Source organism: Sphingorhabdus sp. EL138 (genome assembly GCF_945882965.1).
GTDB lineage: Bacteria > Pseudomonadota > Alphaproteobacteria > Sphingomonadales > Sphingomonadaceae > Sphingorhabdus_B.
Window position 1 is genome coordinate 1 of sequence record NZ_CAMCWY010000010.1, and the last position, 87,965, is coordinate 87,965.

Consider the following 87,965-nt stretch of genomic DNA (forward strand, 5'->3'; position numbering starts at 1 on the left):
TAATGGCTCCCCGGGAGGGATTCGAACCCCCGACCAATTGATTAACAGTCAACTGCTCTACCACTGAGCTACCAGGGAACAGCCCGATATGTTCAGGCAGAGGCGCGCGTATAGCAGCGCTTTTTTGCTTTTGGCAAGCGCCCATTGCCCGTTCAGACAATAAATTGTTCCATTGATATGCGGTCATCCAAGGCATGTTCCGGATCAAACAACAAAGTGAGCGCGCGGTTGCGGTCCAAGGCGACTTCGACTTGCGCAATATCCCGAATCTCGCGTTGATCTGCGACGGCGCTGACTGGCCTTTTACTGGCTTCCAATATTTTGATCCGGATGACATAGCGGTCGGGCAATATTGCGCCTTTCCAACGTCGCGGGCGAAAAGGGCTGATAGGCGTCAAGGCGAGCAACGACGAGTCCAGAGGCAAAATGGGGCCATTGGCGGATAAATTATAGGCGGTGGACCCAGCAGGCGTGGAGACCAATATGCCGTCGCAAATGAGTTCGGGGATGACTGCTCTGCCGTTGACAGAAATCTCCAGCTTCGCCGCCTGACGCGTTTCGCGCAGCAGGGAGACTTCGTTAATGGCGGGCAATATAAATTTTTGGCCGCTGATGGTGGTTATCTCCGTCGTCAACGGACGGACAGAAAAGGACTTGGCGCGTTGCAAGCGGCGGGGAAGGTCATGCCCGTCCCAGCTATTCATCAAAAAGCCAATGGTACCGCGGTTCATGCCATAAGCGGGAATGTCACGGCGGCTTTCCAATAATTGGTGCAAAACCTGAAGCATGTGTCCGTCGCCCCCAAGCACAATGACCGCATCGGCGCTGTCGAGCGGCACAAATTCATGCACTTCGCGCAAAAGTGCCTCGGCTTCACGGGCTTGCGGGGTTGCCGATGAGATGATCGCAAGTTGCATATTCGGGTTCATCCACCTGTTGCGTTCATATGTCGCGCGAGCCGTAAATCGGCCTGCGCAAGCTGTGTTGCGAATTCATGGCGTTGGGGTTTAAGCCGCAAAGCCTTTTGAAGCAAATGATCGACATCTGATAACGTGTCCGCACGCAGCGCCTTGCGCAAATCGACATGCAGTTCCGAGCCAAGGCACATGTAAATCTTGCCGTCGGTGGTCAGGCGAATGCGGTTACATTGGTCGCAGAAATTATGGCTCATGGGCGTTATAAGGCCAAGGCGAAGGCCCAAGGGCGCAACGCGCCAATAGCGGGCAGGGCCAGCGCTCTTATGGGTTAAGGGTTGCAGATCATAAAGTGCGCGAAGCGGCGCTGTGAAATCATCGAGCGCGATGTAGCTTTCTTCGCGTTCCGAAACACCAGCGCCCAAGGGCATGGTTTCTATCAAGGTGAGATCAAGCCCATGTTCGGCGCAGAAATGCGCCATGGGCAAAAGCGCGTCTTCGTTCTGCTGCTTCAGCGCGACCATGTTGATTTTGACATCCATGCCGTGCGCGCGCGCCGCGTGGATCCCGGCCAACACCGTATCGAGGTCGCCACCCCGGCTGATCCGGCGACAGGCCTCGGCATCCAACGTGTCGAGGCTAACATTTATCCGCTTCATGCCCGCCGACGCGAGCAACGGCGCAAAATGCTCCAATCGGCTGCCATTGGTTGTCATGGTCAATTCTTCGAGGGCGCCGTTGTGCACGTGCTGACCAAGCGCCGCAATCAAGACATGGATGTCGCGCCGCACAAGGGGTTCGCCGCCGGTAAGGCGGATTTTGCGGATGCCATGCGCGATGAACCGTTCCACCAAAACTAGGATTTCGTCGTAGGTCAGCAGGTCGCGATGCGGCAAAAAGCTTTGCTGTTCGGGCATGCAATAGGTGCACCGAAAATTGCAACGGTCGGTCACCGATATCCGTAAATAGTCTATATTGCGTCCGAAACCGTCGATCATTTTTGCGATGTAAGCGCAAAACCGTGCAGACAAAAGCTTAATCCAACAGCGGCAATAATCAGGGCAGGATTATTCCGCGCGCGTCGCCGCTTATACCCAACCGCTGCGAGGCTTTGATTCGAAGCTCGCTTCAACCCGATTTGCGCGCCAGATTGGCAAGGCCACGTGACAGTTGCAAACATCCGTTTAATCGCGCCGTAGGGTCGCCCCAGACGCGGTTGATCACCAACTTGCTATCGGGGCGTAGCTTCGCCGTTTGGCCAAGCTTGTCGACATAAGCGAGCAGCCCAGCAATATTGGGCGGCGTGTCCTGATGGAAGCTAACCAATGTCCCGCGGGCCCCGACTTCGATCTTAGCGACTTGCGCGATAAGCGCGTTTTGCTTGATCTGGATAAGCTTGAGCAGATTCTGCGTGGGTTCGGGGATCGGACCAAAACGATCCGTCATTTCCGCAGCGAAGCCTTCGACATCTTGGCCTTCTTCGAGATCGTTCAGGCGGCGATACAGCGCCATGCGGACCGACAGGTCGGGGACATAGTCGTCTGGAATGAGAATGGGCGCGTCGATGGTGATTTGTGGTGAGAAGCTGCCACATGGTTTGGCTAGCCCCTGCGCGCCCGCCCGTGCTTCCAAAATCGCCTCTTCAAGCATTGATTGATATAATTCAAAGCCAACCTCTTTGATGTGGCCGGATTGCTCGTCACCCACCAGATTGCCTGCGCCACGAATGTCGAGGTCATGGCTTGCAAGCTGGAAACCTGCGCCCAGGCTATCAAGGTCGCCAAGTACCTTTAACCGTTTCTCCGCTGTCTCTGTCAGCACACGGTTAGGTTCGTGCGTGAGATAGGCATAAGCGCGCGTTTTGGATCGTCCTACGCGTCCACGAAGCTGATATAATTGTGCAAGGCCGAAACGGTCGGCGCGCAGGATGATAAGGGTGTTTGCGCTTGGAATGTCGAGGCCGCTTTCGACGATGGTCGTTGAAAGCAGCACGTCATATCGCTTTTCATAAAAAGCGCTCATGCGCTCCTCAACTTGTGTGGGTGACATTTGGCCATGCGCGATCACATATTTCACTTCGGGTATTTCGGTGCGCAGAAACTCCTCAACCTCGGTCAAATCGGTAATGCGCGGCACAACGAAGAAGCTTTGCCCGCCCCGATAATGCTCGCGCAGCAAAGCCTCTCGCAGCACGACTGGATCCCACGGCATGACATAAGTGCGCACGGCCAGACGGTCGACCGGTGGGGTTTGAATGACCGACAGCTCGCGCAGGCCCGACATCGCCATCTGCAACGTGCGTGGTATGGGCGTTGCGGTGAGCGTGAGCATATGCACGTCTGTCTTGAGCGCCTTCAATTGCTCCTTGTGATTAACGCCGAAGCGTTGTTCTTCATCCACAATGACAAGCCCAAGGCGTTTGAACTGCAGCGACTTTGCCAGCACGGCATGCGTCCCGATCACAATGTCCACGGTCCCATCGGCAAGGCCTTCGCGCGTTTGCGTGGCTTCTGCGGCGGGCACAAGCCGCGATAGCCGACCCAGTTTCAAAGGCAAATCACGAAAACGTTCGGCAAAGTTCGCATAATGCTGCCGCGCCAATAGGGTCGTTGGCGCAATGACAGCGACCTGAAACCCTGCCATTGCCACGGCAAAAGCGGCACGCATCGCAACCTCGGTTTTCCCAAAGCCAACATCTCCGCACACCAGACGGTCCATAGGCTTGCCAGCTGACAGATCCTGAAGCACTTCTTCAATCACGCGGAGCTGATCTTCGGTTTCCTCATAAGGAAAGCGGTCAACGAAGCTTGCATAAGCAGGGCCATCAACTTCAATAACCGCACCCGCCCGCAATGCGCGTTCGGCGGCAGTCTTCAGCAATTCACCGGCTATGGCGCGGATGCGTTCTTTCAGCTTTGACTTACGCCGCTGCCACGCTTCGCCGCCCAATTTGTCGAGCGACACATGCTCGCTGTCCGAACCATAACGCGACAGCACGTCGATGTTTTCAACCGGAACGTATAACTTGTCGCTACCTGCATAGGTAAGGGCAACACAGTCGTGCGGGCTGTTGCCGACGAGGATGGAAATCAGGCCATCATATCGTCCGATCCCATGGTCCTGATGGACAACGAGGTCACCCGGCGTCAGCGCGGCCAGCTCGGCCAAGAAAGCGTCCGCCGACTTGCGCCGTTTCTGGCGACGCACAAGACGGTCGCCAAGCATGTCCTGTTCGCTCAGCACCACAAGGTCGGGCGTGGTATAGCCATGGTCCAGTGGCAGAACGACAATGGCGGTTTGGCCAGCCGCTACGCCCAATGCTTGCTGCCAACTGTCGACCGCGACAATCGTCGGTGCCTTATGCTCCGCCAGCAACCCTTTCAGCCGTTCGAGCGCGCCACCGGAATAGCTGGCAATGACTGTCTTGGTTTTGGCGGCGTGTAACGATTTAAGATGCGCGGCAACTGCCTCATACACATTTGCCTTTTGCGCCCGTTCCGGGGCGAAATCGCGCGCAGCACCAATGTCGAAATCGATGATGTTTGCTGAGTCCGGCTGCGAAAAGGGCGTGACGAGATGCGCGGCATTATCCGCAAATAACTGGTCGAGCTCATCACCGCTTAGGTATAACATTTCGGGCGGGAGCGGACGGTAGCTTCCGGGCTCCGCCGCCTGTGCTTTTACGCGGTTTTCGTGATAATCGACGATCGAGTCGAGCCTTGACTGGCCAGCCGCAGTCGCGCCGCTGTCGCGTATTACCAACGTGCCAGCGCCGACATGATCAAAAATGGTCGCCATGCGCTCTTCGAACAACGGCAACCAATGGTCCATGCCGGACAGCCTGCGGCCTTCGGATACCGCCTGATATAGCGGGTCGCCCGTTGCGGTGACGCCAAATCGCTCGCGGTAACCAATGCGGAAGCGTTTAATCGCCTCTTCGTCCATTAAGGCTTCTACAGCGGGCAAGATGTCGAAATGGTCGACCTGATCAATGCTGCGTTGGTCCGATGGGTTAAAGCGGCGGATGCTTTCAATTTCATCGCCAAAGAAATCGAGGCGAAGGCCGACTTCGCTGCCAGCGGGAAACAGATCGACAATGCTGCCACGGATCGCGAATTCGCCAGCGTCGGCAACTGTATCCACGCGGAAATAGCCGTTGGATTGTAATAAGTACGCAAGCCGATCGCGGCTTATCTCGCAGCCAGCGGTCAATCGCTCGCCTGTCTGACGAATGCGGAACGGCGTCACATATTTCTGAATAACCGCGCCAATCGTCGTAACCACAAGCTGCTTCTTTTTCGCAGGCTGCTGCAATGCTTGCAGAGTCGACATGCGCTGCGAGGTGACGGCGACGGAAGGCGAAGCGCGGTCGTAGGGAAGGCAATCCCAACCTGGCAGAATTAGGATTTCGATTTCAGGTGCAAAAAAAGGCACTGCATCGGCAATGGCGCGCATCGCCGATTCATCGGGCGCAATATAGAGCGCACGAGCCTTTGCCGCGCGCGTTAGGTCCGCCAGCAACAACGGCGCAAAGCCATTTGGCACCGACGCAAGCGTAAGTGCTTGGCGGCTGTTTATGATGCGCTGCAGGTCAATCATCACTTATGGGTACTAAGCCCTTCGGGAAGCACAATGAAATCCAGTTGCATCATCTGGTCCATCAACGGACCAGCAAAGGCTGGGTCAGGCGCAGCCGTGCCGAGTGCCCACGCCATGATGTCGACATCCTGTTCATCCAGCAGGCGCTCGAACCATTCATACTCAACTGCGCCCCATTGCGCAGAGCAATGATCGAAAAATCCACCGACCATAGCATCGGCCTCACGCGTGCCACGGTGGTGCGCGCGATAATGTAATTTGCGACGATAGGGGTCAGCGTCCATGTAACGCATCCTTTAAGCTTCTGGTAGAATAAGATTTGCGGGTTATAAGCGGCCCTAGTCATGCGCCCCGATATACTCAATCCGTTATTTGCAGACATACGTGCCCTAAAGGGTGTTGGTCCTGGTCTTGCCAGGCCGTTGGAGCGGCTTGGGCTGGAGCGGGGGAAGGATGTTCTGTATCATTTCCCCCACAGCTGGACCTATCGCAAGGCTGTGTCGCGTTTGGATGTGACCGATGTGGGTCAAAACATCATCCTCACTGTGACCGTTATGGATCATCGCGGTGGAAATAGCCCACGTGCGCCATTACGCATTTTTGCGGCAGATGTGGACGGCAATTATATTACGCTGACATTTTTTGGCCGGAATGGCGGTTGGGCGCGTAAGCAGCTTCCCGTTGGCGAAACGCGCATAATATCGGGCAAGCTGGACCGTTATGGGGACGAGCTTCAGATGGTCCATCCCGACCATGTTGTGCCCATTGGCAGCGATGCCTCGCCGGGGCTGGCCGAACCGATTTATCCATTGTCCGACGGCCTAACTAACAGGCGCATGGGGCAATTGGCAGCGACATCGTTGCAAAACGTGCCTGATTTGGCGGAGTGGATTGAACCGACCTTATTATCCAGTCGGGGATGGTCAAGTTGGTCGAAGTCTATAAACTTACTGCACAACAAGGATGACCAAGACGCGCGGGATAGGCTGGCTTATGATGAGCTATTCAGCAACCAACTTGCGATGCGGTTAATCCGCGCGGCGATGGACAAAAGAACCGCTATGCCCATATGCGGTGATGGCTCTTTGGTGACAAAGCTACGGTTGCCTTTTGCGCTAACAAGCGCGCAGCAGCGCGCCATAACCGAGATTGAGGGCGATCTTGCGCAGTCGCGGCCAATGCTCCGCCTGCTACAAGGCGATGTGGGTGCTGGTAAGACGATGGTCGCGCTGATGGCGCTGCTGCGCGGCGTTGAGGCAGGGATGCAGTCAGTGATGCTCGCGCCGACAGAAATTCTTGCGCGGCAACATTATGCCAGCCTTCAAAAAACACTCTCTGGCCTGCCCATCAACATTGCGATTCTTACGGGTCGCGAAAAAGGCCGCTTGCGTGAGGCAACGTTGATGGGGCTTGCCGATGGCTCAATTCACATTCTTGTTGGCACCCATGCGATATTTCAGGAAGCTGTGACCTATAAAGCGCTTGCGGTCGCGGTGATTGATGAACAGCACCGCTTTGGCGTTTCACAACGGCTGATGCTGTCGCGCAAGGGCAGGGGCGTGCCGCATTTGTTGGTTATGACCGCAACCCCGATCCCGCGCAGCCTTGCGCTTGCAGCTTATGGTGAAATGGATAGCTCGATCCTCGACGAGCTGCCCCCCGGACGGACGCCGGTTGAAACCCGGGTGATGTCGCAGGATCGGCTGTCCGAACTCGTCGATGGCGTCGCGCGGCATCTCGCCGCAGGAAAACAGGCGTTTTGGGTGTGCCCATTAGTAGAGGAAAGCGACAAAAGCGACCTCGCCGCCGCCGAACAACGCGCTGAACAGCTTCGCTTGCGCTTTGGTGATCAGGTTGCATTGGTGCACGGTCGGATGCGCGGCCCGGAAAAAGACGTTGTCATGGAACAATTTGTAGCGGGCAAAACGCGGTTGCTGGTGGCTACAACGGTGATTGAGGTTGGCGTGGACGTTCCAAATGCCAGCCTCATGGTGATTGAGGCAGCGGATCGCTTTGGTCTTGCACAATTGCACCAGTTACGCGGGCGGGTTGGTCGAGGGGCCGAGAAATCGGCCTGTATCCTTGTCCGCAGCACGCAAATTGGAGAAACAGCGCGGGCACGACTGGCGTTGATGCGCGAGACGAACGATGGTTTTCGCATTGCCGAAGAGGATTTGAAACTGCGCGGCGCGGGTGAATTGCTTGGCACAAGGCAGTCGGGCGAAAACCCGTTTCGTGTCGCGACTCCCGAACAAGTCCGCGCGCTGATTGGCGTCGCGGCGGACGATGCCAGACTTTTGCTTGACCGCGACGGCGGGCTTGATGGCGCGCGCGGTCAAGCGGCGCGGGTGGCGTTATACCTGTTTGAACGGGACGCAGGTGTAGCGACGTTGCGCGGCGGTTAGCAGCTGCGGCTTATATGAATTTGATTAAACCGTGTTTTTTCTTTCCCGCTGAGATTTTGACAGGGGCTGCTTGAGCCGAAATGACCACGTCTTCATCGGTCACGGCGTCGCCATCAACTCGTGCACCCCCGCCTTGGATCATCCGGCGTGCTTCTTTCTTTGATGCAACAAAGCACAGGCCAACCAATGCATCAATGAGGGAAATGTCGCCCGAAGCGTCAAAGCTAGGCAGATCGCCGCCACTTGTGCCTTCTTCAAACGTCTTACGTGCGGTTTCCGATGCAAGGGTCGCTGCATCCGCCCCGCGGCACAGTACGGTCGCGGCATTGGCCAAGGCTATCTTGGCCGTGTTGATTTCCGAACCGCCAAGGGCCTCAAGCCGCCCAATCTCGTCTAATGGCAGGTCCGTGAACAGGCGCAGGAAGCGGCCAACATCTCGGTCGTCGGTATTCCGCCAAAATTGCCAATAATCATAGTCAGGCAATTGTTCGCGGTTCAGCCAAATCGCGCCAGACACCGACTTGCCCATCTTTGAACCATCGGCCTTGGTAATCAGCGGGGTCGTTAGGCCAAACACTTCGGTGCCGTCTATCCGGCGGGCAAGCTCCATGCCGTTAATGATGTTGCCCCATTGGTCGGACCCACCCATTTGCAGGCGAACGCCCATAGTCTTGCTCAAATGACGGAAGTCATAGCCTTGCAAGATCATATAGTTGAATTCAAGAAAGGTCATCGGCTGTTCGCGCTCAAGGCGCAGCTTCACCGAATCGAATGTCAGCATGCGGTTGATGGTGAAATGCGTGCCAACCTGCTGCAGCAATTCGATATATCCCAACTGTCCAAGCCAGTCATGATTGTTGACCATCACCGCATCGGTCGGACCATCGCCGAATGTCAGAAATTTTTCGAAAGCCGTTCGGATCGAATGGATATTCGTTTCAATCGTCTCATCGGTGAGCATCTTGCGGACTTCGTCCTTGCCCGTTGGGTCACCAATCCGAGTCGTTCCGCCGCCCATAACCACTACTGGCTTGTGGCCTGCTTGCTGCAAGCGTCGCAGCAGCATGATCGAGACAAGATTGCCGACATGAAGCGATGGCGCGGTGGCGTCGAAGCCGATATAGCCTTGCACAATCTGTTTGGATGCCAATGCGTCAAGCGCAGGGGCGTCGGTTGTCTGGTGAATATAGCCACGTGCATTGAGCAGGCGGAGGAGATCGGATTTATAAGCAGTCATAGCGCGCACGCGCCTAGCATGGAGTTTCGACATTGGCCAATAATTCAATGACTGAAGTGCCGTTGATGTGTCACGCACATTCGCTGGCCGGCGGTATTGAGGGTATCGGTGTCACGATTACGCGCCGGACGACCGGGGAAGTTACGGTGACCTATCGCGTGTTTGGCGAAACATGCGCATTCGAAATTCCGGCCCGATCAGCGCTGCATCGTATTGACGGTCTATGGAAAAACACATGTTTTGAGTTATTTATAGGCAATTTTGAGGATGAAAACTATTTGGAGTATAATTTTTCGCCGTCGCGCCAATGGGCCGCATATCAGTTTGCGGGCTATCGTTCGGATATGGCTGCGTTGGAAACAAACGCTCCAAACATCAAAGTCGCGCAAGATGCCGATTCTCTGACGCTAATCGCCACGATTGCGTTACCCGACACTTGGCAGGCGCGCAGCCTAAGGGCGGGCATCAGCGCGGTTATGGCCACGAAGAGTGGTGACATCTCTTATTGGGCCGTAGCGCATCCCCCGGGCAAGCCAGATTTTCATCATAAGGATTGCTTTGCCGTGCAACTGGAGGCACGAAGCGCGGCATGAAATTTGGAATTGATCGCCTTTTGGCAGAGCCTGAACTGCGCGCCCCCTTGAAAGGCAAGCGTGTTGCTTTATTGGCGCACCCGGCTTCCGTAACGGCGGACCTCACCCATTCGCTTGATGCACTTGCGGCTTTAGGCGACGTCAACGTCACCGCTGCGTTTGGCCCCCAACACGGCCTGCGCGGTGATAAGCAAGACAATATGATAGAATCGCCGGATTTCATGGATCCAGCCCACAATATCCCAGTGTTCAGCCTTTATGGCGAAGTACGCCGCCCGACCGCAGCGTCTATGGAGACTTTCGATGTCATCCTTATCGATTTGCAGGATCTGGGTTGCCGCATTTACACGTTTATCACGACATTGCTGTACATATTGGAGGCTGCGGCTGAGCATGGAAAGTCAGTTTGGGTACTTGACCGCCCAAACCCCGCTGGACGCCCTGCAGAGGGTCTTACACTGCTTTCTGGATGGGAAAGCTTTGTGGGGGCAGGGCCGATGCCCATGCGCCATGGCCTGACGCTGGGTGAGATAGGGAAATGGTTCATCGATCATTATAAGATCGATGTAGATTATAACGTGATCGCAATGGAGGGCTATGCAACCGATGGTGCGCCAGGCTTTGGCTGGCCGACAGACAGGCTGTGGATCAACCCAAGTCCCAATGCGGCCAACATCAACATGGCGCGGGCTTATGCGGGCACCGTTTTGCTTGAAGGCACGAATTTATCAGAGGGCAGGGGGACCACGCGTCCGCTAGAGATATTCGGCGCACCTGATATTGATGCTCGTGCCGTAATCGCCGAAATGCAAAACTTTGCGCCTTTATGGTTGAAGGGCTGCAGCTTGCGTGAAATCTGGTTTGAACCAACATTCCACAAACATGTGCATCAGCTTTGCCATGGCGTGCATATCCATGCCGAAGGCCCCGGCTATGACCATCAGGCGTTTCGGCCTTGGCGGTTGCAGACTTTGGCGTTCAAGGCGATCCGGCGGCTGTACCCGGATTATGATCTGTGGCGCGATTTTCCCTATGAATATGAATCCGGCAAACTCGCAATCGACGTCATCAACGGCGGACCAGCCCTGCGCGAATGGGTTGATGCAGCGGACAGCACGCCGGTGGAATTAGACGCGATGACGTCAGTCGATGAGCAGGCTTGGGGCGAAGAACGGGGCAAGCACTTTCTGTATTAATGTCCGTGCTTGCGGCTTAGTTCGCGCATAGCGTCATCCAGACCTTCTAACGTCAGCGGATACATGCGGTCGTTGACCAGTTCCTTGATGATCTTGGTAGACTGCGAATAGCCCCATTGCTTTTCCGGCACCGGGTTCAACCAAACCGTTGCCGGATAAGTGCTGGTGATACGGTTCATCCACACCGCGCCCGATTCTTCGTTGAAATGTTCAACCGAACCGCCGGGATGGGTGATCTCATAAGGACTCATGGAGGCATCGCCGACCATCACAACCTTATAATCATGCGGGAATTTGTGGAGCAGATCCCACATCTGCGTACGCTCACTAAACCGGCGCTTATTGTCTTTCCACACTCCTTCATATGGGCAGTTGTGAAAATAGAAAAACTCCAAATTTTTGAACTCGCTAGTCGCGGCACTGAATAACTCTTCGCAAAGTTTGATGAACGGATCCATCGATCCGCCAACGTCCAACATCAACAGCACCTTAATGGCATTACGCCGTTCAGGGCGCATTTTGATGTCCAACCAGCCTTGGCGAGCCGTACCGTTGATCGTGCCTTCAATATCCAACTCTTCCACCGCACCATCGCGCGCGAAACGGCGTAAGCGGCGCATTGCGATTTTTATATTCCGCGTACCCAATTCTCTGGTGTGGTCGAGATTCTGAAACTCACGCTTGTCCCAAACTTTGACCGCACGCTTATGCTTGGATTCGCCGCCAATTCGGACGCCTTCGGGGTGATAGCCCGAATTACCATAAGGGGATGTGCCGCCAGTACCGACCCATTTATTGCCACCCTGATGCCGTTTTTCCTGTTCTTCGAGCCGCTTTTTCAGCGTCTCCATTAATTCGTCCCAGCTGCCCATTTTTTCGATGTTCGCCATTTCCTCGGGCGATAGATATTTTTCGGCAATGGCTTTCAGCCAGTCGGCGGGAACATCGACGGGTTTTTGGCCATATTCGGTGAAAATACCTTTGAAGACTTTGCCAAAAACTTGGTCGAAGCGATCAAGCAATGCTTCGTCTTTGACCAAAGTGGCGCGCGCAAGATAGTAGAACTCTTCGGGGCTTTGGCCAATGACATCGGCGTCCAACGCAGCAAGTAACGCCAGATGCTCTTTCAGCGATGCCGAGATGCCGGCAGACCGCAACTCTTCCATGAATGAGAAAAACATCGGCTGGATCCTGTATAAAGTGACCGATTATGCTTTGGCGAATGCGCGGCTCTAGAGGTAAACAGCGCGCCGACGAATTTTACGTGTTGGGGCGGCGGGCCATAAAGGCAAGCCGTTCAAACAACATGATATCCTGCTCATTCTTAAGCAGCGCGCCGTGTAAAGGCGGGATCGCCTTGGTTGGGTCACGCGATTGAAGCACATCCAATGGCATATCTTCATGCAGCAAAAGCTTAAGCCAATCGAGCAATTCGCTGGTGCTTGGCTTTTTCTTTAGGCCTGGCACGTCGCGAACTTCGTAAAAAATGTCCATTGCCTTAGACACCAGCATTTTTTGAATGCCGGGAAAGTGGACATCAATAATCGCCTGCATAGTCGTTCGATCCGGGAATTTGATATAATGGAAGAAACAACGGCGCAGAAACGCATCTGGCAGCTCTTTCTCATTATTTGAGGTAATGATGACGATTGGGCGCTCTACCGCTTTGATGGTCTCTTGCGTTTCGTAAACGAAGAATTCCATACGGTCGAGTTCTTGCAACAAATCATTGGGAAATTCGATGTCGGCCTTGTCGATTTCGTCAATCAACAACACGGGCAATTGGGGGGCGGTGAAAGCCTCCCACAACTTGCCTTTTTTGATGTAGTTTTTGATGTCATGCACGCGCGCATCGCCCAATTGGCTGTCGCGCAGGCGGGCAACAGCATCATATTCATACAGGCCCTGATGCGCTTTGGTCGTGGACTTAATATTCCATTCGATGAGCGGTGCACCAAGCGCGGTCGCGATCTCTTGCGCCAGGACGGTCTTGCCGGTGCCTGGCTCACCCTTGACCAGCAAAGGCCGACGCAACTTGGTAGCGGCGTTAACGGCGACCTTCAGGTCATCAGTGGCGACGTAGTTATCGGTGCCTTCAAAGCGCATGGACGAACCCTTTTTGTTAATCGAACGATTAATTCGTTAAGTGGGCTAATCAGGATATGCAACAGGATACTGCGCGACCAAGCAGATGGCTTAACGATAGAACATGGATCGCACCGGCTCTCACAAAAACGGACCCAATCCTGAGAGTAAGAAAGGGCCGGGCTTTTGAGATTTTATTGGTCGAGGAAGCTGCGCATTTTGCGGCTGCGGCTTGGATGCTTTAGCTTACGCAACGCCTTGGCTTCAATCTGCCGGATACGTTCACGCGTCACGCTGAATTGCTGCCCAACTTCTTCAAGCGTATGGTCGGTGTTCATGCCAATTCCGAACCGCATACGCAATACGCGCTCTTCACGCGGGGTGAGCGATGCCAAAACGCGGGTCACTGTTTCCTTCAAATTCGCCTGAATCGCGGCATCCACGGGAATGACTGCGTTTTTGTCTTCGATGAAGTCGCCCAAATGGCTGTCTTCTTCGTCGCCAATCGGGGTTTCAAGGCTGATCGGTTCCTTCGCGATTTTCATCACCTTGCGCACTTTTTCAAGCGGCATCGAAAGGCGTTCGGCCATTTCTTCGGGTGTAGGCTCGCGCCCTTGTTCGTGCAGGAACTGGCGGCTCGTGCGTACCAATTTATTGATCGTTTCGATCATGTGCACGGGAATACGGATGGTCCGCGCCTGATCAGCAATTGACCGGGTAATCGCCTGACGGATCCACCATGTTGCATATGTACTGAACTTGTAACCGCGGCGATATTCGAACTTATCGACCGCCTTCATCAGACCGATATTGCCTTCCTGAATAAGATCAAGGAACTGCAAACCGCGGTTGGTGTATTTCTTGGCAATGGAAATCACGAGGCGCAAATTCGCCTCAACCATTTCCTTCTTCGCTATGCGTGCTTCGCGCTCGCCCTTTTGCACCATGTTCACGATACGGCGGAATTCGCCAAGTGACATGCCAGTATTGGCGGCAATGTCGGCGATTTCGATGCGGATACGCTCGACGCTTTCCGCTTCATTCGTTGCGAATGCCGTCCATTTCTTGTCGATGTTTGACACTTCGGTGAGCCAATTTTCATCCAGCTCACGACCCATATAGCTGTCGAGGAAGGCCTTGCGCGGAACCTTATGCCGTTCTGCCAAGCGCAGTATCTGACCACCCAATGCGGTCAGGCGGCGGTTGAATGAGTATAATTGATCGACCAGATATTCGATCTTGTTCGCATGGAATTGAACACTTTCAACTTCTGCGGTCAATTCTTCACGCAATTTGTTATATTTGTTTTCCGAAGCTGTGGAAAAATCTTCGCCTGCATTCAGTGCGCGCATGCGCTCAAGTTGAATGTTTGAGAATTTTTTGAACAGCGACGTGATCTTGGCAAAACGCTCAAGCGCAGCGGGCTTCAACGCCTCTTCCATTTGCGCGAGGCTAAGGGTGTTGTCTTCTTCCTCGTCTTCGACAGGACGCGAGCGCCGCTCCGTCATGTCCTCATCGTCGCTTGCCGCTTCGGGTTCGTCTTCGACTTCCTCTTCTTCTTTATAGGAAGGACCGGCAGTTTTCTCGCTAATCTCCCCAGCGCCTTCTTCTTCGCCATCCTCGGTCAGCACTTCAGGTGCAGGCTCTTTCGAAAGCATGGCGTCGAGGTCAAGAATTTCGCGCAGCTGCATTTCGCCGTCATTAAGCGCATTAGACCAATCGATGATCGCGTGGAAAGTGATCGGGCTTTCGCACAGGCCCAAAATCATGGTGTCGCGACCAGACTCGATGCGCTTGGCAATAGCGATTTCGCCTTCGCGGGAGAGCAATTCCACCGCGCCCATTTCACGCAAATACATGCGGACGGGGTCATCGGTGCGTTCGCCAGTGCCGGTTTTCTTGATAGTGTTGGTCAGCGAGCGGGGATCATTTTCGGAAATATTGTCGATGGTTTCGACTTCTTCCTCGGCCTCGTCCTCACTATCGTCGCCGGCTTCTTCATTCTCGACGATCTGCACGCCCATGTCGTTAATCGCCGACATTACGTCTTCAATTTGTTCGGACGACATCTGATCCTGCGGCAGGGCCGCATTCAGTTCATCATACGTCAGGAAACCCCGGCGCTTGGCCTTAGCGAGCAGTTTTTTTACGGTCGCATCATTCAGGTCGATCAGCGGTGCATCACCGTTTTCGCCGATATCTTCTTCGTTTTCATTTGCGCGACTTGCCAAAATAATTCCCCGATAAACTTATAAACTATCGGCATCACGCCGAAAAAATTCGATGATACGATCGTCAAATGCCTTTTTCTCGTGTCGCAACCTTTGCTGTTCGGCAAAAGTCTCTTCAGTCATCTCCAAACTCGCCAACTGCGTGGCGCGTTCCAAAGCTTCTTCCAGCGCGGGACGCTGCTTCATAAGCCTGATTGCTTCACCCAAATTTTTTGAAGCGTTAGACAATCCGTCGCCTCCTGTACCGAACGCACCGCGGTTAAAGGCAAAAACCTTACCGTTACTGTGGAGCAGTGCCGACGCGACATTATACAACTTCTCGCCCAATATGGTAACTAGCCCCTCGGTATCAAGCGTTTCTTTGCTAAAAGATTGGTTGAGCATCACGTTCAGCAAGGCCGCATGATTCGGGTCGAGCGGGACAAAGTCGCTCAGCGCCTCATGATGTTGTGCAATAAGCGCAGGATGGCGCAACAACGCCGCCAATATACCCTGAATGAGAAAGTCCGAACCCTTGGCATTGAAGCTTTTGGTTTCAGCGCCCGGCGGTAAAATTGGCGGCTTGCGCCAATCGCGCTTTTGTCCGCGTACAGAAGGTGCCGATGGGGTGAATGGCGCACCGCGTCGCTGCACGAATAGAGTGTCGAAACGCTCGCGAAAGGCATCGGCATAATGGCGCCGAATTTCTCCGTCTGCGATATTTGCCGTATGGGCGCCTAAACGCTGTTTAAGCCCCGCACGGTCCTCTGGCGTGCTCAGGTTGCCTGCATTCACCTCAGCCTGCCACAACCTCTCTACGAGCGGCTGAGAGGCTTCTAAAAGCAGTGTGAGTGCGGTGGACCCCGATGCCTTGACCACGTCGTCTGGGTCTTGTCCTTCGGGCAAGGTAACAAACTGAAGACTATGGCCGGGTTTCAACAATGGCAGTGCGCGTAAAGCTGCGCGCATGGCGGCTTTTTGCCCCGCGGCATCACCGTCAAAACACAATAAAGGCTTTTCTGTCATCCGCCACAGCATCTGAATTTGCTGTTCGGTCAGCGCGGTGCCCAAAGGTGCTACAGCATCGGCAAAGCCAGCCTGCGCAAGGGCAATGACGTCCATATACCCTTCGACCACAATCACGCGGCCCGTCTGGCGTGAAGCAGGAGAACATTTGTCCAGATTGTAAAGCGTGCGGCCCTTGTCGAATAAGGGCGTGTCAGGTGAGTTGAGATATTTCGGCTCACCTTCGCCTAAAATCCGGCCTCCAAAGGCAATCACGCGGCCACGCGGATCACGGATCGGGATCATCAGCCGACCACGAAACCGGTCATATGGGGCTTTATCCTCGACTGAGATGAGCAACCCTGCCTCAATCAACATCGGGTCACCAAATTGCTTAAGCGCGGTTTTTAGGCCCGTACGGTTGCTGGGCGCGAGGCCGAAACCAAAGTCGCGGATTGTTTGCTCCGTAAACCCGCGTTGCTTGAGATATCCCCGCGCGGCGGAACCCTCAACGCCAAGCAATTGTGTGACAAACCATTCCTGCGCTGCCGTCATCACGTCATATAGGCTATTCGCCTTTTCGGCCCGCTGAGCCGCCTTTGGATCAGCCGCAGGGACCTCCATCCCGGCCTCCGCCGCCAGTTCCTTGATCGCATCCATAAAAGACAGGCCGCGCTGGTCAGTCATCCAGCGAATGGCATCACCATGCGCGGAACAGCCAAAGCAATGGTAGAAGCCCTTTTCGTCGTTGATCGTGAAGCTGGGCGATTTTTCGTTATGGAACGGGCAGCATGCCTTAAACTCGCGGCCAGCCTTGGTGACCTTGACCGTGCAGCCTATCAACGCAGAAAGCGTAATCCGCGCGCGTAATTCGTCCAGCCATTGCGGGGTGAGAGCCACCTTAGCCCAACGCGGCCTTCACAAGGCCGCTGGCCTTGCTCATGTCGAGTTTTGGGCCGTGGCGTTCCTTTAACGTTGCCATGACGCGGCCCATGTCTTTTAAGGTTTCTGCGCCAAGTTCGGCTTTGATGCCCTCAATCGCCGCGCTGGTTTCTGCATCGCTTAGCTGCGCAGGCAGAAAATCTTCGATGATCGCCAATTCAGCCGCTTCAACCGCAGCAAGTTCCGCGCGGCCACCTTGTTCATATAACGCAATCGATTCGCGGCGTTGCTTGATCATCTTCTGCATGACCTCAACCACCATCGCATCGTCATCGGGCTGCTGCGACGCGGTACGCAGTTCGATGTCGCGGTCTTTGATCTTGGCAAGGATCAAGCGGACCGCGGCCAGACGGTCTTTTTCGCCTGCCTTCATTGCGGTGATTTGGGCGGCTTTGATGGTGTCACGAATCATATTTGTTTCCGAATTTTTGATGATGCATTGCGTTAGACGAACATCCAAATTCCGTCACCCTGAACTTGTTTCACGGTCTACCACACAGCATGCGCAGGGCTTGAAAGGATAAATGGATCCTGAACCAAGTCCAGGGTTACGGGTAAGAGCGCATTGTGTAAAACATTCCACAGCTTTCTCGATTTCCGCATTGACGCTTTGGGCCACCATCTCTAGGCGCAATGCCTTAGCGACATTGCTGTAATCCGTTTAACAGGAGCGACCCCATCATGGCCGACCCCAAATCTTCGCGCGCGCCTTCTGGAGCGACGGGGGTATTGGTTTTGGCGTCCGGGGAAGTGGTCTGGGGCAGTGGCTTTGGCGCCGAGGGGCAGGCGGTTGGCGAAGTCTGCTTCAACACCGCAATGACCGGCTATCAAGAAGTGATGACTGACCCGTCTTATGCCGGACAGATCATCAACTTCACCTTTCCGCATATCGGCAATGTCGGCACGAACCCTGAAGATGTCGAGGCGCTGAACCCGCATGCCTTGGGCGCGATTGTCCGGCAAGATGTCACCGACCCATCCAATTTCCGCAGCACGCAGCATTTTGACGCATGGATGAAGGCCAATGGCCGCATCGGGATTTCCGGCATTGATACCCGCGCGCTGACGCGGCTGATCCGCGTGGCTGGCGCGCCGAATGCGGTGATTGCGCACTCGGCGGATGGCGCGTTCGATGTGCCTGCCATGTTAGCGCGGGCAAAGGCCTGGGCAGGGCTTGAGGGCATGGACCTCGCCAAGGATGTGACGACGTTGCAGACCTATGGTTGGGATCAAGGGCTTTGGAAGCTGGGCGGTGGCTATGCTGCGCCTGCCAAGGGCAGCAAAAAAGTCGTCGCCATCGACTATGGCATAAAGCACAATATCCTGCGCAACCTGGTCGATGTCGGTTGCGACGTCACTATTGTCAGCGCGACCGCGACGTTCGAAGAAATCATGGCGCATGCGCCCGATGGCCTGTTCCTGTCGAACGGCCCCGGTGACCCTGCTGCGACTGGCGAATATGCGGTGCCGGTGATCAAGCAATGGCTTGAGACCAAGAAACCACTTTTCGGCATTTGTCTTGGGCATCAGATGCTTGGCCTTGCGGTTGGCGCGAAGACCGAGAAAATGCACCAAGGCCATCGCGGCGCAAACCATCCGGTGAAGCGCCTCAGCGACGGTGCGGTCGAAATTACCAGCATGAACCACGGTTTTGCAGTGGACGCCGCAACCTTGCCCGCCAACGCAAAGGCAACGCATATCAGCCTGTTCGACGGCAGCAATTGCGGCTTCGAACTCGCCGACCAACCCGCATTTTCGGTGCAATACCACCCCGAAGCCTCACCCGGCCCGCAGGACAGCCATTATCTGTTCGAGAAATTCGCGGGGATGATGGGAGATTAGATTATGACAGTTGTGAAAAACTTTTCGGTAGAAGATCAGAATTCTCGCGTCGGTCATTCTGAATGTTCAGGCACGATCAGGGCAGTTGAGATCAATGGAGAAAAGTACATCCAAATTGACACTTATGGCTCCAAAGAACGCGAATTTCAAAATAAGCTCTCTCAGTCCCCTCGCCTCACAGAAAGCGCCTTTAACCAGTTGAAGAAGTTAGGTGAAAATCACTTCTAATGCCCAAACGCACTTACATTCCTGCCATCCCTCCCTCACCCCCTTTAGGGGGAGAGGGAAAGCTTCGCGCAGCGAAGCAGGGAGAGGGGGCAGTGCGCTTCGGTGACTACCCCCTCTCCCTGACCTCCCGTTGGTCGGTCTGTCCCTCTTCCCCTGAAGGGGGTGAGGGGTTAAGACCAATCCCGTCCAATCGCCGCCAAGATCATTCGCGCGACGCCTTCGGGATTTTCAAAAACGTCGCGATTGGCAAAGCGGATGACCTTGTAGCCTTTGCTTTCCATATAAACGGTGCGCGCGGCGTCATGGGCTTCCTGCCCGGCATGGCTGTCGCCATCGAGTTCGATGACAAGCTTGTGGCTGCGCGCAGCGAAGTCGGCGATGTAATGCGGCCCAAAGACCATTTGGCGGACGAATTTTATGCCCTCCAGCCTGCCACCGCGCAGGATCGACCAGAGCTTTGCCTCGGGCGGGGTTATTTCGGTTCGCAGCGTTTTGGCGTTCGCTCGGGTGCCGATATTGCGCTTGCTCATGTTACTCCCCCCTCTCCCTGGCGCTTCGCGCCTGTCCCTCTCCCCCTGAAGGGGGCGAGGGAAGTTCCGGATCTACATTATGCCTAAAAGAACCGATATAAAATCCATCCTCATCATCGGCGCTGGCCCGATCATCATTGGGCAGGCGTGCGAGTTTGATTATTCTGGGACGCAGGCTTGTAAGGCGCTGCGTGAGGAGGGGTATCGCATCATCCTCGTCAATTCGAACCCCGCGACGATCATGACCGATCCGGATATGGCCGATGCGACCTATGTTGAGCCGATCACACCCGAAATCGTGGCCAAGATCATCGAGAAAGAACGCCCTGACGCGGTGTTGCCGACAATGGGTGGGCAGACCGCGCTGAACGTCGCTTTGGCTTTGTTCAACGATGGCACGCTGGCGAAGTACGGCGTCGAGATGATCGGTGCGGATGCCGAGGCGATTGATAAGGCCGAGGACCGGATTAAGTTCCGCGACGCAATGACCAAGATCGGGCTGGAATCGGCGCGTTCAGGCATCGCGCATTCGTTGGAGGAGGCGTTGGAGGTGCTGGAACGCACTGGCCTGCCATCGATTATTCGCCCCAGCTTCACCATGGGCGGCACAGGCGGCGGGATTGCTTATAACCGCGACGAATTTATCAATATCGTCACTGGCGGGTTGGATGCTTCACCGACGACTGAAGTGTTGATTGAGGAATCGCTGCTCGGTTGGAAAGAGTTTGAGATGGAAGTCGTGCGCGACCGCGCGGATAATGCCATCATCATCTGCTCCATCGAGAATATCGATCCGATGGGCGTGCATACCGGCGATTCCATCACTGTTGCCCCTGCGTTGACGCTGACCGACAAAGAATATCAGATTATGCGTAACGCCAGCATCGCGTGCTTGCGTGAAATCGGTGTAGAAACAGGTGGTTCCAACGTACAGTTCGCAGTAAATCCCGCCGATGGCCGCCTGATCGTCATCGAAATGAACCCGCGTGTGTCGCGTTCGTCGGCGCTTGCGTCAAAGGCCACAGGCTTCCCCATCGCCAAGGTCGCGGCGAAGCTGGCTGTCGGCTATACGCTCGACGAGATTACCAACGACATTACCGGCGCAACGCCAGCGTCGTTTGAACCGACGATTGATTATGTCGTCACCAAAATCCCGCGTTTCGCCTTTGAAAAGTTCAAGGGGGCAGAGCCGCTTTTGTCCACGGCGATGAAGTCGGTTGGCGAAGTGATGGCAATTGGCCGCAACATCCATGAAAGCCTGCAAAAGGCGCTGCGTGGGTTGGAAACGGGGCTTTCGGGCTTCAATTATATCGATGCGCTCAAGGGCGCAACTAAGGATGAATTATCGGCGGAGCTCAGTCGTGCGACACCCGACCGTTTGTTGGTTGCAGCGCAAGCCCTGCGTGAGGGCATGAGCGTTGCAGAAATCCATGCCATCGCAAAGTTCGACCCATGGTTTCTGGAACGACTACAAGAAATCATCGCCGCCGAAAATGACGTTAAGACCAACGGTTTGCCCAATAGCCAAGAGGGGCTGCGCCGTTTGAAGGCCATGGGCTTTTCGGACAAAAGGCTTGCCTATCTCGCGGTGGAATCTGTCCACATGCGTCCAGGTATGGAAACGGCTATCCGCCGGGGTGCGGGCATTGCGATGCAGGCCGCACGCGCGATGGCAGGGGCAGTGACCGAAGACGAAGTGCGCGCGCTACGTCATAAATTGGGCGTGCGTCCAGTGTTCAAGCGGATCGACACCTGTGCTGCGGAATTTGAGGCAAAGACGCCGTATATGTATTCCACTTATGAGGCGCCAAGCTTTGGCACGCCGGAGTGTGAGAGCGCGCCTACGAACCGTGAGAAGATTGTCATCTTGGGCGGCGGGCCGAACCGCATTGGGCAGGGGATCGAGTTTGATTATTGCTGCGTCCATGCGTGCTTCGCACTTGCAGACGCTGGCTATGAAACGATCATGGTCAATTGCAACCCGGAGACGGTATCAACGGACTATGACACATCTGATCGGCTATATTTCGAACCGTTGACGGCGGAAGATGTTCTCGAAATCTTGCACGTAGAGCAGCAGAATGGCACGCTGAAGGGCGTTATTGTCCAGTTCGGTGGGCAGACGCCGTTGAATTTGGCAAAGGCGCTTGAGGCGTCGGGTATTCCCATTTTGGGCACATCACCCGACGCGATCGATTTGGCCGAAGACCGCGAGCGCTTTGCCGTGCTGATTAACAAGTTGAAACTAAAACAGCCCGAAAACGGTATCGCGCGCAGCCGTGAAGAGGCGATCAAGGTCGCTGAGACCATTGGCTACCCCGTGCTGATGCGGCCATCTTATGTGCTTGGCGGACGCGCGATGGAAATTGTCGATACGCAAGCGCAGTTGGAAAATTACATTCAAACAGCGGTGATCGTCTCTGGCGACTCGCCGGTTTTGATTGATAGCTATTTGCGCGACGCGATTGAGGTTGATGTTGATGCCTTATGCGATGGCGATGAAGTTGTTGTCGCTGGCATCCTGCAACATATAGAAGAGGCAGGCGTGCATAGCGGCGACTCTGCGTGCACCATCCCACCATATAGCCTGCCTGCCGACATCATTGTGGAAATCCGCCGCCAGACCGAATTGCTTGCGGTCAATCTGCATGTGCTTGGCCTGATGAACATCCAATTTGCGGTGAAAGACGGCGAAGTGTACCTTATTGAGGTTAATCCACGGGCATCGCGCACCGTTCCGTTTGTCGCTAAAGCCATTGGCGCGCCAATCGCCAAGATCGCCGCGCGCGTTATGGCGGGTGAGAAGTTGAAAGATCTGCCGCCCATCAACCTCGACATTGATTATATCGCGGTGAAAGAGGCGGTGTTCCCCTTTGACCGCTTCCCTGGTGTTGATCCCGTGCTGTCGCCCGAAATGAAGTCAACGGGTGAAGTCATGGGCATTGACCGTGATTTTGCGACGGCCTTTGCCAAATCGCAAATCGGCGCGCGAATGCCACCGCCGATGAGCGGGAAGTTGTTCGTATCCGTCAAAGATACCGACAAGCCCGTGATTGTTCCTGCGGTCCGTAAGGCTATCGCATGTGGTTTCACCGTCTGTGCGACTGGCGGCACTGCGGATTATTTGCTGGCGCAGGGCATAGAGGTTGAGCGCGTGAACAAGGTTGCGCAAGGCCGCCCGCACATTGTCGACAAGATTAAAGATGGCGAAATTCAGCTTATCTTCAACACGACCGAAGGTTGGCAAAGCCTTAAAGACAGTGAAGAAATTCGCCGTTCCGCGCTTGCGGGTAAGGTTTCGCAATATACGACAGCTGCGGGAAGTGTGGCGGTTGCACAGGCGATTGCCGCACTGCAACAACGGCAACTTGAAGTTCGGCCACTTCAAGACTATTATTAACAAGCGCAGTATCTTTCCCCGACAATTGAACTGCATATCGGATGGGTGGTTAGCACGCGTCCGGTCGGGATATTTTTGTGACGAAGGGTTTTTGCCTGATGGCGAGTTTTGAGAAATATCCGATGTTGGCCGAAGGCTATGAAAAGCTGACGACCGACCTGAAGCGCCTTCGTGACGAACGTCCGTTGATTGTGGAAGCAATTGAGGAAGCGCGCGCGCATGGCGATCTGTCGGAAAATGCCGAATATCATGCTGCCAAGGAACGTCAGGGCCAGGTTGAAGCCGCGATTTCGGACATTGAGGACAAAATTGGTCGTGCGCAGATCATTGATCCTTCAACGCTTTCGGGCAACAAAATTGTCTTTGGCGCGACCGTTAACTTGTTAGATGAAAATGATAAGCCCGTGCGCTATCAGCTTGTTGGCGAGACCGAAGCCGACGCAAAAGCGGGCCGTATTTCGTATAATTCGCCATTGGGCCGCGCCCTAATCGGACGCGTTGTCGAAGACGAAGTTGAATTGACGGTGCCATCCGGCGACAAATATTATCTCGTATCGAAAATCGAATTTATCTGATCATGCGCTTCGGCGGGAAACTTCAAACGGCCTAATATGCAGTTTCCGCGTGGCCCTGTTACCAACGGATTGGTGGTCATCAATTTGGTGATCGCAGTTATATTGCTGGTTCCGTCTTGGTGGCAATATGCGGTGATATCGGGCGGGCTATTCCCGATCCGCTTAAGCAGCGGTAGCGGGGCATTTTCAGATGTCGGGTTCTTGGTTCCAGCGTTTTTGACGCCACTATCGGCGGCGTTTCTGCATGGCGGTGTCACGCATGTGGTGATGAACATGCTGATGCTTTTGCTCATCGGTAAGATGGTGGAGCGCATATTGGGCGGTGGGCTCTATCTCACGCTTTACATCGGATCGGCTTATATGGCTGCTGCTATGGAGTGGGTCGCGTCATTCATGGCTTGGCCCATGTCTTTGGACATGATGGCGCCTGCCATTGGCGCAAGCGGCGCGATTTCCGGGATTATTGGCGCTTATGTTCTGCTGTTTCCGAACAAAAAACCAAAGGCTTGGGGACCAATCCCTGCTGACTATGCCCGGCCATTGCACTTAAACATCGCCTGGGCGGGGTTAAATCTTGCACTCGGTTTTGTAGGGCCCAGCTTGGGAATCGGTATCGCAATATGGTCACATATTGGCGGGTTTATCGCTGGATTATTGCTGGCGCGGCCATTGTTATTTTGGCGGTATCGGCACGCATAACCGGCGCTAGGTGCCGTTATCAGCTTTCGGGCTGCAAAAGCTTGTGCAAATGCACCACAACATATTTCATTTCGGCATCATCGACGGTTCGCTGCGCGCGCCCCGCGCCATGCTTCCTCAGCACTGGCGTAATCGGGAAACATGCCGATAATGTCCAAATTTTCGAGGTTGGTAAAGTTTAACGTTTGCGGGTTGTCAACGCGGCCGCCAAAAACTAGATGTAATTTCGTATCGCTCAAACAACTATCCTTAACTTTTTTCCTTGGCCGCGTCTGTAGCAGCCTGACCGGCGGCCTTTACAGCGAGAGCGGCCTTGCTGACAAGCTCTCTGAATTGTGCACGCATCGCTTCGCCATTTAGCCCAAGCGTGTCCACTTGGGTCATGCCCGCAACTTTTGCAGCTTCGGCTACTTTGCGTGCTTTTTTGTTCAATTTCTTGCCTGTCTTGCCCAATACTTTGGTCTCGCGTTCGGTCCGTGGCAAGAGCGCGCCGACGATCGCACCAATGGCAATTCCGCCCAATACAATGGCCAGCGGGCTTTTATCGACACTCTCAATCGTTTTATCTTTTGCCTGGCGTGCAATCACCTTCGACTGCTCTACGCCGGTAGCTGCAGCATCTTTGCTTTTTTCAAATGCCACCGAAGCCTTGTGACGCGCCGCAGCGCGTGAACGTGCGGTCTTCGCTTTTGCGCTATCAGTTGCGGATTTGATGCTGTCGCCAATCTTGCTCATATATCGTTCCTATATCATTTGCTGGTGGGCGTTTTGCCTTTACTTTGCCGCAGCTTCGAAATCCAACGCGAAATCGGACCGCGCGTCGCAATTAACAAGGCACTTACCCCAATAACACCGATGACGGGGGCATTGTTCTTCGCAATTTGAACTGTCTCATCTACGATCTGTTTGGTTTGGGTGGTTTGACGTTCGACCAACCGTCGAAGTTGATTGCGTGGATTAAGGGCATCACGTGTGACGGCCAAGCTGTCTTTGAACCTACGCCGCAAATACCGCCGCTCAGCGTCGGACACAATTACGCTTTTACGGTCAGTGGTAACAGGTTCTTCAGGTAAGATCGTCGGCATTTTTCTGCATTTCCGGGAAGTAAACTTTCCGCATCCATTTTCGGGCCAATAGTGCGAAAATTATGCCGATGACTATAAAGCTTATGGTGACCAGCAAGGTTGCCGCCAATGGACCGATTAATGGCGAAAGGGTAAGGACCAGCCCGAGCACCAGCGCAATGGACGCTCCGCCAAATGCGAGGGCCGCGATTGCGCCATATTGGAACGACCAGCGGAATATGTTGCGTGTGTAATCTAGCCGCGACCGATGATAGCGCATTTCTGCCTTCACCATTGCACGCAGATCCTCCATAACCAACGCAACCTGTTCGCTTGCGCTTGGTTCAATCGGCGGTACTACGTCTTCCAACGCTTGGAGCTGAGGTTCGTCGATCTTCATCTTACCCGCTTATCGGCCATATGCGGCATTTTGCAATGCCGCCTGTGTTGCTACTTAGGTGTCTTTACCGCCCGAACGGACTAGACGCGCCAAAACAAAGCCAATTGCGGCAGCGGCGCCAATGGCGACAGCAGGGCTTTTGCGGACGAATTGTCGTGCATCTTCTGCCAACATATCCACATCCTTGGCGTCCATTTTGTCGGCGAAGCCATCAACCATGTCGGCTGCGCTACGGGCATAGTCGCCATATTGCTTTCCAACATTATCGTCGATGGTGCCAGCGCTATCGCGGATAAGCTTGCTGATGCTGCCAACGGCCTCAGTAGCGCGATCCTTACCTTTGGTTGCTGCCGCGCGGACGCTGTCGGTGGCTTGGGCCTTAAAATCATTCATATCCGATTTGACCTTTGATTTGACATTGTCGGTCTTGCCTTGGGCTGGTTGCGCCTTTGCTTCGGCCTTTGGCGCAGCGGTTTTGGCTTTGGTAGTCTTGGCGGCTACCTTAGCAGCAGGCTTGGCTGCTGTTGGCTTAGTGGCTGCTTTCTTGGCGGCTGCGGGCTTTTCGGTCTCGGCCATAAGAATGACTCCTTTTGAACAACTGGGGCGAAAGAAATTGTCTTGCTACCCACGGATATTTGTATTGCGGGTGCCTTAGTCAACTATAGCACCGCAAATTCAGTTTTAAAATCGATATGTCGGAGCATCGTTGCCAAAACCCGATCACAAGGATAGACGCGCTGGCATAACTCCACCTACGCACAAACGGACTATTATATGACTGCTATCCTTGACATCCATGCCCGCCAGATCCTCGACAGCCGAGGAAACCCGACGGTTGAAGTTGATGTTGTGTTGGAGGACGGCTGTTTCGGCCGTGCGGCGGTCCCATCCGGTGCCTCGACAGGTGCATATGAAGCCGTTGAAAAGCGCGATGGCGATATGTCCAAATATATGGGAAAGGGCGTGCTTCAGGCGATTGAGGCCGTCAACGGACCAATTTTTGAAGCCTTGGTCGAACTGGACGCGGAGGAGCAGGAAAATATCGATGCGGTCATGATTGATCTTGATGGCACCGACAATAAATCGAACCTGGGTGCAAATGCTATTTTGGGGGTCAGCCTTGCGGTAGCCAAAGCAGCGGCGGACGCACGTGGGCTTCCGCTCTATCGCTATGTTGGTGGCGTAAATGCCCATGTTCTGCCAGTACCGATGATGAATATCATCAATGGCGGGGAGCATGCCGACAACCCGATTGATTTTCAGGAATTCATGGTCATGCCCATCGGCGCTGGCTCAATTGCGGAAGCTGTGCGCTGGGGCTCGGAAATTTTCCATACCTTGAAAAAGGGCCTGCATGAGAAGGGTCTGGCAACGTCGGTTGGTGACGAAGGCGGCTTTGCCCCTAATTTGGCGTCAACCCGTGATGCGTTGGATTTCATCATGGCGTCGGTGGAGAAGGCGGGATTTACAGCAGGCAAAGATGTTGTCTTGGCTCTGGACTGCGCTGCGACCGAATTTTTCTGCAACGGCAAATATGAAATATCGGGTGAGGGGCTATCGCTGACGCCGCATGAAATGGCCGACTATCTCGCGGCCTTGTGTAAGGACTATCCCATATTGTCGATTGAGGATTGCATGAGCGAAGACGATTTTGAAGGTTGGAAAGCTATCACTGACAAAATTGGTTCAGAGGTGCAGTTGGTGGGTGATGATTTGTTCGTTACGAACCCGGAGCGCCTGTCGATGGGTATCGGCAAGGGACTTGCAAACTCCTTGTTGGTTAAGGTCAACCAGATCGGTACTTTGACAGAAACACTGGCTGCCGTCTCGATGGCGCAGCGTGCGTCCTACACAGCCGTTATGTCGCACCGTTCGGGCGAGACTGAGGATGCAACGATTGCCGACTTGGCCGTGGCAACCAATTGCGGTCAGATCAAAACCGGAAGTCTCGCGCGCTCGGACCGGTTGGCCAAGTATAACCAGCTTATCCGCATCGAAGAGGAGCTTGGTGCATCTGCCATATATGCCGGTCGGGGTATTTTCCGCTGACCGTGATATCCTTGCCAACCCGTGTAAAATATGATTCAGTCTGAGCATGGCCCGAGGCAATAAAAAACCGGATTATATGAAGTCAGTGGTTGGGCCCGCCTTGGGGCTTCTGGCTTTGCTCGGCATCGCGTCATACGCGTTGCTGGGTCCGACTGGGATCCTTGCATGGACCGACTATCGCGCCGCGTTGAGTGAGCGTAAAATTGAGTTGGCAAAATTGCAGAAAGAACGCGACGCGTTAAGAAATCGGCAGCTCTTGTTGGATCGGGACAATGTCGACCCGGACCTTGCGGGCGAACTCATGCGTAAAGAATTGAACGTTGTTGCCCCTGACGAGGTTGTTGTTCCGTTAAAGTAAGGCGCTGGCCGTCACATGAATAGCTATGCAGAGCTTTCCGTTGCGGAAAAGCGCTTTTCACCGAGGCTGATTTTGACTAGGCGGCGTCGTATTCGCGTATAAAAATTCCACCAAAGGAAATGATTTTGGCCACCACCCCAGCGAAAAAATCTACTTCCAAAAAGGCAAGTGTCAGCGAAGACGCGGCGCGTGCCAATCGGGAGCGTCCGACCGAGCCAGTGCCGTATAAAGCGACAAAGGAAGAGCTTTTGAAGTTCTACCGTGAGATGTTGCTGATCCGGCGGTTCGAGGAAAAGGCGGGGCAGCTTTACGGTCTGGGTCTGATAGGTGGCTTTTGCCATTTATATATCGGGCAAGAAGCCGTCGCGATTGGGCTTCAATCTGCGCTGACGCCCGGTAAAGACAGCGTTATAACCGGGTATCGGGACCATGGCCATATGCTGGCTTATGGCATTGACCCGAATGTCATCATGGCCGAGCTGACCGGCCGCGCCGCGGGCATATCAAAGGGCAAGGGCGGATCGATGCACATGTTTTCGACCGAACATAAGTTTTACGGCGGACATGGGATTGTTGGCGCGCAGGTATCGCTGGGTGCTGGCCTTGCTTTTGGGCATAAATATGCGAACGATGGCGGCGTGTGCCTTGCCTATTTTGGCGACGGGGCATCCAACCAAGGGCAAGTATATGAGAGCTTCAACATGGCGGAGCTGTGGAAACTGCCCATCATTTTCGTGATCGAAAATAACCAATATGCAATGGGCACCAGCGTCAACCGCGCGTCTTCCGAGGACCAGCTTTACCGCCGCGGTGAGAGCTTCCGCATCCCTGGTATTCAGGTCGACGGCATGGATGTGCTTGCCGTGCGCGGCGCGGCCGAAGTTGCGCTGGATTGGGTGCGCAGCGGTAAAGGACCTGTATTGTTGGAAATGAAAACCTACCGTTATCGGGGCCATTCCATGTCCGACCCTGCCAAGTACCGCAGCCGTGACGAGGTCCAGTCGGTCCGCGACAACAGCGACCCGATTGAAGGTTGCAAGGCCTATCTCACCGAAATGGGCGTAAGCGAAGACGCGCTTAAGGTGATTGAAAAAGAGATTCGGAAAATTGTGAATGAGTCCGCCGATTTTGCCGAAACTTCGCCAGAGCCCGACTTTGCCGCACTATATACTGACGTTCTGGTGGAGCAATATTGATGGCAATCGAACTTAAGATGCCCGCGCTGTCACCAACGATGGAAGAGGGCACCTTGGCCAAATGGCTGGTGAAAGAAGGCGATAGCGTCAAATCTGGCGATATTCTTGCCGAGATTGAAACCGATAAGGCGACGATGGAATTTGAAGCTGTGGACGAAGGCGTGATTTCGTCGATCACCGTTGCAGAAGGGACCGATCGCGTCAAAGTCGGCACGGTTATTGCGTTGATTACGGGTGAGGGAGAGGAACCTGCGCCTGCGCCTTCTCCAAAACCAGTCGCATCAACCCCAGTCGAGATGCCGATACAAAGTGCGCCAATCCCAACTATGTCGGATCTTAAGCCTATAGTATCCAGTTCTGCTAACGCGAACGGCAATATGCAATCCGTCACCTTACGCGAAGCCTTGCGCGATGCGATGGCCGAGGAAATGCGCCGCGACGACCGCGTGTTTGTAATGGGTGAGGAAGTCGCCGAATATCAAGGTGCCTATAAGGTCACGCAAGGCCTGCTCGAAGAATTCGGCGCACGCCGGGTCATTGACACGCCTATCACGGAATATGGCTTTGCTGGCGTTGGCGCGGGGGCGGCAATGGGCGGTCTAAGGCCAATCATCGAATTCATGACCTTTAACTTTGCTATGCAGGCGATTGACCACATCATCAACTCAGCAGCCAAGACGAACTATATGTCGGGTGGTCAAGTGCGATGCCCTATTGTGTTTCGTGGGCCAAATGGTGCCGCCGCGCGCGTGGGCGCGCAACATAGCCAGAATTATGCACCTTGGTATGCCAGTGTGCCGGGACTGATTGTGATTGCGCCATATGACGCCGCTGATGCCAAAGGTCTGTTGAAAGCGGCTATCCGTTGCGAGGACCCGGTCGTATTCTTAGAAAATGAATTGCTCTATGGTCGCACCTATGAGGTTCCTATGGGCGATGATCATGTCCTACCCATTGGCAAAGCGCGCGTCATGCGTGAAGGAACGGATGTAACCATCGTCAGCTATTCTATTGGCGTTGGCCTCTCGCTTGAGGCGGCGGATAGGCTGGCTGAAGACGGGATTAGCGCTGAGGTCATCGACCTGTGCACCATTCGTCCCCTCGACAAGTCGACGGTTTTGTTAAGTCTTGCAAAAACCAACCGCTTGGTCGTTGCCGAAGAGGGCTGGCCAACATGTTCGGTTGGTAGCGAAATTCTGGCAATATGCATGGAAGAAGGCTTCGACGATTTAGACGCACCGGTTTTACGTATCACGAACGAGGACGTGCCCATGCCCTATGCGGCAAATCTGGAGAAGGCGATGCTATTGAACGCGGACAAGATTGTGGCTGGCGTTCGCAGAACGTTGGGCGTCTAATCGCGCAGTAACCACGCCTTGAAATTAGTAAGCTCTCGCAATATTGACAGTGGGCCCGCTACCTACGAAGCGCGCATAGAATGACGGACTCTGTTTTGGAGTTGGCGCCGCCCGCCCGGTTGGCAATTGCTTATGCGCCGTCAGACGTTCGGTCTGCACTTGCGCTGCTTTTGCAAATTGACAACCGCTTTGCCGAGATATTGCGCAATGCGCGTGAGCCGATGATCGCACAAATCAAGATGGCGTGGTGGCGCGAAGCTTTTGCCAGCGCAGCAGACGCGCGACCGAAGGGGGAGCCATTGCTGCAAGCGCTTAACGAAGCGGGCGATCGCATTCCGTTACGCGCACTTGAGGCGCTGGCGTCGGCGTGGGAGCAGTTGCTGGGCAGTGAGAAGTTCAGTCAAGATGTCATCGACGTCCATACCGAATTGCGCGCCGAGGCGATTTTTCTGACCTATGCGGGTTGGGTGGGCAGTGTGCAGGATATGCGGCCCATTGGGAGGTGCTGGGCGCTTGAAGCGTTGCGCATGCCTTTTCCAGAGCGTGTTGCAGGCTGCAATGTGCCGCACGCGCCATTACCAAAGGCACGGGCATTACGTCCATTATCGATTTTGACAATGTCCGTGCGGACAGTATCAGGACCAAGATTGATTTTACATGCGTTAACAGGGATATAGGTATAAGCTCCGCTTGCTATGCATCAATAAGGAGGCGGTTGCAGTGCAACGTATGTTGATCGGCGGCGTTGCTGCCTTATGCATGGCGGGTGGCGGACTATTGGTCTGGCAGAGCATGGCCACGGAGCCGTCGCTTATCCCTGCGCCGCCACCGCCCGCTGCTATATCCGACACGCTGCCAGTCGCCGGGTCCGATGCGCCTAATTTTGGTCCTGCGCACCCACCCCACCGGAGGTGCCTAAAGCCAGCCGTGAGGAGATGCGTTTCAACCGATATGAAGGCAATAAGGATGAGCTTGTCTCACGCCTTGAAATGATGGGCAGCGGACCAAGGCTTTCAAGGCGCTGGATACCGATGGCAATAATTTGCTGACGTTTGAGGAATGGGCTGCGGCCACTGATCAGCGCTTTGCTGCTGCGGATGGTAACAAGGATCAGCTTTTGACGCGCAAGGAGTTCGCACGGACCCGGCCCAAGACAGCCGCCAAGCCGGGATGTCGTTGCTAGGTCCTAACGCTAGGCTGCGATGGCCTGACTGGTGATCCAGCTGTTTAAGTCAGCCCGCGCCCTGCCGGTCATCGCCGCTTTGCGCGATTTCTTATGAACTTTTTCGTCAAGCGGCGCGAATAGGCCAAAATTGATATTCATGGGTTGATAATCGTCGGCCAGTGCGTCGCCCGTGATATGGCCAAGCAATGCACCAAGCGCCGTGGTGGATGGTGGTGCAGTAACCGTGCGCCCGGTCAATTCCGCTGCCGTCATCATGCCAGCCATCAAACCAACGGCGCTGCTTTCAACATAGCCTTCGCAGCCGGTAATTTGCCCTGCAAAGCGGATATTCGGCGCGGATTTTAAGCGAAGCTGACGGTCCAACAATATGGGCGCGCGAATAAACGTATTGCGGTGTAGCCCGCCAAGCCGGGCAAATTCGGCTTCTGCGAGACCGGGGATCATGCGGAGCAATTCAACTTGCGCTTTATGTTTCATCTTCGTTTGAAACCCGACCATGTTCCATAACGTGCCTTGTTTATTGTCTTGTCGCAATTGCACCACAGCATGCGCCCAGCGGCCAGTTCTGGGGTTGTCGAGACCAACAGGCTTCATGGGGCCAAAGCGCAAGGTGTCTAACCCGCGCGATGCCATAACCTCAATCGGCATGCAGCCTTCGAAATAGGGCGTGTTGGTTTCCCATTCCTTGAACTCCGCTTTCTCCGAGTCCAGCAAACCTTGGTGAAAGGCGCGATATTGCGCCTCGTCCATCGGGCAGTTTATGTAATCCTTGCCTTCGCCCTTGTCCCAGCGCGAGGCGTACCACGCAATGTCCATGTCGATGCTGTCATGGTAGACAATGGGTGCAATCGCATCGAAGAAAGCGAGACGGTCTTCGCCCGTTTTCGCCATGATGCTCTCCGCAAGGTTTGTTGCGGTCAATGGGCCAGTGGCGATGATCACTGGCCGGTCGGATGGAATGACGTCCACGCGCTCGCGGACGATTTCGATGTTAGTCTGGCTCTCCAGATGCTGGGTAACGGTTTGGGAGAAAACATCGCGATCAACCGCGAGCGCTGACCCTGCGGGCACCTTGGCCACTTCGGCGGCTTGCATGATGAGTGAGCCCAGATCGCGCATTTCCTGATGCAGAAGGCCAACGGCATTGTTTTCGGCATCGTCCGACCGGAAACTGTTGGAGCACACCAGTTCAGCCAAGCCATTGGTTTGATGTGCTGGCGTCATGTCCCCCGATCCGCGCATTTCCGACAGCCGCACGCGCATCCCCCGCTGGGCCAATTGCCATGCCGCTTCGCAGCCTGCGAGACCGCCACCGATAACCTGGACATCATAATTTATGCTCATGATTGCGCGGCTATCAAAAATCTTTGGCGCTGCACAGGCAAAAGCGCCAAGATGGGCTATGGGATTTACAACTAACTCTTCAGGCGGCGGGACGATCTTGCGGCCATCGCTGGTTCCGCCGCCCTCTGACGCCCACAAATATAGCCGTGGGCATGCGATGGTCTGGAGCGGGCCGGTCTTGCACACTGGTGCTTCGAGGCTCTCTGCACAGGCGGCATTGGCGGTGGGGGCTGGCTTGGTCACTCTTATGGGTGAAAAAGCGGCGTTGGTTGAACAGGCCGCGCGCGTCACCGCGATCATGTTGCGCGAAACCGATATGTCCTTTTCCTGCGTCGATGATCGCGTTACCTCCTGTGCCATTGGTCCGGGGGCAGGGGCATCGGTTCGGCAGGCTGTCCTCCAGATCCTGAGCCTCAATGTCCCAACTATACTTGATGCTGATGCACTGACGGCCTTTGAAGGCGACCCAGCCACCTTGTGCGGTGCAACGCGTCCGACGGACGTGATGACCCCGCATATTGGCGATTTCCTTCGCCTTTTCCCGGACATCCCAACCGATAATCGTGCGGACGCCGCGCGTCGCGCAGCGGATCGGGCACAATGTGTTGTGCTGCTGAAGGGTTATGAAACTTGGGTTGCTGCGCCCGATGGCCGCGCGTTGGTGAACCGCCATGCGTCACCTTGGCTGGCGACTGCCGGATCGGGAGATGTGCTAACCGGGCTGATTTGCGGGTTGGTAGCGCAAGGGGTGCCAGCGTTTGACGCGGCCAGCATAGCGGCATGGCTGCATGGCGATATTGGCGCACGCGGCGGACCGAGCCTAACCGCAGACAATATGATTAGCCATATTCCGCTTGTCTTGCGCGGGTGTTTGCACGATGCATCGGAACATGGCTCAGGATCTCGCACATAAACGCCCTTATTTGCTCGGCAGCTTGATTGCCGGCATCAGCTTTCCTGCGACGTGGCTATTCCTGCCGATTGAAGGCGGGTTATACGCCATGGTCTGGAAAATGGCGGCGGTCGGGCTGCTGGTGCCATTTGCGTTGCGTCGTCATCATCAGGGCGAATTTATCCTGCTGGCGATAATGCTCGCATTTTATGCGCTGGGGGACGGGCTAATCGAACTTAGCATGGTCGCCGGGGCCTTGGCCTTTGCCGCCGGACATTTGGTGGCGATGCTCATCTATTTTCGTCACCGCCGCATTGGCGCGGCATTCAGCCAAAAGTTGCTAGCCGCCACTTTATTGTTGGCCACGCCTGTCATTGCGTTTTCCCTTCCGCCTACCCAAGATGAGGGAATTCAGGTGGCGGCCTATAGCATCATCCTCGCGGCCATGGCGGCTATGGCATGGAGCAGCAATTTCCCGCGTTACCGCGTCGGTTTTGGTGCGATATTGTTTGTGGTGTCCGACCTGCTGATTTTTGCAGAGCTTGGTCCATTAGCAGGTTCGACGATGACAGGAATTGTCATCTGGTATATTTATTATTTCGGTGTGTTAATGATAACAGTCGGTGTTGCCCAGACATTGGTCAAGCGCGGGCATTTTGCCGATGGAGAAGAGCGCGACTGAATTGGCAACGATTAAGAAGGCCAATAAGGGAAGAGGTTACCCTTCGGCTCCGCATTTCCGTCACCCTGAACTTGTTTCAGGGTCTATCGTGCCGCAAAGACCTTCGTTTAATGCTGGCGAATGGACCCTGAAACAAGTTCAGGGTGACGCAGGCTTGTTTCAGGGTGACACAGCATTTGTTTAAAGTAACAGTGGCTTGGGCTACTCAGCTATCGGTGTATCTGTATCCGCGCCTTCGCCTTCAGTGCCGTTCTCGGCATCATCCTCATCGCTTTCGTCAATTTTGGCCGCGCCGACCACATGTTCATTTTCGTCGACATTGAACAAGCGCACGCCAGCGGTTCCGCGACCCAAGACGCGCAAGCTGTCGAGTGGCATGCGGATCAATTTCGCCTGATCGGTCACGAGCATCAACTGATCGCCCTTTGTTGCGGGGAAGCTGGCGACAACTTGGCCATTGCGTTCGATATTGTCGATATTGGTGATGCCCTGGCCACCACGTCCGGTCCGGCGATAGCCATAAGCCGATGACAATTTGCCATAGCCATTGGCGCATACGGTAAGGATGAACTGCTCACGCTCCGCCAGTGCGGCGATGCGTTCGGCGGTCATCGTTGGCTCGCCTTCCTTCTCCGGCTTCCAAGGGGCAAAGCGCAGATAATCCTCACGCTCTTCGCCCGAAGTACCAACGCGTTTGAGGATGGAGAGCGAGATAACCGCATCGCCTGTTGCCAATTTCATGGCACGCACGCCAGTCGACGCGCGGCTTTGGAATTCGCGGATATCGTCAGCAGCAAAGCGGATAGCTTTACCATAGCGGCTTGCGAGTAGGATATCGTCTTCGGCGCTCAAAAGCTCAACGCCGATCAATTTGTCGTCGGCATCTTCGCCTTCGAACTTCATCGCGATTTTGCCGTTGCTTGGCACATTGGCAAAGGCGTCCATGCTGTTGCGACGGGCATAGCCCTTTGACGTCGCAAATACGACGCTCAGGCCGCCCCATTCGGCTTCATCTTCGGGCAAGGTCAAAACGTTGGAAATGACTTCGCCTTCGCCCAGTGGCAGCAAGTTGACCATGGGCCGACCACGTGTGGACGGGCCGCCTTCGGGCAGCTTCCATACCTTCAGGCGATAGACCTTACCAATGTTGGAGAAGAACAATACCGGCGTGTGCGTGCTGGTTACAAATAACTCGGTAACGGCATCCTCATCCTTCGTCGCCATACCGGCGCGGCCCTTGCCACCCCGGTTTTGCGCGCGGAATATCGCCAAAGCGGTACGTTTGATGTAACCGCCATGGGTGACAGTAACGACCATTTCCTCACGCTCCATAAGGTCTTCGTCGTCCAAGCCATCCCAGCTTGCCGTGATTTCGCACAGGCGTGGGGTGGAAAATTCGGCGTCAATCGCGACAAGCTCTTCGCGCAGAACAGCGTATAGTCTTACGCGATCACCTAAGACAGCGAGAAACTCGGCGATGCTCTCGGCAAGCCCCTGAAGCTCCTTACCGATTTCGTCACGGCCAAGCGCCGTTAGGCGATGCAGGCGCAATTCAAGAATGGCGCGCACCTGAAGCTCCGACAATTGGTAGCTGTCGCCAGTAATCTCGGTTTCGACCGCTTCCACCAATTTGATGTAGGACGCGATTTCGGCGATTGGCCATTTGCGCGCAATCAAGGCTGCGCGCGCTGCGGCGGGGCTGGCGGAACCACGAATGATCCGCACGACTTCGTCCAAATTGGTGACCGCAACGACAAGGCCAAGTAACAAATGCGCGCGTTCGCGGGCCTTGTTCAGCTCAAACTTTGTCCGGCGGGTAATCACTTCTTCGCGGAAGCGAATGAACGCTTCAATAATGTCGCGCAGGTTCAACACTTCGGGTCGGCCGCCACGAATGGCGAGCATATTGGCGGGGAAGCTCGATTGCGCCTGCGTGTGACGCCACAATTGGTTGAGGACAACGTCAGTGGTGGCATCGCGCTTTAGGTCGATAACAATGCGCACGCCCTTGCGGCTGGATTCATCGCGAATGTCGGAAACGCCCTCTATACGCTTGTCTTTTGCGGCTTCAGCGATTTTCTCGACAAGGCCGGACTTGCCGACCTGAAACGGAATGCTGGTCAGCACGATGGAACGGCGGTCGCCTTTTCCTTCTTCAATCTCATGCCGTGCGCGTTGCATGATGGAGCCCTTGCCCTCACGATAGGCGGCACGTGCGCCGCCAGTGCCGAGGATCAGCGGAGCGGTGGGAAAATCGGGGGCAGGGACGATTTCGATGAGCTCGTCGATGGTGATGGCGGGATTGTCGATATAGGCCAAGCACGCCTTGATCACTTCGCCCAGATTGTGCGGCGGGATGTTGGTCGCCATGCCAACGGCAATACCGCCAGCGCCATTGACCAACAGGTTCGGGAAACGCGCGGGCAGAACCTGCGGCTCTTCACGGCTGCCGTCATAGTTGGGTTGGAAATCAACCGTGTCCTTATCGAGATCATCCAGAAGTGCGTTGGCGACCTTGTTCAACCGCGCCTCAGTGTAGCGCATTGATGCGGGCGGGTCGGGGTCCATCGACCCAAAGTTGCCCTGACCATCGATCAACGGCACGCGCATCGACCAATCCTGAGTCATCCGCGCTAGTGCGTCGTAAATGGCGCTGTCGCCATGCGGGTGATAATTGCCCATCACATCGCCGACGATCTTCGCCGATTTGCGATAGGGCCGCCCGGCGACAAAGCCGCCTTCTTGGCTAGCGAACAAAATCCGGCGGTGAACTGGCTTTAAACCGTCGCGTACATCGGGCAAAGCGCGCGATACAATAACCGACATCGCATAATCGAGATAGCTCGACTTCATTTCATCGACAATGTCGACAGGTGAAATGTCCGATGGGTCCAAGGTAACTGTGTCGTCGGTCACGCCGCGATAATCCTTATATTTTTATAATCGATGAACCTTAGACCCAACGCGCCGAAATGGCCACATGCGACGGCCCCAATTGCGCTGTTTTAAGCAGTTTATCCACAGATTCACACCTTGGCGGCGGTTAGGGCGCGACCAAGCTTCCGTCATAGGCAAAAATTTGCCCGCTTTGTTCTGGTTTCAGTCCATGGAGCGTATGAAGCATGTCTCCGGCGGCGCGGGCCGGGGTGAAGCGTTCATGGGCAGGATTTCCCTTGAACGGAGCGCTGAGCGCCGTCTCGACGGTACCGGGATGAAGGCCGACGACAACGGACTGCGGATTTTTGCGCTGCCATTCGATAGCGATATTGCGGATAAACATATTGAGAGCTGATTTTGACGCGCGGTAGCTGTGCCATCCACCCAAGCGATTGTCAGAGATGCTACCCACCCGCGCGGACAAGGCCGCAAAGCAGATCGGGCCTTGCTTGGCCATGATAGGCAGGAAATGTTTGGCGACGAGCGCAGGACCGACCGCGTTTATACGGTAGTTTTCCATCATCCAGTCCGGATCAAGCTCGCGAAGGCTCTTCTCCGGGCCTTTCTGGGCCGAATGCAGAAGTCCGGTCGCAAGAATGACTAAGCTTATGGGAGGATGTGTAGCCGTCAGAGAAGCGGCGGCGGCCGCAATGCTGGCCTCGTCCACTATATCGAGGGGTGGTGCGCTCTCACGGTGAAACTGGATGACTTGGGCATAATTTGGATCTTTTTCCAAAAGCTCTGCCAGCGCGGCACCAATGCCACCACGCGCACCAATGATGACTGCACTGCTTTCACCCACTTGTTTTTTGCTCCGGTTTGTTCAACGGGAATTCATGCGATGGCGCTATGGCAATTGCACAGACGATAGCAAGGTCCTATAAACCAAGCTTGAGAAGGCCCAAGGCTTAATAATTTGCGGAGAGTTACATGAAACTGGTTTCAAAATTTGCCCTCGCTTTATCGTTGGTAGCGGTATCAGCTGCACCTGCGGCATTTGCGCAGTCCAATGAAAAGCCCAAGAAGGAAAAAAAGGGTAAGGAAGCGGCCGCAGCGCCAAAGAAAAATTACTCCAAAACTTTCATCGCCGCTTATGTCCCCGTGGCGGATTTGTTAAACAAAACCAAGGACGCCGCAGCCGCCAAGACAGAATTTTCAAAGGTTGTTGCTGCCATTGGCAATGATGATGACCGATACGAAGCGGGCATATTGGCCATTAACATCGGCGCGGTGTTGAAGGATCTGGCGTTTCAGGAGCAGGGCATCGATTTGTTGATTGCATCTGCGTCAACCCCTGCCGATTTGAAGCGGGAATACACATTCCGTAAGGGTGCCATTGCATATGATGGCAAGAAATTTGCGGATGCCGAGAAAAATATGCTCGACGCCTATAATTTGGGGCACCGCGACAACAATATCGAATTGTTGATTTCCAACGCGATGTCGCAACAAAACAAAGATGCTGAGGCAATTACATGGATTGGTAAGGCGATTGACGCTAGCAAGGCAGCGGGCCCTGTAAACAAGACCTATCTTGTGCGTGCTGCCATCCTGTCTGCCAAGGCGAAGAATTATGCAGGTGCAGCCAATTTCTACAAGGATTTGATCATAGCCGAAAACAACCCGGATTATTGGCATGATGCGCTTGCGTTTTTTGACCGCTCGCGGGACTTCAATCCGGAAGAAACACTCGACATCATGCGCTTGATGCGCGCCACCGATGGTATTCGCTTTCAACAGGAATATGCCGGATATCTCGACAGCCTCAGCTATATCGGTGTGCGTTACCCGGCAGAAGCGGTTTCCTTGCTGGACGAAGGCTTCGCCAAGGGTTTGATCTCACGTAACAATGTGACTTTCAGCGAGCGGTATAACGAAGCAAAGGCGCGTCTGGCGGAAGACACGCGCACACTGGCTGGCACAATCGCGCCCGCCAAGGCAAGTCCAAGGGGTATGTTGGCATCACTTACCGGCGACTCTTTCTTCTCGCACAAGGATTATAAGACCGCGAAGGAACTGTATGAATCGGCGTTGAGCAAGGCACCCGTATTGGACAAGGACGGCGGCGACCAGACCGACCGCACGCGCTTCCGCCTTGCGATGTCCAAGACGATGCTTGGCGATTATGTGGGTGCGAAGGCTGACTTTGATATGGTCATGGGTGCAAACCGCAAGGCAATCGCCGAATATTGGGTGGCGTTCATTAACCACCGGGTAAATGCCGCGGCAACGCCGGTTGCGGCAGCGCCGGCCACCTGAAATTTGGTCAGATAAAGTAAAAAGGGGTCTGCGCAATCGGGCCCTTTTTTATACTTGGTGAATAGGGACGCCGGGCTCGTCTTTGGCCGTGCGGATCGTCAGCGATGTTTTGACGCTGCTCACATTGGGCGCGGACGTTAGGTTCGAGGTCAGAAATTCCTGAAAGGACTGAAGATCGCGTGCCACGATCTTCAAAATAAAATCAATTTCTCCATTGAGCATGTGGCACTCACGCACATCCGGCAGTGCGCGGACATGGCGTTCAAACGCCTTTAGGTCATCCTCAGCCTGGCTTTTCAGGCTGACCATAGCGAAAACGGTAATGGTGTAGCCCAACGCGCTTGCGTCCACATCGGCATGATAGGATTTGATCGTACCCGATTGCTCGAGCGCACGCATACGGCGTAAACAGGGGGGCGCGGTCAGACCGACCTTGGTTGCGAGTTCAACATTGGTTATGCGACCGTCAGCCTGCAATTCGGCCAAAAGCTTCATATCTATCGCGTCAAGGTTCGTATTGGCCATGATATGGTAATTTCCATTTCTATTCTGTCCATTGCTTATAATATAATTATACGGCATTGCAATTGTCGCATAGTGAGCCGGCTCCAAATTGATGCTTTTGCGCTACCGATATCGCGCTTATTGCTTGCGCATTGGAGGTGCAGGACCGCTGAGAACGAACGAAAACAAGATTGCCAACCAAATTGCGTCTTGTATGTAAGATAAAGACTTGCGCATTCTCCCTAAGTTCGGCTATCGGCGCGCAGGTAGTTGGCGAGCCGGTCAGGGCCTGTAGCTCAGTTGGTTAGAGCTGGCCGCTCATAACGGCTAGGTCGGGGGTTCGAGTCCCTCCGGGCCCACCAGCGTCGCATTGCGAAGTTGGCAGGCAGCCAGCCGCGCGGACATCGTTATACCAGTGATCCCATGTCGGGGAGTAGCGCAGCCTGGTAGCGCATCTGGTTTGGGACCAGAGGGTCGCAGGTTCGAATCCTGTCTCCCCGACCATTTTTTCTTCCTGAGATTATATTTTTTTGATTTTAGTCGGATACTATCGCAGCTCCATCGACCGTTGTGGTCGGGCCACTAACACGTGGGCATCATGTTTTGTTTAACGAACGGTTTTCCGGCGCGTACACGCCTAATCAGCAGCGCAGCCTAATGCGGGAACAATGATTGCATTTGGCTGTTAGCTGTTCGGACACACTGCCTGCGAATCCTCCCTTTGCTAGTTCGGTGTGTCCAACTTGACTATTGGCGTGCAACCCAAAAGACTGGCTCCGAAATCACCACCGAACCGCGGGGCATTGACTGCCGTTTGCCTATGCGGCTAATGCGGCAGAATTACCTGCTTTTGTAACGCCGTTCACAAATTGGTCCGTGCATTTGTCCCAGCAAAATTGGGCTCCGTAGTTTGCGGCGTCGGTACGACTGAGCGAAAGCGCCCCATTGATTGCTTCGGCTAGATCGGGCTTGAGGCAACCAGCCGCGCGGTCTAACGTGCCATACGGCCCGCGACCCTCGCTACCGATAATGTCCAATGGACCTTGAACGGGATAGCCGGCCACCGGAACGCCCGTTGCCAGCGCCTCAAGCATGACAAGTCCAAATGTATCGGTCTTGCTTGGAAATACGAACACATCGGCAGAGGCGTAAATACTGGCAAGCTCAGCGCCATGACGCGTCCCAAGAAAGACGGCGTCAGGATATCGCGCTTGAAGATGCGCGCGGGCAGGGCCGTCGCCGACGATGACCTTCGTTCCCGGGACATCGGCGTCAAGAAACGCTTCCAAATTCTTTTCTACGGCCACGCGTCCGACTGACAACATGATCGGCTTTGTAAGATGCTGTAAGATTGGATGGCTGGGCTGATCGGGATGGAACACGGCATGATCAATTCCACGCGACCACAGCTGTGTAGGCTTTATGCCGCGGCCTTCCAACTCAGCCCGCAGGCTTTCTGTCGCCGTCAGAACCGCGCGCGACCCCTTGTGGAATATGCGCATAATGGGCCAGATGAAGTCCGGCGAAAGCCGCGTGCGTGCGGCAACATATTCGGGAAACCGGGTATGAAAAGCCGTGGTAAATGGGACATCGTGCTTCATGCACCATGCGCGCGCGCTCCAGCCGATGGGGCCTTCGGTTGAGATATGGACGATGTCTGGCCGGAATGTACCGAGCGCCTTGCGCACACCGAAACGCGGCGCAAGTGCCAATCGGATTTCTGGATAGCCGGGGCAAGGAATGGTCATGAATCTGTCTGGTGCAACAACTTCAACTGCATGTCCGCGGGCTTTCAGGCGGCTTATCGTTTCGGTTAACGTGCGGACAACGCCGTTGACTTGTGGTGCCCAAGCGTCCGTTGCGATGGCGAGCCTCATGCTTCGACAGCCACTTTCTTCGTTGTGCGGTCGCGTACATGGGCTGCCCAGTCAATGATGGACATGCTGCCATCCTTGGCTTCCGCCAACGCGGTGCAGCTTTCAACCCAATCACCGTCATTATAGTAAGTGATGGATCCAAATTGGCGAATTTCGGCGCAATGGATATGACCGCAAACTACACCCTCGACGCCGCGCTGCAACGCTTCGCGCGCAACAACTTCTTCATATTGCCCAATAAATTGGACCGCATTTTTAACACGCTTTTTTAGGTAAGATGATAGCGACCAATAAGGCATGTTCAATCTGCGCCGGACGGCATTGAGGACGATATTGGCTCGCAACAGCAATGTATAAGCTTGATCACCCAAAAAAGCGAGCCAGCGCGCATACAGAACAATGCCATCAAAAGCATCGCCATGCGTGACAAGCAGTTTGCGCCCGTCAGCTGTGGTGTGAATCGCCTCCAACTGGACTTCTACGCCGCCAAAGCTGAGGCCAGTATAGTCACGGAACATCTCGTCATGGTTGCCGGGAATGTAAATAACGCGGGTGCCCCGATGCGCCATTTTCAATACACGGCGAATGACTTCATTATGTTGGTCCGGCCAGTACCAGCCTTTACGCAGTCGCCAACCATCAACAATATCGCCAACCAGATACAGCGTCTCGCACTCAATGGAATGCAGAAAATCGCACAACAAATCAGCCTGACAACCTGCAGTGCCAAGATGGATGTCCGATATCCACACCGTGCGCAGTTTCATCTTTGGCTGGAAGCTCCGCGGCTCGGGCTTATCAAACCAGACCGGCAGCTTTGGTTTGTTATTATCCTGCTCAAGGCGTGGCGCGTCAATTGCGTCCGTTTCACTAAATACTGTATGTGTCATCTGCTTTTACCCCCACCAGATGCGTTTAGAACCTGTTTGGCGTAGATGGCTGATGGGTCAGGCGCATTTCAGAACGATGACAGTTTTCTTGCGATCGATCTTATGCAGGCGCGGTTATTTGATGGCGGGAACCTCTGCATCCGGCAGCGTCAATCTCATGGCTTTGGCAAGTGTGGGGGCAATTGCGCGCATGTCGATTTCGTCCAAATTGCGGCCTTTTTGAACGCTTGCGCCCATAATCATGAAGCTGGAGCGCATGAACGGCATGTCGGGAAAATAACCATGCATGCCTTTACTGCCCGACGGGCTCACCAAAGGCGCGGCCGCGCCTTTGAAATTGCCAGCATAGGCATTCGGGGCAAAGCCAACGTAAAAGCTTGCCTGCGGATTCGCTCCGTACCCGGCGATCTCCGATGTAGTGGCGATCTGGGCGATGCCATTTTTAGGGTCGGCTTTTAACTGCTCCAATAGTTCTGAGACGCGCGCGCGTAACGCGGGATTGGATGGCCGCTTCAAAACGATTGCTGACGATCCGCCCGAATTCCACGGACTGGCTTCCCAGTCCTTGATTTTGCCGTTGGCGTCGAGGACAATCAAGCCAGCGTCAATGAATGCCCGATAGAGATTGACTTCGGTATCGACCTTTGAAAAGCCATGGTCGGAAACAACGGCGATGAAGCTGTCAGGCCGGGCTACCAATTGTGCTGCGATGATCTTGCCCACCACCGCGTCAATCCGTTTAAGAACCGCATGCGCAGCCGCCGTATCGGGACCTTGTTCATGTTGTTCATGGTCAAGCGCCGTCAGATAGATCGTCGTGAAATACGGTTTCTCACGCGCAATGAGCGCCGTTGCGAACCGGCCACGGTTTTCATCACCTTCTATGTTTTCGTCAATGCCGGGGGCATATTCGCCCAATTGGCTTTCCAGGGATTTAATCAAACTTGGCGTGGCAAGCGCCTTCACAAGCTTGACGTCATCTGAATGGCCCGTGCGCCAGATTTGCGGGATATTCCATTTTATTGCGTTGGTGTTGACACTGACGGGCCAATGCACGTTGGCGGTGGTCAATCCTGCCTTCGCGGCGACATCCCACAAGGTCGGGACCTTAAAATCGCTGGCATAACAATACCAACCGCCCTGGTTGATTTGCAGAGGGTCGAAGCTGTTGTTGCTGACAATGCCATGCCGCGATGCGCTGACACCTGTGATCAGCGTCGCGTGGCTTGGGTAAGTTACCGTTGGCAGGATGCCGCGTACGCCTTGGGCATAGCTGCCTTGCGTGATGAAGCGTTTAAGGTTCGGGATGTATATCCCGCGTTCTTCCGCCTGTATAACGTCATCGGGTTGTAGCCCGTGGATGGAAATCAGCAGCACCGGCTCTGCCAAAGCCGCCGACGGTAGCGCAGCCACAAGAAGCGCGCTGCCGATTAATAGATTAAACTTCATGAGAAACCAGCCTTTAACGTTATGAAGAATTGCTGCGGTGCACCCGCCAGCAATGTTTGGTTGTCAGGGGCAACTTCGCCGCGCGCCGCTGCTATTGCTTTGGCATAATCGGGGAAATAATTTGCATTGTCGTAACCAAGGCGCTTAATCATCTCAAGCAAGATATCCTGATAATTTTGCTGCGCGCGTTCAGTATATAGAAAATAAGCAGGGAATTGTCCTTGCGAAGGTGGATTTATTAGGTTCTGACCCTAGGTGCGTTGTGCATTCGTCACCGTCGCCCCTCCACTTCTCGACGTAATGATCGACGCCGGAGACATAATCGCAGGTGTCGCCAGCTTCGCCAAAATTGACGCGGCCAAAGGCCCGCATCATTTGACCTTTCCCAAGCGTCTACCAGCGAGGTGCATGGAGTAAAAGGCCTATGAAAACAGTTATTGTACTGTTTTCGTATTATAGTTTCGATAAGTCTATGTTGTTCTAGCAGCGTATTTTTCGACAATCCTCCTATCATTACACATTTTTGACATTTATGTTGCAGTACTGTCATTAAAGTGCAACACTGACCGCAGAAAAAGGAGAAACGCTATGAAAATGATGTTTTTGGGCACATTAATAGCTGGAACTTTGTCTGTCGCAGCACTGGCTAAGCCGTATGCAGTTGGCGAAATGTCCTAGCCAAAGAGCTCCGTTGAATATGAGGCTCTTATGAGCGGCGATAATGCGCGCGCGGTGTCCCAAATCTTGGCGAGTGTCGAGCTCAGCAAGAACGATCTTCCAAAACTGCCTAATCTTGGACGCGCCTATGCACGAATGGGGCAGACCGAAAAAGCGGCTGCGTATTTTAAGGCAGCAATGCAGTCCCGTGAAAGCGTGGATTTGGTTTTAGCCGATGGCCGCGTGATGAACTCTAAGGTTGCAGCACGCGAAGCGATGGCTAGTCTGCAAACGCGCGTGGCTTCGCATTAAGCTGCAGTTACTCAAGTTTTCAATTGTTGTCACAAAAAAATAGCGAGTCGGACAGGCTCGCTTTTTTTATTTGCTTTGGAAATTTGCTGTAAAAGCGACTGGTGCGCGACCTTGTCATGTAGCTGACACAAAATATTCTTCTAAATGCAACATTATGCGCACAACTCTGTCATAGGTGTCGCCTAGACGAATGTTGTCAACGGGTGGGGCCTATGTTGATTCGTCACTGGTCCGTTGCAAGTGCCTATAATCGGGCAAGTCTTATTTGTTGCGGAGATTCAGAATGTTAAACCCAAAATTGCGCGGGATTGTCTATGCTACGGCAGCTGCGGCTCTTGTCACTGGTTGTGGCGCAGACGACATCGCGTCGCCCGGCACCGGTGGTAACATCACCATCAACAACCCAGCCGCTCCTCCTCCTCCGCCGCCACCGCCGCCGCCATCATTGGTTACGGCTGCTGGCGCGTGTCCTTCGATTGCCGACCCACAGGGTTTGGCTAACGCTGGAACGATTTCTGGCCCAACCGGTACATATCGCGTTTGCCAGCTGCCAAGCCTTATAAAGGTGTCGAGCACCTTACCAAAGCTTCCTGGCGTGCTTTATTCGATGAATGGACGCGTTAACGTCGGATGCGACGGTGGCTTCGCCGCGCCAACAGTCGGCTCGCCTTACACTTCGACGACCGTTGGGTGTACCTCGACGCCACTCACCGCCGACACTAATGTCACCTTGACAATCAATCCAGGCGTAATTCTTTACGGTACAACTGGTCAGTCTTGGCTTGCAGTAAATCGTGGTAACAAAATCTCGGCTGTTGGCACTGCAAGCCTACCGATTATCTTCACCAGCCAAGACAATGTTGCCGGTTTTAATACTGACGCATCGCAAGGTCAGTGGGGCGGCGTTGTGTTGTTGGGCCGCGGAATTACGACGGATTGCCTTACTGGGACTGTCGCTCTAAACACTTGCGAGCGTGATACTGAGGGCGCCGCAGATAAGGCCCTTTATGGTGGAACAAACAACAGCTACAACGCTGGCTCAATGAGCTTTGTTCAAATCCGTTACTCGGGCTTTGTTCTTGGACAAAATAAGGAATTGCAGGCGCTCACGACCGGCAGTATTGGCACAGGAACGATCCTGAACAATATTCAATCGCACAACAGCTCCGATGATGGCGTTGAATTCTTCGGTGGCGCCGTCAACATGAAAAATTATGTTTCAACCGGTGCAGACGATGACAGCCTTGATATCGACACCGGCGCTGAAGCGAATATTCAATTTGCTTTGCTTATTCAGCGAGCTGGCAGGGGCGATGCTTTGATGGAGTTCGATAGCAACGGCGCTGAAGCGGACTTACCGCGGAGTATAATGCGGATTGTAAACTTTACTGCTTTGCAGTCACAGTCGTCGTCAGATAACGACTCCAATGATCTGGCCTCTACATTGTTCCGTGGAAACTCGGACACGACCCTGATAAATGGCATCATTGCTACACCAAATAACGAATGTATTCGTATGAATGGTTCTGGCACTACGCCGGCTACGCTTACCGCGCGCTCGGTGGTGTTGCAGTGCAACGCAACTAAGTTTTTGGGTTCGGGGTCCTATAACGCTACACAGGTAGGGACGTTCTTTGGCACAGGCTCAAACAACAACAATGATGCCTTCACGACGAGCTTCTCATCGCTGTTCATCAACGGCGCGAATGAAACAGCAATCGTGGCTACAAACCCAACCACGTTCGCTAATTTCTCGTCAACTGTCCAATCCTTCTTTACAGCTACAAATTATGTTGGTGCCGTTAAGGATGGGACTGCCGGTTCCGCTTGGTACGCTGGCTGGACTTGCAACAGTTCCACCGCTACTTTGGGTACTAGCGTGACTGGCCTTTGCACCTCGCTGCCTACATACTAAGCTGCGAGCCATGATTTGGGTGGAGCGCGGCCGCATCGGCCCGCTCCACCCTTTTTCAATAGGAAATAGGGAAATTCCAATGTCTTATTCAATTAGGCGTGCCAGCCTGCTGCTCTTTACAACTTCGCTCGTTGCTCCAAATATGGCGCTTGCGCAGACTGTTGAGCCAACTCCAGCTGAAACCCAGCAAGAAGCAGCTGCAGAGCCTGCGGCAACGGAATTGGCCCAGCCTGAAGAGGAAACCGAAATATCGGTACCAGGTGGCGAGATCGTGGTGCGCGGATATCTTGACCGCAACATTGCCAAGTCGTCACCGCAGGTTGTGTCTGTGCTTTCGAGCGCTGACATCGCACGGACCGGCGAAGGCAATATTGCGGGCGCGCTGGGTCGGGTCACTGGCCTTAGCGTTGTCGGCAATGGCTATGTATATGTTCGTGGGCTTGGCGATCGTTATTCGCTGGCGTTGCTAAATGGTTCACCACTTCCAAGCCCCGAGCCGCTCAAACGCGTTGTTCCGCTTGATCTTTTCCCCACAGGCGTCATCGCATCATCATTGGTGCAAAAAAGCTATTCTGCGAATTACCCTGGTGAATTTGGTGGCGGTGTCATCAACCTTACAACCAAGGCGACACCGCGCGACCCGTTTTTCACAATCGGCGGAACGGTCTCCGGCGACACTGAATCTACCGGTCGCCTGGGCTACACGTATTATGGTAGCTCGTCCGACTGGTCGGGCTACACCAATGGAAATCGGGATTTTACGCCTGCGCTTCAGAGCTTCCTAGCAGGCGGTGAGCGGCTCAGTTCTAATCTAGTTAACGTACAAAACGTCGGTAAGGGTCTCGTGACTGGCCGTAATGCCATTTTACAGCGGGACACAAAATTACCCGTTAATGCGTCGTTGTCTTTTTCAGGCGGGAAAACGTTTGATGTGGGTGCGTCACAACTTGGCGTAATTGCCGGTGGTGGTTTTAGCAATAAGTGGTCGACGCGCGACACCGTTCAGCAACGTTCGTCGAGTGCAGACGTCTCGACCGTTGATTCGAGTTTTAATCAAGTGAGCACCGATCAGCGTATCGTCGCCAATGGTCTTCTTGGCTTGGGACTTGAATTTGGTGAAAGCAAACTCCGTTGGACCAATCTGTATATACATGACACCATTAAACAGGCTCGGTTAAGTGTCGGGAATATCGACCAAGGGACTGCAGACGTGATGCGGCAGAAGACAGCTTGGTATGAACGGCAGCTGGTTGATACGCAACTGGTTGGCGAATTCAAAGTCACACCTGATTTGCGGATTGATGTGCGCGGGTCCTATGCAAAATCACAACGCGACGCGCCTTATGAATTGTCGACCGAATATGTACGAACAAATGCGGCTTCGGATCCGACCGGCGCTTTTTTCGTTAACGTATTAAACCGTAACCGTGGTGATGCGCGGTTGATTTTTTCGAAACTAACAGAAGAACTTATTTCTGGCGGTATTGACATTACGTACAAGCTCACGCCTGATATTGGCATCACGGTCGGTAACGCTTACTCGGACACTGACCGGGTTAGTTCGCGCCGCGAATTTTTCTATGACGCAGAAGCCCTTCCTGCCGGTGTTGGTATGCTGCGTGCTGACCTTTTACTAACGCCAGAGCTTATCGACTTCTACGAGATTTCATTGTTTGAAGCTGATGAAGGCAACCCAGCCTTTGAAGCCAAGTTGCGTACATGGGCTGGCTATGGAAAAATCAATGCCCAGATCGGCGACTTGTTCAATATCGATGCGGGCGTTAGGTGGGAAAAGGCGGAGCAGTCCGTTGTTCCTATTCAGGTATTCAGAGTACCCGGCGCGTCTGGTGCGGCTACCGACTTGTCGCGTGAATATTGGTTGCCAGCTGCGACGCTAACGGTTGACCTGACGGAGCAAATGAAAGCACGCTTTAGCGCGTCGAAAACAATTGCACGTCCGCAATTTCGCGAACTGATTAATCAGCCCTATTTTGATCCTGATACAAATCGTGCTTACCGTGGCAATCCTCTGCTTGTAGATAGCCAGCTGTATAATGGCGAAGCTCGATTTGAGTATTATTTTGCGCCAGAGCAGCGCTTTTCTTTTTCTGCTTTTTATAAGAAGATCAAAAATCCGATTGAGGCGTTTGTTGCAAGCGATCTCGCGACCTCGTTCGCGAATGCACCCGAGGCGTCTCTTTATGGAGCAGAAGTCGACGTCCAGAAATATTTTGATCTTAGCAACTTAAGCAGCAATGACTTTTTCACATCGCGAAGGTTGGTGTTGGTAGCGAACTATACCTACACAAAATCAGAGCTAACGGTGCAGGCTGGTGACATAACAAGCTTTTTTGGGGCTTTCTCGACCAGTGCTTTGGATTACTTCCAGGATGGTTCGTCCTTAACCGGGCAGTCCGACCACATCGTCAATTTCCAAGCCGGTATTGAAGATACGGATAAGCTGTCACAGCTCACGTTCCTGCTCACTTATGCCAGTGATCGTGTCACAAGCCGTGGTGTTAATGGGTCGCCGCCACAACCAGATGTGATAGAGCGCCCTGGCTTTAGGCTTGATGTCGTTGGTCGGCAGGGAATAAAGGTAGCAGGGAAGCAAGTTGATCTAAAAGTTGAACTTCGAAACCTCACACGCACAAAGTACAATGAGTTTCAACAGTCAGGTAATAATCGTATCGCATACAACCAGTATGAACTTGGTACGAGCGCATCTATTGGACTTAGTTTAAACTTCTAACTCATACAATTTTGTCTGATTAGCGGCGGCATGTTATAATCAACATGCCGCCGTTGTTTTATGTATCGTTAAAGCCACACGCTATGACAGTCACAAAACTGTCATTTTAATTTCACTTTTAAGTCACAACGGTGTCTTAGGCCCGCATCAACGGGCGGTGCCGCCAGGGGAGTTTTGTGGAAGTGACATTGGCTGAAAGGGTTCGGGTGCAATCTCGTGTGCTGACGTTACTGCCTATTGGTAATGTCCTCATTGCCTTAATTGTCGTTCTTTTGGCTATTCAGTTGACGCGGCTTTTTTGGGTCGTTGTCATACCGGTTGATCCGCTTGCCGGATGGCACGCGCCATCGGTCAATCTTGTTTCACCATCGTCTCGGGCAGCGCTTTTTAGGGGTTTTGACCCTTTTTATCTTACTGACACGACCGCAACACCCACCCAGAATGTCACGTCCTTAAGTCTCGTTTTGTTTGGCGTGCGCGCAAATGAAAGTTCAGGAGGCGGTTCCGCCATCCTTGCTGGTGAGGACGGTCTCCAAAATAGTTTTGCCGTGGGTGAAGAAGTTGCGCCGGGCGTGACGCTGGACTCGGTTGCTTTCGACCATGTGGTATTGTCGCGCGGCGGAGTGAAGGAGTCACTTTATCTGGATCAGTCGGTTCCGGCGGAGACGGTCGGCCCCTCTGGAGATGCGTCTAAACCAGCAGCTACCTCTTCCGCCGCGGGTGGGCTAAATGCCCAAACGCTGCAAAAGGCCATTGGCTTTGTCCCACGCAACGAAGGGGGCAGGGTAACCGGCCTTGTTTTGAAAGCCCAGGATGACGGGGCGATGCTTAAGCTCTCCGGTTTTCAGGCTGGCGATATTGTTGTTGCCGTCAATGGTCGTCCCGTTTCATCCGCCGCTGATGTCATGGCCCAATTTCGCCCCGGAGCGCGGATAAGCGTCGAAGTTGAACGCGGCGGTTCAAAAGTCCCCATCGCTTTAATTCTGGAACAATAGTGATCCGTAAATTCTCCTTATGGTTGGCGTCCAGCACGCTTATTTTTACCACGCCATTGACCGCGCAGCAGACATTGAATGTCCGCGACGCCGACATCCGCGCTTTTGTGCAAGACGCCGCGCGCGTTACTGGGCAAACTTTCATTGTCGATGGCCGCGTTACGGGTAAGGTTTCGGTTGTGAGTGACCGCCCATTGTCGCGTTCGGAATATTTCGAGGTGTTTTTGTCGACTTTGCGCGCAAATGGCCTTGTCGCAATTCCCATGCGCGGCGGCGGATATCGCATTCAGCCTTCGGACGGCGCGGCAACGCAGCCAACGCGCGTAGGCAGCCGGGCCGAGTCTGCCAGCCAGTTTGTAACCGAAGTGTTCCGCTTGCGGTCGATCGACGCGGCCACAGCGGTAGAAACGCTGCGTCCATTAATCAGCCGTGAAGGCTCGCTTACGGCGAACCGCAGCGCAAATAGCCTTGTGGCGGCGGACTACGCCGACAATATCCGTCGGATCCGCGATCTCATCCGCCAAATTGACCGCGACAGTGCAGCCACCCAGATTGTGACGCTAGACAATGCAGGCGCACGCGAAATTGCGACGGCATTGCAAGGTTTGGCTGGTCAGGGTGGCGGCGAAGGCGCGCGTACTTCTGTCTCCATCGCGGCTATCGACAGCAGTAACGCCATTGCGTTGCGCGGTGACCCGACATCCGTTGCTCGTTTTGCCGAAATGGCAAAGCAATTAGATGCCCGTGCGCAATCTGGGTCCGAAATTCGGGTGTACCGGCTTGAACATGCTAACGCCGAAACATTGCTAGAAACCGTCCAGTCGCTGATTGGTGGACAAAGCGGTGGTGCGCGGGGCAGCGACATGCCTTCAGTGGCCGCACCTGTAAATGGCGGAGCGCCAGCTGCCCCATCCGCGCCAATCGTTGCGACATCTTCTGGCGGTGGCACAAACAGCATTGGCGGACGCGGTCCTATTGTTGTGACGCGTTATGAAGGCACAAATGCCCTAATTGTCGCTGCCAATCCGGACGTGCAGCGCAGCTTAGGCGAATTGATCCGGCAATTAGACACACGGCCTGAACAGGTTCTGGTGGAAGCTATTGTGGTGGAAATCGGTAATGAGGCCGCTAAAAAGCTTGGCGTACAATTTCTCGTGGGGGGCAAGGATGCGCCATTTGTGGCGACCAATTACTCCAATGCTTCGCCCAATATCCTGACAATAGCTGGGGCTATTGGGGCCGAGGAGTTGACGCGCACGACCACTACCGTCAATGGCAATACTACCACCACCGGGACCAGCAGCGCATTGGGTAACGGCCTGCAAGAAGCGGCTGCGGCATCTATTTTAAGCGCAACGGGCGGCTTTGGCGGCGTGGCGCTCAATTTCGGTAAGAATACGATTTTTGGAACAATCATCAACGCAATTGCAGCAGACACACAATCCAACCTTTTGGCGACGCCGCATATTGTGACGTTGAACAACCAAAAGGCGAAGTTTCTGGTCGGCCAAGAAGTGCCAGTCAGCACGGGCGAACAATTGTCCGCAAACTTCGAAAATGCATTCCGTACCGTGCAACGACAGGAAGTCGGCATAAAGCTTGAGGTCACGCCGCAGGTCAATGCGCAAGGCGATGTGAAGCTGTTCCTGAAACAAGAAGTGTCGAGCGTTGCTGGCCCTGTATCTTCGCGCTCCAACGACCTTGTCCTCAACAAACGCGAATTCGAGACGACATTGACTGTCGGCGACGGCCAATTATTGGCAATAGGCGGGCTGCTTAACGATGACGAGCGCCGCACGATTGAGCGTATTCCATTGCTCAGCGACATTCCCCTTATCGGTGAGCTGTTTAAGTCGCGCAGCCGCAGCCGCAGTAAAACCAACCTGATGGTGTTCATCCGGCCTACAATCTTGCGGAGCCGGCAAGATGGTGACCGATTGACTGCGCGCCGTTATGAATACGTGCGCGACATGCAGCGGCTGCGTAATCCGGATATGGAGCCGAGCATCGATGAATTGCTCCGCGACTATATGGGCGCCACCCCGCCCACGGACCCAAATGCGCGGGCAAACGACATTATGATCGGCGCAGACGGCAGTCTGACGCGGCCGCCAGCAGATGGTCCGCTTAAACCCGCAGATGTGCCTGCGAGCGCCATATCCGCTAATATTGGGGATGGACAATAATGACAGTTTCGCAAGGAACGTTGGAACGACCGGGCGCGACTGGCGCAGAAACTGGCGCGCCCGTTACTGTTGCCCAGATCACGCCATTGCTGGATCTGCCTTATGCCTTTGCTAAGGCGCACGGCCTGGTTTTGCGTCATGAGAGCAACGCTCGTTTAATCGTTGCCATGCGTGAAGGCGCAGATCCTCTTATGCTGCTTGAAGTGCGGCGCCATCTGGCGATGCCGTTCGATGTTGAGATAGCCGATAACCAGACCTTTGACCGGTATCTTTCCGACCATTATGCGATGGACGGAAGTGCAGCGGCAATGGCGGGGTCGATAGGCCATAATGACGGCGATCTGTTATCCGATATGCTGCCAAGTGTCGATGATTTGCTCGACAGCGCTGATGACGCTCCGGTTATCCGGTTGATTAACGGCATCATAGCAGAGGCTGTGCGGCAAGGTGTTTCGGATATTCATATCGAACCTTATGAAACTGGTCTTGTTATACGCATGCGTGCCGATGGCGTGTTGCAGGAACGGCTTCGGCTCCCCGCCAATGTTGCGCCTGTGGTCGTCAGCCGTATCAAGGTAATGGCGCGGCTCGACATTGCCGAACGCCGCATTCCGCAAGATGGCCGTATTGGCCTGTCGCTTGGTGGAAAGATGGTCGATGTGCGTGTGTCCACCTTGCCAAGCCGCGCTGGTGAGCGCGTCGTGATGCGTATTCTCGACAATGAAAATGCTGGGATTTCGCTCGATTTGCTGGGCATGTCTGAAGAGACGCTAAAAATATTGCGCGAAGCATTGGCTGAACCCAATGGTATTATTCTGGTCACTGGTCCGACGGGTTCGGGTAAGACCACCACTTTATACGCAGGTCTAAAGCGTCTGAACGACGGTTCCCGCAACATACTGACGGTTGAAGACCCCGTCGAATATGCGGTCGAAGGCATTGGCCAGACGCAGGTGAATGCGAAAGTAGGTATGACCTTTGCCGCTGGCCTACGCGCGATTTTGCGGCAGGATCCTGACGTCGTCATGGTCGGCGAAATCCGGGACCGTGAAACCGCCGATATTGCTGTGCAAGCGGCGCTTACCGGCCATTTGGTAATGACCACGGTGCACACAAATGATGCGCTTGGTGCAATTACGCGTATGCGCGATATGAAGGTTGAGCCTTTCTTGCTCGCCTCGACCCTGCGTGCTGTCATCGCGCAGCGGCTTGTGCGCCGCCTGTGTCCGCATTGCCGCCAAACAATGCAGGCCGACGGCAATGCAGCGTCGTTGCTTGGTTTTGACAAGGGCACGGCGGTTTATAAAGCCGTCGGTTGCCCTGAATGCAACAACACTGGCTATTTGGGCCGCATTGGCGTGTTTGAGGCTGTCCGTGTGGATGATACCATCCGCCGCTTGATCAATGACGGCGGCGATGAAGCCATATTGGCGCGACATGCTTTTGTGAACCAGCCTAATTTGAGTGCCGCTGCGCGTAAATTGGTGCGTAGCGGGGACACCACGCCAGAGGAGGCTATTCGCATTTCACGCCGTGAAGACATCGTTGATGCCTGAATTTGCTTATCACGCCATCGACCCTGACGGGCGCGAGCGGCGCGGTCGGATATCTGCGGCGAATGATGATCTGGCACGCGAAGCATTGGTGTTGAAAAAACTGTATATTGTAAGCGTTGCGCCTGCCGAAGTGCGTGCACCGGTGTTTGCCAACCTGCCGCTAAAACGGCAGCCTCGGTTAAACGCAAAGCAACTGACATTGTTCACCCGGCAATTGTCTTCCTTGGCGCAAGTTTCGCCCTTGGAAGAGGCGTTGCGGACGATAAGTCGTCAAAGTGAGCAACCCCACGTGCGTGAGATATTGACAGCCGTTCACACAGGCGTCGTTGAAGGCCAGCGTTTGTCCGAATCTATGCGGCGCGAAAGCAGCAGCTTTCCACCTTTGTATCGCGCAATGATCGCCGCCGGGGAGGGCGCGGGCACATTGCCGCTGATCACCGAACGGCTTGCTGTGCTTCTGGAACGGCAGGCGGAGATGCGGGGTAAGTTGATCGGTGCGCTGGCGTATCCGGCGATCCTGTCGTTCGTCGCGATCCTCGTTGTGATGGGGTTGATGGTGTCCGTCGTGCCGCGCGTGGTTGAACAATTCGACAATGTGGATCAGCAACTACCGCTGATAACGCGCATGGTGATTGGCATTTCGGCATTTTTGGCGAGCTATTACTGGGCGCTGATCATCGTTGCCGCGCTGGCTGCTTTGGGTTTTGCGCAAGCCTTAAAACAGCCCGCCTTCCGTTTGGCTGTGGACCGCAATGTCTTGCGCATTCCGTTGCTTGGAAAGCTTTTGCGTAACCTGCATGCCGCACGCATGGCACGGACATTGGCGACAATGGTTGCAAGCCGCTTGCCCTTGTTGGAAGGCTTGCGCCTGACGGGCGGCACCATTCGCAATAAAGTGTTATCTGCGGCAAATGACGAGATCGTGGAATCCGTGCGTAGCGGGGGTAGCCTGTCCGGCGCGATGCGTAGCAGCGGGGTTTTTCCGCCTTTGCTCGTGTATCTGACGGCAAGCGGCGAGAGCGCAGGGCAATTGGATATCATGCTCGAACGTGCCGCCGAATATCTGGAACGCGAATTTGATACCTTTACCAGCACCGCTTTGTCGTTGCTTGAACCCTTGATCATTGTCGCGATGGGCGGCGTGGTCGCTGTCATCATATTGGCAATATTGCTGCCTATCCTTCAACTCCAAAACCTTACGGGACTGTAGACATGCTCCGCCTATTTTTTACTCTTTTGACCGATACCCGTCGCGCCCCCGCCAGGTTCCGCCGCAAGGGCGTTAAGGCGCAACGCAACGGTTTCACCCTAGTTGAAATGATGGTGACTTTATTTATTTTGGCGCTGCTGACAACGGTCGTGGCCATCAACGTGCTACCCAATCAGGACAAGGCCATGGTGCAAAAGGCACGGGCAGATATCGCCGTTTTGGGACAGGCACTGGAAACCTATCGCTTGGATAATTTGACCTACCCTGATGGAGGTGCTGGTTTGCAGGCGTTGGTGACGCCGCCGACGACCGGAGGGCGGAGTGAAGGCTATATCAAGAAACTGCCGATGGACCCTTGGAACCGCCCATATCAGTATAGCATGCCTGGAAAGAACGGCGCCTTTGATATCTATTCGCTGGGTGCCGATGGCGCGCCTGGGGGTGAGAATGATAATGCCGACATTTACGGCGACTAAGCCGTCCGTCCGTAACATCGTTCAGGATAATGCGCGTGGCTTCAGCTTAGTGGAGCTTATGGTGGTATTGTTCATAATCGGCATTGCGAGCACGGCCGTTGTTATGGCCGTACGCTCGCCCGAGCGCGGTGTTCGGGATGAGGCGGAGCAATTTGCCGCCCGCGTTGCCGCCTTGCGCGATAATGCCATATTGCAATCGCGCACCATGGCGGTGACCGTGCGCCCGTCGGGCTATGGCTTTGAAACGCGTAATAATGGCAACTGGGTGCCGATGTCCGAGGCCCCATTTTCAGCAACCGACTGGAAAAGTGGCACAACGGTTCAGATGTCCGGCGCGCGGCAGATGCGTGTAGCCTTTGACAGCACGGGCCTGCCGTCAAGCGCCGCCGATATCGCAATCAAACATGACAATGTAACGGTCACGCTAAAGCTCGCCGCAACCGGGGACATTCGCGTTGTCCGTTAAGGCTTCATTGCCTCGCAATGGCTTCACGCTGCTGGAAATCATGGTTGCTTTGGCGATTTTCAGCCTTGCGGCGTTAGCGATGGTGCGCTTGCAGGGATATTCGGTACGCTCGACAGCCAATCTGGGCGATAGCAATATGGCATGGCAAGTGGCGCGCAACTTGGCCGTAGAAATATCGTCCAACCCCGCGCCGCCATCTCTGGGAGAAACGCGCGGCGAAGAATTAAACGGCGGTCAGAATTGGCAGTGGATGGCCACAACGCGCGCCACCGATGACAGCCGTTTGGTGACTGTCGAGATCAACGTGGTCGGAACAGGCAACGCGGCACTCCGCAAGGCCCAGATGACGATAGCGAGGCCCATTGAACAATGACCGAATTGCGAAAGTCAGAGGCCGGGTTTACGCTTATCGAATTGCTGGTGGCGCTTGCGATTTTTGCACTCATTTCAGTGGCTGGTGTCATGCTTTTGCGTTCCGGCAGCGATACCCAAATTGCCGTGAAAAAGCGTCTTGAAGAAATGGCATTGTCGCATCGCCTGGCCAATAGTTTGGAAGGCGACCTAGCCCAAGCGATCGCGCGGCCCGTGCGAGATCAATCCGGCGAACCTATTCCTGCCTTTACCCAAGGTGAGGCAAGCTTTCCCGGCGCGCTATTTGGCTTTGTCCGGGCCGGGTGGTCCAACTTTGATCGTGCGCCAAGGGCAGGACTGCAACGCGTGGCTTATGTGCTGGAAGGCGGGTCGCTTAAGCGGTTGAGTTGGCCCATGCTGGATGGATCCGCGCCCACAGACGCTGCGGTCTTGTTGGAGGATGTGACGTCTGCAGCGGTCGAATTTCGGGATGATACAGGCGCTTGGCGCGACGACTGGACGGCGACCGATGCGGATGCTTTGCCGCGCGCTGTTGCCTTAAACGTCAATTTGGTCGGTAAGCCTTCCCAACGCATGCTTTTTCTGGTCGGTTCGCAAACACGCGTTGCAGCGCCGAGCGTTGACACAGGCGCTGCAGAATGATGCAGCAAAAACCTTCAGAGCGCGGCGCGGCCTTGCTGTCTGTCTTGCTTATGGTTGCAGTGCTGGCGGTGATTGCGGCTACGACGCTTGACCGGCTTAGCTTGTCGAGCAAATTGTCTGCCAATGGCAACGTGCTTGCCCAAGCGCGCATGTTTACCTACGCGACCGAGGCGATTGCCGCTGCGCGTATTGAGGACCTGGTTGCCCGCGATGTCGCGCAAACGACGTTAACGGGGGATTGGTTGGGGAAGGTACAAACTATTCCTATTCCTATCGGCTCTGCCAGGGCGTCCGTGCGGGATGCTGGCAATTGTTTTAATCTTAACAGCCTTGTGACCGAAATTGACGGCCGATACTTGGCGAGTGCGACGGGGCAAGACCAGATGACGTCGTTGTTGGTGGTGTTGGGCACAAATGAAAACGCTGCTCGTGTTATTGCGGCGGCAGCAGCCGACTGGGCGGACAGCGACATCATGCCTTTGCCAAATGGCGTGGAGGATGATGGGTATCTTTCTGCGGCGACGCCTTATTTTACGGCGAACAGGCTGTATGTGCATCCAAGCGAGCTGCGCGCGGTCAAGGGCGTAACCCCTGCTATCTATGCCACGTTGCAGGGTTGGATCTGCGCGCTGCCCGATCCGGTTTTATCGCCGTTGAATGTCAACACTTTGCTGCCCGAACAAGCGCCGTTGTTGGCCATGCTATTCCCGCCCGGCAAGATGAATTTGACCTTAGCGCGCAGCTATCTCGCCAAGCGGCCATCTAATGGCTATGGCAGCCTCATCCGATTCTGGGCGGCGCCTGAAATTGCCGCGCTGGAACCGTCTTCTCTGGTTCAAGGGCAGGTAAAACTGACGAGCAATTACTTTCTTTTGAACACAAATGTGTCATTTGGCGAACTCAAGCTTTCCGGACAGTCGATGATTGTCGCGTCGCCTGCGCCTGCGCGCGTTATCTGGCGCAGTTGGGGGGAAGAGGAATGACATTGGTCATTGCGCGGTTCCCAACATCTGAGCAGGACGACCCGTCGGTGTTTCGAGTCATTGAGGGCGTTTGGCAGGATGCTGGCGTACTTTCCAACTTCGTGCCGACGGTTGACGATGTGACTGTTATGGCAGTGGTCGCGCCTGAAGATGTTCGGTGTCACTGGTTCACGCTCCCCGATCTGCAAGGGCGTCAGGCCGAAACGGTGGCGAAACTGCGTGCAGCCGAACAATCGCTTGGCCTTGTGCACATCAGCGCTGGTACAGATTATGACGACGTTATTGCCACAGCGACAATCGCGCCGGAGGTAATGCAGCGCGGGTTGGATAGGCTTGGCGCGCGCGGGCTAAACCCCGACATTGTCCTGCCCTTTGCATCGTTGGTGCGTATCCATTCAGATGGCGTGTTCAGGGCCGAAATGGACGGCCTGTCCGTCCTGCGCGGCGCGCAATTTGCTATACCTGACGAAGCCATGTTGCGCGATTTGTTCATTGGCGACGCGCAGATAGAAAATATGGATAGCGACTCCATCCGGTCCATGCTGCTTTCTGCAAGCGCTGCGCCATTGCTCAATTTGCGTGAAGGCAACTTCGCAAAGCGAGATCAGGCGGTTTGGGTGACCGCAGAGCAAAAGATTTGGGTAAGGCGGCTTTTGGCCGCGCTTCTTATCGTGACAATGATGCTCACTATTGCGACCTTGGCAAAATATTGGACTGCAACTGCGTCTGAAAATGACGCCGCATTGGCTGCGGCACAGAAGATTGATCCGGCTATTCAGGACATTGATCAGGCCGAAAGCATGCTCGCCGCGTCGCTTAATCGTCAGGGCAAAACGCAAAGCCGCTTTGCGCCGCTTTCCGCTGCTGTGTGGCGCAGTGTGAAGGCTGCGCCGAATGTGTCCGTGCGGGAATTACGATATACGCCGGACGGTATTTTGACCGTTGTTCTGGCGGCACCGACCGCCGATAACATCAACAATGCGCTTGTGACCATTCAGCAAGACGGGTTCCGCATTACCGCAACCGCGCGGCAGGACACAACGGGTGCCACATTGGTTGATATGACAGTGAGGATGCCATGATAGCGGCGTTACGCTTATGGTTTGCTGCCCTAACGCGGCGCGAGCAATGGCTCGTTGGTGTGGCGGGCGCACTGACCGCTTTTGTGGTGGCGATTTTCGGAATGTTACTACCCGTTCTGGCAACCATTGATCAGGCAAAGCTAGATCATGACGTGGCGGTCCAACGGCGCGGGCGGATAATCGCCACGGTCGATGCCGCGCAGAAGCAGCAGACGGGGTCGCGCTCTGCAGTGACGGCGGATATTGACCAACTGATTACCCAAAATGCGGCGGAACAGGGTTTCGATCTCGTCAAATCGCCCAATAAAGCAGCAGGACAAATCAGCTTCCGGATTGACCAAGCGCGTGCGCCAGCATTGCTTGCTTGGCTGACGGAGCTTGAGGGCCAGAATGTTGCTGTGCGCAGTGTCGCCTTACGTACCGGCGCGAACAGCACCGTAACGGTTGAGGCGCAGTTGCAGATGAACGCGCCATGAAACGGCGCTTCGCCATTGCTTCGGTCGTAGCGCTCGCTTTTGCTGCGATACTGTTCATGCCCTTGCGGACTATCGTCGCTGGGGACGGGGTAACTGCACGCAAGGTTGATGGTATCATTTGGGATGGGTCCATCCGCGACCTGCGCCTTGGCAAAATGCCAGTAGGCGATGTCAATGCACGTTTGTTGTTATCCCCATTGTTTATGGGCCGGGCAGAGATATTGCTGTCACGGGGCAACGCGCAATTTGTGCCTGGCATAAACGGGTCTGTATCGCGCGGCATTAGTGGTGTGTCGGTTAACAATTTGTCCGCTACTTTGCGCGTAGGTGCCCTGTTCGCGCCGTTTCCTGCTGAAAATATTCAGTTTGAAGGTTTTTCTGCGCGCTTTGCCGCTGGCCGGTGCATGGATGCCAGCGGGCAAGTCCGGCTTACCCTGTCGGAAACGCTACCCGGACTTAACTTACAAAATGGGATGCTTGGTAAACCGCGCTGCGACGGTGCGCAATTATTGCTGCCTTTGGTCAGCCAATCCGGGATGGAGCGGGCGGACATTCGTTTGTCGGCAGACGGATCTTATATCATAGCAGTTACGCTCGATGCCGACCAGGGCGACCAAGCGGCAGTTTTAAATATCGCGGGTTTCCGGCCAGTTGCGCGGGGGTACCGCTTGGTCCAAAAGGGCCGGTTCTGAGCGCGTTTCTGGCGTCATTGGGCGATAATTTATTCGCTTTGCCCTTTTGGTATCAACTGATGCTGGCTATGCTATTCGGCGCAATCTGGGGCAGCTTTGTTGCCGCCTTATGCAGTCGCTGGCCACGTGGGGAATTGGTGTCGGACGGACGGTCGCATTGTGACCATTGCCAGACCACGCTTGGGGCTAAAGACCTTGTTCCCATATTGTCGTATCTATGGCTTCGCGGCAAATGCCGATATTGTGGTCAATTCATAGGAATAAGCGCGCTTTACATTGAACTTGTCTCCGCCGCGACTGGCCTATGTGCAGTCTTATTCTTGTCCGGTGGTCAGGCAGTGGCGGCGGCGGTGTTCGGTTGGGTACTGCTACCGCTCGTCATCCTCGATTATCAGAAACTATGGTTGCCTAATCGATTGGTCTTGATGTTGTCGTTAGCAGGCGTTTGCGCTGGTCCGTTTCTGACACCCGCGATTGACTGGCCTGACCGCATTTTGGGATGTATTTTCGGATTTCTGGCATTGGAAGCGATCCGGCAAACCTTTCGAAGGCTGCGTCAGGTGGACGGCATGGGTGGAGGCGACCCCAAATTGTTCGGAGCCATTGGCCTCTGGCTCGGTTGGCAGGGCCTGCCGATGACTTTACTTTTGGCAACTATCTTTGGGTTTCTGTTTGTTGCGGGTGCCTATGCGCTATCTAAAAAAACCGCCCGACATCTGCCGTTCGGGGCGTATATGGGGACAGCTGCTTTTACGATTGTCTTGCTGGTTTAGCCGTTTGACGCGGGCAAGGAAAAATAGCCTAATGCCGCAGACTATTGCGCAGGTTCAGAGGTCGCCGCGTCGATCTCGGCTTTTGCATCCGCCTCAATCAACTGCGTGGCTTCTTCGGCGGCTTGTTCGATGGTCAGCTTTTGTTTGGCCAAGTCTTCTTGCTGCGAGGCCGCAGACGTACTGCCCTCCGATAGTGCTGTATCGGCAGTAGCTGGCGTATCATTGCAAGCAGGAAGCGTTGCGACCGCAGCTATCAGCAACACAAATTTTCTCACTGCGCCAATTCCGGCTTTAGTTCGCCTTCATAATTTGCCAGATAGGCCAAGGCTGCGATCCAAGCTGCCACGTTTTGGCGCAATTCGGCCTTATCAAACTTGCCCAACGTATCATCCGGCGTGTGGTGGAGGTCGAAATATTTCGTTCCATCTTGCTGCAAATCCACGATACCTAGTTTGTGTGCAGCGGGGCTAAGAAACAGCGAGGAGGCTGCGGCGAACAGAGCGATATTTTTCTTCATGCCGTTTAGGCTTAACCGCATCGCACAGTTTTGCAATCCCGCCTTGCGAGGAAAGGTGCAGATAGCTAGGGAAGCGGCCAAATCAAAGTAATGCAACACAGGAACCGATCCCCATGGCAGCGCAATATAGCTACGTAATGAAGGGAATGACCAAAACCTTCCCCGGCGCGAACAAACCGGTGCTCAACAATATCAATCTGCAATTCTATCCGGATGCAAAGATAGGCATCGTCGGACCAAACGGCACGGGTAAGTCGACCCTGATGAAAATCATGGCGGGAATGGACACTGAGTTTACGGGCGAAGCATGGCCCGGTGAACATATCCGCGTTGGGTATCTGGCGCAGGAGCCGGAACTGGACCCTACCAAAACAGTGCGTGAAAACGTAATGGACGGCGTGCGTCCCGTGGCGGACTTGGTAGACCGCTTTAACGAGATTTCGATGATCATGGGCGACCCGCCCGAAGACGCCGATTTTGACGCGTTGATGGAAGAAATGGGTGCGCTTCAGGAAAAGATTGATGCCGTCGATGGTTGGTCGCTAGATAGCCAGCTTGAACTTGCCATGGACGCGCTGCGGTGCCCACCCGGCGATAGCTCAGTGATCAGCCTTTCGGGCGGTGAAAAGCGTCGGATTGCACTTACCAGATTGTTACTTGAAAAGCCTGACATCCTACTGCTCGATGAACCTACCAACCACTTGGATGCAGAATCGGTGGCGTGGCTGGAAAAACATTTGGTCGACTATAAGGGCAACGTCATCCTCGTAACCCATGACCGCTACTTCCTTGACAATGTCGTTAGCTGGATACTTGAGCTCGATCGCGGTCGGTACTTTGTTTATGAAGGCAATTATTCGACCTATTTGGAAAAGAAGGGCAAGCGGCTCGAACAGGAATCGCGTGAAGATGCCGGTCGTCAGAAGGCGATTAAGGACGAGCTGGACTGGATCCGGCAAAGCCCCAAGGCCCGACAAACCAAATCTAAAGCGCGTATCAAATCCTTTGACCAATTGGTAGAAGCGCAGGAAAATCGCACGCCCGGAAAGGCACAGATCGTCATTCAAATTCCCGAACGCCTTGGCAGCAAGGTTATCGAGGTCAAGAATGTTACCAAGGCCTATGGTGATAAGTTATTGTTCGAAAATCTGTCCTTCACCATCCCGCAGGGCGGTATTGTTGGCGTTATTGGGCCGAATGGCGCGGGTAAATCAACGCTTTTCCGCCTGATTACTGGTCAGGAAGTGCCGGATTCCGGCGAAGTGGATATTGGCGAAACTGTGAAGCTTGGTTTCGTTGACCAAAGCCGCGATGACCTCGATCCCAACAAAAATGTTTGGGAAGAAATCTCGGGCGGCGCGGACTTTATGAAGCTGGGCAAGCACGAAACGCCAACCCGGGCATATGTCGGGGCGTTCAATTTCAAGGGCACAGATCAACAGAAAAAGGTTGGCCTGCTGTCCGGCGGTGAACGCAACCGCGTGCATATGGCAAAGATGTTGAAAGAAGGCGGAAATGTGCTTCTGCTTGATGAACCGACCAACGATTTGGACGTCGAAACACTGTCAGCTCTTGAAGAAGCGCTTGAAAGCTTCGCCGGTTGCGCGGTGGTTATCAGCCATGATCGCTTCTTCCTTGACCGCTTGGCCACACATATATTGGCTTTTGAAGGCGACAGCCATGTCGAATGGTTTGAGGGCAACTTTGGCTCTTATGAAGAGGACAAGATTGCCCGCCTTGGCGAAGAAGCCACCCGTCCACACCGTGCAACCTATAAGAAGATGACACGTTGATGGTGGCTTGAAACCGCCCCTCGTCATCAATTGCAGCAGCGGCTTCGCAAGTTTAGGTGACGAGGATATGCTTTGCGCGGGACGGCATGCGGTCAGGAGATCACGGTCTATTCGGAAATATGTGCGGCCTTATGGGATAAGCCAGCGGGCCGCCCATGAATTCTGGGCTGAGTCCCATTGCCAGCGCGCACGCCGGTGGCCGGCATTGGCAAGATACAGCCATTCGATTGTCTCAATCTCAACCAACAACGCGGCAAAATTAACGCGATAGTCCGCCAGTTGCTCTTCCTCAGGTTGCTTGCCCGCTATCCAATCGGGCAAACCTGACGAAGGTTCTTCTGAGGGTGTGCCGGGTGCAGCCTCGGCCATGTAACAGCGCCGCGCAAATGGCGTTGATTCCGACCAAGCCCTGTCGGCAACGTCGCCAATGGCCGTGAAAAGTGTTTTTCCCGACATCCGGATTTGAACCTTTGCTTCAGGGTCATAAATCAACACGCTGGTCGCAGGGTTTTGAGCAATTTGTTCGGCTTTAATCGAACGCGAGTCGGTATGAAACCGCAGGGTGCGCGCATCTAGTGATGCGTCGCGTAATATCATGATCCGCAATTGTGGCATGCCCAATGCATCGACCGTGCCCACTATGGGCATATGACACGGGCTTTTGCGATCGGTCACACCAGCAACGATAAGGCCCCATGCTTCTTCAAAACTTAACGCGAGATCATCGTAAAAAGCGGGGAAACTATCGGGTTCGTTCATTGGACCTCAAAACTGTCGTTCTCATTGTTTAGAACGTAAAGATTACCGTCGGATATGCCAAAATAGGCGCCGTGCAGCTTCAATTGCGCCGATTGCTCGCGTGCCGCAATAAAGGGAAAACTACGAAGGTTGGCAAGGCTGACCCGGATCGCCTCCAGCTCCAGATCACGTTGTGGGTCTTGCGACGCGGACGCAAGCACTTTGTCGCGGGCAGGGCGGACAATATCCACCCAGCTATCAATGAAGCTGTACCCGGCGTTGCTCAGGTCGCAGCCCTCCAATGACGCTTTAATACCGCCACATTGCGCGTGCCCAAGAACGACGATATGACGCACCTCAAGGCCCAAAACGCCAAATTCAATCGCCGCTGACACCCCATGCAACCCGCCGCCGGTTTCATATGGTGGAACCAAGTTTGCCACATTGCGCAGGGCGAAAACTTGACCCGGCGTGGTATCAAATACCGTCGCAGGGTCGACCCGGCTATCGCAACAAGAAATAATCATGATGGGCGGTGACTGCCCATCGCTTGCGAGCGCGTCGTAGCGCGCCTTCTGACGGACATATGCGTCGGATTTGAAACGACGATATCCTTCAACCAGAACGCCAAACTCAGGCATTAGAAACGCTCCCCACGGACAACTTGAACGTCGCCTACTGTTAACAACATGCCATAACTATCAAGCAAGGGCGCAATTGCATCGATTAACTGTGCCGTTTTTGTGTCGGACGCGATGGCAAGCACGATAGTCTTTGCACTGGCTCCAGTGACGTCGTCATGCTGCCACTCGCCCGCACGTCCTCCGCCAGAGTCCACCTGAATGACGCTCCATCCTGAAATATCCACGGCCTTTAACTTGCCGACAATACGCGGGACAAGCGGCGTATCGACCAAGATTTCAATACGTTTGCGCGGGACGGTTTGTATCATGGGGTCATCCTAAAGCTTGGGCGAGGGCAGCGAAGATACTGATGCCAAAGATGATGTTGAACGGAAAAGTGACGCCGAGTGACATGCTCAGATAAATACCGGGATCAGCCTCGGGCAGGGCAAGGCGCATTGCGGAGGGAACCGCGATATAAGAAGCGCTTGCCGCCAATATCCCAAGTGCCGCTGCTGAGGCAATGTCGAGGCCAATGACCGTTCCAACGACGGTGCCAATCGTGCCATTTACCAAGGGCAACAAAATCGCCAAGATAACCAGTCGCAACGTCATCTTGCGCGATTGCATCAGGCGACGTGCAGCAATCAGGCCCATATCCAGAAGGAACAGGCATAAAACACCGCGAAAGCCGGTATCGAACAGCGGCTTGACGGTTGCAAATCCGTCGCTTCCAGCAATCGCACCAATGACAAAGCTGCCAACCAGCAACATCACCGAAGCATTGGTGAGCACCTCATGCCATGGTGTCGTGCTGCGCTCGCCAGACATATTTTCACCCTTGCGGACGAGCATCAGGCCACTTATAATCGCCGGTGTCTCCATCAGCGCCAGAACGGCGACCATATATCCCGCAGGGCTTAAGCCTTCGCCGGTTAGCAATTCTATCGCGGTTACAAAGGTAACAACGCTGACCGAACCATAATGCGCGGCAACCGCGCCAGCGTCGACTTTCGATAATTTGCCAACGCTTCGCAACAAAGCGAATGCCAAAACGGGCAAAAGGAAGCTTAAAGCAAGACCAGCGGCAGCAGCAACCATGACTTCTGCGGTGTTTCCGCTCTTGGATACCTCAACCCCGCCTTTTAACCCGATTGCTGCCATCAAAAAGATGGACATCGCCTTGGCGAAAGCCTCTGGAATAGTCAGGTCGGATTTGAGAGCAGAGGCAACAAAGCCAAGTACAAAAAACAGGATCACCGGCGAAGTTAGGGTATCAGCGATCATCTTTGTTCCTTTGCGGATTTTGCAACCCATAGCAGGCAAGTTGCAGTTGGCAAGATGACGCGCGACGTCTATTCGAGCATCATGAACGCGCTGATCAATATACCCGAACGTCCGGTTAGGGAACGCAAACCCGACTGGATCAGGGTTAAAGCGCCGACCGGTGAAGGGTTTGATGAAACGCGCCGCTTGATGCGCGATCTCAATTTGAACACGGTGTGTGAAGAAGCAGCCTGCCCCAATATTGGTGAATGCTGGACCAAGAAACACGCCACTGTGATGATCCTGGGCGATGTGTGCACCAGGGCTTGCGCATTTTGTAACGTGAAAACCGGCATGCCGCGGGCGGTTGACCCGCTTGAGCCAGAGCATGTGGCGATTGCTGCGGCCAAGTTGGGCCTTGAACATATCGTTATTACGTCTGTTGACCGAGACGATCTGCCCGACGGTGGCTCAAGCCAGTTCGTAAAGGTGATTGAGGCATTGCGGCGCACTACGCCCAACACCACAATCGAAATCCTAACCCCCGATTTCCGCAACAAGGCGCAGGCGGCGATTGAGGCAATCGTTACCGCCCGCCCCGATGTGTATAATCACAATCTGGAAACTGTTCCGCGCCTGTATCCAACCATTCGGCCCGGCGCGCGTTATTATGCTTCGCTGCGTTTGCTGGAAACGGTGAAGCGTCACGATCCCTCGATTTTCACTAAGTCCGGCGTGATGCTCGGGTTGGGCGAAGAACGGATGGAAGTGCATCAGGTGATGGACGACATGCGCAGCGCGGATATCGATTTCCTGACGATGGGGCAATATCTGCAGCCCACTCCAAAGCATGCCAAGGTTATGGATTTTGTTACGCCAGGTGCATTTGACGCTTATGCCGCCATTGCGCGTGCCAAGGGCTTTTTATTGGCTGTGGCAAGCCCGCTGACGCGGTCCAGTTATCATGCGGGTGATGATTTCGCCAGGATGCGCGACGCGCGTGCGGTGCAACTCGCCAAGGTGCGTTAAGGGTTCCGTTCACACATGCCGCACCACCACGAACGCCGCAGCCTGCCGCATAATGCGGCGCAAATGTATGATTTGGTGGCGGACGTCAGCCGCTATCCTGAATTTCTGCCTTGGGTCAGCGCAATCCGCATCCGGAAGGATGAAGAAAGCGAAATGCTCGCGGACATGATTGTCGGATTTAAATCGCTTCGGGAGACGTTCAGCAGCCGCGTGGTGAAGACCCCTAAGTCATCAATCATCGTGGATTATCTCGATGGGCCCATGAAGCACTTACACAATGCCTGGAGGTTCGAGGATGTCGAAGGCGGCGGCTCAATTGTGGAATTTACCGTCGAATTCTCGTTTCGCAACCGCGTGTTTGAGGCGCTGGCCGGTCAGTTTTTTGACTCGGCTCTCCGCAAGATGACAACGGCGTTTGTGGAACGTGCCGACGCGCTTTATGGTGCAGGCAGAAGCAACAGCTCCAACGCATGAAGCGTTGCAAAGGCTCGGATATCAGCGCGGCTTTTATCTGAGCCAAAGGATTTGTGGTCACCCATCACCTCTTGGGGGTTTTGACCTTTAACCGCCACTGCAAAAACCACAGTGCCAACCGGTTTGCTGGCGCTCCCGCCGTCTGGTCCGGCAACACCGCTAATCGCGACAGCCACGTCCGCGCCGCTTTCTTTCAGGGCACCTTGCGCCATGGCCCATGCGACGCCGACGGAAACAGCGCCGAATGCGTCGATGATGTCTTCATTAACACCCAGAAGCTTAATCTTCGCGTCATTGCTGTAGGTAACAAAGCCATAACCAAGGACAGCGCTGCTACCCGGAACTTCGGTAATCGCGGCAGCGACAAGGCCGCCGGTGCAGCTTTCCGCGATTGCGATCATGCGACCAGCAGCTTTGTTCTCGGCAACAACACGCGCGGCAAGCTCGGCAATCGCGGCAGGTAAGATAGTTTCCATGTTCAGATTTTCTCAAAAGTTGCAGTGGCTTGCGCGGCGATGCCTTCACCGCGGCCAGTAAAACCAAGCATTTCAGTTGTTGTTGCCTTTACCGATATTCGGTCCACATCAACAGCCATAATTTCCGCCAGCCGCGCGCGCATTTTTGTCCGGAAGGGACCGACTTTTGGTTGTTCGCAGATAATGGTAACATCGGCGTTTGACAGATCAAAACCGTCTGCGCGGGCCAGCTTGATGGCATGCGCAAGGAACCGGTCGGAGGACGCAGCGCGCCATTGCGGATCGCTTGGTGGGAAATGATCGCCAATGTCCCCCTTAGCCATGGCCCCCAATATAGCGTCGGTTAGCGCATGCATGGCAACATCGGCATCGCTATGGCCGTCAAGGCCCTTGTCATGCAGAATCTGCACGCCGCATAGCCATAATTCAGCGCCAAGCACCAGGCGATGGACGTCAAAACCGTTTCCGCTTCGGAATGTGGGCATGCTGTTTCCTGCAAAATCGCTTGAGAAGGTAAATTTATTTAGCGCCTCCGCGCCCGGCACGATGCGTACGTCGCCTCCCTGCGCCATCAGCATGCGTGCATCGTCGGTTGGTTCTGCACCCGTCCAGCTTAAGTGAGCTGCGTAAATGTCCTGAAAGGCAAAGGCCTGCGGCGTTTGAATACGCCATAGATTTTCGCGTGCGACGGTTTCGGAAAGTAAATCCGTGCCGCGTGAAAGGCTGTCAACGACGGGGAGGGCAGGGACAGCACCCGGCGCGCGCAACAATGCGTTCAACAAGTCGTCAATGACTTGAGCAGGAAGGAAAGGCCGTGCGGCGTCATGAATCAACACCTGATCAACTTTTTGATCAGCGGCAATCGCCTTTAACCCCAAATAGACGCTCTCGCGGCGCGTCTGCCCGCCTTGTAGAAGGATGGGTTGTTTGAGATCTGCCAACGCAGCGGCCGCCTCTACTTCTTGGCCCGCACTAACCGCCACATACACTTGGTCAATGGCCGGGTGCGCCGTCAATGCGGCATAGCTGTGCCACAGCATAGGTTTGCCGCGCACGAGGCGAAACTGCTTGGGCTGCGCGCCGCCCGCGCGGCTACCTGAGCCTGCGGCGACGATGAGCGCAACGGTGTGTGGACGAGAGACCATTTGCGCGCTCTAGCGACAGCAGACTTGCCCGCCAAGCTGAAAGCGGGTAACGGCCTGCCTAAATTTTAGGCAATGTTTGAAGATGCAACTTAAACCCATCCATATTGGCAACATCAAAATCGATTGTCCCGTCATTCTGGCACCTATGACTGGCGTCACAGATATGCCGTTCCGCAAAATCGTGCGTGAGTTTGGCTCCGGCTTGAACGTCACCGAGATGATCGCCAGCCAAGCGATGATCCGGGAGACGCGGCAAAGCATCCAAAAATGCGAATGGGACGCGATTGAGGAGCCGGTGTCGATGCAGCTTGCCGGTTGCATCCCTTATGAAATGGGTGAAGCGGCCAAGCTGAACGAAGAACGCGGTGCGGCCATCATCGACATCAACATGGGTTGCCCGGTCAAAAAAGTTGTCAATGGCGATGCTGGCTCTGCGCTGATGCGGGATTTGCCCTTGGCCGCGAGCTTGATTGCGGCAACGGTGAAGGCCGTGTCGGTGCCTGTGACTGTCAAAATGCGCATGGGTTGGGACCATGGAAGCCTCAATGCGCCGGAGCTTGGGCACATTGCCGAGGATCTGGGTGCAAAAATGATCACCGTTCACGGCCGTACGCGGAACCAGATGTACAAAGGCTCGGCTGATTGGGCATTTGTGCGTAAGGTGAAAAACGCAGTGTCATTGCCTGTCATCGTAAATGGCGACATTTGCAATATTGAAGATGCGCAAACTGCTTTGGCGCAGAGTGGCGCAGATGGCGTGATGGTTGGCCGCGGTGCGTATGGTAAGCCTTGGTTACTTGGCCAAATGATGCACTGGTTCCGTACTGGAGAGACCATCGACGACCCGAATATCGATACGCAATTTCATCTTATAATGAACCATTATCGCGCCATGCTTGACCATTATGGCAGTGAAGTCGGGGTGCGTATCGCACGCAAGCATATTGGCTGGTATACCAAGGGACTTAACGGGTCAGCCGAGTTCAGAAACTTTATGAACCGCATTGATGATCCTGATGTCGTGATCGACGAATTGACGCGCTTTTATGAGCCGTTCCTGATTCAATCGGCTGCCTGATTTATGTCGCAAGCCATGCATCGTCCCGATTATGGCCAGATGCTGTCGGGTATAGCGGTTCCAGTGCTTTTGATTTCGCCAGATCACATCATCACTTATGCCAATGACGCCAGCGAAGCGTTTTTCGGACGGAGTAAGCGGTGGTTGGAGGGGCAACGCATTGATGAAACGCTGATTTTTGAAAGCGAGCGGATGAATGCGGCATTATTGTTACCGGACAGCGACATATCCGCCCAAGATATGGAGCTTAAAACGCCCCACGGCGTTATTACAGTCGATATAAACCTGTCTTCGGTGTCCAAGGATCCGGAGTGGAGAATCGCCATCATATCGCCCCGTAATGGCGGGCGAGAGCATATCGGCGATCAGCGCGACATTGGGCAGCAGCAAGCGATGGGCGCGCCTGCCATATTGGGGCATGAGATAAAAAACCCATTGGCGGGTATCAAAGGCGCGGCGCAGTTGTTAGCCCGTATCGTCGATGAAAAAAACCGCGCCCTCACGGAATTGATCGTGAACGAGGTCGACCGCATTGCGCGGTTGCTCGACCAAATGCAAAAGCTTGGGCGGTCTGAACCGGCGGAACTTGGGCCTGCCAACATCCACTTGCTGATCGAGCGTGCCATTCGCTCGCTACGTGCAGCAAACCTCGCCATGCCTGAAATTTCCATTAATTATGACCCGTCGTTGCCAGATGTTTTGATCGATGCCGACGGGATGGTTCAAATACTCATCAACCTGCTGCAGAACGCAACAGACGCGCTGCAAGGGCGTCTGGACGGCGTGATAGGCATTTCGACCCGCTATGTCATGAGCGGTGCCTTGCGGGACGCTGACATTGATCGGCGGTCGATTAAATTGCCTGTTGAAATCGCTATTTCGGACAATGGACCCGGCGTGCCCGAACATATTGTCGACGAACTATTTTCGCCATTTGTGACCACAAAACGCGATGGGCAGGGGCTAGGCCTCGCCATTGTGCGCAAACTCGTGCAGCAAATGAACAGCCGCGTGCTGTTCGAACGCGATGCGGTTCAGGGGCAAACGACGTTCCGGCTGTTGCTGCCGGTTGCATCAGGGAAAACGAACGTATGAAACCGCCACGGGTACTCATTGTTGAGGACGACGCGTCTATCGGCCTTGTGGTGAGCGCCGCGCTTCAGGCGGAGAATATCGAAACTTCACTATGTGATTCCGTGGGGGCGCGCGACACGGCTTTGGCCAGTGGACATTTTGATTTAATGCTGACGGACGTCATGTTGAAGGACAGTGACGGTCTCAACACGTTGAAAGAGGCGATGGAAAAATCGCCCGACATGCCAGTCATCATCATGTCCGCGCAAAACACCCTGGAAACCGCAGTGCGCGCGAGCGAGATTGATGCGTTTGAGTATTTTCCCAAGCCCTTTGATCTCAACGATCTCGTTCTGGCGGTGAAGCAGGGAATCGAAAAGCGTCGCTCAACGGCGCAAGATCCTTTCGAATCGCTCACTGAGGCCAATCTGCCGATGATTGGACGAAGCGCCGCGATGCAGGATGTTTACCGCATGGTCGCACGGCTTTTGCGTAATGATTTGTCGGTACTAATCTCGGGCGAAAGTGGCACGGGCAAGGAATTGGTGGCCGAGGCAATCCACAATCTTGGCCATCGCAAGACCGGACCGTTCGTTGCCGTTAACATGGCCGCGATTCCAAGCGAGCTTATCGAATCTGAGCTATTCGGCCATGAAAAAGGCGCGTTTACAGGGGCCGTTGGCCAGTCGATTGGCCGGTTTGAGCAGGCGCAAGGTGGCACTTTGTTCCTTGACGAAATTGGCGACATGCCCATGCACGCGCAGACACGATTATTGCGCGCATTACAAAGCGGCGTCATCAGCCGTATCGGCGGAAAGGCAAGCATTCGCCTAGATGTTCGCATCGTCGCTGCGACCAACCAGAATTTGCCAGTATTGATCGAAAAAGGCGGCTTTCGTGAAGATTTATTCTATCGCCTGAACGTCGTCCCGATCGAAATGCCGCCATTGCGCAACCGAACGGAAGACATTGGCCTGCTCGCGCAACATTTTTTGATCATGGCGGCGAAAGATGGTCTGCCGATGCGGAAAATTGATGACAATGCCGTCACCCATTTGATGGCGATGCCGTGGCGTGGGAATATTCGTGAGCTGAAAAACCTGGTCTACCGTCTCGCTTTATTGTGTCGCGATGATACCATTACGGACGCGACGATCATGCAATTTGTTGAACCGGCGCAGGACACAGAACCGTCCATCCAAGGCGCAAGTTTTGAAGCCGCGGTGGCACAATTTTTGCGGGATCAGCGTCAGCGCGGACCAATGCGCGAGAAACTATATCCACGCGCATTGGCGCAATTCGAAATCCCGTTGCTTCAGCATGTGATGAAGCAAGTGAAAGGCAATCAGTTAAAGGCGGCAGCTTTGCTGGGTATAAATCGCAATACCTTGCGCAAAAAATTGACTGACTATGGCATTGGCCCTTCAGGCGGACGTTAGATGGATGAATTAACGCGACACGTTGCCTGAAAACCACTATTTTGTGCTTTTCAGGCAACGTAAGGAATGCCACAGTGTCTTTATGGCAACAATGGACCTTAAGGAAGAACGTGCTGCACCTTCCGCTGTCCGGCGTCTGTTTGAACGGGTTGCCGATCTGCTTGGCAAAAGTCAGTCTATAAAGTTTTTTGAAATTGGCAGCGCCGTGTTGTTGGTTGTTGCGGGCGTTTTTTCCGCTGTGCTTCTGATAGGGCAAGGGCCGCAATCGGAGCCACTGGCACCTGCGGCATCGGCGACAATGCTTGTCAGTAACTTGTTGCCAGCTACTTTGCTCCTTGTGTTGTTTGGCCGCCGCGTTGCACTCAAGCGCGCAGAGAGTAGTAGCATCGGCAGCAAGCAACTGTTGCATGTCCGTTTGGTCGCGATTTTTTCAGCGATAACTGCGGTGCCAACGGTTCTTCTCGTCATCTTCGCATCCTTGCTGTTTCAAAGCGGTATCCAATTTTGGTTCTCGGGCTCTGCGCGCGGAATGCTGGAAAATGCAGGGGAGTTGGCAAAAGGTTATTATGAAGTAAACGCCAGGGATGTCGGCGACGAAACGGTGACCATGGCTGGTGACTTCCGAAATGCATTAAGCCAAACCAACGCCGATGATCCTGCTTTTTTGAGTTATTATCTGGAACAGGTGTTCCGCAGGCGGCTAAGCGAATCTGCGATTGTGTCGGTTGGTGGCGATGGCGTTCAAAGGACAGAAGCTGTTGCGACCGAAAATGATGGCCGGAAGCAGGAATGGATCGCTGCAGACATCTTGACGAGACTGAATGCAGGCGAGGGGATGGTGATTACCAACCGCGCCGATAGAATTGAAGCTGTGACGATATTGTTCGATACACCGCGAAGCTATTTATACGCAAGTCGCGCCTTATCGGTTCCATCCTTTGCCCTTGGCAAAAAAGCGCAATCGGTCCTCCAAGATTATGACGATATGGCCAGTCGGGCACGCACGCTGCAAATCCAGTTCAATCTCGCGTTGTATTTTGTGTCGTTAATGATCATCGGGATCACTTTATGGGTCGCCTTGCGGGTTGCCGATCGCCTTGTGCGCCCGGTTAATAATCTCGTGAACGCCGCACAATTGATTGCAGAGGGTGATTTATCCGCGCGCGTGACCATTGACCAATATCGAAACGATGAAGTTGCCTTTCTTGCGCAATCCTTCAACCGCATGACAGAACGGCTACAGCAACAGACCAGCGTGTTGTTAGCGACCAATCGTCAACTTGGTGAACGACGTCTATTTATCGAGGCTGTTCTTGAATCTGTTTCCGCCGGCGTGGTTTCTGTTGATGGGAATGGCGTGGTGCAACTCGCCAACTCTACTGCGGAAAAGCTGCTGCAAAGTACATTCGAAACGATCGTTGGTCAAAAATTTGCGAGGGTCGCACCTGCGCTGGCTGCATTAGCCAGCGAAAGTCCGCGCGGCGTCGTGCAATTGGGGGATGGACCTGAGCCACTCACGGTGGCTGTAACCGTCTCCCCGCGAGAGCAGGGCAGTGTGGTGACCTTTGAAGATATTAGCCAGCAATTGGCAGACCAACGCAGCGCCGCATGGTCGGACGTTGCGCGCCGTATCGCACATGAAATCAAAAATCCGCTGACCCCGATACAGCTGGCCGCAGAACGCTTGCAACGCCGGTTTGGCAACAATATGCCCAAGGATCAGGCGATATTCGAACAATTGACCAGCACAATTGTTCGGCAGGTCGGGGACTTGCGCAATATAGTCGATGAATTTTCGTCCTTTGCACGCATGCCGAAGCCTTTGTTCCGCGCCGAAAATGTGCACGACATCGTCGGCCATGCCGTATTTTTATTTGAGGTGGCGCACCCCGACATCACATTCAACTATAATCAAACCGGCGCAGTCCCCACTCTGATCTCCGACAGACGACAGCTTGGGCAAGCGATTACAAATATTCTCAAAAATGCAGTAGAATCCATGGATGAAAAAAGAAAATTAGGTCCATTTGACGGAACTATCGCAATTGATCTTTTGATGGATGAAGAGGCGTTGATGATCCGCATCGCGGACAATGGCATCGGCCTGCCGTCAGACCGCCAACGAATTATGGAACCCTATATTACGAACCGTGCCAGCGGCTCGGGGCTAGGACTTGCGATTGTTAAGAAGATTATTGAAGAACATTTCGGAGAAATCTTATTGTCAGACAATGATCCTGTTGGCGCAGTCGTGACGTTGAAATTCAATCCGCAATTCGTGGCATCCAAAGCGGGCAAATTACATTCTTCCCCGCCGCTTTCCAATTCAGATGAGGTTACCGGATAGTTATGGCACTCGACATACTGATTGTAGACGATGAACAAGACATTCGGGACTTGGTGTCCGGAGTGCTTGATGATGAGGGCTATGGCACAAGGACAGCAGCTTCTGCGGATGAGGCGTTGGCAGCGCTCGATGAGCGTTTGCCGTCGTTGATATTGCTCGACGTCTGGCTTCGCGGTTCATCGATGGACGGGATTGAATTGTTGCGCGCTATCAAAATCCGGGATCCGCAAATTCCGGTTATCGTGTTTTCGGGACATGGGAATATCGACACTGCTGTTGCTGCTATCGGGCAAGGTGCGGTTGATTTTATTGAGAAGCCGTTCGAAGCCAGCAAGTTGTTGCACCTTGTTTCAAAGGCAACCGAAACTGAACGGCTGCGTGCTGAAAATGCCGACCTTAAGGCGCGGGTTGGGCATTCGGAGGAACTGACCGGTTCGTCGGTATCGATCAATGCGGTGCGCGCAACGCTAAAGAAGGTGGCTGGCACAGGAAGCCGAATGCTTATCACTGGGCCGGCAGGTGTGGGCAAAGAAGTCGCTGCGCGTTTGCTACATAGCTGGAGCCCACGGGCAGGGTCACCCTTCATGTCTGTGAGTGCCGCGCGATTGTCTCCTGAACGATTTGACGAAGAGTTGTTTGGAATCGAACAGGATGGCCGTCTCGTGCAGGCGGGCATGTTGGAAAAAGCGCATGGCGGGACACTGTTCCTAGACGAAGTTGCAGACATGCCGCGCACCACACAAGGCAAGATCCTGCGCGTGTTAACGGATCAGAGCTTCGTTCGGGTAGGCGGTGACCGGCAAATACGTGTCGACGTGCGCTTTGTGTCGGCCACTGCGCGCGACTTGGCTTTCGAAATTTCAGAAGGCCGGTTCCGCGAAGATTTGTTTTACAGGTTAAACGTTGTTCCGGTCGAGATTCCACCCTTGTCGGGGCGGCGCGAAGATATTCCCGACCTCGTCAACCATTATGCCGCGCGCTTTGCATCCGAACATCACATATCGCCACCTAATTTCTCGGGTGATGCGATGGCAGCACTTCAGGCGTGTGAATGGCCGGGCAACGTCCGACAATTGCGTAATATCATTGAACGCACCATCATATTGGCCCCGGCAGAAGGCGTTGCGACAATTGAGGCTGATATGCTGCCATCAGAAATCATCAACAGCTTTGAAGGCGCAGAACATAATGTCACGTCTCTTATGGGGGCGCCGTTACGCCAGGCGCGTGAAGCATTTGAACGCGAATATTTGCGGGTACAGATTAAACGTTTTTCCGGCAATATTTCAAAAACCGCCGCTTTTGTGGGTATGGAGCGATCTGCGCTGCACCGGAAGCTAAAGCTATTGGGCATTTCTGTCCGCAAAAATGTACCGGATTTTAGCGACGACTCTGGGTCTTGAGCGCAATTGCGAAGTTGGTGTTATTCGTGTAATAGCTTTGCTGGATTATGTGGCTGCCTGATGGGCAATCTGCAACAGTTGGCGTAACGAAAAATATAAACGGATAATCATAATGACTGAAAAAAATAATGGTCTTCAAGACCTATTTCTGAACTCCCTCAGAAAATCGAAGACCCCTGTGACTATGTTTTTGGTGAAGGGCGTAAAACTTCAAGGTGTTGTAACGTGGTTTGACAACTTCTCGGTGCTGTTGCGCCGCGATGGTATGTCGCAGCTTGTATATAAGCATTCCATATCGACAATTATGCCATCGTCTTCACCGGATCGTTCATTATTCGATGATATGATGTCACGCGTTACGCACCGGCCCGGCATGCTGCAGGATGTTTTTCTACACGCTATGTGTGACAAGAATGAATCGGCGACGACGTTTCTGGTGAATGGTGTGATGCTTCAAGGCTTTATTGTCGCTTATGATCTTTTTTCGGTAATGCTGGAACGTGATGGCACGACGCAGCTTGTATATAAGCATGCCATATCCACTATCCAGCCAGCAAACCCGGTTAACCTTGCCGAATATAATCAGGGCGTCGATGAGAGCGATATTTGAGCGGGTTTGAACGCAGCGAAACTGACGAGTTCGCGCGTGGTGCGCGCGCTTTAGTCATATATCCGGAGCTGCCTGGACGGGCCACTGTGGGGCCGGAGGCGCGCCTTGCAGAAGCCGAGGGGCTTGCGCTTGCCATTGGCCTGAATGTTGTTTGCAAAAAGCATTATCGGGTGCGATCACCGCGGGCGGTGACGCTGCTCGGCGGTGGGCAGGTTGAAGAAATAACTGAAATGGGCCGCGAACTTGAGGCGGATCTTTTGATTGTGGATGCTTCGCTGACCGCTATTCAGCAACGTAATCTTGAAGAACGCACCGGACTGAAGACAATTGATCGTACTGGGCTGATCCTAGAAATTTTTGGCGAACGCGCCGCTACGGCCGAAGGACGGCTGCAGGTTGAGTTAGCGCATCTTGACTACCAAGCGGGGCGCTTGGTCCGTAGCTGGACTCACTTGGAGCGGCAGCGCGGTGGTTTCGGCTTCCTTGGCGGTCCGGGTGAAACGCAGATTGAGGCCGACCGTCGGATGATCCGGGACCGCATGGCGCGGTTGCGGCGCGAATTGGAAGAGGTGAAAAGGACCCGTTCTTTGCATCGCGCCCGGCGTAAACGGGCACCTTGGCCAGTGATCGCTTTGGTGGGCTATACGAACGCGGGTAAATCGATTTTGTTCAATCGGCTTACAAATGCGACCGTCCTTGCCGAAGATATGTTGTTCGCCACGTTGGACCCAACGATGCGGCAAATCACGCTGCCGGGGGTGGAAAAGGCGATATTGTCCGACACTGTTGGTTTTGTGTCTGACCTGCCAACGCAATTGATCGCTGCGTTTCGCGCGACATTGGAGGAAGTGATATCCGCTGACATTATCGTCCATGTACGTGATATATCTCATCCCGAGGCCGATGCGCAGCGTGACGATGTTTTGCAAATTTTGCGAGATTTGGGCGTGCTGGATGGTGAGCGGGCGACGAATCAACCGCGCATGGTTGAAATTTGGAACAAGCTGGATCTTTTAAATGATGATCGGCGAGCGGAGTTATCCAGCATGGCTGCGCGTGATGATGATATCTTAATGATATCGGCCGAGACAGGTGAGGGCATTGATGCTCTCAAGGCTTATCTCACAGCGGTTATTGCCAAGGGAAATGAGCTGCGCACCGTCAAATTGCGCACTGATAATGGCGCAGCTTTAGCTTGGTTGCATGGACGCGGCGTGGTGCGCAAGCAGGACGTTGACGGTTACATCGTCTCGATTGACGTGTCCTTGAGCCGCCAATTATGGGGCCAGTTCGAAAAACAGTTCGAGCAGGCTGCTGCTTAAGCAAGCGTCTTAGATTTTCTCTTTTGCTTTGGCTTGCTGCCAAAGTTCTTCTTTTTTATCGAGTGACAAACCCACAAAAGCGTTGCCCGCAGATAATTCCATATCACGAAACCGCCGTTCGAACTTGGCGCTCGCTTGTTTCAGTGCATATTCTGCATCCACTTTATGAAAGCGCGCGAAGTTGACGACGGCGAAAAGCAAATCGCCTATTTCTTCAGCTAGATGACCGGCTGAAGTTGCTTCGTTAACTTCATCTAATTCTTCAAGTATTTTGTCACGCGCGCCGAACCGATCCGGCCAGTCAAAGCCTGTGCGGGCCGCGCGTTTTTGAATTTTCTGTGCGCGTAATAAAGCGGGAAGGGCAAGGGCCACGCCTGCCAACGCGCTGCCGTCTTCATCGCCGCTGCGTTCGACGGCCTTTATGGTTTCCCAATCGTCTGGCACTTCATGACCTGTAGCTGTGGCATCTCCATACACATGCGGATGGCGGCGTACCATTTTATCACAAATGCCATTAACGACGTCTTGCAAGTTGAACGCGCCAAGTTCCGATGCCATCTGGCAATGAAACACGACCTGAAGCAGCAAGTCGCCAAGCTCGTCCTTAAGCGATACCAGATCATTACGCTCAATCGCATCGGCAACTTCATAGGCTTCTTCAATAGTATAGGGCGCAATCGTCGCAAAGTTTTGGTCAATATCCCATGGACAGCCAGTGTCACGATCACGCAGGCGCGCCATGATATCGGTAAGAGGGGTAATGTCAGCATTCATCGTTTCACCACATCAAATAGTTCGATAATATATATTATGTTAAGTAAAATATCACATCAACTAAGCATGTGCATCAATTGCCATATGCTTAATCACGGTTGAAGCACCATCTTATTGGCTTCCACCCTCCAACTTTGCATCCTGTTGAGGAAGTTCATGCCCAATAAGTTGACGTCGCCGAAACGCTCCGACACGACCACTGGATGGTTTTCAATTCTGTGCGGCCCCACAGTTAATGACCGAACGTTCGCACGCTTGGCGGCTACACGGCCGTTTGCGGTGCTCAGGATGATTGGATAGCCATCGGCTTCAACACCGGTTTCTAACGCTGTTGTCGCATTGATCGCTGTGATCGTCGCGCCGCTATCGACCATGAAGCGAACAGGTTTGCCGTTTATGTCGACCATGAGCCAATAATGGCCATCATCCTGTCGGCGTAACTCTATTGCTTCGCTGCTGACGCTTTGTCCGCTGGTGCCCGATATATCGGCTTTCACGCGTTCCCAGATGCCAATGAATTCAAACCGGAAGCTGAAAATGGCGAACAAAGCCGCGAAAATGGCTACCCAAGCCAGCGCTGCTTTGGCAAGATAGCCCAAGGGCAAACCCCGCGCGGCAAGCGAGCTAACAAGCAGCAATATGCAAACGACGCCCCAGATCAGCGATGGCCCGTCTTCCATCATTTTCACCGACTTGCTTTCGTAAACAAGTCATAGAAATTGTCTGAAGTTTGCTGCGCAAGGGTTTCTGCCGCGACGTCACGTAACTGCGCCACAAAGCGCGCGGTATCGGCTACAAAGGCTGGCTCACCGGTTCTGCCGCGATGCGGTATAGGCGCCAGAAACGGGGCATCGGTTTCCACCAGCAATCGATCTGCGGGTAACCATTTGGCCACATCTTGAAGGTCTTTGGCGTTCTTAAACGTTACGATACCCGACAGCGAGATATACAGACCCAAATCCAAGGCAATCCGCGCAAATTCGGCACTGGCCGTAAAGCAATGAATAACGCCGGTAAACGCCCCTTCCCGCATTTCTTCGGTCAGTATCGCCGCCGTATCGGCCTCGGCATCGCGGGTATGGATGATGATCGGTAGGCTCGTTGTGCGCGATGCCTTTATATGCTCGCGAAAGCCAGTGCATTGCTGTGCCCGGTCGCTTTTGTCGTAATGATAATCGAGGCCTGTCTCGCCAATGGCGACAACACGCGGATGTGCAGATTTTGCAACGAGTTTCGCGCAATCCATGCCGATATGCTGGTCGGCCTCATGTGGGTGAATTCCGACGGACGCCCACACATCCTTTTCTTGTTCGGCAAGGCAAATAACCTCATCCCACTCGCGCTCTCGCGTCGAAATGTTGAGCATGGCTGTCACACCGCTGTCCCGCGCTCGTGCAAGTATATCGGCCTCTCGTTCAATCAAGCCTTTGTAATTGAGGTGGCAGTGGGAATCGACGAACATCAGGCGCTAGCCCCCTGCTCCGCCGGCAATTCAAGCCGCGGAAACAGGCCTATAGGCTGAGCAATTTGGAAACCGCCTTCGGCCAGCGGCGAATACCAATGCGACCCTGCATGGCCAAAATTACGCACATCGCGTGGCACACCCATTTGATCGAGCAGTTTAATGGCTGACCCCGGAATGATTGGCTGCACAGCTATCGCCAACTGCGCGATGCAGATGAATAACGTCGCCAATACCGTCTCCATCCGCGCGGGATCGGTTTTCTTGAGCGCCCAAGGTGCCTGCACGTCGACATAGGCGTTGCATGCAAACACCGCCTGCATCCAAGCTTCCAAAGCTTGAGACATGGCAAGTTCTTCAAAATGCGCCGGAATATGAAACGAAACAGCATTGCCGACCAATTCGAGCAAGGCTTGGTCATCGCCATGATGGTCGTGTATCCTAGGAAGATAGCCTTCGCAGTTTTTGAATATCAGCGACAATGTCCGCTGCGCCAAATTGCCAAAGCTGTTTGCCAAATCAGCATTTACCCGTGTCACAATGGCTTCTGGGCTATAGCTACCATCCTGTCCAAAGCTGACTTCGCGCAGCAGGAAATAGCGCAATGCATCTACGCCAAAGAGCTGCGCTAGCTCCATCGGGTCGACGACATTGCCCAAGGATTTCGACATTTTCTCCCCGCGCGACAGTAAAAAGCCATGGCCGAACACCATTTTGGGCAAGGGTAAGCGTGCCGACATCAGGAATGCGGGCCAATATACGGTGTGGAACCTGACAATGTCCTTGCCAATGATATGGACGCTCGCTGGCCAAAATTTGCGCCATTCTTCGGTGTCATCGGGAAAGCCAATGGCGGAGATATAGGCAGTCAGCGCATCAAGCCAGACATACATGACATGGTTCTCGCTGCCCGGAACCTTTACCCCCCAGTCAAAGCTGGTGCGGGAGACGGACAAGTCTTTCAATCCGCCTTCGACAAATTTGATGGTTTCGTTCTTGCGGCTGTCGGGGCGCATAAAACCCGGGTTCGCAGCGTAATATTCCAACAATGGCTGCTCATATTTGGAGAGTCGGAAAAACCAGCTTTCTTCAACTGTCCATTCAACTGGCGTGCCTTGGGGCGACAGCTTTTGTCCCCCTTCCCCATCGGTTAGCTCGCCTTCGTCATAATAAGCTTCGTCGCGGACAGAGTACCAGCCCTCGTAGCGGTCCAGATAGAGATCGCCATTGGCCTCAAGCCGTTTCCAGATCGCCTGGCTCGCTATGTGATGACTATCGGCTGTCGTTCGGCAAAAATGGTCAAATGAAATATCAAGTGTTGTGCACATATTCTTGAAATAGGATGACATTTCATCCGCAAGATCGCGAGTCGCCTTGCCCAGCCCGCGTGCCGTCTGGTCCATTTTTAGGCCATGTTCGTCCGTGCCAGTGACGAAACAGACTTCGCGGCCATTCAACCGCTGAAAACGTGCAATCGCATCTGTGGCAATTGCCTCATAGGCGTGGCCGATATGCGGCTTTCCATTGGGATAAGCGATTGCGGTGGTGATGTAGAAAGGTTCGGACATGGAAACTCTTAATAATGGCTATGTGCGCGCTGTATGCGCTTGAAACGATGCCAGCAAGCTTGCCATTTGAAACACGACGCTTTGTTTGTCCAAACTTAAGGCAATAGCCCGCGCGGCAAGTCCGCTTGCGGCCTCCCAAGCCGCGACACCGTTGCGCACCTGCGTGGCATCAAGCTTGCGTGTGTATTCGGCGATCAGGGACGGCGCACGGCGCAAGAAAGCCTCATAACGCGGCTGCGCAGCCTTTAACGACAGCCTGTCTGCCAAGCCATTGCGCAGTGCATTGTCGCGGTCGCCCGTGCGCAGTATCGACGTCATGGCATCCTCAATCTCCTTCAGGTCAAGACCAAGAAAATCAAGCGCTTGCCCCGGTGTGCCATTGCCCAAGCGAATAAGGGCTTCAACCTCGTCCGCACTGACCTCCGGCACCGCGCGGTGCAACACATTGGCCATGTCGGCGTCACTCAATGCCTCAAACCGAAGGATCTGGCAACGCGACTGAATTGTCGGCAGCAATCGGTCACAGGCATGGCTGATGAGGAAGAAAAAGGTGCCAACCGGCGGTTCTTCTAATGACTTGAGCAAGGCGTTGGCCCCGCCCCGCTCCAAGTCGTCCGCAGCATCAATGATGATCGCGCGTCTGTTGCTTAAACCGGGTCGGGTGGTCAGCGACTGCTGAAGCCCACGGATTTGATCGACGGTGATGCTGCGCTTGAACTCGGTAACATCATCAATGTCTTCATCCTCCTTCAACGCCTCTTTTGGTAGCCGTTTGACGGACAGAATATCGGGATGCGACCCGCGCGTTATCATGCTGGCATAGGCATTTTCCGGATCAACCAGCATGGCCGCAGCCCTGAGTGCAAAGGCAGACTTTCCGATTCCCCGTGGCCCAGATAATATCCAGCCATGGTGGATCTTATTACTGTCACACGCCGTCGCAAACTGTCGCCACGCTTTATCATGTCCTACATAATCTTTCATGCAGGTTCCAACAGGTCAGCAATTTCGGCCAATAACCGCGCGGTTACCTCGTCCGCCGCACCCGAGGCATCGACAAGCCGCACGCGCGGTTCACGCTCGGCAAAGCTCACAAAGGCGATATCTACGTCCGAATGGAAATTCTCTGTACGGCCCTGAATTCGATCGGGCTGGTTCTGGTCACGCGCTGCCGCGCGGCTTGCTGCCTCTTTGGTGTTGAGTCGCAGCACAAGGGTTCGGTCGGGCAACATGCCATGGCTGCCAATCTGGTGCAGCGTCATGATGTCGGCATCGGACAGGCCGGAGCCCGCACCTTGATAGGCCCGACTGCTGTCGATAAAGCGGTCGGAAATGACCCATTTTCCGCTGGCCAAGGCTGGCTCGATAAGTCGGTCAACATGGTCGCTGCGCGCGGCGGCGAACAGCAATGCCTCGGCGCGGGGTATCCACCGTTCTGCGCTTCCACCAAGGACCAACTGCCGGATGGTTTCCGCGCCTTCGGTTCCACCCGGTTCGCGGGTTATGATTACCTCATATCCATATTGTGTGATGAACGCGGCAAGCGCAGCAACCTGAGTCGACTTGCCAACCCCCTCGCCGCCTTCAATAGTTATAAAACGCCCGCGTGCGGTCACAGGCGCACGCATATAGGTTGGCTCGTTAAGTTGTCCGCAGTATCAGGCATAGGTTCTTCTGTTCCATCATCGAATATCGCAAATGGCATAGCCGCCACCGTTAGGAAACCGATAAGCGAATTTATCAGCAGCGTATAGCGGGCAGCGCGATGAACGCCAAAACCTAGTTCCGCAATTCGTCCGCCAACAATCCGACCGATAGCGCATAGAAATTCGAACAATTATAGTCGAGTATAACGCGATAATTCCCGCCGAGAAGATAGGCGGTATTGCCCACGCCATCGGGTTCAATCAATGTCGCCATCATATTGTCATTTGGCCAAAAGCTCCGCTGCGGTGATATACCCAATTGCCGCCATTCGGCGATTGTCCGCCATTGGCTGTGCCGTGCAAAGACGCGGGGGCATCGCGGCGACGTCATAAGCGAGCGCATGATGCCCCGATTAACTGACTCAGGCACATTGACCGCAAATCCCCAATCCTCACCACGCCGCCAACCCGCATTGACGAAATAATTGGCGATGGAGGTCATGGCATCGACTTCGCTGCGCCAAATATCGGCAAAGCCGTCACCATCGCCATCGCGCGCAAGCCGCAAATATACCGACGGCAGAAATTGTGGCTTACCCAGCGCCCCGGCCCAGCTTCCGGTAATCGCATATTGCGGCACGCCCTTGTCAATCATCTTCAGCGCCGCGATCAACTCGCCTTCAAACAATGCACGTCGGCGCCCTTCATACGCCAAGGAGGCCAAGGCTTCGGGTGCGTTGAAATTGCCGGTGACGGAACCATAATTGGTCTCATGCCCGTAAATGGCGATCATGATTTCTTCAGGTACGCCGGTTTCATCTTCAATCCGCTGGAGCAACGGGCGAAGCTCCGCATATTTGGCGCGGCCCCTGCTGATGCGTTCTGCATCGACATGGCGCGCTTTATAAGGCGCAAAGTTGGGCACGGGCGCGCTGGACGCACCTTCGGGCTGCTGCCGGTCAAGCCGGACGACGCGATCATTATAGGTAATCGACGGCAGCACGCGGTCCAGCGTTGCTGGCGTCACCCGCTCCAGCAGAGCGCGTTGCCGCACGGCCGCCAGATAGGACCGGAAACCGGCCTCCTGCGCTTCTGTGCCCAGTGCTGAGCCTGTGCCAATATCCTGCGCCAGACAATTCGGGCCGAGCACCGAAGCACTCACGCACATTGCCATCGTCATCACAATTTTACGGTAATAGCGCACTGAGCTCCCTTATGTTCGACCGGGACATAGTGCCACAGACAATACAGGCTGTGAAATGCTTTGGTCTTGCCGAACAGCCATTTCATCGCGTGGCTTGGCCAAGGAACATATCATCTAAGCTTGCCAACGCAAAGCGCACTAGCTAGGGGACGCATCGTAAGCGGACAGGTGGCCGAGTGGTTTAAGGCAACGGTCTTGAAAACCGTCGTGGGTGGAAGCTCACCGTGGGTTCGAATCCCACCCTGTCCGCCAATATGCGTTGCTTTAATTGAATAAAATTTCCAACAAGCTCCCCGTTACCATAAGCGCTCCCTGATAGGAGCTGGCTTAAATGGGCCACTGCTTCGCGGTTTTCTGGCTAGGCTGAAGGGCCACACCCTATTCCAGCGCCGCACTTTGATCCGTGATCAAGATATCGCCCCACCCCCCGGGAGGGGGGAGGGCCGAGCGCGGCGTAACTGTCACGGGTTAGACCCGCACAAAATTTTTTGCATTTTTGCAGGATAACTTAACGCCAACCTTGGTTTTGCCAGGAATAGGCCTCCGTCATTTTCGCAGCCGCGGATCGTGCAAACACCAATGCTTGCTTCCTGGCGCAAGTCGAATGGTTAATCTGGATGAGTGCGCAATCAGCAAAGCAACTCCAGATCGCATAAGACTTTGCCATGCGTTTGCAGGTCTCGGCATTCGGCCCAAGCAGCTTTACCGGGCCCCTCAGTGGAGCCCGGCCACTGTGATGTCAGGCGCCCCCTTGGGCCACTCACCCAATCACAGTTATATCGGTATAGGCCAACGCGGGCGGCGTGGTTGAGCTCAGCAGTGCGATCTGCACGGCCGCAGCAGAGCCTGTTCCGTCAGCATCGTAGTAAAGAATGCCCGTGGTCGTGTTGTAAATCAGGCGATCCGTTGCGTCCCCTGCGGTCGTAAAGCCAGCACCCGAACGGAACGCATCCTGAGTGAGATCGCCCAGGGTATCTGGTCTGCATTTGGGGCGATCGTCCCCTTCCTGCTATTCCGCACCGAGAGTTAGTGCATATCCATCTCCAGCGCCATACTTGACCGTAGGTTGAGCGTGACGGAACCGAATGGCGTCCATGGAAGTGCCTCAGATGCCGGTGCCGGTGAACTGTTACGAATTTTGCCTGTTATCCATTCCAAAACCCCTTCACGATCTAAAGTGACAGTTGTTTTGGATGGCGAAGGGATCAGATTACGGGCTAACTCCCGTGAAACTCTTTCATGTTAACTGCCAAGGGCGGGCCGCAAAAAGCCCAAAATCATCGAAAGTTAATGTCGCTTTCTGCGCAGATATCGCGGCCGCGTTTGATCATGATCTCGTCGCAGATGAAATTGGCTCCTGCTTCGAAATCACGCTCCAGATACCTCATTCGTCGTCGCCCCCATCCGCGATCATGCTTTTTTTGAGCAGACGGTTCTCAAGCGTCAGGTCGGCCACACATTCCTTCAAAGCGCGGGCTTCGCGGCGCAGATCCTGCACCTCGCCGCTGGTCGCGGCACGGGCAGTGT

Annotated in this window: 80 protein-coding genes, 4 tRNA genes and 3 pseudogenes; 46 read left to right on the forward strand and 41 right to left on the reverse strand. The window is 54.3% G+C overall.

What is annotated here, in order from left to right:
* Window positions 1-3: 3 nt before the first annotated feature.
* From Q0N43_RS05785 to Q0N43_RS05805, 5 genes are all read right to left on the reverse strand, one after another.
* Window positions 4-78: transfer RNA gene (locus tag Q0N43_RS05785), tRNA-Asn, on the reverse strand.
* 74 nt (window positions 79-152) lie between these two features.
* A complete protein-coding gene (locus Q0N43_RS05790) occupies window positions 153-929 on the reverse strand; it encodes an NAD kinase (RefSeq protein WP_295443834.1) in 777 nt (258 codons plus the stop codon).
* Window positions 926-1,912, reverse strand: coding sequence for a GTP 3',8-cyclase MoaA (gene moaA / locus Q0N43_RS05795; RefSeq protein ID WP_295443836.1), 987 nt, complete (start codon window positions 1,910-1,912; stop codon window positions 926-928). The genes Q0N43_RS05790 and moaA overlap by 4 nt, the downstream gene beginning before the upstream one ends.
* A gap of 130 nt (window positions 1,913-2,042) precedes the next feature.
* Window positions 2,043-5,513 (reverse strand): transcription-repair coupling factor, encoded by a 3,471-nt coding sequence (gene mfd / locus Q0N43_RS05800; protein WP_295443839.1) that lies wholly within the window; start codon window positions 5,511-5,513, stop codon window positions 2,043-2,045.
* Window positions 5,513-5,797, reverse strand: a complete 285-nt coding sequence (locus Q0N43_RS05805; protein WP_295443842.1) for a succinate dehydrogenase assembly factor 2 — start codon at window positions 5,795-5,797, stop codon at window positions 5,513-5,515. Before Q0N43_RS05805 ends, mfd begins: the two co-directional genes overlap by 1 nt.
* A 60-nt stretch (window positions 5,798-5,857) precedes the next feature.
* Between Q0N43_RS05805 and recG the strand changes: the two genes are divergently transcribed.
* Window positions 5,858-7,918: an ATP-dependent DNA helicase RecG gene (recG, locus tag Q0N43_RS05810; protein WP_295443845.1), complete on the forward strand. Its 2,061-nt coding sequence runs from the start codon at window positions 5,858-5,860 to the stop codon at window positions 7,916-7,918.
* 10 nt (window positions 7,919-7,928) lie between these two features.
* Here recG and tyrS read toward each other — a convergent pair whose 3' ends face one another.
* A complete protein-coding gene (gene tyrS, locus Q0N43_RS05815) occupies window positions 7,929-9,155 on the reverse strand; it encodes a tyrosine--tRNA ligase (RefSeq protein ID WP_295443848.1) in 1,227 nt (408 codons plus the stop codon).
* A gap of 32 nt (window positions 9,156-9,187) precedes the next feature.
* Between tyrS and Q0N43_RS05820 the strand changes: the two genes are divergently transcribed.
* Both Q0N43_RS05820 and Q0N43_RS05825 read left to right on the forward strand, forming a co-directional pair.
* The gene (locus Q0N43_RS05820; RefSeq protein ID WP_295443851.1) at window positions 9,188-9,748 is read left to right on the forward strand and encodes a DOMON-like domain-containing protein; all 561 of its coding nucleotides are present in this window, start codon (window positions 9,188-9,190) and stop codon (window positions 9,746-9,748) included.
* Entirely contained in the window at window positions 9,745-10,944 is a 1,200-nt protein-coding gene (locus Q0N43_RS05825; RefSeq protein WP_295443854.1) for a DUF1343 domain-containing protein, read from the forward strand. The genes Q0N43_RS05820 and Q0N43_RS05825 overlap by 4 nt, the downstream gene beginning before the upstream one ends.
* On the opposite strand, the gene Q0N43_RS05830 is transcribed toward Q0N43_RS05825, so the two are convergent.
* The 5 genes from Q0N43_RS05830 to Q0N43_RS05850 form a co-directional block, all read right to left on the reverse strand.
* A complete protein-coding gene (locus Q0N43_RS05830; protein ID WP_295443857.1) occupies window positions 10,941-12,125 on the reverse strand; it encodes a VWA domain-containing protein in 1,185 nt (394 codons plus the stop codon). The genes Q0N43_RS05825 and Q0N43_RS05830 overlap by 4 nt on opposite strands.
* A 79-nt stretch (window positions 12,126-12,204) precedes the next feature.
* A complete protein-coding gene (locus Q0N43_RS05835; RefSeq protein WP_295443860.1) occupies window positions 12,205-13,050 on the reverse strand; it encodes a MoxR family ATPase in 846 nt (281 codons plus the stop codon).
* A 173-nt stretch (window positions 13,051-13,223) separates the two neighbouring features.
* Window positions 13,224-15,260 (reverse strand): RNA polymerase sigma factor RpoD, encoded by a 2,037-nt coding sequence (rpoD, locus tag Q0N43_RS05840; protein ID WP_295443864.1) that lies wholly within the window; start codon window positions 15,258-15,260, stop codon window positions 13,224-13,226.
* 18 nt (window positions 15,261-15,278) lie between these two features.
* Window positions 15,279-17,144, reverse strand: a complete 1,866-nt coding sequence (dnaG, locus tag Q0N43_RS05845; RefSeq protein ID WP_295443867.1) for a DNA primase — start codon at window positions 17,142-17,144, stop codon at window positions 15,279-15,281.
* Between the two features lies 1 nt (window position 17,145).
* On the reverse strand, window positions 17,146-17,598 hold the full coding sequence (locus Q0N43_RS05850) for a GatB/YqeY domain-containing protein (protein ID WP_295443869.1): 453 nt from the start codon (window positions 17,596-17,598) through the stop codon (window positions 17,146-17,148).
* Window positions 17,599-17,867: 269 nt separating this feature from the next.
* Between Q0N43_RS05850 and carA the strand changes: the two genes are divergently transcribed.
* Both carA and Q0N43_RS05860 read left to right on the forward strand, forming a co-directional pair.
* Window positions 17,868-19,028: a glutamine-hydrolyzing carbamoyl-phosphate synthase small subunit gene (gene carA, locus Q0N43_RS05855; RefSeq protein WP_295443872.1), complete on the forward strand. Its 1,161-nt coding sequence runs from the start codon at window positions 17,868-17,870 to the stop codon at window positions 19,026-19,028.
* Window positions 19,029-19,031: 3 nt separating this feature from the next.
* Window positions 19,032-19,256 (forward strand): hypothetical protein, encoded by a 225-nt coding sequence (locus tag Q0N43_RS05860; RefSeq protein WP_295443874.1) that lies wholly within the window; start codon window positions 19,032-19,034, stop codon window positions 19,254-19,256.
* 170 nt (window positions 19,257-19,426) lie between these two features.
* Here Q0N43_RS05860 and Q0N43_RS05865 read toward each other — a convergent pair whose 3' ends face one another.
* Window positions 19,427-19,786 carry a DUF559 domain-containing protein gene (locus tag Q0N43_RS05865; RefSeq protein WP_295443877.1) on the reverse strand — a complete coding sequence of 120 codons (360 nt, stop codon included), beginning with the start codon at window positions 19,784-19,786 and terminating at the stop codon, window positions 19,427-19,429.
* A 79-nt stretch (window positions 19,787-19,865) separates the two neighbouring features.
* Between Q0N43_RS05865 and carB the strand changes: the two genes are divergently transcribed.
* The 3 genes from carB (at window position 19,866) to Q0N43_RS05880 (ending at window position 24,460) form a co-directional block, all read left to right on the forward strand.
* Window positions 19,866-23,186 carry a carbamoyl-phosphate synthase large subunit gene (carB, locus tag Q0N43_RS05870; RefSeq protein WP_295443881.1) on the forward strand — a complete coding sequence of 1,107 codons (3,321 nt, stop codon included), beginning with the start codon at window positions 19,866-19,868 and terminating at the stop codon, window positions 23,184-23,186.
* Between the two features lie 98 nt (window positions 23,187-23,284).
* Window positions 23,285-23,761: a transcription elongation factor GreA gene (gene greA, locus Q0N43_RS05875; RefSeq protein ID WP_295443884.1), complete on the forward strand. Its 477-nt coding sequence runs from the start codon at window positions 23,285-23,287 to the stop codon at window positions 23,759-23,761.
* Between the two features lie 36 nt (window positions 23,762-23,797).
* Window positions 23,798-24,460 (forward strand): rhomboid family intramembrane serine protease, encoded by a 663-nt coding sequence (locus Q0N43_RS05880; protein ID WP_295443887.1) that lies wholly within the window; start codon window positions 23,798-23,800, stop codon window positions 24,458-24,460.
* A 19-nt stretch (window positions 24,461-24,479) separates the two neighbouring features.
* On the opposite strand, the pseudogene Q0N43_RS05885 reads toward Q0N43_RS05880, so the two are convergent.
* From Q0N43_RS05885 to Q0N43_RS05905, 5 genes and pseudogenes are all read right to left on the reverse strand, one after another.
* A pseudogene (locus Q0N43_RS05885) lies at window positions 24,480-24,699 on the reverse strand (DUF4170 domain-containing protein).
* A gap of 10 nt (window positions 24,700-24,709) precedes the next feature.
* Entirely contained in the window at window positions 24,710-25,195 is a 486-nt protein-coding gene (locus Q0N43_RS05890) for a hypothetical protein (protein WP_295443890.1), read from the reverse strand.
* A 14-nt stretch (window positions 25,196-25,209) separates the two neighbouring features.
* Entirely contained in the window at window positions 25,210-25,545 is a 336-nt protein-coding gene (locus tag Q0N43_RS05895) for a hypothetical protein (RefSeq protein ID WP_295443892.1), read from the reverse strand.
* Window positions 25,526-25,924: a phage holin family protein gene (locus tag Q0N43_RS05900; RefSeq protein ID WP_295443894.1), complete on the reverse strand. Its 399-nt coding sequence runs from the start codon at window positions 25,922-25,924 to the stop codon at window positions 25,526-25,528. The genes Q0N43_RS05895 and Q0N43_RS05900 overlap by 20 nt, the downstream gene beginning before the upstream one ends.
* Before the next feature lie 54 nt (window positions 25,925-25,978).
* Window positions 25,979-26,500 carry a hypothetical protein gene (locus tag Q0N43_RS05905; RefSeq protein WP_295443897.1) on the reverse strand — a complete coding sequence of 174 codons (522 nt, stop codon included), beginning with the start codon at window positions 26,498-26,500 and terminating at the stop codon, window positions 25,979-25,981.
* Window positions 26,501-26,698: 198 nt separating this feature from the next.
* On the opposite strand from Q0N43_RS05905, the gene eno reads away from it, so the two are divergent.
* The 6 genes from eno (at window position 26,699) to Q0N43_RS11500 (ending at window position 32,068) form a co-directional block, all read left to right on the forward strand.
* Window positions 26,699-27,973 carry a phosphopyruvate hydratase gene (eno, locus tag Q0N43_RS05910; RefSeq protein WP_295443900.1) on the forward strand — a complete coding sequence of 425 codons (1,275 nt, stop codon included), beginning with the start codon at window positions 26,699-26,701 and terminating at the stop codon, window positions 27,971-27,973.
* Window positions 27,974-28,019: 46 nt separating this feature from the next.
* Window positions 28,020-28,331, forward strand: a complete 312-nt coding sequence (locus tag Q0N43_RS05915) for a septum formation initiator family protein (RefSeq protein WP_295443903.1) — start codon at window positions 28,020-28,022, stop codon at window positions 28,329-28,331.
* Between the two features lie 125 nt (window positions 28,332-28,456).
* Window positions 28,457-29,527, forward strand: a complete 1,071-nt coding sequence (gene pdhA / locus Q0N43_RS05920; RefSeq protein ID WP_295443906.1) for a pyruvate dehydrogenase (acetyl-transferring) E1 component subunit alpha — start codon at window positions 28,457-28,459, stop codon at window positions 29,525-29,527.
* Window positions 29,527-30,885, forward strand: a complete 1,359-nt coding sequence (locus Q0N43_RS05925) for a pyruvate dehydrogenase complex E1 component subunit beta (protein WP_295443908.1) — start codon at window positions 29,527-29,529, stop codon at window positions 30,883-30,885. The genes pdhA and Q0N43_RS05925 overlap by 1 nt, the downstream gene beginning before the upstream one ends.
* Before the next feature lie 80 nt (window positions 30,886-30,965).
* Window positions 30,966-31,562 carry a squalene/phytoene synthase family protein gene (locus tag Q0N43_RS05930; RefSeq protein ID WP_295443911.1) on the forward strand — a complete coding sequence of 199 codons (597 nt, stop codon included), beginning with the start codon at window positions 30,966-30,968 and terminating at the stop codon, window positions 31,560-31,562.
* Between the two features lie 344 nt (window positions 31,563-31,906).
* Window positions 31,907-32,068 carry a hypothetical protein gene (locus tag Q0N43_RS11500; RefSeq protein WP_366845949.1) on the forward strand — a complete coding sequence of 54 codons (162 nt, stop codon included), beginning with the start codon at window positions 31,907-31,909 and terminating at the stop codon, window positions 32,066-32,068.
* Window positions 32,069-32,077: 9 nt separating this feature from the next.
* Here the strand turns inward: Q0N43_RS11500 and trmFO are convergent, their stop codons facing one another.
* Complete coding sequence (trmFO, locus tag Q0N43_RS05940) at window positions 32,078-33,415, reverse strand: methylenetetrahydrofolate--tRNA-(uracil(54)-C(5))-methyltransferase (FADH(2)-oxidizing) TrmFO (RefSeq protein WP_295443915.1); 1,338 nt, start codon at window positions 33,413-33,415, stop codon at window positions 32,078-32,080.
* Window positions 33,416-33,473: 58 nt separating this feature from the next.
* Between trmFO and Q0N43_RS05945 the strand changes: the two genes are divergently transcribed.
* Window positions 33,474-34,328, forward strand: a complete 855-nt coding sequence (locus Q0N43_RS05945) for an NAD(P)H-hydrate dehydratase (protein ID WP_295443918.1) — start codon at window positions 33,474-33,476, stop codon at window positions 34,326-34,328.
* A complete protein-coding gene (locus tag Q0N43_RS05950) occupies window positions 34,306-34,989 on the forward strand; it encodes a lysoplasmalogenase family protein (protein WP_295443921.1) in 684 nt (227 codons plus the stop codon). Before Q0N43_RS05945 ends, Q0N43_RS05950 begins: the two co-directional genes overlap by 23 nt.
* 201 nt (window positions 34,990-35,190) lie before the next feature.
* Here the strand turns inward: Q0N43_RS05950 and gyrA are convergent, their stop codons facing one another.
* Window positions 35,191-37,905, reverse strand: coding sequence for a DNA gyrase subunit A (gene gyrA / locus Q0N43_RS05955; RefSeq protein WP_295443924.1), 2,715 nt, complete (start codon window positions 37,903-37,905; stop codon window positions 35,191-35,193).
* Window positions 37,906-38,032: 127 nt separating this feature from the next.
* Window positions 38,033-38,728 (reverse strand): SDR family NAD(P)-dependent oxidoreductase, encoded by a 696-nt coding sequence (locus tag Q0N43_RS05960; RefSeq protein WP_295443927.1) that lies wholly within the window; start codon window positions 38,726-38,728, stop codon window positions 38,033-38,035.
* Between the two features lie 128 nt (window positions 38,729-38,856).
* Here Q0N43_RS05960 and Q0N43_RS05965 point away from each other — a divergent pair, with 128 nt between their 5' ends.
* On the forward strand, window positions 38,857-40,185 hold the full coding sequence (locus Q0N43_RS05965; protein WP_295443930.1) for a hypothetical protein: 1,329 nt from the start codon (window positions 38,857-38,859) through the stop codon (window positions 40,183-40,185).
* A 48-nt stretch (window positions 40,186-40,233) separates the two neighbouring features.
* Here the strand turns inward: Q0N43_RS05965 and Q0N43_RS05970 are convergent, their stop codons facing one another.
* Window positions 40,234-40,710, reverse strand: a complete 477-nt coding sequence (locus tag Q0N43_RS05970; RefSeq protein ID WP_295443933.1) for an Lrp/AsnC family transcriptional regulator — start codon at window positions 40,708-40,710, stop codon at window positions 40,234-40,236.
* A gap of 264 nt (window positions 40,711-40,974) precedes the next feature.
* Between Q0N43_RS05970 and Q0N43_RS05975 the strand changes: the two genes are divergently transcribed.
* Together Q0N43_RS05975 and Q0N43_RS05980 are read left to right on the forward strand one after the other, a co-directional pair.
* Window positions 40,975-41,051 (forward strand) — tRNA-Ile (locus Q0N43_RS05975).
* A gap of 65 nt (window positions 41,052-41,116) precedes the next feature.
* Window positions 41,117-41,193 (forward strand) — tRNA-Pro (locus Q0N43_RS05980).
* Window positions 41,194-41,507: 314 nt separating this feature from the next.
* On the opposite strand, the gene Q0N43_RS05985 is transcribed toward Q0N43_RS05980, so the two are convergent.
* The 4 genes from Q0N43_RS05985 to Q0N43_RS06000 form a co-directional block, all read right to left on the reverse strand.
* Complete coding sequence (locus Q0N43_RS05985) at window positions 41,508-42,566, reverse strand: glycosyltransferase family 1 protein (RefSeq protein WP_295443936.1); 1,059 nt, start codon at window positions 42,564-42,566, stop codon at window positions 41,508-41,510.
* Window positions 42,563-43,333 (reverse strand): UDP-2,3-diacylglucosamine diphosphatase, encoded by a 771-nt coding sequence (locus tag Q0N43_RS05990; RefSeq protein ID WP_295444042.1) that lies wholly within the window; start codon window positions 43,331-43,333, stop codon window positions 42,563-42,565. Before Q0N43_RS05990 ends, Q0N43_RS05985 begins: the two co-directional genes overlap by 4 nt.
* A 237-nt stretch (window positions 43,334-43,570) precedes the next feature.
* Window positions 43,571-44,905, reverse strand: a complete 1,335-nt coding sequence (locus Q0N43_RS05995) for an alkaline phosphatase family protein (protein ID WP_295443939.1) — start codon at window positions 44,903-44,905, stop codon at window positions 43,571-43,573.
* On the reverse strand, window positions 44,902-45,057 hold the full coding sequence (locus Q0N43_RS06000) for a hypothetical protein (protein ID WP_295443942.1): 156 nt from the start codon (window positions 45,055-45,057) through the stop codon (window positions 44,902-44,904). Before Q0N43_RS06000 ends, Q0N43_RS05995 begins: the two co-directional genes overlap by 4 nt.
* A 592-nt stretch (window positions 45,058-45,649) precedes the next feature.
* Here Q0N43_RS06000 and Q0N43_RS06005 point away from each other — a divergent pair.
* From Q0N43_RS06005 to Q0N43_RS06080, 16 genes are all read left to right on the forward strand, one after another.
* Complete coding sequence (locus Q0N43_RS06005; protein ID WP_295443946.1) at window positions 45,650-45,874, forward strand: tetratricopeptide repeat protein; 225 nt, start codon at window positions 45,650-45,652, stop codon at window positions 45,872-45,874.
* A gap of 283 nt (window positions 45,875-46,157) precedes the next feature.
* Window positions 46,158-47,789: a hypothetical protein gene (locus Q0N43_RS06010; RefSeq protein WP_295443949.1), complete on the forward strand. Its 1,632-nt coding sequence runs from the start codon at window positions 46,158-46,160 to the stop codon at window positions 47,787-47,789.
* A gap of 79 nt (window positions 47,790-47,868) precedes the next feature.
* Window positions 47,869-50,541, forward strand: a complete 2,673-nt coding sequence (locus Q0N43_RS06015; RefSeq protein WP_295444045.1) for a TonB-dependent receptor — start codon at window positions 47,869-47,871, stop codon at window positions 50,539-50,541.
* Window positions 50,542-50,723: 182 nt separating this feature from the next.
* A complete protein-coding gene (locus tag Q0N43_RS06020; protein ID WP_295443952.1) occupies window positions 50,724-51,536 on the forward strand; it encodes a type II secretion system protein N in 813 nt (270 codons plus the stop codon).
* A 2-nt stretch (window positions 51,537-51,538) separates the two neighbouring features.
* Window positions 51,539-53,722: a type II secretion system secretin GspD gene (gene gspD, locus Q0N43_RS06025; protein ID WP_295444048.1), complete on the forward strand. Its 2,184-nt coding sequence runs from the start codon at window positions 51,539-51,541 to the stop codon at window positions 53,720-53,722.
* Window positions 53,722-55,278, forward strand: a complete 1,557-nt coding sequence (gene gspE, locus Q0N43_RS06030) for a type II secretion system ATPase GspE (RefSeq protein WP_295443955.1) — start codon at window positions 53,722-53,724, stop codon at window positions 55,276-55,278. Before gspD ends, gspE begins: the two co-directional genes overlap by 1 nt.
* Window positions 55,271-56,488: a type II secretion system inner membrane protein GspF gene (gspF, locus tag Q0N43_RS06035; RefSeq protein ID WP_295443958.1), complete on the forward strand. Its 1,218-nt coding sequence runs from the start codon at window positions 55,271-55,273 to the stop codon at window positions 56,486-56,488. Before gspE ends, gspF begins: the two co-directional genes overlap by 8 nt.
* A gap of 26 nt (window positions 56,489-56,514) precedes the next feature.
* Window positions 56,515-56,964, forward strand: a complete 450-nt coding sequence (gene gspG, locus Q0N43_RS06040) for a type II secretion system major pseudopilin GspG (RefSeq protein ID WP_295443960.1) — start codon at window positions 56,515-56,517, stop codon at window positions 56,962-56,964.
* A complete protein-coding gene (locus Q0N43_RS06045; RefSeq protein WP_295443963.1) occupies window positions 56,936-57,430 on the forward strand; it encodes a GspH/FimT family pseudopilin in 495 nt (164 codons plus the stop codon). The genes gspG and Q0N43_RS06045 overlap by 29 nt, the downstream gene beginning before the upstream one ends.
* Window positions 57,420-57,803, forward strand: a complete 384-nt coding sequence (gspI, locus tag Q0N43_RS06050; protein ID WP_295443965.1) for a type II secretion system minor pseudopilin GspI — start codon at window positions 57,420-57,422, stop codon at window positions 57,801-57,803. Before Q0N43_RS06045 ends, gspI begins: the two co-directional genes overlap by 11 nt.
* Window positions 57,800-58,444: a type II secretion system minor pseudopilin GspJ gene (gene gspJ / locus Q0N43_RS06055; RefSeq protein WP_295443968.1), complete on the forward strand. Its 645-nt coding sequence runs from the start codon at window positions 57,800-57,802 to the stop codon at window positions 58,442-58,444. Before gspI ends, gspJ begins: the two co-directional genes overlap by 4 nt.
* Window positions 58,441-59,427 carry a type II secretion system minor pseudopilin GspK gene (gspK, locus tag Q0N43_RS06060; protein ID WP_295443971.1) on the forward strand — a complete coding sequence of 329 codons (987 nt, stop codon included), beginning with the start codon at window positions 58,441-58,443 and terminating at the stop codon, window positions 59,425-59,427. The genes gspJ and gspK overlap by 4 nt, the downstream gene beginning before the upstream one ends.
* The gene (locus Q0N43_RS06065; RefSeq protein ID WP_295443974.1) at window positions 59,424-60,509 is read left to right on the forward strand and encodes a hypothetical protein; all 1,086 of its coding nucleotides are present in this window, start codon (window positions 59,424-59,426) and stop codon (window positions 60,507-60,509) included. The genes gspK and Q0N43_RS06065 overlap by 4 nt, the downstream gene beginning before the upstream one ends.
* Window positions 60,506-60,985, forward strand: coding sequence for a type II secretion system protein GspM (gene gspM, locus Q0N43_RS06070; RefSeq protein ID WP_295443976.1), 480 nt, complete (start codon window positions 60,506-60,508; stop codon window positions 60,983-60,985). The genes Q0N43_RS06065 and gspM overlap by 4 nt, the downstream gene beginning before the upstream one ends.
* A complete protein-coding gene (gene gspN / locus Q0N43_RS06075) occupies window positions 60,982-61,677 on the forward strand; it encodes a type II secretion system protein N (protein ID WP_295443979.1) in 696 nt (231 codons plus the stop codon). The genes gspM and gspN overlap by 4 nt, the downstream gene beginning before the upstream one ends.
* 68 nt (window positions 61,678-61,745) lie before the next feature.
* The gene (locus Q0N43_RS06080; protein WP_295443982.1) at window positions 61,746-62,450 is read left to right on the forward strand and encodes an A24 family peptidase; all 705 of its coding nucleotides are present in this window, start codon (window positions 61,746-61,748) and stop codon (window positions 62,448-62,450) included.
* A gap of 41 nt (window positions 62,451-62,491) precedes the next feature.
* Here Q0N43_RS06080 and Q0N43_RS06085 read toward each other — a convergent pair whose 3' ends face one another.
* The gene (locus Q0N43_RS06085; RefSeq protein ID WP_295443983.1) at window positions 62,492-62,725 is read right to left on the reverse strand and encodes a hypothetical protein; all 234 of its coding nucleotides are present in this window, start codon (window positions 62,723-62,725) and stop codon (window positions 62,492-62,494) included.
* Window positions 62,722-62,901, reverse strand: a pseudogene (locus Q0N43_RS06090) (peptidase M28 family protein); the annotation flags it as partial. The gene Q0N43_RS06085 and the pseudogene Q0N43_RS06090, both read right to left, overlap by 4 nt.
* Window positions 62,902-63,080: 179 nt before the next feature.
* On the opposite strand from Q0N43_RS06090, the gene ettA reads away from it, so the two are divergent.
* Entirely contained in the window at window positions 63,081-64,760 is a 1,680-nt protein-coding gene (gene ettA / locus Q0N43_RS06095; RefSeq protein ID WP_295443986.1) for an energy-dependent translational throttle protein EttA, read from the forward strand.
* Window positions 64,761-64,889: 129 nt separating this feature from the next.
* Here the strand turns inward: ettA and Q0N43_RS06100 are convergent, their stop codons facing one another.
* From Q0N43_RS06100 to Q0N43_RS06115, 4 genes are read right to left on the reverse strand one after another with little or no spacing between them, the layout of a single operon-like run.
* Window positions 64,890-65,519 carry a pyridoxamine 5'-phosphate oxidase family protein gene (locus tag Q0N43_RS06100; RefSeq protein ID WP_295443989.1) on the reverse strand — a complete coding sequence of 210 codons (630 nt, stop codon included), beginning with the start codon at window positions 65,517-65,519 and terminating at the stop codon, window positions 64,890-64,892.
* Window positions 65,516-66,139, reverse strand: a complete 624-nt coding sequence (locus tag Q0N43_RS06105; protein WP_295443992.1) for a carbonic anhydrase — start codon at window positions 66,137-66,139, stop codon at window positions 65,516-65,518. The genes Q0N43_RS06100 and Q0N43_RS06105 overlap by 4 nt, the downstream gene beginning before the upstream one ends.
* A complete protein-coding gene (locus tag Q0N43_RS06110; protein WP_295443995.1) occupies window positions 66,139-66,450 on the reverse strand; it encodes a transcriptional regulator in 312 nt (103 codons plus the stop codon). The genes Q0N43_RS06105 and Q0N43_RS06110 overlap by 1 nt, the downstream gene beginning before the upstream one ends.
* 4 nt (window positions 66,451-66,454) lie before the next feature.
* On the reverse strand, window positions 66,455-67,408 hold the full coding sequence (locus tag Q0N43_RS06115; RefSeq protein ID WP_295443997.1) for a sodium-dependent bicarbonate transport family permease: 954 nt from the start codon (window positions 67,406-67,408) through the stop codon (window positions 66,455-66,457).
* 81 nt (window positions 67,409-67,489) lie between these two features.
* Between Q0N43_RS06115 and lipA the strand changes: the two genes are divergently transcribed.
* Both lipA and Q0N43_RS06125 read left to right on the forward strand, forming a co-directional pair.
* Complete coding sequence (gene lipA, locus Q0N43_RS06120; protein ID WP_295444051.1) at window positions 67,490-68,416, forward strand: lipoyl synthase; 927 nt, start codon at window positions 67,490-67,492, stop codon at window positions 68,414-68,416.
* 15 nt (window positions 68,417-68,431) lie between these two features.
* Window positions 68,432-68,890 (forward strand): type II toxin-antitoxin system RatA family toxin, encoded by a 459-nt coding sequence (locus Q0N43_RS06125; RefSeq protein WP_295444000.1) that lies wholly within the window; start codon window positions 68,432-68,434, stop codon window positions 68,888-68,890.
* On the opposite strand, the gene Q0N43_RS06130 is transcribed toward Q0N43_RS06125, so the two are convergent.
* Together Q0N43_RS06130 and Q0N43_RS06135 are read right to left on the reverse strand one after the other, a co-directional pair.
* Entirely contained in the window at window positions 68,854-69,366 is a 513-nt protein-coding gene (locus Q0N43_RS06130; protein WP_295444002.1) for a CinA family protein, read from the reverse strand. The genes Q0N43_RS06125 and Q0N43_RS06130 overlap by 37 nt on opposite strands.
* A 2-nt stretch (window positions 69,367-69,368) precedes the next feature.
* Complete coding sequence (locus Q0N43_RS06135) at window positions 69,369-70,511, reverse strand: bifunctional 2-C-methyl-D-erythritol 4-phosphate cytidylyltransferase/2-C-methyl-D-erythritol 2,4-cyclodiphosphate synthase (RefSeq protein ID WP_295444005.1); 1,143 nt, start codon at window positions 70,509-70,511, stop codon at window positions 69,369-69,371.
* Window positions 70,512-70,593: 82 nt separating this feature from the next.
* Between Q0N43_RS06135 and dusB the strand changes: the two genes are divergently transcribed.
* From dusB to hflX, 7 genes are all read left to right on the forward strand, one after another.
* Window positions 70,594-71,589: a tRNA dihydrouridine synthase DusB gene (dusB, locus tag Q0N43_RS06140; protein ID WP_295444008.1), complete on the forward strand. Its 996-nt coding sequence runs from the start codon at window positions 70,594-70,596 to the stop codon at window positions 71,587-71,589.
* Between the two features lie 3 nt (window positions 71,590-71,592).
* Complete coding sequence (locus Q0N43_RS06145) at window positions 71,593-72,684, forward strand: ATP-binding protein (RefSeq protein WP_295444011.1); 1,092 nt, start codon at window positions 71,593-71,595, stop codon at window positions 72,682-72,684.
* Window positions 72,681-74,102 (forward strand): sigma 54-interacting transcriptional regulator, encoded by a 1,422-nt coding sequence (locus Q0N43_RS06150; protein WP_295444014.1) that lies wholly within the window; start codon window positions 72,681-72,683, stop codon window positions 74,100-74,102. The genes Q0N43_RS06145 and Q0N43_RS06150 overlap by 4 nt, the downstream gene beginning before the upstream one ends.
* Window positions 74,103-74,184: 82 nt before the next feature.
* Window positions 74,185-76,449, forward strand: coding sequence for an ATP-binding protein (locus tag Q0N43_RS06155; protein WP_295444017.1), 2,265 nt, complete (start codon window positions 74,185-74,187; stop codon window positions 76,447-76,449).
* A 2-nt stretch (window positions 76,450-76,451) separates the two neighbouring features.
* Entirely contained in the window at window positions 76,452-77,852 is a 1,401-nt protein-coding gene (locus Q0N43_RS06160) for a sigma-54 dependent transcriptional regulator (protein WP_295444019.1), read from the forward strand.
* Between the two features lie 112 nt (window positions 77,853-77,964).
* On the forward strand, window positions 77,965-78,462 hold the full coding sequence (hfq, locus tag Q0N43_RS06165; RefSeq protein WP_295444022.1) for an RNA chaperone Hfq: 498 nt from the start codon (window positions 77,965-77,967) through the stop codon (window positions 78,460-78,462).
* Entirely contained in the window at window positions 78,459-79,784 is a 1,326-nt protein-coding gene (gene hflX, locus Q0N43_RS06170; RefSeq protein ID WP_295444025.1) for a GTPase HflX, read from the forward strand. The genes hfq and hflX overlap by 4 nt, the downstream gene beginning before the upstream one ends.
* A gap of 9 nt (window positions 79,785-79,793) precedes the next feature.
* On the opposite strand, the gene mazG is transcribed toward hflX, so the two are convergent.
* From mazG to Q0N43_RS06205, 7 genes are all read right to left on the reverse strand, one after another.
* Complete coding sequence (gene mazG, locus Q0N43_RS06175; RefSeq protein ID WP_295444028.1) at window positions 79,794-80,558, reverse strand: nucleoside triphosphate pyrophosphohydrolase; 765 nt, start codon at window positions 80,556-80,558, stop codon at window positions 79,794-79,796.
* 92 nt (window positions 80,559-80,650) lie between these two features.
* On the reverse strand, window positions 80,651-81,241 hold the full coding sequence (locus Q0N43_RS06180) for a TIGR02281 family clan AA aspartic protease (RefSeq protein WP_295444054.1): 591 nt from the start codon (window positions 81,239-81,241) through the stop codon (window positions 80,651-80,653).
* Window positions 81,242-81,243: 2 nt separating this feature from the next.
* A complete protein-coding gene (locus tag Q0N43_RS06185; protein WP_295444031.1) occupies window positions 81,244-82,020 on the reverse strand; it encodes a TatD family hydrolase in 777 nt (258 codons plus the stop codon).
* A complete protein-coding gene (metG, locus tag Q0N43_RS06190) occupies window positions 82,020-83,588 on the reverse strand; it encodes a methionine--tRNA ligase (protein ID WP_295444034.1) in 1,569 nt (522 codons plus the stop codon). The genes Q0N43_RS06185 and metG overlap by 1 nt, the downstream gene beginning before the upstream one ends.
* Window positions 83,589-83,606: 18 nt before the next feature.
* Window positions 83,607-84,572, reverse strand: coding sequence for a DNA polymerase III subunit delta' (locus tag Q0N43_RS06195; RefSeq protein WP_295444036.1), 966 nt, complete (start codon window positions 84,570-84,572; stop codon window positions 83,607-83,609).
* Entirely contained in the window at window positions 84,569-85,216 is a 648-nt protein-coding gene (gene tmk / locus Q0N43_RS06200) for a dTMP kinase (RefSeq protein ID WP_295444039.1), read from the reverse strand. Before tmk ends, Q0N43_RS06195 begins: the two co-directional genes overlap by 4 nt.
* 151 nt (window positions 85,217-85,367) lie before the next feature.
* Entirely contained in the window at window positions 85,368-86,366 is a 999-nt protein-coding gene (locus Q0N43_RS06205; RefSeq protein WP_295444057.1) for a lytic transglycosylase domain-containing protein, read from the reverse strand.
* A gap of 234 nt (window positions 86,367-86,600) precedes the next feature.
* Between Q0N43_RS06205 and Q0N43_RS06210 the strand changes: the two genes are divergently transcribed.
* Window positions 86,601-86,690, forward strand: a tRNA-Ser gene (locus Q0N43_RS06210).
* Between the two features lie 1,127 nt (window positions 86,691-87,817).
* On the opposite strand, the pseudogene Q0N43_RS06215 reads toward Q0N43_RS06210, so the two are convergent.
* Window positions 87,818-87,965: pseudogene (locus Q0N43_RS06215) on the reverse strand (IS3 family transposase); the annotation flags it as partial.

Bases quoted from the DNA above. Each gene is read 5' to 3' on its own strand.
- gspN (WP_295443979.1), top strand. From the start codon at position 60,982: ATGAAACGGCGCTTCGCCATTGCTTCGGTCGTAGCGCTCGCTTTTGCT.
- ettA (WP_295443986.1), top strand. From the start codon at position 63,081: ATGGCAGCGCAATATAGCTACGTAATGAAGGGAATGACCAAAACCTTC.
- Q0N43_RS06015 (WP_295444045.1), top strand. From the start codon at position 47,869: ATGTCTTATTCAATTAGGCGTGCCAGCCTGCTGCTCTTTACAACTTCG.
- Q0N43_RS05835 (WP_295443860.1), bottom strand. From the start codon at position 13,050: ATGCGCTTTGAAGGCACCGATAACTACGTCGCCACTGATGACCTGAAG.
- carA (WP_295443872.1), top strand. From the start codon at position 17,868: ATGGCCGACCCCAAATCTTCGCGCGCGCCTTCTGGAGCGACGGGGGTA.
- Q0N43_RS05860 (WP_295443874.1), top strand. From the start codon at position 19,032: ATGACAGTTGTGAAAAACTTTTCGGTAGAAGATCAGAATTCTCGCGTC.
- gspE (WP_295443955.1), top strand. From the start codon at position 53,722: ATGACAGTTTCGCAAGGAACGTTGGAACGACCGGGCGCGACTGGCGCA.
- gspK (WP_295443971.1), top strand. From the start codon at position 58,441: ATGATGCAGCAAAAACCTTCAGAGCGCGGCGCGGCCTTGCTGTCTGTC.
- Q0N43_RS06150 (WP_295444014.1), top strand. From the start codon at position 72,681: ATGAAACCGCCACGGGTACTCATTGTTGAGGACGACGCGTCTATCGGC.
- Q0N43_RS06100 (WP_295443989.1), bottom strand. From the start codon at position 65,519: ATGAACGAACCCGATAGTTTCCCCGCTTTTTACGATGATCTCGCGTTA.
- Q0N43_RS06115 (WP_295443997.1), bottom strand. From the start codon at position 67,408: ATGATCGCTGATACCCTAACTTCGCCGGTGATCCTGTTTTTTGTACTT.
- Q0N43_RS05890 (WP_295443890.1), bottom strand. From the start codon at position 25,195: ATGAGCAAGATTGGCGACAGCATCAAATCCGCAACTGATAGCGCAAAA.
- moaA (WP_295443836.1), bottom strand. From the start codon at position 1,912: ATGATCGACGGTTTCGGACGCAATATAGACTATTTACGGATATCGGTG.
- Q0N43_RS05970 (WP_295443933.1), bottom strand. From the start codon at position 40,710: ATGGCCAATACGAACCTTGACGCGATAGATATGAAGCTTTTGGCCGAA.
- Q0N43_RS06160 (WP_295444019.1), top strand. From the start codon at position 76,452: ATGGCACTCGACATACTGATTGTAGACGATGAACAAGACATTCGGGAC.
- Q0N43_RS05990 (WP_295444042.1), bottom strand. From the start codon at position 43,333: ATGAAACTGCGCACGGTGTGGATATCGGACATCCATCTTGGCACTGCA.
- Q0N43_RS06125 (WP_295444000.1), top strand. From the start codon at position 68,432: ATGCCGCACCACCACGAACGCCGCAGCCTGCCGCATAATGCGGCGCAA.
- Q0N43_RS05905 (WP_295443897.1), bottom strand. From the start codon at position 26,500: ATGGCCGAGACCGAAAAGCCCGCAGCCGCCAAGAAAGCAGCCACTAAG.
- Q0N43_RS06195 (WP_295444036.1), bottom strand. From the start codon at position 84,572: ATGAAAGATTATGTAGGACATGATAAAGCGTGGCGACAGTTTGCGACG.
- metG (WP_295444034.1), bottom strand. From the start codon at position 83,588: ATGTCCGAACCTTTCTACATCACCACCGCAATCGCTTATCCCAATGGA.
- Q0N43_RS06000 (WP_295443942.1), bottom strand. From the start codon at position 45,057: ATGATTAAGCGCCTTGGTTACGACAATGCAAATTATTTCCCCGATTAT.
- Q0N43_RS05830 (WP_295443857.1), bottom strand. From the start codon at position 12,125: ATGTTTTTCTCATTCATGGAAGAGTTGCGGTCTGCCGGCATCTCGGCA.
- tmk (WP_295444039.1), bottom strand. From the start codon at position 85,216: ATGCGTGCGCCTGTGACCGCACGCGGGCGTTTTATAACTATTGAAGGC.
- Q0N43_RS05930 (WP_295443911.1), top strand. From the start codon at position 30,966: ATGACGGACTCTGTTTTGGAGTTGGCGCCGCCCGCCCGGTTGGCAATT.
- Q0N43_RS05825 (WP_295443854.1), top strand. From the start codon at position 9,745: ATGAAATTTGGAATTGATCGCCTTTTGGCAGAGCCTGAACTGCGCGCC.
- carB (WP_295443881.1), top strand. From the start codon at position 19,866: ATGCCTAAAAGAACCGATATAAAATCCATCCTCATCATCGGCGCTGGC.
- Q0N43_RS05925 (WP_295443908.1), top strand. From the start codon at position 29,527: ATGGCAATCGAACTTAAGATGCCCGCGCTGTCACCAACGATGGAAGAG.
- Q0N43_RS06135 (WP_295444005.1), bottom strand. From the start codon at position 70,511: ATGGTCTCTCGTCCACACACCGTTGCGCTCATCGTCGCCGCAGGCTCA.
- Q0N43_RS05895 (WP_295443892.1), bottom strand. From the start codon at position 25,545: ATGCCGACGATCTTACCTGAAGAACCTGTTACCACTGACCGTAAAAGC.
- Q0N43_RS06110 (WP_295443995.1), bottom strand. From the start codon at position 66,450: ATGATACAAACCGTCCCGCGCAAACGTATTGAAATCTTGGTCGATACG.
- Q0N43_RS06145 (WP_295444011.1), top strand. From the start codon at position 71,593: ATGTCGCAAGCCATGCATCGTCCCGATTATGGCCAGATGCTGTCGGGT.
- dusB (WP_295444008.1), top strand. From the start codon at position 70,594: ATGCAACTTAAACCCATCCATATTGGCAACATCAAAATCGATTGTCCC.
- gspJ (WP_295443968.1), top strand. From the start codon at position 57,800: ATGACCGAATTGCGAAAGTCAGAGGCCGGGTTTACGCTTATCGAATTG.
- recG (WP_295443845.1), top strand. From the start codon at position 5,858: ATGCGCCCCGATATACTCAATCCGTTATTTGCAGACATACGTGCCCTA.
- trmFO (WP_295443915.1), bottom strand. From the start codon at position 33,415: ATGAGCATAAATTATGATGTCCAGGTTATCGGTGGCGGTCTCGCAGGC.
- Q0N43_RS05945 (WP_295443918.1), top strand. From the start codon at position 33,474: ATGGGATTTACAACTAACTCTTCAGGCGGCGGGACGATCTTGCGGCCA.
- Q0N43_RS06180 (WP_295444054.1), bottom strand. From the start codon at position 81,241: ATGATGGAAGACGGGCCATCGCTGATCTGGGGCGTCGTTTGCATATTG.
- lipA (WP_295444051.1), top strand. From the start codon at position 67,490: ATGAACGCGCTGATCAATATACCCGAACGTCCGGTTAGGGAACGCAAA.
- Q0N43_RS06065 (WP_295443974.1), top strand. From the start codon at position 59,424: ATGACATTGGTCATTGCGCGGTTCCCAACATCTGAGCAGGACGACCCG.
- Q0N43_RS05965 (WP_295443930.1), top strand. From the start codon at position 38,857: ATGAAACTGGTTTCAAAATTTGCCCTCGCTTTATCGTTGGTAGCGGTA.
- Q0N43_RS05850 (WP_295443869.1), bottom strand. From the start codon at position 17,598: ATGATTCGTGACACCATCAAAGCCGCCCAAATCACCGCAATGAAGGCA.
- Q0N43_RS06045 (WP_295443963.1), top strand. From the start codon at position 56,936: ATGATAATGCCGACATTTACGGCGACTAAGCCGTCCGTCCGTAACATC.
- Q0N43_RS06105 (WP_295443992.1), bottom strand. From the start codon at position 66,139: ATGCCTGAGTTTGGCGTTCTGGTTGAAGGATATCGTCGTTTCAAATCC.
- Q0N43_RS05880 (WP_295443887.1), top strand. From the start codon at position 23,798: ATGCAGTTTCCGCGTGGCCCTGTTACCAACGGATTGGTGGTCATCAAT.
- greA (WP_295443884.1), top strand. From the start codon at position 23,285: ATGGCGAGTTTTGAGAAATATCCGATGTTGGCCGAAGGCTATGAAAAG.
- eno (WP_295443900.1), top strand. From the start codon at position 26,699: ATGACTGCTATCCTTGACATCCATGCCCGCCAGATCCTCGACAGCCGA.
- tyrS (WP_295443848.1), bottom strand. From the start codon at position 9,155: ATGACTGCTTATAAATCCGATCTCCTCCGCCTGCTCAATGCACGTGGC.
- Q0N43_RS06010 (WP_295443949.1), top strand. From the start codon at position 46,158: ATGTTAAACCCAAAATTGCGCGGGATTGTCTATGCTACGGCAGCTGCG.
- Q0N43_RS05805 (WP_295443842.1), bottom strand. From the start codon at position 5,797: ATGGACGCTGACCCCTATCGTCGCAAATTACATTATCGCGCGCACCAC.
- Q0N43_RS06185 (WP_295444031.1), bottom strand. From the start codon at position 82,020: ATGTTCGTCGATTCCCACTGCCACCTCAATTACAAAGGCTTGATTGAA.
- Q0N43_RS05995 (WP_295443939.1), bottom strand. From the start codon at position 44,905: ATGAAGTTTAATCTATTAATCGGCAGCGCGCTTCTTGTGGCTGCGCTA.
- hfq (WP_295444022.1), top strand. From the start codon at position 77,965: ATGACTGAAAAAAATAATGGTCTTCAAGACCTATTTCTGAACTCCCTC.
- Q0N43_RS06130 (WP_295444002.1), bottom strand. From the start codon at position 69,366: ATGGAAACTATCTTACCTGCCGCGATTGCCGAGCTTGCCGCGCGTGTT.
- Q0N43_RS05985 (WP_295443936.1), bottom strand. From the start codon at position 42,566: ATGAGGCTCGCCATCGCAACGGACGCTTGGGCACCACAAGTCAACGGC.
- Q0N43_RS05915 (WP_295443903.1), top strand. From the start codon at position 28,020: ATGGCCCGAGGCAATAAAAAACCGGATTATATGAAGTCAGTGGTTGGG.
- gspM (WP_295443976.1), top strand. From the start codon at position 60,506: ATGATAGCGGCGTTACGCTTATGGTTTGCTGCCCTAACGCGGCGCGAG.
- mfd (WP_295443839.1), bottom strand. From the start codon at position 5,513: ATGATTGACCTGCAGCGCATCATAAACAGCCGCCAAGCACTTACGCTT.
- gspF (WP_295443958.1), top strand. From the start codon at position 55,271: ATGCCTGAATTTGCTTATCACGCCATCGACCCTGACGGGCGCGAGCGG.
- Q0N43_RS05900 (WP_295443894.1), bottom strand. From the start codon at position 25,924: ATGAAGATCGACGAACCTCAGCTCCAAGCGTTGGAAGACGTAGTACCG.
- Q0N43_RS05790 (WP_295443834.1), bottom strand. From the start codon at position 929: ATGAACCCGAATATGCAACTTGCGATCATCTCATCGGCAACCCCGCAA.
- Q0N43_RS05865 (WP_295443877.1), bottom strand. From the start codon at position 19,786: ATGAGCAAGCGCAATATCGGCACCCGAGCGAACGCCAAAACGCTGCGA.
- Q0N43_RS05950 (WP_295443921.1), top strand. From the start codon at position 34,306: ATGGCTCAGGATCTCGCACATAAACGCCCTTATTTGCTCGGCAGCTTG.
- Q0N43_RS06155 (WP_295444017.1), top strand. From the start codon at position 74,185: ATGGCAACAATGGACCTTAAGGAAGAACGTGCTGCACCTTCCGCTGTC.
- Q0N43_RS06080 (WP_295443982.1), top strand. From the start codon at position 61,746: ATGCTATTCGGCGCAATCTGGGGCAGCTTTGTTGCCGCCTTATGCAGT.
- mazG (WP_295444028.1), bottom strand. From the start codon at position 80,558: ATGAATGCTGACATTACCCCTCTTACCGATATCATGGCGCGCCTGCGT.